Annotated in this window: 81 protein-coding genes and 2 riboswitches (1 of these 83 only partly in view); of the genes, 78 read left to right on the plus strand and 3 right to left on the minus strand. The window is 27.6% G+C overall.

All coding sequences use genetic code 11. The annotated features are described in order from the left end of the window. A partial coding sequence (locus AC07E4_RS13155; protein WP_478216625.1) for a transposase occupies nt 1-525 on the minus strand: 525 nt, incomplete at its 3' end. 342 nt (nt 526-867) lie between these two features. After that, nucleotides 868-1,051, plus strand: a riboswitch (Lysine riboswitch). Between the two features lie 153 nt (nt 1,052-1,204). On the opposite strand from AC07E4_RS13155, the gene kal reads away from it, so the two are divergent. From kal to AC07E4_RS13270, 23 genes are all read left to right on the plus strand, one after another. After that, complete coding sequence (gene kal / locus AC07E4_RS13160; protein ID WP_040330779.1) at nt 1,205-1,585, plus strand: 3-aminobutyryl-CoA ammonia lyase; 381 nt, start codon at nt 1,205-1,207, stop codon at nt 1,583-1,585. A gap of 223 nt (nt 1,586-1,808) precedes the next feature. Then, complete coding sequence (kce, locus tag AC07E4_RS13165; RefSeq protein WP_478216626.1) at nt 1,809-2,627, plus strand: 3-keto-5-aminohexanoate cleavage enzyme; 819 nt, start codon at nt 1,809-1,811, stop codon at nt 2,625-2,627. Nucleotides 2,628-2,830: 203 nt separating this feature from the next. Next, nucleotides 2,831-3,877, plus strand: coding sequence for an L-erythro-3,5-diaminohexanoate dehydrogenase (gene kdd, locus AC07E4_RS13170; RefSeq protein ID WP_430830068.1), 1,047 nt, complete (start codon nt 2,831-2,833; stop codon nt 3,875-3,877). 60 nt (nt 3,878-3,937) lie between these two features. Further along, nucleotides 3,938-5,236 (plus strand): lysine 2,3-aminomutase, encoded by a 1,299-nt coding sequence (kamA, locus tag AC07E4_RS13175; RefSeq protein WP_478216627.1) that lies wholly within the window; start codon nt 3,938-3,940, stop codon nt 5,234-5,236. Between the two features lie 32 nt (nt 5,237-5,268). Then, on the plus strand, nt 5,269-6,291 hold the full coding sequence (gene kamB, locus AC07E4_RS13180; protein WP_430830066.1) for a lysine 5,6-aminomutase reactivase subunit KamB: 1,023 nt from the start codon (nt 5,269-5,271) through the stop codon (nt 6,289-6,291). Nucleotides 6,292-6,293: 2 nt separating this feature from the next. Continuing rightward, nucleotides 6,294-7,754 carry a lysine 5,6-aminomutase reactivase ATPase KamC gene (gene kamC / locus AC07E4_RS13185; protein WP_478216628.1) on the plus strand — a complete coding sequence of 487 codons (1,461 nt, stop codon included), beginning with the start codon at nt 6,294-6,296 and terminating at the stop codon, nt 7,752-7,754. A 346-nt stretch (nt 7,755-8,100) separates the two neighbouring features. Then, entirely contained in the window at nt 8,101-9,657 is a 1,557-nt protein-coding gene (gene kamD / locus AC07E4_RS13190) for a lysine 5,6-aminomutase subunit alpha (RefSeq protein WP_478216767.1), read from the plus strand. Beyond that, nucleotides 9,657-10,445, plus strand: a complete 789-nt coding sequence (gene kamE, locus AC07E4_RS13195) for a lysine 5,6-aminomutase subunit beta (protein ID WP_040330787.1) — start codon at nt 9,657-9,659, stop codon at nt 10,443-10,445. Before kamD ends, kamE begins: the two co-directional genes overlap by 1 nt. Nucleotides 10,446-11,442: 997 nt before the next feature. Next, nucleotides 11,443-14,682 (plus strand): S8 family serine peptidase, encoded by a 3,240-nt coding sequence (locus AC07E4_RS13200; protein WP_478216629.1) that lies wholly within the window; start codon nt 11,443-11,445, stop codon nt 14,680-14,682. Between the two features lie 616 nt (nt 14,683-15,298). Then, a complete protein-coding gene (locus AC07E4_RS13205) occupies nt 15,299-15,832 on the plus strand; it encodes a hypothetical protein (RefSeq protein WP_430830062.1) in 534 nt (177 codons plus the stop codon). A gap of 589 nt (nt 15,833-16,421) precedes the next feature. Next, complete coding sequence (locus AC07E4_RS13210; protein WP_478216630.1) at nt 16,422-20,213, plus strand: S8 family serine peptidase; 3,792 nt, start codon at nt 16,422-16,424, stop codon at nt 20,211-20,213. 222 nt (nt 20,214-20,435) lie between these two features. Then, nucleotides 20,436-24,245: a S8 family serine peptidase gene (locus AC07E4_RS13215; RefSeq protein WP_478216631.1), complete on the plus strand. Its 3,810-nt coding sequence runs from the start codon at nt 20,436-20,438 to the stop codon at nt 24,243-24,245. Nucleotides 24,246-24,994: 749 nt separating this feature from the next. Then, complete coding sequence (locus AC07E4_RS13220) at nt 24,995-28,207, plus strand: S8 family serine peptidase (RefSeq protein ID WP_478216632.1); 3,213 nt, start codon at nt 24,995-24,997, stop codon at nt 28,205-28,207. Between the two features lie 891 nt (nt 28,208-29,098). Further along, on the plus strand, nt 29,099-29,620 hold the full coding sequence (locus AC07E4_RS13225; RefSeq protein WP_478216633.1) for a hypothetical protein: 522 nt from the start codon (nt 29,099-29,101) through the stop codon (nt 29,618-29,620). A 112-nt stretch (nt 29,621-29,732) separates the two neighbouring features. After that, nucleotides 29,733-33,509 carry a S8 family serine peptidase gene (locus tag AC07E4_RS13230; RefSeq protein ID WP_478216634.1) on the plus strand — a complete coding sequence of 1,259 codons (3,777 nt, stop codon included), beginning with the start codon at nt 29,733-29,735 and terminating at the stop codon, nt 33,507-33,509. Nucleotides 33,510-33,789: 280 nt separating this feature from the next. Further along, nucleotides 33,790-33,921, plus strand: coding sequence for a hypothetical protein (locus tag AC07E4_RS13235; protein WP_478216635.1), 132 nt, complete (start codon nt 33,790-33,792; stop codon nt 33,919-33,921). A 271-nt stretch (nt 33,922-34,192) separates the two neighbouring features. Further along, nucleotides 34,193-36,109, plus strand: a complete 1,917-nt coding sequence (locus AC07E4_RS13240; protein WP_478216636.1) for an ABC-F family ATP-binding cassette domain-containing protein — start codon at nt 34,193-34,195, stop codon at nt 36,107-36,109. Nucleotides 36,110-36,833: 724 nt separating this feature from the next. Continuing rightward, a complete protein-coding gene (locus AC07E4_RS13245; RefSeq protein WP_034439792.1) occupies nt 36,834-37,478 on the plus strand; it encodes a redox-sensing transcriptional repressor Rex in 645 nt (214 codons plus the stop codon). A 1,032-nt stretch (nt 37,479-38,510) separates the two neighbouring features. Next, a complete protein-coding gene (locus AC07E4_RS13250; protein WP_034439787.1) occupies nt 38,511-39,290 on the plus strand; it encodes a short-chain-enoyl-CoA hydratase in 780 nt (259 codons plus the stop codon). Between the two features lie 214 nt (nt 39,291-39,504). Next, nucleotides 39,505-40,644, plus strand: a complete 1,140-nt coding sequence (locus AC07E4_RS13255; RefSeq protein ID WP_034439785.1) for an acyl-CoA dehydrogenase — start codon at nt 39,505-39,507, stop codon at nt 40,642-40,644. Nucleotides 40,645-40,657: 13 nt separating this feature from the next. Then, nucleotides 40,658-41,437: an electron transfer flavoprotein subunit beta/FixA family protein gene (locus AC07E4_RS13260; RefSeq protein WP_034439783.1), complete on the plus strand. Its 780-nt coding sequence runs from the start codon at nt 40,658-40,660 to the stop codon at nt 41,435-41,437. Nucleotides 41,438-41,457: 20 nt separating this feature from the next. Next, nucleotides 41,458-42,462, plus strand: coding sequence for an electron transfer flavoprotein subunit alpha/FixB family protein (locus tag AC07E4_RS13265; RefSeq protein ID WP_034439781.1), 1,005 nt, complete (start codon nt 41,458-41,460; stop codon nt 42,460-42,462). Nucleotides 42,463-42,765: 303 nt separating this feature from the next. Next, a complete protein-coding gene (locus AC07E4_RS13270; protein WP_478216637.1) occupies nt 42,766-43,617 on the plus strand; it encodes a 3-hydroxybutyryl-CoA dehydrogenase in 852 nt (283 codons plus the stop codon). A gap of 38 nt (nt 43,618-43,655) precedes the next feature. Here the strand turns inward: AC07E4_RS13270 and AC07E4_RS13275 are convergent, their stop codons facing one another. Further along, a complete protein-coding gene (locus AC07E4_RS13275) occupies nt 43,656-43,817 on the minus strand; it encodes a hypothetical protein (protein WP_478216638.1) in 162 nt (53 codons plus the stop codon). A gap of 680 nt (nt 43,818-44,497) precedes the next feature. On the opposite strand from AC07E4_RS13275, the gene AC07E4_RS13280 reads away from it, so the two are divergent. From AC07E4_RS13280 to gltA, 3 genes are all read left to right on the plus strand, one after another. Further along, the gene (locus tag AC07E4_RS13280) at nt 44,498-45,598 is read left to right on the plus strand and encodes an RICIN domain-containing protein (protein ID WP_478216639.1); all 1,101 of its coding nucleotides are present in this window, start codon (nt 44,498-44,500) and stop codon (nt 45,596-45,598) included. A gap of 373 nt (nt 45,599-45,971) precedes the next feature. Continuing rightward, a riboswitch (glycine riboswitch) is annotated at nt 45,972-46,093 on the plus strand. A 995-nt stretch (nt 46,094-47,088) separates the two neighbouring features. Beyond that, nucleotides 47,089-47,937: a sulfide/dihydroorotate dehydrogenase-like FAD/NAD-binding protein gene (locus AC07E4_RS13285; RefSeq protein WP_034439772.1), complete on the plus strand. Its 849-nt coding sequence runs from the start codon at nt 47,089-47,091 to the stop codon at nt 47,935-47,937. 5 nt (nt 47,938-47,942) lie between these two features. Further along, on the plus strand, nt 47,943-49,331 hold the full coding sequence (gltA, locus tag AC07E4_RS13290; RefSeq protein WP_478216768.1) for an NADPH-dependent glutamate synthase: 1,389 nt from the start codon (nt 47,943-47,945) through the stop codon (nt 49,329-49,331). A gap of 1,047 nt (nt 49,332-50,378) precedes the next feature. Here the strand turns inward: gltA and AC07E4_RS13295 are convergent. Continuing rightward, nucleotides 50,379-50,816, minus strand: a complete 438-nt coding sequence (locus AC07E4_RS13295; RefSeq protein ID WP_478216640.1) for a hypothetical protein — start codon at nt 50,814-50,816, stop codon at nt 50,379-50,381. Nucleotides 50,817-53,138: 2,322 nt separating this feature from the next. Here AC07E4_RS13295 and AC07E4_RS13300 point away from each other — a divergent pair. The 52 genes from AC07E4_RS13300 to pilO form a co-directional block, all read left to right on the plus strand. After that, nucleotides 53,139-53,315, plus strand: coding sequence for a carbon storage regulator (locus tag AC07E4_RS13300; protein WP_430830051.1), 177 nt, complete (start codon nt 53,139-53,141; stop codon nt 53,313-53,315). Between the two features lie 295 nt (nt 53,316-53,610). After that, complete coding sequence (locus AC07E4_RS13305) at nt 53,611-53,976, plus strand: four helix bundle protein (protein ID WP_478216641.1); 366 nt, start codon at nt 53,611-53,613, stop codon at nt 53,974-53,976. A 223-nt stretch (nt 53,977-54,199) separates the two neighbouring features. Then, complete coding sequence (locus AC07E4_RS13310; protein WP_478216642.1) at nt 54,200-55,918, plus strand: flagellin N-terminal helical domain-containing protein; 1,719 nt, start codon at nt 54,200-54,202, stop codon at nt 55,916-55,918. 370 nt (nt 55,919-56,288) lie between these two features. Beyond that, the gene (locus AC07E4_RS13315) at nt 56,289-56,993 is read left to right on the plus strand and encodes an NTP transferase domain-containing protein (RefSeq protein ID WP_478216643.1); all 705 of its coding nucleotides are present in this window, start codon (nt 56,289-56,291) and stop codon (nt 56,991-56,993) included. Next, entirely contained in the window at nt 56,971-57,861 is an 891-nt protein-coding gene (locus AC07E4_RS13320; RefSeq protein ID WP_478216644.1) for a phosphotransferase, read from the plus strand. Before AC07E4_RS13315 ends, AC07E4_RS13320 begins: the two co-directional genes overlap by 23 nt. Nucleotides 57,862-57,875: 14 nt before the next feature. Then, entirely contained in the window at nt 57,876-59,882 is a 2,007-nt protein-coding gene (locus AC07E4_RS13325) for a sulfatase-like hydrolase/transferase (protein ID WP_478216645.1), read from the plus strand. A gap of 316 nt (nt 59,883-60,198) precedes the next feature. Beyond that, the gene (locus AC07E4_RS13330) at nt 60,199-61,335 is read left to right on the plus strand and encodes a DUF2920 family protein (RefSeq protein WP_478216646.1); all 1,137 of its coding nucleotides are present in this window, start codon (nt 60,199-60,201) and stop codon (nt 61,333-61,335) included. 76 nt (nt 61,336-61,411) lie between these two features. Next, entirely contained in the window at nt 61,412-62,626 is a 1,215-nt protein-coding gene (fliB, locus tag AC07E4_RS13335) for a flagellin lysine-N-methylase (protein WP_478216647.1), read from the plus strand. 141 nt (nt 62,627-62,767) lie between these two features. Beyond that, nucleotides 62,768-63,583, plus strand: a complete 816-nt coding sequence (locus AC07E4_RS13340; RefSeq protein ID WP_478216648.1) for a flagellin N-terminal helical domain-containing protein — start codon at nt 62,768-62,770, stop codon at nt 63,581-63,583. 215 nt (nt 63,584-63,798) lie between these two features. Further along, nucleotides 63,799-64,614: a flagellin N-terminal helical domain-containing protein gene (locus AC07E4_RS13345; RefSeq protein WP_478216649.1), complete on the plus strand. Its 816-nt coding sequence runs from the start codon at nt 63,799-63,801 to the stop codon at nt 64,612-64,614. Between the two features lie 228 nt (nt 64,615-64,842). Further along, on the plus strand, nt 64,843-66,570 hold the full coding sequence (locus tag AC07E4_RS13350) for a motility associated factor glycosyltransferase family protein (RefSeq protein WP_478216650.1): 1,728 nt from the start codon (nt 64,843-64,845) through the stop codon (nt 66,568-66,570). Between the two features lie 5 nt (nt 66,571-66,575). Further along, nucleotides 66,576-66,920: a DUF8042 domain-containing protein gene (locus AC07E4_RS13355; protein WP_478216651.1), complete on the plus strand. Its 345-nt coding sequence runs from the start codon at nt 66,576-66,578 to the stop codon at nt 66,918-66,920. Between the two features lie 10 nt (nt 66,921-66,930). Further along, nucleotides 66,931-68,004, plus strand: coding sequence for a nucleotidyltransferase family protein (locus tag AC07E4_RS13360; RefSeq protein ID WP_478216652.1), 1,074 nt, complete (start codon nt 66,931-66,933; stop codon nt 68,002-68,004). Next, nucleotides 68,004-68,717, plus strand: coding sequence for an acylneuraminate cytidylyltransferase family protein (locus AC07E4_RS13365; protein WP_478216653.1), 714 nt, complete (start codon nt 68,004-68,006; stop codon nt 68,715-68,717). The genes AC07E4_RS13360 and AC07E4_RS13365 overlap by 1 nt, the downstream gene beginning before the upstream one ends. Beyond that, nucleotides 68,710-69,384 (plus strand): class I SAM-dependent methyltransferase, encoded by a 675-nt coding sequence (locus AC07E4_RS13370; protein ID WP_478216654.1) that lies wholly within the window; start codon nt 68,710-68,712, stop codon nt 69,382-69,384. Before AC07E4_RS13365 ends, AC07E4_RS13370 begins: the two co-directional genes overlap by 8 nt. A gap of 10 nt (nt 69,385-69,394) precedes the next feature. Beyond that, a complete protein-coding gene (locus tag AC07E4_RS13375; protein ID WP_478216655.1) occupies nt 69,395-70,099 on the plus strand; it encodes a class I SAM-dependent methyltransferase in 705 nt (234 codons plus the stop codon). Between the two features lie 12 nt (nt 70,100-70,111). Continuing rightward, complete coding sequence (neuB, locus tag AC07E4_RS13380) at nt 70,112-71,119, plus strand: N-acetylneuraminate synthase (protein ID WP_478216656.1); 1,008 nt, start codon at nt 70,112-70,114, stop codon at nt 71,117-71,119. 8 nt (nt 71,120-71,127) lie between these two features. After that, complete coding sequence (neuC, locus tag AC07E4_RS13385; protein WP_478216657.1) at nt 71,128-72,288, plus strand: UDP-N-acetylglucosamine 2-epimerase; 1,161 nt, start codon at nt 71,128-71,130, stop codon at nt 72,286-72,288. Between the two features lie 2 nt (nt 72,289-72,290). Next, complete coding sequence (locus AC07E4_RS13390; protein WP_478216658.1) at nt 72,291-73,208, plus strand: methionyl-tRNA formyltransferase; 918 nt, start codon at nt 72,291-72,293, stop codon at nt 73,206-73,208. A gap of 11 nt (nt 73,209-73,219) precedes the next feature. Further along, complete coding sequence (locus AC07E4_RS13395) at nt 73,220-73,885, plus strand: PIG-L deacetylase family protein (RefSeq protein ID WP_478216659.1); 666 nt, start codon at nt 73,220-73,222, stop codon at nt 73,883-73,885. Nucleotides 73,886-73,922: 37 nt separating this feature from the next. Continuing rightward, entirely contained in the window at nt 73,923-75,098 is a 1,176-nt protein-coding gene (locus tag AC07E4_RS13400) for an N-acetyl sugar amidotransferase (RefSeq protein WP_478216660.1), read from the plus strand. Nucleotides 75,099-75,114: 16 nt separating this feature from the next. After that, nucleotides 75,115-75,753 carry an acetyltransferase gene (locus AC07E4_RS13405; protein ID WP_478216661.1) on the plus strand — a complete coding sequence of 213 codons (639 nt, stop codon included), beginning with the start codon at nt 75,115-75,117 and terminating at the stop codon, nt 75,751-75,753. Between the two features lie 12 nt (nt 75,754-75,765). Next, nucleotides 75,766-76,758 (plus strand): NAD-dependent 4,6-dehydratase LegB, encoded by a 993-nt coding sequence (locus AC07E4_RS13410; protein ID WP_478216662.1) that lies wholly within the window; start codon nt 75,766-75,768, stop codon nt 76,756-76,758. Nucleotides 76,759-76,777: 19 nt separating this feature from the next. After that, a complete protein-coding gene (locus tag AC07E4_RS13415; protein ID WP_478216663.1) occupies nt 76,778-77,890 on the plus strand; it encodes a LegC family aminotransferase in 1,113 nt (370 codons plus the stop codon). Nucleotides 77,891-77,899: 9 nt separating this feature from the next. Next, entirely contained in the window at nt 77,900-79,906 is a 2,007-nt protein-coding gene (locus AC07E4_RS13420; RefSeq protein WP_478216664.1) for a sulfatase-like hydrolase/transferase, read from the plus strand. Between the two features lie 71 nt (nt 79,907-79,977). After that, nucleotides 79,978-80,724, plus strand: a complete 747-nt coding sequence (locus tag AC07E4_RS13425; RefSeq protein WP_478216665.1) for a class I SAM-dependent methyltransferase — start codon at nt 79,978-79,980, stop codon at nt 80,722-80,724. A gap of 150 nt (nt 80,725-80,874) precedes the next feature. Beyond that, a complete protein-coding gene (gene apgM, locus AC07E4_RS13430) occupies nt 80,875-82,044 on the plus strand; it encodes a 2,3-bisphosphoglycerate-independent phosphoglycerate mutase (protein ID WP_478216666.1) in 1,170 nt (389 codons plus the stop codon). Between the two features lie 970 nt (nt 82,045-83,014). Then, entirely contained in the window at nt 83,015-83,986 is a 972-nt protein-coding gene (locus tag AC07E4_RS13435; RefSeq protein ID WP_040328502.1) for a Gfo/Idh/MocA family protein, read from the plus strand. Between the two features lie 18 nt (nt 83,987-84,004). Next, nucleotides 84,005-84,568, plus strand: a complete 564-nt coding sequence (locus tag AC07E4_RS13440) for an acyltransferase (protein ID WP_478216667.1) — start codon at nt 84,005-84,007, stop codon at nt 84,566-84,568. A 108-nt stretch (nt 84,569-84,676) separates the two neighbouring features. After that, on the plus strand, nt 84,677-84,856 hold the full coding sequence (locus tag AC07E4_RS13445) for a YjfB family protein (protein WP_040328506.1): 180 nt from the start codon (nt 84,677-84,679) through the stop codon (nt 84,854-84,856). A gap of 424 nt (nt 84,857-85,280) precedes the next feature. Next, nucleotides 85,281-87,308 carry a methyl-accepting chemotaxis protein gene (locus AC07E4_RS13450; protein WP_040328507.1) on the plus strand — a complete coding sequence of 676 codons (2,028 nt, stop codon included), beginning with the start codon at nt 85,281-85,283 and terminating at the stop codon, nt 87,306-87,308. A 468-nt stretch (nt 87,309-87,776) separates the two neighbouring features. Next, nucleotides 87,777-89,819, plus strand: a complete 2,043-nt coding sequence (locus tag AC07E4_RS13455) for a methyl-accepting chemotaxis protein (RefSeq protein WP_040328508.1) — start codon at nt 87,777-87,779, stop codon at nt 89,817-89,819. Nucleotides 89,820-90,062: 243 nt separating this feature from the next. Beyond that, nucleotides 90,063-92,090 (plus strand): methyl-accepting chemotaxis protein, encoded by a 2,028-nt coding sequence (locus tag AC07E4_RS13460; protein ID WP_430830032.1) that lies wholly within the window; start codon nt 90,063-90,065, stop codon nt 92,088-92,090. Between the two features lie 678 nt (nt 92,091-92,768). Continuing rightward, nucleotides 92,769-94,814, plus strand: coding sequence for a methyl-accepting chemotaxis protein (locus AC07E4_RS13465; protein WP_430830031.1), 2,046 nt, complete (start codon nt 92,769-92,771; stop codon nt 94,812-94,814). Between the two features lie 139 nt (nt 94,815-94,953). Next, nucleotides 94,954-96,990 carry a methyl-accepting chemotaxis protein gene (locus tag AC07E4_RS13470; RefSeq protein WP_478216668.1) on the plus strand — a complete coding sequence of 679 codons (2,037 nt, stop codon included), beginning with the start codon at nt 94,954-94,956 and terminating at the stop codon, nt 96,988-96,990. A gap of 534 nt (nt 96,991-97,524) precedes the next feature. Further along, on the plus strand, nt 97,525-99,525 hold the full coding sequence (locus AC07E4_RS13475; protein WP_478216669.1) for an aminopeptidase: 2,001 nt from the start codon (nt 97,525-97,527) through the stop codon (nt 99,523-99,525). Nucleotides 99,526-99,686: 161 nt separating this feature from the next. Next, the gene (locus AC07E4_RS13480) at nt 99,687-100,103 is read left to right on the plus strand and encodes a C-GCAxxG-C-C family (seleno)protein (RefSeq protein WP_040328514.1); all 417 of its coding nucleotides are present in this window, start codon (nt 99,687-99,689) and stop codon (nt 100,101-100,103) included. An 889-nt stretch (nt 100,104-100,992) separates the two neighbouring features. Beyond that, on the plus strand, nt 100,993-102,189 hold the full coding sequence (locus AC07E4_RS13485) for a glycoside hydrolase family 3 protein (protein WP_478216670.1): 1,197 nt from the start codon (nt 100,993-100,995) through the stop codon (nt 102,187-102,189). 479 nt (nt 102,190-102,668) lie between these two features. Next, complete coding sequence (locus AC07E4_RS13490) at nt 102,669-103,547, plus strand: DNA-3-methyladenine glycosylase family protein (protein WP_478216671.1); 879 nt, start codon at nt 102,669-102,671, stop codon at nt 103,545-103,547. Nucleotides 103,548-103,670: 123 nt separating this feature from the next. Beyond that, nucleotides 103,671-104,402: a TVP38/TMEM64 family protein gene (locus tag AC07E4_RS13495; RefSeq protein ID WP_478216672.1), complete on the plus strand. Its 732-nt coding sequence runs from the start codon at nt 103,671-103,673 to the stop codon at nt 104,400-104,402. 195 nt (nt 104,403-104,597) lie between these two features. Then, nucleotides 104,598-104,870: a co-chaperone GroES gene (locus AC07E4_RS13500; protein WP_040329850.1), complete on the plus strand. Its 273-nt coding sequence runs from the start codon at nt 104,598-104,600 to the stop codon at nt 104,868-104,870. A 33-nt stretch (nt 104,871-104,903) separates the two neighbouring features. Beyond that, nucleotides 104,904-106,529, plus strand: a complete 1,626-nt coding sequence (gene groL / locus AC07E4_RS13505) for a chaperonin GroEL (protein ID WP_040329848.1) — start codon at nt 104,904-104,906, stop codon at nt 106,527-106,529. A gap of 718 nt (nt 106,530-107,247) precedes the next feature. Then, nucleotides 107,248-108,903, plus strand: coding sequence for a GspE/PulE family protein (locus AC07E4_RS13510; protein ID WP_040329847.1), 1,656 nt, complete (start codon nt 107,248-107,250; stop codon nt 108,901-108,903). Between the two features lie 18 nt (nt 108,904-108,921). Next, complete coding sequence (locus AC07E4_RS13515; protein WP_040329845.1) at nt 108,922-110,124, plus strand: type II secretion system F family protein; 1,203 nt, start codon at nt 108,922-108,924, stop codon at nt 110,122-110,124. Nucleotides 110,125-110,150: 26 nt separating this feature from the next. Continuing rightward, the gene (locus tag AC07E4_RS13520) at nt 110,151-110,591 is read left to right on the plus strand and encodes a type II secretion system protein (RefSeq protein ID WP_040329844.1); all 441 of its coding nucleotides are present in this window, start codon (nt 110,151-110,153) and stop codon (nt 110,589-110,591) included. 66 nt (nt 110,592-110,657) lie between these two features. Continuing rightward, nucleotides 110,658-111,107 carry a type II secretion system protein gene (locus AC07E4_RS13525; RefSeq protein WP_051540453.1) on the plus strand — a complete coding sequence of 150 codons (450 nt, stop codon included), beginning with the start codon at nt 110,658-110,660 and terminating at the stop codon, nt 111,105-111,107. A 35-nt stretch (nt 111,108-111,142) separates the two neighbouring features. Then, nucleotides 111,143-111,649 carry a type II secretion system protein gene (locus tag AC07E4_RS13530; RefSeq protein WP_051540452.1) on the plus strand — a complete coding sequence of 169 codons (507 nt, stop codon included), beginning with the start codon at nt 111,143-111,145 and terminating at the stop codon, nt 111,647-111,649. A gap of 63 nt (nt 111,650-111,712) precedes the next feature. Next, complete coding sequence (locus AC07E4_RS13535) at nt 111,713-112,096, plus strand: type II secretion system protein (RefSeq protein ID WP_040329843.1); 384 nt, start codon at nt 111,713-111,715, stop codon at nt 112,094-112,096. 189 nt (nt 112,097-112,285) lie between these two features. Next, entirely contained in the window at nt 112,286-113,038 is a 753-nt protein-coding gene (locus tag AC07E4_RS13540; RefSeq protein WP_478216673.1) for a prepilin peptidase, read from the plus strand. 460 nt (nt 113,039-113,498) lie between these two features. Beyond that, nucleotides 113,499-114,653: a pilus assembly protein PilM gene (gene pilM / locus AC07E4_RS13545; protein WP_478216674.1), complete on the plus strand. Its 1,155-nt coding sequence runs from the start codon at nt 113,499-113,501 to the stop codon at nt 114,651-114,653. A 65-nt stretch (nt 114,654-114,718) separates the two neighbouring features. Further along, nucleotides 114,719-115,255, plus strand: a complete 537-nt coding sequence (locus AC07E4_RS13550; protein WP_478216675.1) for a PilN domain-containing protein — start codon at nt 114,719-114,721, stop codon at nt 115,253-115,255. Nucleotides 115,256-115,259: 4 nt separating this feature from the next. After that, nucleotides 115,260-115,343: the beginning of a type 4a pilus biogenesis protein PilO gene (pilO, locus tag AC07E4_RS13555; RefSeq protein WP_040329838.1), read on the plus strand. Its footprint extends 624 nt past the window's final position; 84 of the gene's 708 nt are visible here — the first part of the coding sequence; the start codon lies at nt 115,260-115,262; its stop codon lies beyond the right edge, outside the window.

The raw sequence follows: 115,343 nt of genomic DNA on the forward strand, positions 1-115,343 counted from the left end.
GTATGATTCTACTGCATATCTAGAGTTTATTGATAATATACTTAGTATAAAGTCTGTGTCTAGTATTCCAAATTCATCTTCATTTCCGAGGTAACAACGCATGCTTGAAAATCGGTATGTTTCAGGCATTTCACTATAGCCAAATATATCTTTTGGGTTAGCATGTATGTATAGTGATGCTTTTAGTAAGTATTCATCAGTGTTTATTAGTTCACTAAAAAATCTTTCTTTTAGTAGTGGTCCGTTTGTGTCATATTTAGGATTATAGTATTTTACATACCTAAGTCCTATACTTTTCATTATTGTGCTGATTTTTTCTCCATTGGAGTCTATTATGAAGTGTGCATGGGTGTCCATTAAACAATATGCATAGATTTTAAATTGATATTTTATTTGACTTTCTCTTATTTTTTCCATCATCATTTCTTTATCTGATTCTGATGGAAATAATGGTTTTGATTTTGATTCATGGATTACTATATGATATATTCCATTTAAATCTGTTACTCTTGCTTGACGTGACAAAACAATCGCTCCTTTTTATATTTATACTTATTTATAAATATTGACAATGGAATTTTATTTAAACATGAAAAATGATAATTGATGTCAATTAGAAGAATAGTATTTTTAAAATTTAAGATGAAATAAAATATGATTTTGAAAGTTATATAAATATAATTACAAATAAGTAATTATAAGTAATATTTTGTCGTATTTTCTAATGGGATTTTACTTAAATTATGAATTATCAAAATAAAATAAAATTTTCTGAAAACGTTGTTGATTTTTAAAAAAATGGATATTATAATATATTTAGGAAGCCGAAAATGCTTCTGTGTATAAGCAAAATATAAGCAAATATTAAACATGAATAGAGGAGCAAATAATAGGATAGTAAGTACATGTGAAAGGTAAGGGGACACCTGACGGTATTTTATGAAGGGATTATTTGCCGAAAGAGTATGTTTGGCCTTGAACATATTCTTGGGGGTAGAGAGGAATATTTCTATCACTGTCATAAGTTTTTTTATGATGCGCTGTTTATGTAGTGAGTTTAAGAAATTTTCATTACATTCATAGAGTATTAAGAAGCTTAATGTTTAATTGATAAAACATAATACTCTATATGCGTAGGTGCTGAAAATTTCAGTATCTTTTTTTATGACCAAAATTAGAAATACCAATAGGGGAGGGGATACTAATGAAATCTTTAATTAGATTAAGAATGAGTGCACATGATGCTCATTACGGTGGAAACTTAGTTGATGGAGCACGTATGTTACAATTATTTGGAGATGTAGCAACAGAATTATTAATCCAAAATGATGGTGATGAGGGATTATTCAAAGCTTATGATAGCGTAGAATTTTTAGCACCAGTTTATGCAGGGGATTATATCGAAGCTGTTGGAGAAATCGTAAAAGTAGGAAATACTTCAAGGAAAATGGTTTTTGAAGCTAGAAAAGTTATAGTTCCAAGACCAGACGTAAACGATTCAGCTTGTGATGTATTAGAAGAACCAATAGTTGTTTGTAGAGCAAGTGGTACTTGTGTAGTACCAAAAGATAAAAAAAGAAAATAGACTCTAGAAATAAAATCAAATTTTAAAATTACAGCTTATTTTGCATATTATAAAAATCAAGTTATAAATACAATATACCAAGACAAAATCAATAGAACTTATAGAAAAAAATTCTTTTTATTAACATTTTATAAAGTAGAGCTAATAAATAGAATAATAATTTAAGATGGATTTGTTAAATTTTTAACAATATAATTAATTTGAAATAGAAAAGGGGAAAGTTATGGAAAAATTAATTATAACTGCAGCTATATGCGGTGCAGAGGTAACTAAAGAAAATAATCCAAATGTTCCTTATACTGTTGAAGAAATAGGTGAAGAAGCATATAAAGCATATAAAGCTGGTGCAAGTGTAATTCATCTTCATGTTAGAGAAGATGATGGAACACCAACACAAAGTAAGGATAGATTTGAAGCTTGCATGAAGGAAATTAAAAAGCGTTGTGGTGATGTAATAGTACAACCATCTACAGGTGGGGCTGTAGGGATGTCAAATGCAGAAAGACTTCAACCAGTTGATTTAAAACCAGAGATGGCAACTTTAGATTGTGGAACTTGTAATTTTGGTGGAGACGAAATATTTGTTAACACAGAAAATACAATTAAAGAATTTGGAACTAAAATGATAGAACTTAATGTTAAGCCAGAAATTGAAGTTTTTGATAAGGGCATGATAGACATGGCTATAAGACTTGAGAAAAAAGGCTTTATAAAGAAACCAATGCATTTTAACTTTGTAATGGGAGTTAATGGTGGAATTAGTGCAGATATGAGAGATTTCTTGTTCATGAAAGATAGTATTCCATGTGGAAATACTTATACTGTTTCAGGAATTGGAAGAAATGAATTTACATTAGCTACAATGTCAATTTTAGCAGGGGGACACGTTAGAGTTGGATTTGAGGATAATGTGTATATTTCTAAAGGTGTTTTAGCTGAGTCTAATGCAGTATTAGTTGAAAAAGTAGCTAAAATTGCAAAAGAATTAGGAAGAGAAATAGCAACACCTAAGGAAGCAAGAGAAATACTAGGACTTATATAGAGCAAAAGTTTAATTGGAGATGTTATTAAATTTAATATTAGGGGATAAATATTAAAAATTTAATAAACCATTAGATTATTTTGAACTATATGAGAAATTAAAAACTTTTATTTAGAATTATTTTGTATAAATTACGGATATATTTTATGTTATGTGAAGATAATTAGAAAAAAATGTAACAGAGATTTGAAAGGGGTACAGTTATGAAAAAAGGATGTAAATACGGCACACACAGAGTTATAGAACCAAAAGGTGTTTTACCACAACCAGCAATAAAAGTAGATAATGATATGAATATCTATGATAATGAAATATTAATAGATGTTCAAGCATTAAATATTGATTCTGCAAGTTTTACTCAAATAGAAGAAGAAGCAGGACATGATATAGAAAAAGTAAAAGCTAAAATAATAGAAATTGTTTCTGAAAGAGGAAAAATGCAAAACCCAGTTACAGGTTCAGGCGGAATGTTAATAGGAACTATTGAAAAAATAGGTGAAGCATTAGAAGGAAACATAGATTTAAAAGTTGGAGATAAAATAGCTACTTTAGTTTCATTATCATTAACACCATTAAGAATAGATGAAATTATAGACATAAAACCAGAAATAGATAGAGTTGCTATAAAAGGAAAAGCTGTTTTATTTGAAAGTGGAATATATGCAAAACTTCCAAATGATATGGAAGAAACATTAGCATTAGCTGCATTAGACGTAGCAGGAGCACCAGCTCAAGTTGCTAAACTTGTAAAACCATGTGAAAGTGTATTAATACTAGGTGGAGCAGGAAAATCAGGAATGCTTTGTTGTTATGAAGCTGTTAAAAGAGTAGGACCAACAGGAACAGTAATAGCAATAGTTAGAGATGAAAAAGAAGCAGCTAGACTTGAAAAATTAGCTTTCGGTCCAACATTAAAAATAGTTATAGGCGATGCAACAAAACCAGTTGATGTAATGGAAAAAGCATTAGCTAATAATAATGGAAAAGAAGTTGATGTATCATTTAACTGCGTAAATGTACAAAATACTGAAATGTCAACAATACTTCCAGTTAGAGATGAAGGAACTGTTTACTTCTTCTCAATGGCAACAGGTTTTGCAAAAGCTGCATTAGGAGCTGAAGGTGTAGGCAAAGATGTAACTATGATGGTTGGTAATGGATACACTAAAGGTCATGCAGAAATAACATTACAAGAATTAAGAGAAAATGAAAATTTAAGAAATATGTTTAAAGAGCTATATGCTAATTAATATAAAAAACTAAAAAACGGGGATATGTAAATTTTAGTTAAAAACGGGGGTACAAAAATCATGGTAAATAGAAGAGCTGAATTATTTAAAGATGTTACGGACGCACAATGGAATGACTGGAGATGGCAAGTTAAAAATAGAATAGAAACAGTTGAAGAATTAAAAAAATATATACCTTTAACTGAAGAAGAAGAAGAAGGAGCTAGACAATGTTTAAAAACATTAAGAATGGCTATAACTCCTTATTATCTATCATTAATAGATCCAAATGATCCACATGATCCAATCAGAAAACAAGCAATACCAACAGCGTTGGAATTACATAAAGCTAGTGCTGATTTAGAGGATCCACTACACGAAGATACAGATTCACCAGTTCCAGGATTAACACATAGATATCCAGACAGAGTATTATTATTAATAACTGATATGTGTTCAATGTACTGCAGACACTGCACAAGAAGAAGATTTGCAGGACAAAGCGATAATGCTATGCCAATGGAAAGAATTGATAAAGCTATCGAGTATATAAGAAATACACCTGAAGTTAGAGATGTTTTATTATCTGGTGGAGATTGTTTATTAGTTGATGATGATGTTTTAGAGTATATCATTAAAAAATTAAGAGAGATTCCTCATGTTGAAATAGTAAGACTTGGTTCAAGAACTCCAGTAGTTTTACCACAAAGAATTACTCCAGAACTTGTAGGAATGCTTAAAAAATATCATCCAGTATGGTTAAACACTCACTTTAATCATCCAAATGAAATAACAGAAGAATCTTCAAGAGCATGTGCAATGCTTGCTGATGCAGGAATTTCATTAGGAAACCAAAGTGTTTTATTAAGAGGCGTTAATGATTGCGTACATGTAATGAAAAAATTAGTTAATGAATTAGTTAAGATAAGAGTAAGACCATACTATATTTACCAATGTGATTTATCAATGGGATTAGAACACTTTAGAACACCAGTATCTAAAGGAATAGAAATAATAGAAGGCTTAAGAGGACATACTTCAGGATTCTGCATACCAACATTTGTTGTTGATGCTCCTGGTGGCGGTGGAAAAACTCCAGTTATGCCAAACTATGTTATATCTGAAAGCCCAGAAAAAGTAATCTTAAGAAACTTTGAAGGTGTTATAACAACTTATACACAACCAACAGAATATGTATCAGATTGTCACTGTGAAGTTTGTAGAGGTGAAAAAGAGGTTCATAAAGTTGGAGTTGCTGGATTATTAAACGGACAAGCAATGGCTATGGAACCAGTTGGTCTTGAAAGAAATAAAAGACACAGCAATTGCAGCTTAGAATGTGGTTCATGCTGTGAAGCTGCAGCGGTAAAGGAAAAATAGAAGCTACAGAATAATTTATTCTGCTTTAAAATATGGAGATTTTAGACTTAATTAAAGACTATGATAGTTTATCCATTATCGGCATGAATAAAAATGTAGGTAAGACCACTACATTAAATGAAATATTGAATAAGTCTAGGGGAAAATATTCCCTAGGGCTTACTTCAATAGGGCGAGATGGAGAAGAACTGGACAGAGTAACAGCAACTGAAAAACCACGAATATATATTGAGAAAAACACAATTATAGCAACAGCTAAAGAATGTTTACTTAATAGTGATATTACAAAGGAAATTCTAAAAACTACTAATATTAATACTCCAATGGGAGAAATTGTTATATGTAGAGCTTTAAGTGATGGATATGTTGACTTAGGTGGTCCTTCAGTAAACTCTTATATGGCTGATATAAAAAATGAACTTCTAAACTTAGGGTGTAATCTTGTAATTGTTGACGGCGCATTAAATAGAAAGACTTTTGCATCTCCCACAATAACAAAAGCTACTATTTTATCTACTGGTGCAGCACTTTCAAGAAGCATGTTAAATGTTGTAGAAGAAACAGCACATACGGTAAAACTTTTGAGTTTGCCCCATGAAACAGATAAGGAAGTTTTAAGAATATGTGAGGAAGAGCTAAAAAATGTAAGAGTTGGTGTTATATATAAGGACTTAAGTTTTAAAACTTTAGATGTTAAAACATCCTTAGATGCAGCTAAGGAAATTGTATCGCTTTTAGACGAAAATTCAGTGTATGTATGTATAAAAGGCGTTTTTACTGAAAGCTTAATAGAAGATATTATGAAATTAACACCTATGTATAAAAATGTTACTTTTCTTTGTGAAGATGGAACAAAACTGTTTATATCAAAGGAAACGTTATATAAATTTACAAAGCAGGGTGGATGTATCAAAGTTTTAAAATCAATAAAAGTTCTATGTGTTACTACAAATCCAAAGTCGCCATATGGGTATGAATTTGATAAGGTTAAATTTGTAAAAGCCTTGAAAGAAAAAATTGATATACCAGTTTTTGATGTAGTTGGAGGTATATAGTTATGAAGTTTTTAGATAATGAGCAAAGAAGTCAAATAGGCTTTAATTTCCTTATGGAAGAACTTCAAACCATAACTTTTTATGGAATAGAAGAAAAGAAAAAAATAAAAACCTATAAAAGATGTGAAAAAGATATTTTAATAGAAGGCTTTGATAATTTAGAGAAAGTTATTAATTCTATAAAAAATAATGACAATGATTTTAAAAAGATATCAAGACTATTAATGAGAGTTAAAGACATCAAAAATTCAATTAAAAGAGCTATGAATAATGAAGTTTTAGATGAAGTTGAATTATATGAAATAAAATATTTTTCAATGATAGTTGAAGATTTAAAAATCATAGTTGATAGTTTGAATTTAGGAATCGAAGAATTAAATCTTGACCAATTAAATGATGTTTTGGAGATTTTGGATCCAGACAATAAAAGATTATCAACATTTTATATATACGACAGTTATTCAGAAGAATTAAAAGATATAAGAAAAAGAAAAAGTGAAATAGAAAAAAGAATATTTGGATCTTCTGATGAAGAGACAATAGCTAGATTAAAAGAAGATAGGTTACTTATAGTTATAGAAGAAGAAAATGAAGAATTAAAAATAAGAAGAACTCTAACATCAAAAATTTGTAACTATGGGAAGTCTATTTTAAAAAACATGGAATGCATAGGAAAACTAGATTTTATTATAGCTAAAGCTATGATGGCAATTAAATATAATGCGGTTAGGCCTAAAATAATAAATAATATGGAGATTAAGTTTGTAGATGCATTCAATCCAGAAGTTAAATCTATATTGTCAAAACAGAATAAAGTTTTTACTAGTCAAACTATAGATTTAAAGAAAGGGACTACGGTGATAACTGGAGCTAACATGGGTGGAAAAAGTGTTACTCTAAAAACTATAGTTTTAAATTTATTATTAGGTCAAATGGGATTTTTCGTCTTTGCAAAGGAGGCATGTTTTCCAATTTTGGATTTTATACATTTTATATCAGATGATATGCAGTCAATTTCAAAGGGATTAAGTACTTTTGGAGCTGAAATTATAAAGCTAAAGGAAGTTGTTGAGTGTGCAAAACGAGGTGATGGGTTTATAGCCTTGGATGAATTTGCAAGAGGGACAAATCCTAAAGAAGGATTTTATTTAGTAAAATCAGTAGCACTATATTTAAATAAAATGAATAGCATAAGCTTAATTTCAACACATTATGATGGTGTAGTTGAAGAAAATATGGAACATTACCAAGTTGTAGGACTTAAAAATATGAACTTTAATAATTTAAAGTTTAAAATTGATTTAAATAAAACTAAATCAGTAGAAATAATACAAGAACACATGGAATATAGAATAGAAAAAGTATCCAGGGAAAACAAAGTTCCTAAGGATGCGCTTAATATAGCTATGCTTTTAGGGTTAGATAATGAAATTGTAGACATAGCTAAAGAGTATTATAAGTAGAACACATTAATAAGTTTATAAAAAGTGACAAATATAGAATTATACTATATATAGTGACTAAAAGCTTTAAAAATTCAAGAAAGATAAAAGATATAAGTTATCTTCTTGTAGGGGTTATTTTAAATAGATTATTTATAGATAATAGATGATTTAAATTAAGTGATATATATTAAAAAAATAAACAAGATTAACATTTAGTTTAAGTAAATGTGTAAAGATAGATTAGAGTATTAAAATGTTAGGTAAAAATTTTAAGATTAAATGGAAATTAGGTTTGTTTTTTTATATTAATTATTTAGTTTTTATTATCTATTATCTGTTAAATTAAAGTAGGGGGTATGGCATGATGGAAAGTAAATTAAGTTTAGATCAAGCTCTTGTTAATAGCGCTAGGGAATCAGCTAGAAACATAGCAAAAGAGACTCAAGAGTTTATAGATAGACATACAACAGTTGCAGTTGAGAGAACTGTTTGTAGACTTTTAGGAATAGACAATGTAGACGAGTTTGGAGTACCACTACCAAATGTAGTTGTTGATAATATAAAAAATAATAATGGATTAGGAATAGGAGCAGCTAGATTTATAGGTAATGCTATGATTGAAACTGGTCTTACTCCACAAAAAATCGCTGAAAAAGTTTCAAAAGGTGAATTGGATTTAACTAAAATACCTATGCATGATGACTTTGAAGTTAAAATGGAGATAAATAAAGTTGCTAAGGAATATGTTGAAAAAATAAAAGTTAATAGAGGAAAAAGAGAAACTTATTTAGATGAGTTTGGAGATAAAAAGGGTCCTTATTTATATGTAATAGTAGCAACAGGAAATATATATGAAGATATAACACAAGCAAGGGCAGCCGCAAAACAAGGTGCAGATATCATAGCAGTTATAAGAACAACAGGACAAAGTCTTTTAGACTATGTTCCATATGGAATTACAACTGAAGGTTTCGGAGGAACATTTGCAACACAAGAAAACTTTAGACTTATGAGAGAAGCACTAGATGAAGTTGGTGAAGAGCTTGGAAGATACATAAGATTATGTAACTATTGTTCTGGACTTTGTATGCCTGAAATTGCAGCAATGGGAGCATTAGAAAGACTTGATGTAATGCTTAATGATGCATTGTATGGAATATTATTTAGAGATATAAATATGCAAAGAACAATAGTAGACCAATACTTCTCAAGAATAATAAATGGATATGCAGGAGTTATAATAAATACAGGAGAAGATAACTACCTAACAACAGCAGATGCAGTTGAAGAAGCACATACAGTTTTAGCTTCACAATTTATAAATGAACAATTTGCATTATTTGCTGGACTTCCAGAAGAACAAATGGGACTTGGACATGCTTTTGAAATAAATCCAAATGTTGAAAATGGATTCTTATATGAACTTGCTCAAGCACAAATGGCAAGAGAAATATTCCCTAAAGCACCATTAAAATATATGCCACCAACTAAATTTATGACTGGTAATATATTTAAAGGTCATGTTCAAGATGCTTTATTTAACATAGTTACTATACTAACAGGACAAAAACTTCACTTACTTGGAATGTTAACAGAAGCAATACACACTCCATTTATGAGTGATAGAGCTTTATCAATAGAAAATGCTCAATATATTTTTAATACAATGAAAGATTTAGGCGATGAAATAAGATTTAAAGATGGCGGAATAATGGATAAGAGAGCTGCAGAAGTATTAACTAAAGCAGCAGATTTATTACATGAAATAGAAAAAGAAGGACTATTTAGTACAATAGAACAAGGAAAATTTGCAGGCATAAAAAGACCTCTTAATGGAGGAAAGGGACTTCAAGGTGTTGTTGAAAAAGATGAACAATACTTTAACCCATTCATAGAATTAATGTTAGGAGGTGCAAGATAATGAGTGGCGGATTATATTCAACTGAAAATAAAGACTTTGATAAAACTCTTGATTTAACTAAATTAAAACCATATGGAGATACAATGAATGATGGTAAAGTTCAAGTAAGTTTTACACTTCCAGTTCAAGATGATGAAAGAGGTGTTGAGGCTGCTGTTCAACTTGCAAAATCAATGGGACTTGAAAATCCTAACGTTGCACATCATGAACCATTAGATAAAGAATACACTTTTTATGTAGTTTATGGTTCTTTAGTTCATACAGTAAACTATGAAGAAATTCATGTTCAAACTGTTGAAGTTGACACTATGGATATGGCAGAAGTAAGTGAATATATAAAAGAACACATAAAGAGAAAAGTTGTAATAGTAGGGGCAAGTACAGGAACTGATGCTCATACAGTTGGAATAGATGCTATTATGAACATGAAAGGTTTTGCTGGACATTATGGACTTGAAAGATATGGAATGATTGAAGCATATAATCTTGGAAGCCAAGTTGAAAATGAAGAATTCATAAAGAAAGCAATTGAATTAAAAGCAGATGTACTATTAGTATCTCAAACAGTAACACAAAAGGATATTCACATTAAAAACTTAACAAATCTTGTAGAACTTTTAGAAGCAGAAGGATTAAGAGACAAAGTTATATTAATATGTGGAGGTCCAAGAATTACTCATGAACTTGCAAAAGAACTTGGATATGATGCTGGATTTGGTCCAGGAAAATATGCAGATGATGTAGCAAGTTTTGCAGTAACTGAAATAGTAGAAAGAGGCTTAATATAAATTAAATATATAAAAGGCAAAGAACTAAAAAATATGTTCTTTGCTTTTTTTGATTCATAGAAGTATAAAAAAATGTAACAATGCAGGCTAAAAAATATAGACTTATACAAAATAAGAGCGATTTATATAAAAATGATACAACAATAATAAAAAATAGAACTAAATTTGAATAAAATATTAACAAGGATTATTTTACTATATAAGTAAATTTAAATTTAAAAAGATAAAAAAACTTTTTTACATTCGAAAATAAATTATAAAACATAAAATATAGGTGTTATATATTTAATAATATGAAGTAAATTTAGGTGAATTTATCAATTTTCATGTGTAAATTTAATAGTATATAAAGTTGAATTTAGATTTAGTTAAATAATATAAATTTAAATTTATAATTAATATAAAGTTTATAAGTGTAAAGGTTTTATACTTAGGGCAAAAGTAAATGAAATAGTTTTCAGATGAAGATTTATGTTGAATAATATAAGAAATATGCATATATAAATAAATTATTTATGCTTAGTAAATTTACTTAAATAAAATAAATATTGAGGTTTATGAAAAGTAGAAAAAAATGAAATTATTGTATTACTAAAAAAACATCTTAAAAATTTAAGAAAATAGAACAAATATTAAATTCAATTTAATATAGCTATATTTCTTAAAAAAAATTGACAAATATTCAATTAAGAAATGTTATTACTTTTATTTGTAAAATATATAATAATTGCAAGAAAAAAGCATTGAATATAGTTATTTAAAAAGTATAATAAATTGTAACAGAAATAAAAATATTTGTTTCATTTGTGTAGGGGTGAGAAAAATGTATATTATAAAATAAATTTATAATTTATACTTCAACTAAAAAATTGTTGCTTCTATATAACTATAAAATAAAAAAACATTAAAGAAAAATGATGCAGAAAAGTATTACTTAATTTCTAATGCAATATATATATTGCATTAAACTCTAGTTAATATTTAAGGGGGATTATTTATGAAAAAAAATTTAAGAAAGACTTTTTCTAAAATTATGACATTAACACTTATAGCATCATTAACATTAGGTGGTGTTCCTAACGTTGCAAAAGCACAGGAAGTAGATAAACTTCTAAATATGCCTTTAACAGTTGAAGCAAAAGAAAAGATACTAAATGATTATGGTTCATATTTATCAAAATTAGATAACACTTTTGAAGAGAAAGTTAATCAAGAAGAAGTTATTAGAGTAATTGTAGAAGTAGAAGGAAAATCTGCTCAAGAGATGAGTACGGATGGTAAGACTATTACAGAACAAGCAAAAATAAGCATAGAAGATGCACAAAAACCAATTGTTGATGCAGTAAGTAATATTGAAGGTGTAGAAGTAAGACATAGTTATACAAATGTTTTTAACGGCTTTAGTGCAGAAGTTAAAAGGGAAGATATTTCAAAAATTGAAGAAATACCAGGTGTAAAAAAAGTTACAGAAGTTCAAAGATATATAGAAAATATAAACAATGCTAAAAAGCTTACTCAAATAGAAGATGTATGGCAAAAATATAGCTTAAAGGGTGAAGGCATGGTTGTAGCTGTAGTAGATACAGGAATTGATTATAAACATGAAGACTTTAGTAGCCCACAAGATGCTTCAAAATTAAAATTAAATAAAGAAAAGTTAGAGGGAATTAAGAAGTCTGGTGTTTTAAAGGCAGATAGAAATTCTCAAACTTACTTTAGTGATAAAGTACCTTTTGGATATAACTATGCAGATAAGAATAATGACATAGTTGATACAAGAGATGCAAAAGCACCTCATGGAGCGCATGTTTCTGGAATCATTGGTGCAAATGGTGATGATAGTAAAATATCAGATAATAAGGCTGTAAAAGGAGTTGCACCAAATGTTCAATTGCTTGCTATGAAAGTATTTTCAAATGGCAAAAATGGACAATATACTTATGCAGATGATCAACTAGCAGCTATTGATGATGCAGTTGCATTAGGAGCTGATGTTATAAATATGAGTTTAGGTGCACCATCTGGATTTAGGAATGATTCAGATCCAGTTGAAGATGCAATAACAAGAGCTACAAATGCAGGAGTTATGGTTGTAGTTTCAGCTGGAAATAGTGGATATTCAACAGAGCCATATGGATTAGGTTCCTTAAATGATCAAATAACAGCTAGCAATCCAGCATTAGCAAAAGATGCTCTTATGGTAGCAAGTTATGAAAATAGTACAATAATTGATAAGGTTATAAATTTTAAAGATAAATCAGGTAATGTTATAGCAGAAGGAGCATTTAAAGAGCATCAAGTAGATATTGAAGGTATATATAATAAAGATAAGGAAATAGCAGATGGTGGATTAGGAAAAACAGAGGAATTAGAAAATGTAAGAGGAAAAGTAGCTCTTATAAAAAGAGGAGAAATAGGTTTTACTGATAAAATAAAGAATGCTCAATCAAAAGGTGCTATTGGAGTAATAATTTATAATGGAGATAATGATGAAACACTTATAAATATGGCAACTGATGATAGTATAAAAATACCAGCCATATTTGTATCAAATTCAGTAGGTACTAAAGTTTTAAATTATTTAAAATCTAATCCAATATACTTTAATGGAGAAACAAAATTAGGTAGTAGTGAAAATCCAAGTAGTTCACAATATTCAGAGTTTACATCTTGGGGACCATCACCAAGCTTAGAATTTAAACCACAAGTAGCTGCCCCTGGTGGACAAATATACTCAACATTAAATCAAGGTCAGCATGGAGTTATGAGTGGAACATCTATGTCAGCTCCTCACGTTTCTGGATCAATGGCACTATTAATTCAAGCTATTAAAGGATATGCACCAGAATTGCAAGGAAGAGAACTTATAGAGTATGCAAAAAATATAATGATGAATACTTCAGCTATAAAGATAGATAAAAATACAAATATACCATATTCACCAAGAAGACAAGGTGCAGGACTTGTACAATTAGAGGATGCAGTTAGAAATAAAGTTATAGTAACTAGCAACGGAAAAGCTGGTGCAGAACTTAAAGAGATAGATGGAAAAGAAAAGAAATTTACTCTAAATATTCATAATTATGGCGATGAAGAAGTTGAATATGAATTAGAGAGTATAGGTGGTGTTTTAACACAAGATATAAGCAATGAACATGGAAAAATGATAAAAGATATATCACTTTCTAAGGATGATGCTAGTATATCCTTTGATAAGAATAGTATAAAAGTTCCAGCAAAACAAGAAAAGACTATAGAAGTAACTTTAAATGTAGGAGATAATGTATCAAAAGATAGATATTTAGAAGGATTTATAAAATTAAATTCTAAAAAGAACAATAATCCTTCTTTAACAATGCCATATATAGGTTTTTATGGAGAATGGGATAATGAAAGTATGATGACTAATAATGCATGGGATGAGAGTAAACATCCATTTGTAGAAGCAGTTAAGAATTCAGGTGAATATCCTAAAGTTTTAGTTGAAAATTTAGCATTAAGTACAACTAGAAGATTAGGTAAAGAATCTCTAAATATACTAGGTGTTACAGGTCAAAATCCTGATAAAACTAATATCTATAATGGTAGTAAAATATCTATAAGTCCAAATGGAGACAGAGTAAATGATATAATTTTCCCAGCTATATATTTAATGAGAAATGCTAAAACTATAACAGCAGAAGTATTAGACTCAAAGGGAACAGTTGTAAGAAGTGTTGGTTCAGCAAAAGATTTTAGAAAAAATATGATAGCTATAGAACAAGGAAAGATACCAACACCTATGAAGGATCTAGCATGGGATGGAAAAATATTTAAGAGTTCAACAGGAAGATATACAACTGCACCAAATGGACAATACACTTATAGATTAAAGATGAAAATTGACTTTGAAGATGCTAAGGAACAAATAGTAGATATACCAGTAAAGGTAGATACTTCATCACCATGGTTTAGTTTTGAAAAATGTGAAAAGTTAGATGATGGTAATGTTAAAGTATACTTTAAAGCTGGCGATGATGAGTCTGGAATACGAGAAGATGCAAAATTCCCAATTATGATAAATGGTCAATTAAACATGAAAGATACAGAATCAGAAACAAATTACGATGAAAAAACAGGCTTGTATAGCAAAGTTCTAACAGGCTTGGATAAAGACAAGGAAAATGAAATAATAATTGGTGGATTTGATTATGCAAATAATTTAGGCGGAACTACAATGAAGATTAATGTAAAATAGAGTGAATATTACTATAAATCAATGAACAAAAAAAAGAAAATGTGAATAATATTAGAATAATATTAATAGAAAAAATTAAACTTAAATAAATAGTAAAATCCCCATATGTAGTAATTTGTAGAATTAGGTTTTAAAAGACAATTTACATTAAAATTGTATTAAAAGGCTTAGTTACTAGCATTTAGTTACTGGTATATGGGGATTTTTTTATATTTGTTAGTTGAAAATGTAAAGGAAGTAATGATGAATTTACATTATTTATAAGTGTAAATTAAATTAGCAATAAAATATATACTTATGAAAATTGTAAACAATGATATTTAATATTAAAGAATTATTAAAGGAAATTTAAAGTTTATATATTTAGTATATAAAAAAAGTAGAGTAATATATTAAATATATATAGTAATTAAATACAATATTTAGATATAATTGCCTTTAAATCTATTTAATATAGAAATTAAAAATATAAATACAATATATGATATGATGATAAATTAGTTAAGAAAATTTTTACTTAAAATAATTGAGTAAATGCGAATTAAATAAATTATTTAATAATTTATAAATAAACAACTTAAAAATATAAGCATTTTGTTATTTAGGGGGAATTACATTGGAACAAGATAAGAAAAAAATCTTAATTTGGATAACAGGAGGAGTTATAGTGCTGTTACTAATAGGTGGTATTTATTATGGTAAAAGTTCTTTTACTAATAATCCAAGGACAGTAGAACAGGAAGAATATGAGTTGAAAAATGTGGCATCTAAGAATTATTTAGTAAAAGTAAAAGAAGGATACAATGAAGAAGTAATAAATATGAGTTTAATAGATGATTTTATAAAAAATGTTGAAAATCATAAAGAAGATGAAGTTTTTATTATAGAATATGAGAAAAATGAGAATAAAAAAATAGTTACATCATTAAAAAAAATAACTTATGACAAAGAAGAAATAACAGTTGTAGATTATGATGTTTCTAATCAAAAGAAATTTACTGAAAAAAGTACAGATAAGTATGTAAAAATGTGGAAAGTTGGAGATAATTTTGGGGCAAAAATTGTAGTAACAAATAGTCCAGTGCAACCTGTTATGGAGGGTGACATACTATTTGAATATGTAGAAAGTAATGTTGTTGAATACAAATAAAAATTGAGTTAAATACGAACTTGTAAGTAAAGATAGGGTTCCAAGCTAGAATTCAAAATAATAGCTTTATTAAGTACTACTACTAATCTTATAGTTTATTGCTATTTTTATATTGAGAACCAAGTAAGAAGTAAGAGTGAAAAATGAAAAGTGATGGTAGATATTACTCACTTTGTTCCTAATATCTAAAAATAGAAGTTCATAAAAACTAAATTTTATAAAATATCCAAATCAATAGTTATATATACTATCAAAACTATGGTTAGTAAGAATATTACGATGGGGAATTTATTCTCCAAGATGAACTTTTTATGGATAAATATTATATTAATTTTATTTGAAGTGCAAATAAAACATTGTAGCGGGGATTTCAATCCCCGGGGATATCCACCATCATTGTTAATTGATAATTGTTAACTGTTAATTGATTACAGATATAAATATAATACTAAGCTGTAACATGGCTAGTATCATTTGATAAAGGGATTATTTTAACGTTGAGATTGAAATCCTATATACTACAAGTTTGATAAAATAAAAAAGCATGCAATAAAACTGAATATTTCAACAAAATAGGGGGATATGTTATATGAATAATAGTTTAAAGAAAAAATTTGCTAAAATTATGTCATTAGCACTTTTAACATCAGTTACTGTTGGATCATTTCCAAGTATGGCAAAGGCAGAAGAGACAAGCAAACTTTTAAATATGCCATTAACAGCTGAGAGTAAGGAAAAAATACTTAAAAACTTCAAGGAAAATTTACCTGAAAATCAAATTATAAAAAATAAGGAGAATCAAGAAGATTCCGTAAGATTAATTGTTGAGTGTGAAGGTAAAACTGCACAGGATTTGGTGGGAAAAGGTAAAAGAGCAACTGGCAAAGAAGCTAGTATGGTAGAAACAGATCAAGCACCTATTAGAGCATCAGTTGAAAGTCTTGAAGGTATATCTGTAAGACATAGTTATACAAATGTTTTTAATGGCTTTAGTGTAGATGCAAAGATAAAGGATATAGAAAATATAAAAGCAATAGATGGTGTAAAAAGTGTTAGACAAGCTAGCAAATACACTGAGGATATGAATAAAGCCAAAAAACTTACTCAAGTAGAAGATGTTTGGAAAAATCATAGCTTAAAAGGCGAAGGTATGGTAGTTGCAATAGTAGACACAGGAATAGATTATAAACATAAAGATTTTGCAAATCCAAAGGATATTAGTAAATTAAAGTTAAATGAAAATAATATAAAAACTATAAAAGACAGTGGTGTTTTAAAAGCAAATAAAGATGCAGACACATATTTTACAGAAAAAATTCCATTTGGATATAATTACGCAGATAATAATAATGAAATAGTAGATTTAAGAGATTCAAAAGCACCTCATGGAGCTCACGTAGCAGGTATTGTTGGAGCTGATGGTGATGAAAAATTACTAGAAAATAATGATGCAATAAAAGGTGTAGCACCACAAACACAATTATTAGCAATGAAGGTGTTCTCTAATGGACCATTAGGAAAATATTGTTATAGTGATGATGAATTAGCGGCAATAGATGATGCGGTTGCATTAGGTGCTGATGTTATAAATATGAGTTTAGGTTCACCAGCTGGATTTAGAAATGATGTAGATCCAGTGCAAGAAGCAATAACAAGAGCAACAGATGCTGGAGTTATGGTTGTAGTTTCAGCAGGTAATGAATCAAATTCAACAGATCCATATGGAATAGGTGAATTAAATGATCAAATTACAGTAGGTAATCCAGCAACATCTAAAGATGCTTTAATGGTTGCAAGTTATGAAAATACACATGTAGCTAATCAAAAAATGTCATTTAAAGATGCAAAAGGTACACTTGCTTCAGAAGGCGTTTTTGCAGAACATCAAGTAGATTACAAAAGTATATATAATAAAAATTATGAAATAGTGAATGGTGGAATTGGAAAACCAGAAGAATTAGGCAATGTAAATGGTAAAGTAGCACTTATTAAAAGAGGTGGATTATCATTTATAGATAAAATATTAAATGCTCAAGCTAAGGGTGCAATTGGAGTTATTATCTATAACAATGATGGTGATGAAACTTTAATAAGTATGGCACAAGATCCAAATATAAAAATACCAGCATTGTTTGTAGGTAATTCTACAGGTGCCAAAATATTAAAATCACAAAATAAAGTGTTGTTTAATGGTGAAGTTAAAAATGCTTTAAGTGAAAATGTGCACTCAGGAGATTACTCTGACTTTACATCTTGGGGTCCATCACCAAGTCTTGAATTTAAGCCACAAATAGCAGCTCCAGGTGGACAAATTTATTCAACTTTAAATGCTGGTAGTCACGGAGTTATGAGTGGAACATCTATGTCAGCGCCTCATACATCTGGAGTTATGACACTTTTATTACAAGGAATAAAAGAGTATGCCCCAGAACTTTCAGGTAGAGAAAAAATAGATTATGCAAAACAAATAATAATGAATACAGCTAAAGTTGAAATAGATAAGAAGAATAATAATATACCATTCTCACCAAGAAGACAAGGAGCAGGACTTACTCAAGTAGAAGATGCAGTGAGAAATAAAGTTACAGTAACTAATAATGGTCAAGCGGCTGTTGAACTTAAGGAAATAAAAGGCGATAAAGCTACATTTACTTTAAATATTAAAAATCATGGAAATGAAGAAGCTAAGTACGAAATAGCAGGTCTTGGTGGAGTACTAACTCAAGATAAAGTTAATGGAACAATGATTCATGATAAGGAATTAAGTAGTGATGAAGCTAATTTAACATTTAGTACAGATAAAATCACAGTTCCAGCAAAAGGTGAAACTAAAGTAGATGTAACACTAAATGTTGGAAGCAAACTAGAAAAGGAACAATATCTAGAAGGATATATTAAACTTACTTCAAGTGATAGCAAAATACCTTCATTAACAGTTCCATATATGGGATTCTACGGAGATTGGTCAAAAGAAAATATGACAACTAATAATGCATGGGATGATAATAAACATGTTTTAGTTGAAGTATTAAAAGAAATAGGACAGTATAAAGATGTATTAGTAGAAAACCTAGCATTAACTCATGTTGAAAATCAAGAAGATATATTAGGTGTTACTGGTAAAAATGAAGATGGTAGCAATAAATATGAGGGCGGAAAAATAGCAATAAGTCCAAATGGAGATAAAGCAAACGATGATGTTTTCCCTGGATTATATTTAATGAGAAATGCTAAAAAAATATCAGCAGAAATTCTTGATGAAAATGGTAAAACTATTAGAAATATAGGTAATGTAACTGAACACAAAAAGAAAATAATAAGTAGTTCAGATGCAAACAAAATTCCAGATTCAATATCAGAACTTGCATGGGATGGAACAGTATTTAATAAAGAAAAAGGTAATTTTGAAAATGTTAAAGATGGAAATTACACTTATAGAGTTAAAATGAAAATAGACTACAATGATGCAAAAGAGCAAGTTGTAGATATGCCAGTAAAAGTAGATACAGTTGGTCCAAATGTTGAAGTTAACAAATTTGAAACTGTAGCTAATGATACAGTTAAAGTTTATTTTACAGTAACAGATGATTTTGCAGGTGTTAATTCAAATGCTAATTTCCCAATATTCTTAAATGGAAAATTAAATGAAGAAGCAACAAAACAAAAAGCTTCATATGATGAAAAAACTGGCACATATTATAAAACTGTAAAAGGACTGCTTAATGATAAATTAAATCAAATAGAAATAGGTGCATTTGACTATGCTAAAAACTTAGGTGGAACTCAAGTAGTGGTGCCAGTAGGAAAAATTGAACCTGTAGCTATAAAATTCGATGATAAAACATTTGAGGCTGGACAAATAGAAATAAATGAAGATAAATATGTTGTAAGTGGTACTATGAATAGGCCTATTAAAGAATTAGTAATAAATGATGAAAGAATTCCACTAGTTGTTGGAGAAGATGGAGTAGTTAAATTCTCTAAGGAATTAAACTTGAAACAAGGAATAACAATAGTTAATGTAAAAGCAGTTGATTATGATAACAAAGTATTAATTAATCATGGATATAAAATTTATTGTGACAGTGAAAAACCTGTTATAAATGTAGTTGAACCAGAATTAGTTGATGGTACAGTTAAAATGGATGGTAGCAAACTTACACTAAAAGGAAATGTATCTGATAACTTATGGGGGTATAAATTCTATGTGAATGGAGAGCTATATAAAAATATGGATTTCTCAACACCTGTAGGACCGGAAAAGAATAAATTTAATTTTTCATTAGATTTTAATGATGTAAAAGCTGGGGAGTTTATAGAACTTAAGGCTGTTGATGGAATGGGAAATACAGAATTATTAAAAATTCAAATAGTAGAATAAAAATAAATATAAAGGAGGTGGAAACCTCCTTTATATTTGTAAACAATATATATAAATCATTAATAAACTGTAATAAAATTCTAAAATGGATTTACATAATTATACATTAATGTATAATATTGATTAAGGTTTTGCGTTGTGCAAAATATTTAATTATATATGAATTAAAACTTAAAATCTAAAAATTAATTTTAGTTTTTTATAAAAAAGGGGGGCATTAATTTGGAAAATAATCTAAAAAAAAGATTTGCAAAGCTTATGAGTTTAGCATTATTAACCTCAGTTGCAGTAGGGTCAGTGCCTAATATAGCTATGGCAGAGGAGACAAATAAACTTTTGAATATGCCATTATCAGTAGAAAGCAAAGAAAAGATTTTGAAAAATTTTCAAGAAGGATTTAAGCCCAATGAATTATTAAATAAAGAAGAAAAAGAAAATCAGGAAGAAGTTATAAGATTGATAGTTCAAGTAGACGGATTAGCAGCTCAAGATTTAGTTGGAAAAGGCAATAAGGTAAGTGCAAAAGAATCTGCAATTGTTGAAGCTAATCAAGCTCCTATTAGAGCAGCAGTTGAAAATATTCAAGGTATATCTTTAAGACATAGTTATACTAATATGTTTAATGGATTTAGTATAGAAGCCAAGAGAAAAGATATAAAGGAAATTGAAGCTATTGATGGTGTTAAAAATGTTATAGAAGCAACAAAATATGATTTAGATATGAAATCTGCTAAAAAAATGACAAAGGTATATGAAGCTTGGTCTAAGTATAGCTTAAAAGGCGAAGGTATGGTTGTTGCTGTAATTGATAGTGGTATAGATCCAAGTCATGAAGATTTAAGAAATCCTAAAGATTCTAGTAGATTAAAATTGAAAGAAAGTGATATAGAATCAATTAAGGGTAGTGGAGCTTTAAATATAGACACTAATGTAAAAACATATTTTACAGAAAAAGTACCATTTGCATATAATTATGTAGATAAAAATGGTGAAGTTAGGGATTTAGATGATCCAGTTCAACCCCATGGTTCTCACGTTTCAGGTATTGTTGGAGCTAATGGTGATGAAAAATTAGTAGATGAAAATAAAGCAGTACAAGGTGTTGCACCAGAAGCACAAATACTTTTAATGAAAGTATTTTCAAATGGACCTGCTGGTGGAGCATATGATGATGATATATTAGCTGCAATAGAAGATTCAGTTGAATTAAATGCGGATGTTATAAATATGAGTTTAGGTTCTCCAAATGGATTTAGAAATGACTTAGATCCAGTTCAAGATGCTATAAAAAGAGCAACAGATGCAGGAGTTATAGTAGCTAAGTCAGCAGGTAATGAATCTTCTTCAACTAATCCATATAATATAGGAACTTTAAATGACCAATCAACATCAGGTGATCCAGGACTTCCAAGAGATGCATTTATGGTTGCAAGTGTTGAAAATGATGGTTATGTTCAAAATCAATTTGAAGTTAAAGATGATAAGGGTAATGTTATACTTCCTATAAGCTTTAAAGACAATGGGGATGCTGCATGTGTAAATTATAAAATACAAGATATATACAATAAAAACTATGAAATAGTAGATGGTGGATTGGGAAATCCAGAAGACTTGAATAATGTCAAAGGAAAAATTGCATTAATTAAAAGAGGTGGATTGACATTTGGAGAAAAAGCAACAAATGCACAAGCTAAAGGTGCTATTGGTGTAATTATATATAACAAAGATGGAGAAGGTGGAGTTCAAGGAATAACAACAGAAGGTTCACCAGTAAAAATTCCAGTAGTATCAATATCAAATAAAAGTGGTAAAGAGATACTTAAGCATAATGGAAAAGTGATATTTAATGGACAAATGACTATGAATGAACTTCTTCCAAGTGAAATTGGTGGAGAGATGTCTGATTTTTCAGCATGGGGTCCATCACCAAGTCTAGAATTTAAACCTCAAATTTCAGCACCAGGTGGAAATATATTCTCTACATTTAATAAAGGACATCATGGAACTATTGGGGGAACATCAATGGCAACACCACATGTTGCTGGTGCCATGACACTTATAGCTCAATCAATAAAAGAATATGCACCAGAAATGAAAGGTAGGGAACTTTCTGAATATGCAAAGGAACTGGCAATGAATACTGCTGAGGTAAAAATAGATAAGAAAGATAATATGCCATATTCTCCAAGAAGACAAGGAGCTGGAATTATTCAAACAGAAAATGCAGTTAGAAACAGAGTAACAGCAACACATAAGGGTGAGTCATCTGTTGCACTTAGAGAAATAAAAGATAAAAAAGTTACATTTACAATAGATTTAAAAAATCATGGAGATAAAGATGCAGTATATACTCTTGGAACAATAGGTGGAATCATGACTCAAGCTAAGGATGTTGGAGTTATGATTCATGATAGAGAATTAACTGATAAAGAAGCTAAATTGCAATTTAGCTCTGACACTGTGAAAGTTCCAGCTAAGGGAGAGGCTAAATTTGATGTAACACTAAATATAGGAGATTTTGATACTGAACAGTTTATTGAAGGCTTTATTAAATTAGAGTCAAAAGATAGTAATGCACCTTCTTTATCTATTCCATACATGGGCTTTTATGGAGATTGGAGTAAGGAAAGTATCACTACTAACAATGCTTGGGATAGCAATAAACATGTGTTTATAGATATATTGAAAGAAAAAGGAATGTATCCAGGTGTATTAATTGAAAATTTAGCACTTACAGGAATCAATAACAAAGATGAAATTTTGGGCTTAACTGGTACAAATAAAGATGGTTCTATAATCGTTGATAAAAATGCAATAGCAATAAGTCCAAATAATGATAAATTAAACGATAGTATTTATCCAGGTTTGTATTCATTAAGAAACTCAAAACAAACATCCGCAGAAGTTATAGATAAGGATGGAAAAGTTATTAGAGATTTAGGTAATGGCGGTAGTGTTAGAAAAAGATTATTAGGTAAGAATCAATATGTACCTGAAGGTGTAACTTCTCTTGCATGGGATGGAATGGTTTATAATAAAGAAAAAGGTAATTATGAAAAGGTTAATGATGGAGAATACACATATAGAGTTAAATTGAAAGTTGACTATGAAACTGCTAAGGAACAAGTTATTGATATGCCAGTTAAAATTGATACAGTAGCACCAACAGCAGAAATAACTAATATTAAACAAACAGGTAAAGATGAAGCTATAGTTTACTTTACAGCAAATGATGATTATTCAGGTGTAAATATGATGAATACAGTTACAATTATGGTAAATGGAAAGGTTGATGAAGAATCAACAAAAGCACCAGTACAATATGATAAAAATTCTGGATTATATTATAAGACTGTTAAAGGTCTAGAGGATAATAAAGTGAATTTAATTGAAGTAGGTTTGTTTGATAACGCTAGAAACTTAGGTGGGACACAATCAACAATTCTACTTGGACATGTAGAACCAGCAGGAATAACTTTTGATGACCCTAAACTTGATAAAAAAGGATTGGTTGAGTTAAATGCTAATGAGTACACAGTAAGTGGAACTATTAATAGACCAATAAAAGAGATGACATTAGATGGGAAAAAAATAAATTTAAATATAGATGAAAAGGGAAATGTTTCATTTGCTACTAAATTAGAATTAGAAACTGGTTATTATAACATGAGATTTAAAGCTGTAGATTATGATAATAAAGTTATATATGATCATGGAATAAAAATCAGATGTGATAGTTCAGCTCCAATTATAAATTTAGAAGAGACAAATATTAAGGATGGAAAAATCAAATTAAATAATGGAAAGATAAATTTAAAAGGAAATGTAGCAGATTTAGGTTTTGGATATACATTTTATGTAAATGGAAAAGCATATCATAAAGAGGAATATAATACTATTACAAAACCAGAGAAAAATAAGTATGACTTTGAAATAGAACTTACAGATGCAAATGTTGGAGATGTTATAGAAGTAAAAGCTGTGGATGCTATGGGAAATTCTACAGTGATAAATTTAGAAGTATGTAAATAAGAAATGAAAAAGGCACATTTTAGTGCCTTTTTTTATATGTTTTATATGATTAATAGTTTGAATGTTTTTAGATAAATAAATTTAAAAGTTAAAATACCTTACATATATTAGGTAAAAATTATATAATTAGTATAAAATAAAAGAAAATTCTTGAAATTATATTTTTTTAGGAGTTAATATAGGGTTTCAAACTGAAAAATGAAATTGTTCAAATATCAAATGAGAAATCTTAAAGTTAATATTAAAATTGAGTTTCTAAGTATTGCTGTTTTTAAATGTAATTACTAAATTTGTAGGTGAGAATTTATTCTTGCCAAACGTTATTAGGATATATTGTTTTTAAGTATTTATATTCAAATCAAAGACCGCCAAGGTTAAAACCTCAGCTACGAAGGTGTAAGAGAAAACTTGTCCCAACCTCTGTAGGCGAGAATTTATTCTTGCTGTTACACGCTGGTATTTTAAGTATTGTAGCTATATTGAAGACCGCCAAGACTAAAGTCTCAGCTACAAAGGTGAAAGAGATTGATGTGCCATATAGTTATTAAAATTTTTGGAGGGTGGAATTCATTCTATCTATTTAAATGTGCCAATAAAGGTATTATGAATAATATCATCAATAATTGTCAACTGTCAATTAATAAAGTAGGCGAGGTTTCAACCTTGCAATTACATGATATTATTTTTAATATGAACTTGGAACTCTATAGTTATATGAATAATAAATAAAACTTAAGGGGGGATGTTTTGTGAGAGGAAATTTGGGTAAAAAGTATGCAAGAGCGATAGTTTTTGTTATGGTCACATGTTTTATGACTACTTCAATGAATACTATAGCAAGGGCTGATGATGAAAGTAAGTTAATAAATGAGCCATTATCATTAGAAGATAAAAATGAATTTCTAAAAGAATACAAGAAAAATGTGCCTAGTAATATTTTAATAGAAGATAAAAGTACAAAGGATGAAATTACAAGAGTAATAGTTGAATTAGATGGGAAATCAGCACAAGAAATAGTTGGGAAAGGTGAGAAACCAACACAGGCTGAAAGTTTTAAAGTAGAGGCAATTCAAGAGCCTATAAAAGCAGAGGTTGCTAGTATTGAAAATGTAAGTATAAGGCATAGTTATACTAATGTTTTTAATGGATTTAGCATAGAGGTTGAAAGAAAAGATATAGAAAAGATAAAAGAAATAGACGGAGTGAAAAGTGTTAGGGAAGTAGCAAAGTATGAGGAAGATATTACAAGTGCTAAAAAAATGACACAAATAGAAGATGTATGGAAAACATATAGTCTTAAAGGCGAAGGAATGGTTATTGCGGTTATAGATACAGGCATAGATTATAGGCATAAGGATTTTTCAAACCCTAAGAATTTAAATAAGATTAAATTAAATAAAGAAAAAGTACAAGCTATTAAGGAAAATGGAGCATTAAGTATAGACAAAAACATTGAAACCTTTTTTACAGAAAAAATTCCATTTGGATATAATTATGCAGATAAAAATAATGAAATAGTAGATTTAAGAAGCTCAAAGGAGCCACATGGAGCTCATGTTGCGGGTATTGCAGCTGCAAATGGTGATGATGAATTAATTGAAAAGAATCAAGCTGTTAAGGGTGTGGCACCAGAAGCTCAACTATTAGCAATGAAAGTATTTTCGAATGGACCATTAGGCAATTATAGTTATAGTGATGATCAATTAGCTGCCATAGATGATGCAGTTGTATTAGGAGCAGATGTTATAAATATGAGTTTAGGCTCCCCAGTAGGATTTAGAAATGATATGGAACCTATTCAAGATGCAATAAAAAGAGCTACAGATGCAGGTACTGTAGTTGTGCTTTCTGCTGGAAATAGTTTTAGTTCTACTGAACCATATGATATAGGTGTTTTAAATGACCAAATTACAGTAGGTGCACCAGCACTTGCAAAAGATTCTTTAATGGTTGCAAGTTTTCAAAATACTGGATTTACAAGTAGAGTTATAGAATTTGAAAACAATAGGGGAGAAAAAGTTGCGGATGGAAATTTTAAAGAACATAAAATAGATTTTAAAAAAATATACAATAAAGATTATGAAATAGTTGATTGTAACTTAGGTGAGACAAAGGACTTTAATAAAGTAGGCGGAAAGGTAGCTTTAATAAAAAGAGGAGAGATATCTTTTTCAGAAAAGATATTGAATGCACAAGAAAAAGGTGCAGTTGGAGTAATTATATATAATGATGAAAAAAGTAAAGAACTTGCTGATATGTCATCAGATGAAAAAATAAAAATACCTGCTATATTTGTAGATAATTCCGTGGGAAAAAATATAATAGAATCTAAAGATTCAGTTATGTTTAATGGAACAATTAAGGGTGAAACAAATAAAGAGCAAAATATAGAAGGGGCTTCAGATTTTTCAGCATGGGGACCATCACCAAGCCTTGAATTTAAACCACAAATCTCAGCTCCAGGAGGAGAAATTTTATCTACATTTAATGAAGGATCTCATGGATATATGAGTGGAACATCAATGGCAGCACCACATGTATCTGGAATTATGGCATTGTTAATAGAAGGAATTAAAGAGTATGCACCAGAACTTAAGGGAAGAGAATTGGTTGACTATGCTAAAAATATAGTTATGAATACATCTAAAGTAGAAATAGATAAAGTTAATGGCAGCATACCATTTTCACCAAGAAAGCAAGGAGCAGGACTAGTACAAGCAGAGGCTGCAATTAGAAATAGAGTTACTGTAACTAATAATGGTAAAGCAGCAATAGAACTAAAAGAAATAAGAGATGGCAATTTTACATTTGATTTAGACTTAAAAAATTATGGAGATAAAGATGCTGAGTATAATATAAAGAAATTAGGAAATGTTTTAACACAAAGTGAAGAAATATATAAGGATATACATGATAGAGAACTAAATGAAAATGAAGCTACTTTAAAATTTGATAAGGATATTGTAGTAGTTCCAGCCAAGAGTAGTGAGAAAGTTACTGTAACATTAAATATAGGAGATAGTATAACTGAGGATAAGTATTTAGAAGGATTTATAAAATTAACATCTAAAGATAAAGATATTCCATCATTGTCTATACCTTATATAGGATTCTATGGAGATTGGGGAGCAGAAAAAATAACAACTAATAATGCATGGAGTGATGGCAAACATATTTTAATAGATGTGCTTAAGAAAAAGGGAAGATATAAAAAAGTTTTGGTAGAAAATCTAGCAATATCAAATGTTGATGGTAAAGATTCAATACTTGGTGTAGATGGAGTAAATGAAGATGCAACTAATAAATATAATGGAGAAAAAATAGCAATAAGCCCTAATCAAGATGATGTCAATGATGTGATGTACCCGGCACTATATTTAATGAGAAATGCTAAGAAAATTTCAGCAGAAGTTGTAGATTGTAATGGGAAGGTAATAAGAAATTTAGGAAATGTCACAGAAGTTAGTAAAAATCTAATTAGATTAGACTCAGGAAAAACACCTAAATTTATTAGAGATATGAAGTGGGATGGCACAATTTTTAATAAATCAAAGGGAAATTTTGAAGTAGTTGAAGATGGTGAGTATACTTATAGAATAAAATTAAATGCAGCTTATGAGGGTGATAAAGAACAAGTTGTAGAAATGCCAGTTAAAGTTGATACAGTTGCACCAAAAGTTGGTGTGGCTAAAATAGAAAACTTAGATGGTGGAAAAGCAAGAATACATTTTAATGCAATAGATGAATTTTCAGGAGTTGATATTAATTCAGGAGCAGTAGTTTCAGTAAATGGACAAGTACACTTTGAAGAGGAACCACTTTTATATGATAAGGAAACTGGATTATATTCTCAAGTGGTAACAGGAATAAAAGATAATGAAGTAAATAAAGTAAATATAGCCATTTTTGATTATGCAAAAAATATTGGTGGTGTAGAAACATCAATATTATTAAATAAGTAAAAGCAAAAATACCAATCGATATTTGAGATTGGTATTTTTAATTTTAAATAGAAATATAATATACATATTAAATAAATATGTATAATTTCAATTATATGTTTACAAAAAATGTATAAAAAGTATATAATATAAATAAAAAAGTCAAAATATACAGAAAATTGAGTTGGCAAATTAAAAATAATGCTATTTTGAAACATAGGAAAACAAGTTGAAAATGAAATTACTCAAATATTAAATGAGAATAATGTTAGTAAAGAAAACAGGAATTATTTAAAACGTTATTCATAAAAATCTCAAAGAAACGCAAATTAATAAGATTTTCTAAATCAATTTTCAATTGCCAACTGGTTCAGAATGTAAATATAGTAGGTGAGTATCCAAATCAAAGACCGCCAAGGTTAAAACCTCAGCTACAAAGGGGTAAGAGGTTTAAATAAGAAATAATTAAAGATATTGTGAATGAAATGAATAATATCATCAATAACTGTCCAATGTCCATTGTCAACTGTCAATTGATAAAGTAGGCGAGTTTTCAACCATGCTATTACACGGTGGTATTTTAAGTATTGTAGCTATATAAAAGACCACTAAGACTAAAGTCTCAGCTACGAAGGTGTTATAGATTTTAGCTACAAAGAAAAAATAAAACGTGCAAATCCGCTTATATGCGAGGGTTCAACCTTGTCTAACGACATTTGAATATATTACTTTCTAATTTTAAAGTGGTTCAAAATGTAAATTTAAAAATAAACTCGAATATTAGTAGTATTTTTTGATAAAGAAACAATTATATTTAAATAGAAAATGACAGTTAAATTAAGATTTCAGATCATTAAAAACAAAGGTATAAATTAAAGTATTAGATTGAAATCCTATGGAAAGGTGGTAAATATGAAAAAGTATAATAAGGATGTTTTGATAAGAACAGTAGCTGCTATTGCTCTAGCAGGTGCAATTTGTTTCGGTATTTTTTATAAAATAAGTTTAAAAGATGCAGGACAAGAAAAGTATGAAATTAAAAATGTGGCAGATAAAAATTATGTGGTAAAAGTTAAAGATGGATACAATGAAGAAGTATTAAATATAAGTTTAGTTGATAACTTTATAAAGAATGTTGAAAATAAAAAGTCTGATGAGGTTTTTATTATAGAATATGAAAAGAATAAAAATAAAGAAGTTGTTACGTCTCTTCAAGAAATAAATTATGACGAGAAAAAAATAGAAGTGACAAATTACGATGTATCAAATGAAAAAGAGTTTAAGGAAAAAGAAAAAAAAGATTACTTTAGACTTTGGAAAGTTGGCGATAATTTCGGTGCAAAAATTGTTGCAACAAAAAGTGAAGTGGAATCCGTTATAAATGGAGACATATTATTTGAATATGTAGAGAGTAATACAAAAGAGTATAAATAAAAAATTATGAGAGGTAATAAAAAATTTATTGTTTAGCAAGTTAAGTTTATAAATGCTATATGTAAATTTTTGTTATAAAAAAGCATTAGAGGAATAAGGGGGATTAACTAAAATGAATAGTAAATTAAAGAAAAACTTTGCTAAAATTATGACTTTAGCATTAGTGACATCAATCACTGTGGGGTCAATTCCTAACATGGTAAAAGCAGAAGAAGTAAGTAAGCTTTTAAATATGCCACTTACAGCTGAAAGTAAAGAACAAATATTAGAGGAATTTAAGAATAATATTCCTAAAAGTGAAACTTTAATAAACAATGAAAATCAAGAAGAAATGGTAAGACTTATAGTTGAGGTTAATGGGAAATCAGCACAAGAAATGGTGCCAAAGGGTACAAGAGCAAGTGAAAAAGAAAATGCAATAGTAGAAGTAAATCAAGAACCAGTAAGACAAGCTGTAGAGAGTATGGAAAGTGTAGATATAAGACATAGCTATACTAATGTTTTCAATGGTTTTAGTGTAGATGCACAAAGAAAAGATATAGAGAATATAAAAGCTATAAATGGTGTAAAAAGTGTTAAGGAAGCAACAAAATATGTTGAAAATATGAGTAACGCAACAAAACTTACTCAAGTAGAAGATGTTTGGAAAAAATATAGTTTAAAGGGAGAAGGTATGGTTGTAGCTATTCTTGATACAGGAATAGATTACAAGCATAAAGATTTTAAAAATCCTAAAGATACAAGTAAATTAAAATTAAATAGAGATGCTATTAATAAAATAAAGGAAAGTGGAGTATTAAAAGCAGATTCAAATGCGGACACATATTTTACGGAAAAAATTCCATTTGGATATAATTACTCAGATAAGAATACACAAATAGTAGATTTAAGAGATTCAAAATCACCACATGGAGCTCATGTAGCAGGAATTGTAGGAGCTGATGGTGATGAAAATCTTATCGAAAGTAATGGGGCAGTTAGAGGGGTAGCGCCTGAAACTCAATTACTTGCAATGAAAGTATTTTCAAATGGACCTTTAGGAAAGTATACATATAGTGATGATCAGTTGGCTGCAATTGATGACGCTGTAGCACTAGGTGCAGATGTTATAAATATGAGTTTAGGTGGACCAGCAGGATTTAGAAATGACGCAGAGCCAGTTCAAGATGCAATAACAAGAGCAACAGATGCTGGAGTTATGGTTGTAGTTTCAGCAGGAAACAGCTCAATAGCTACTAATCCTTATGGAATAGGTGTTTTAAATGATCAAATTACTGTTGGAGATCCTGCACTTGCTAAAGATGCATTAATGGTATCAAGTTATGAAAATACTCATGTAGCTAATAAAATAATTGAATTTAAAGATGAAAAAAATAAAAAAATAGCTAGTGGAATTTTTGCAGAACATCAAGTAGATTTTAGAAGTATTTATAATAAAAATAATGAGATAATTAATTGTGGTCTAGGAAAAAATGAAGAATTAGGAAAAGTTAAAGGTAAAGTTGCACTGGTTAAAAGAGGAGATATATCATTTATAGATAAAATTGTAAATGCTCAAAACAATGGTGCAACAGGTGTAATTATATATAACAGTGATAAAGATGAAACAATTATTAATATGGTAACAGACCCATCAATAAAAATACCTGCTATATTTGTTCCAAATTCTGTTGGTGAAGCAATTAAAAAATCAAAAAATAAAGTATTATTTAATGGAGATCTTGGAAATGAAGTAGGAAAAAATCAAAATTCAGGAGATTATTCTGATTTTACATCTTGGGGACCATCACCAAGTTTAGAGTTTAAACCACAAATTGCGGCACCAGGTGGTCAAATATATTCAACTTTAAATGAGGGAGAACATGGTGTTATGAGTGGAACATCTATGTCAGCTCCGCATACATCAGGTGTTATGACACTTTTATTAGAATCAATGAAGGATTCGATGAATGAGTTATCAGGCAGAGAAAAAATGGATTATGCAAAAAATAATATAATGAATACTGCACAAGTAGAACTAGATAAAAAGCATGGCAATACACCATTCTCTCCAAGAAGACAAGGTGCAGGTCTTACACAAGTTGAAGATGCTATAAGAAATAGAGTTACTATAACTAATAATGGAAAAGCATCAGTTGAATTAAAAGAGATAAAAGAAAATAAAGTTACGTTTACTTTAGATTTAAAAAATTACGGGGACAAGCAAGCTGAATATAAAATAGAAAGCTTAGGAAATGTATTAACTCAAGATGAGACTATAGGTGAAATGGTACATGATAGAGAACTAGGTAAAAGTGAAGCTAACTTGGAGTTTAGTGCTAAAAATATTATTGTTCCAGCAAAAGGAAATGCTAGTGTTAATGTTACATTAAATATAGGAAGTAGCTTTGCATCAGAGCAGTACTTAGAAGGATATATAAAATTTGAATCTAAAGATAAAAACATCCCTTCTTTATCAATTCCATACATGGGATTCTATGGTGAGTGGGATAAAGAAAAAATAACAACAAACAATGCATGGGATAAAGAAAAACATATTTTAGTTGATGCAGTAAATAAAAATGGGGATAAGGCTATAATAGAGAATTTAGCTTTATCAAGTTTTGAAGGTATACCTGTGATGCTTGGATTAGAAAATACAAATGAGATTGGAAAAAATATATATAATAAGGATAAAATAGCAATAAGTCCTAATGAAGATAAGTTAAATGACGTTATTTATCCAGGATTGTATTTAATGAGAAATGCAAAACAAATTTCTGCGCAAGTTTTAGATAGTGAAGGAAAAGTTATAAGAAATGTAGGAACAATTACACAAAGAAGAAAACAATTAATAAACTCTGAAGTAGGAAAACTTCCACAATTTATGGCTGAACTTTCATGGGATGGTAGATTATTTGATAAGTCTAAAGGAAACTTTGTAAATGCAAAAGATGGAAATTACACATATAGAATAAAAATGAAAGTTGACTATAATGGAGCAAAAGAACAAATCGTAGATATGCCAGTGAAGATAGATACTAATGGACCAGATGTTCAAATAGTAAAATGTGAAAATGCTGGAGTTGGTGCAGCAAAAATATACTTTACAGCAACAGATGATGCATCAGGAGTTGATATGAAGCCAGGTGTATGTATAATTAAAAATGGTGTAATGGAACCATTTAGCCAAGATGTACAATATGATGAAAAAACAGGATTATATTGTAAACTAGTAACAGGATTAAAAGATAATGCATTAAACCAAATAAGAATAGGTGTCCTTGATTATGCAAGAAATTTAAATGGTTCAGAAACTGTTATACCAGTAGGAAATATAAATCCAGTAGTTATGAAATTAGATGATGAAAATTTAGAAAATGGACAAACAAATGTAAAAGAAAATAAATATATTATAAGTGGTACTATAAATAGAGCTATAAAAGATTTATTTATAGGTGGCGAAAAAATAGATGTAAATATTAAAGAAGATGGAACTGCAACATTTGAAAAGCAGCTAGAATTAAAAGAAGGCTTAACAGTTGTAAATATAAAAGCTGTTGATTATGATGGAAAAGTTTTAAGAGATTATGGATATAAAATCTACTGCGATACAGTAAAACCAACTATTAATATAACTGAACCAGAAGTTACAGATGGTAAAGTAAAACTTTCAGGAAATAAAGTAGTGTTAAAAGGAAATGTTTCTGATAATTTAGGTTCATATAATTTTTATGTTAATGGAGAGTTAAACTACAAATCAGAATTTGATGGAATAGTATCAGAAGAAAAAGGTAGACATAATTTTGAAATTGAAGTTAATGAATTAAAAGATGGAGATTTTATATTATTAAAAGTTGTAGATAACAATGAAAATGCAACAGAAATAAAATTACAAGTAGTTAAATAAAAAACAAAATTTAAGGGCAAGTAAAATATATTTTAGTTCCTATGTAGGGTGGAAATCATTCTACTAAAACTCCAAGACCGCCAAGACTGAAGTCTCAGCTACGAAGGAGTGGAAGTTGATGTGCCATATATTTATTCAAATATTTTTCTGTAGGGTGGAATTTATTCTACCGATTTAAATATGCAAATAAGGGTATTATGAATGAAATGAATAATAGCATCAATAACTGTAAAATGTCCATTGTCAACTGTCAATTGGTTAAGTAGGCGAGGTTTTAACCTTGCGGTTACACGTTGGTATTTTAAGTGTTGTAGCTATATCGAAGACCGCAAAGACTAAAGTATCAGCTACAAAGGGGGAAGAGTTTGTGCCAATCTCTGTAGTAGAGGTTTCAACCTTGCAAGTAATATAAATTATATAGAAGAGGCGTGTGAAAACACGCTTTTTTCTTTATCGTGCGGTGGGAAACTATTATATTGTTATAACTATGTAATTTAAATTTCTTTGTTATATGTTTGTGATTATAGTAAAATAGAAGTGAAACGAACTTTTAAGCTTAATAAATTGTAGAGAGAAACTTATTAAGTTTAAAAGATTATAAATAAAATTTAATTTTAACAATGAGTTAAATTGACAATTGCTTATTGTCAATTGATTTTAATATATATTTGAGGTGACAGAAAATGATAGTTTTAAGTTGTAATAATATACATAAAAGTTTTGGTATAGATGTTATTTTAAAAGATATTACTTTTAGCATTAATGAAGGTGAAAAGATTGGTTTAATTGGCGCAAATGGTGCTGGTAAGTCTACTCTTTTTAAAATATTAACATCACAAATGGAGTATGATAGTGGTGAATTATTTATAGATAAAAGTAAAAGAGTTGGTTACTTGTCGCAAAATCTTGCTTTAGAGTCAGACAATACAATATTTGGTGAACTTCTTTTAGTTTTTGAAGAACTTCTAAATATGGAAAAAAAGCTAAAAACTCTAGAACAAAAAATGAGTGAACCTTATGATGAAACTAAGGCTGATTATCACAATAAATTAATAAAAGACTATACAACATTAACTGAGGTTTATGAAAATAGAGGCGGATACACTTATAAAGGGGAGATAGGAAGGGTTTTAAAAGGGCTTGGATTTAATGAGAATGACTTTGATAAGCAGATAAATATATTAAGTGGTGGTCAAAAAACAAGAGTAGCACTTTGTAAATTATTATTAATAAAGCCAGAAATCCTTTTACTTGACGAGCCTACAAACCACTTAGATTTAGACGCAATAGAATGGCTTGAAGAATATTTAAAAAATTATAAAGGCAGTATGATAATAATTTCCCATGATAGATTTTTCTTAGATGCTGTAACAAATAAGACTATTGAAATAGCAGGGGGAAGAGCAGCATCTTATAATGGAAACTATACTACATTTATTGATTTAAAGAAGAAAAATTATGACGTGGCTCTTAAGGCTTATAATCTTCAACAAGCAGAAATTAAAAGACAAGAAGATATTATACAAAAATATAAATCATTCAATAGAGAAAAAAGTATAAAAGCAGCAGAAAGTAGACAAAAGGCATTAGATAAAATTGAAAGAATAGAAGCACCACATAAAGAACAGAAGGCTTCAAGAATATCTTTTGAGACCAAGATAAAGAGTGGTAATGATGTACTACACATTGAAGAATTAAGTAAGAGCTTTGGTGAAAAAGTTCTATTTACAAATGTAAATATGGATATAAAAAGAGAAAATAAGATAGCACTTATAGGTGAAAATGGAAGAGGAAAAACAACTTTATTTAAAATTATAATGGATGAAATTGAAAAAGATTCAGGAGTTAAAGTTTTAGGTAAAAATGTTAATATAGGATATTATGATCAGGAACAATCTAATTTAGATTTACAAAAAACTATAATAGATGAAGTTTGGGATGAGTTTCCAGACATGACAACAACAGAAGTAAGATGTGCATTAGCTGCATTTTTATTTACTGGTGATGATGTATTTAAAAAGATAGAAAAATTAAGTGGTGGAGAAAAGTGTAGAATAAATCTTTTAAAACTTATGTTATCAAAAAATAATTTCTTATTATTAGATGAGCCTACAAACCATTTAGATATAGTATCTAGAGAAGCATTAGAGGATGCACTATTAACTTATGATGGAACGGTACTTGTTATATCCCATGATAGATATTTCTTAAATAAGGTTGCAGGTAAAATTTTTGAACTTAACATAGATGGAATTAAAGAATACTTAGGAAATTATTCTTATTATATTGAAAAGAAAAGTAATCCAGCTAGATTCCAAGATGAAGAGGAAACTAGCGGAATAACTAAGACACAAATAAAACAAGATAAAAAGAAAAAGAGAGAAGAAGAAAAAAAGGAAAAAGAAAAACAAAAGTATATAAAATCATTAGAAGAAAAAATTGCATCAACAGAAGAAGAAATAGATGAATTTCAAAAAATGCTTTGTTTAGAAGAAATATATTCAAATCCAGAGAAGAGTCAGGAAGTTAATAAAAGTATATCATCAAAAGAAGCAGAACTTGAAAAACTTTATGAAGAATGGGAAGAAGTTGCACAGTAATTAATTAAAAAAAAAGCGTGTAGGAATACATGCTTTTTTCATTTCAAAGAAAGTTTAAAGATAAAAAAGTAATAGAAAATGAAGAAATAATTAAATAGAATTTCAAAATTGAAAGGCCAGTTTAATTCATTATTTTAAATAAATAACAATCATTATAGATAATTTAAGTAGCAAATTTAATTTAATGAAATTTAGAATTATTAAGATAATTCTAAATTTTGATAAGATGAGGTATTTATATAAAAATTTTGAAAAATATTATAAACAAAGTTAATTGAATATGGTAAAATATAAACAAAGTTTGATAAAACAATGTGAAAAAAAATGAATTTTTAAATTATAAGATAATTATTGTTACATAATCATATATATTATTGAAAAAGTATAACATTAAAATATAATAGATGATTAAAATTTAAATTATTAAGTAAATAAGTGGCTTTTAGAACCATATTTAATAATAATTTATTCTCTATTAGAAAAGTTATTATTAAAAAAAGCAATACAAAAAATATTTTTTTATTGTATTATTGAATAATAGGACATATAGATGATTTAATTTTTAAATATATACATAGATAAAAAGTGGATTTTGTAACAAAGATAATGATGAATTAGTTAAATGATAAACAAATTAAATAATGCAAATATAGAAACATATAATGTTTAACTAGATTTGAACATGTATTTTACAAAGGGATTGGAATATTTTGGAGGTGATTTCTTGGATAAAAAGAAAAATATATCAATGGCAGTTATAAAAAGGATTCCTAAATATTATAGATATTTAAAGGAACTTGCTAATAATGATGTGGATAGAATTTCCTCAAATGAATTAAGTGAGAAAATAGGATTTACAGCATCTCAAATAAGACAAGATTTAAATTGTTTTGGTGATTTTGGTCAACAAGGATATGGTTACAATGTAAAAGAACTTCTATCACAAATATCAGGGATATTAGGACTAGATAAAGATTATAACATAGTAATTATAGGAGCAGGTAATATAGGTCAAGCAATAGCAAATTATACTTATTTTCAAAAGATGTCTTTTGATGTAAAAGCTATATTTGATATAAATCCTAAATTAATTGGTCTAAAAATAAGAGAGGTTCCTATACTAGATATAGATGAACTAGAAGGATTTATTGGAGAAAATCAAATTGATATAGGAATAATTTGTGTGCCAAAAGAAAGAGCACAAGATGTATGTGAAGTTATTACTGAATCAGGAATAAAAGCTATATGGAATTTTGCTCCAATAGATTTAAAAGTTCCAAACGATGTAATAGTGGAAAATGTTCACTTAAGTGAAAGTTTGATGACTTTAAGTTATCTTTTAAATGAACGTAGAAAAGAAGAAAATTAAAAGTTTAAAATTGAAAATATTCAAAGTGAATTTATCAAGTTGAAGATATAAATCAATTAAAATTTTAGCTGCTAGTTGTATTATAGCTAGCAGCTAAAATTTTTTTTATGTAGAAGAATTGAGAAAAATCCATAGTCGAGGTTTCAATCATGCAATTATACAGTGTTATTTTTAAGAGTATAGACAGATCAAAAGCCGCCAAGACTAAAGTCCCAGCTACAAAGGAGAAAGAGATTTTAATAACTGTCAAATGTCCACTGTCAATTGGTAAAGTAGGGTGGAATTCATTCCACCTGGACTTAGGTAAGTATCAAAATCGAAAACCGCCAAGACTGAAGTCTCGGCTACGAAGGGAAAAATAAAATTTGTGCCAATTATTGTAGGCGAGAATTTATTCTTGTTGTTACACGGTATTAATTTAGGTTTTATATCCATATCAAGAACCGCCAAGACTAAAGTCTCAGATACAAAGGAGAAAGAGATTTTAATAAAAAAGCAATTAAAGATATTGTGAATGAAATGAATAATATCATCAATAACTGTCCAATGTCCATTGTCAACTGTCAATTGGGGAAGTAGGGTGGAATTTATTCTACCCATTTAAATGTGCCAATTAATTTAATTATAAGTGACATTAGAAATTTAATTTGAAAAATCAATTAATATATTGTGAATAAAAGAGTAATAAAACTACACAATGAAAATATATTTATACTGTTATGGGAAAAGCATTTAAAGGCTATATAAAAACTTAGATTGTAACCTATAATAAAAATTTGAAAAAAGTAAATATATTAATATTAGGAACTTTGTGGGTAAAATTTTTGAAAAAAATTTAATGAAATAGTGATAATTACAAACAAATTATTTGTTAATTAAAATAATTCAGAAAAAATAATTAACTCTGTTGCAAAAATATACCATTCGGTCTATAATAAGACATGAGGTTGAGAAACTTCGATATTATTTTTTTAAGAAAATTGTTATATTATTCACAAAATCTAATAGGAATATTCATGGGGGATAGCATTTATGGAATTTAAAAACATTATCCTAGAACAGGATCAAAACATTGCTGTCATAAAGCTTAATAGGCCAAAAGCATTGAATGCTTTAAATTCAGAGACTTTAAAAGAAATAAATGATGCTATTGAAATTATTGAGAAAGATGAAAGCATATACACCGTAATAATAACTGGTGAAGGAAAAGCTTTTGTAGCTGGAGCAGATATTTCAGAAATGAAAGATTTAAATTCAATACAAGGCAGGGAATTCGGAATACTTGGAAACAAAGTATTTAGAAGAATTGAAACTTTAAAAAAACCAGTTATAGCAGCAGTTAATGGATTTGCATTAGGTGGTGGTTGTGAACTTTCAATGGCTTGTGACATAAGAATAGCTTCAGTAAAAGCTAAGTTTGGACAACCTGAGTCAGGACTTGGAATAACGCCAGGTTTTGGAGGAACTCAAAGATTAGCTAGACTTGTGGGAGAGGGCGTAGCTAAAGAATTAATATTTACTTGTGACATTATAAAAGCAGATGAAGCTTTAAGAATAGGTCTTGTAAATAAAGTGGTTGAACCAGAAGAACTTATGAATGAAGCAATGAATATGGCTAAAAAGATAGCAAATAATGCACCAAAAGCAGTAGCTTTCTGCAAAGAAGCTATAAATAATGGAATTCAAATGAACATTGAAGATGCATTAAGATACGAATCTGAAATTTTTGGAATGTGCTTTAGCACTTGTGACCAAAAAGAAGGAATGAGTGCGTTCTTAGAGAAAAGAGACAAAGTATTTAAAAATATGTAATCCTTTAACTACATAGGGTTAATAGATTTAGCTAATGTGAGAGGTTCAAAATAAATCTTAAATTTTCAGAATTTAAATTATATTTAAATTTTAAATATAATTCGAAATAGATTTAATTGTTTCTTCTTGTTAGCTTGTTTTGCGGCAAAATGTCTTTAGATTATTATATTTACAAAAACATTTCAAAAAAAATTAATAGGAGGAATGGGGAATTATGAATTTTTCTTTAACTAAGGAACAAGAATTTGTAAAACAAATGGTAAGGGAGTTTGCTGAAACAGAAGTTAAACCTCTTGCTGCCGAAATAGATGTAACAGAAGAATTTCCAATGGAAAATGTAAAGAAAATGGCAAAATATCACATGATGGGAATTCCATTTTCAACTGAATTAGGAGGAGCTGGTGGAAACAATCTTTCTTATGCAATAGCAGTTGAAGAATTATCAAGAGTTTGTGGATCAACTGGTGTTATATTATCAGCTCACACATCATTATGTGCTACTCCAATAGATATGTTCGGAACAGAAGAACAAAAACAAAAATACTTAGTACCACTTGCAAAAGGTGAAAAAATCGGTGCATTTGGTTTAACAGAACCAAACGCTGGTACTGATGCAGCTGGACAACAAACAACTGCAGTTTTAGATGGAGATCATTATGTATTAAATGGTTCTAAAATATTCATAACAAACGGTGGAGTTGCAGATGTATTCATAATATTTGCTATGACAGATAAATCACAAGGAACTAGAGGAATATCAGCATTTATAGTTGAAAAAGGTTTCAAAGGTTTCTCAATAGGTAAAGTTGAAGATAAATTAGGAATTAGAGCATCTTCTACAACTGAACTTGTTTTTGAAGATTGTATAGTTCCAAAAGAAAACTTACTTGGAAAAGAAGGCAAAGGCTTTAAAATAGCAATGCAAACATTAGATGGCGGTAGAATTGGTATAGCTGCACAAGCATTAGGAATTGCTCAAGGTGCTTTAGATGAAGCTGTAGAATATATGAAAGAAAGAAAACAATTTGGAAGATCATTATCTAAATTCCAAGGATTACAATGGATGATAGCAGATATGGAAGTTAAAGTAGAAGCTGCTAGATTATTAGTTTATAAAGCTGCATTTAACAAAGATAATAAATTACCATACACAGTAGAAGCTGCAAGAGCTAAATTATTTGCTGCTGAAACAGCTATGGAAGTTACTACAAAAGCTGTTCAAATCTTTGGTGGATATGGTTACACTAAAGATTATCCAGTAGAAAGAATGATGAGAGATGCTAAAATAACAGAAATTTATGAAGGTACATCTCAAGTTCAAAGAATGGTTATAGCATCAAATCTTTTAAAATAGGGGGTAATTAGAGATGAAGATAGTTGTTTGTATGAAACAAGTTCCAGATACAAATGAAGTTAAAATAGATCCAAAAACAGGAACTCTTATAAGAGACGGTGTTCCTTCAATAATAAATCCAGATGATAAAAATGCAATAGAAGAGGCATTAAGATTAAAAGACAAAAATGGTGCTCATGTAACAGTTATAACAATGGGACCACCACAAGCACAAAAAGCATTAGAAGAAGCTTTAGCAATGGGAGCAGACGAAGGTATATTAGTAACAGACAGAGCATTTGCTGGTGCTGATACTTTAGCTACTTCTCACGCATTAGCTGGAGCATTAAAAACATTAGAATATGACATAATATTTGCTGGTAGACAAGCAATTGATGGAGATACTGCTCAAGTTGGTCCAGAAATTGCAGAACACTTAAATATACCACAAATAACTTATGTTGAAGAAGTTGAAGAAATCGAAGGCGGATTAAAAGTTAGAAGAGCTTGGGAAGATGGATATGAATATATCAAAGTTAAAACACCAGTTCTATTAACTGCAATTGAATCTTTAAATGAACCAAGATATATGAATATAAAAAATATATTCTCATTAAATGAAAAAGAAATAAAAGTGTGGACAGCTAAAGACATAGATGTTGATTTATCCCTTCTAGGATTAAAAGGTTCACCTACAAAGGTTAAAAAATCTTGGGCTAAAGAAGCTAAGGGACAAGGTGAAATAATTAATTTATCACCAAAAGAAGAAGCTCAAATAGCATTAGCTAAATTAAAAGAAAAACACATAATTTAGTAGTATAGGAGGGGAAAACTATGAATATAGCAGATTACAAAGGTGTTTGGGTCTTTGCAGAACAAAGAGATGGAGAATTACAAAACGTTGCATTACAACTTTTAGGAAAAGGTAGAGAAATCGCTGACAAATTAGGCGTTGAACTTACTGCATTATTAATAGGTCATAATGTTGAAGGTATGGCTAAAGAATTAACTGCACATGGTGCTGACAAAGTATTATTAGCAGATAAAGAAGAATTAGCTCACTATACAACTGATGGTTACGCAAAAGTTATAACTGACCTTGCAAATGATTTTAAACCAGAAGTTATAATAATTGGTGCAACATTTATAGGTAGAGATTTAGGACCAAGAGTTGCAGCTAGATTATCAACAGGATTAACTGCTGACTGTACAGGCCTTGATATAGATGAAGAAAGCAAAAACTTATTAATGACTAGACCAGCATTTGGTGGAAACTTAATGGCAACTATCATGTGTGGAGATAACAGACCACAAATGTCTACAGTTAGACCAGGAGTTTTTGAAAAACTTGAAAGAGATGACTCTAAAGAAGTTAAAATAGAAAGAGCTAAATTTGATTTAACTAAAGATGACATAAGAACTGAAGTTATCGAAGTTATCAAAGAAGTTAAAGAAATCGTAGATATTATAGAAGCTGACATATTAGTATCAGGTGGTAGAGGAGTAGGTTCTAAAGAAAACTTCGCTATATTAAAAGAACTTGCTGATGAAATCGGTGGAACATTATCAGGATCAAGAGCAGCTGTTGATAGTGGCTGGATAGACAAAGCATTACAAGTTGGACAAACAGGTAAAACTGTAAGACCACAACTATACATTGCTTGTGGTATTTCAGGAGCTATCCAACACTTAGCTGGAATGCAAGATAGTAACTATATAATTGCTATAAATAAAGATGCAGATGCTCCAATAATGCAAGTTGCTGATATCGGATTAGTTGGAGATTACAAAAAAATTGTTCCAGAATTAGTAGAACAATTAAAAGCTATGAGAAAATAGGGTTTTAAAATTATAATTGAGATAGAAATTGGGTTTCCAATTTCTATCTTATAAAATAAAAGTTAAATAGAAATAGGGATATGTAAAAAATAGGGTTTAAAAAGTTATAAGTATATAAAGAGCGGTAAGATATTTATGTTGAAACATTGGGGAATGTTTTATTAAATATAAATTATTACGTGTTAGACAATCATGGGGAAATAACTTAAATTTTTTTAATTTAGTTAGTTAAATTTAAAACAAACTTTTGTCTTTTTATGACGAAGGTATGTTTAAATATATATAAAATTGGGGGTAGTTTCAATGAAAAATGTATGTATTATAGGTGCAGGTACAATGGGTGCTGGAATAGCACAAGTTTTTGCAACTAAGGGCTATGAAGTTACTATGTTAGTAAGAAATATGGAGAAATACAACAATGTTAATCTTCCAGGAATAACAAAAAGATTAGAAAAATCAGTTGCTAAAGGAAAAATGACTGAAGAAGTTAAAAATGAGATTTTAGGCAGAATATCTGGAACTGATAAAATGGAAGATGTAAAAGATGTAGATTTAATAATCGAAGCTATAGCAGAAAATATGGAAACTAAAAGAGCTTACTTTGATAAATTAGATAAAATTTGTAAACCAGAAACAATCTTTGCTTCAAACACTTCATCACTTTCTATAACAGAAATAGCTAGTTATACAACTAGACCAGAAAAAGTTATAGGAATGCACTTCTTTAACCCTGCAACAGCAATGAAACTTGTAGAGGTAATAAGAGGTATGGCTACTTCTGATGATACATTCACAACAATAAGAAATTTAGCAGCAGAAGTAGGTAAAGAACCTGTAGAAGTTAAAGAAGCTCCAGGATTTGTTGTAAATAGAATATTAATACCTATGATAAATGAAGCTATAGGAATTTTAGACCAAGGAATAGCTACTGTTGAAGGTATAGATAAAGCTATGATGCTTGGTGCAAACCATCCAATGGGACCTTTAGCATTAGGTGATTTAATAGGTCTTGATGTATGTCTTGCTATAATGGACGTATTATATAAAGAATCAGGAGATTCTAAATACAGAGCAAACAGTTTATTAAGAAAATATGTTAGAGCTGGATACCTTGGAAGAAAAACAAAAAGAGGATTCTATGACTATACTAAATAATAGTTTGAAGAAGATTTCTTAAAATATAATAGGGTTAGTTAAAAAACAAAGCCATTGAAATAGAATGCAAATTCTAAATCAATGGCTTTATTTGTTTTTACATAGGTAAATGTTATTAACTTATTAAAATGTGCAAACCAACCTGTAGGCGAGGTTTTAACCTTGCAATTGAAAGTTATTAGTTTGAGTAATGCATCCATATCCAAAACCGCCAAGACTGAAGTCTCAGCTACGAAGGGGTAATGAGTTAATGTAGCAATCTTTGTAGGGGAGAATTCAGTCTACACAATTAAAATACAAATAAAGAGACTATGAATGAAATGAATAGTGTCATCAATAACTGTCAAATGTCCATTGTCAACTGTCAATTGGTAAAGTAGGGTGGAATTCATTCCACTTGAACTTAGAAGAGTATCCAAATCAAAGACCGCCAATGTTAAAACCTCAGCTACGAAGGAGTAAGGAAGTTAATGTACCAATCTTTGTAGGATAGAATTTATTCTACACAATTAAAAATATAAATCAAGATATTGTGAATGAAATGAATAATATCATCAGTAACTGTCCAATGTTCATTGTCGACTGTCAATTGATGAAGTAGGGTGGAATTCATTCTACCCATTTAAATGTGCCAATCATTGTAGGCGAAAATTCATTTTTATTGTTATACTTTATTAATTTCAATGATGTATTTATATGTAAGATTAATAAGATTAAAGTCTCAGGTGCAAATGAGAAAAAAATTAATTAATATGAGATATATGAATAAATTCATTTGTTAATAGAATATAAATATACAAAACAAATGTAATAATGTAACTAAATAAGCATTATGATTAAAAGTAGGGAAAAATAAAATATAACAATAGGGGGTTATGCAATGACAAATAAAAATTATGAGGGAAATGTATATAATATTCAATGTAAACATAGTGGAAAGGTTTTAGATGTATATAAAGCATTAAAGGATGACAGCACTAAAGTTATTCAATATGACTTCAATAATGGTGATAATCAAAAGTTTTTACTTTTTTCATTAGATGATAATAGCTATATGATTGGTGCAAAGCATAGTGGAAAGGTTTTTGATGTTTGTGGAGCAAGTAAAGATGATGGTGCAAATTTAATTCAATTCACTCCGCATGGAAACAGCAATCAAAGATTTTTAATTAAAAATAATGTAAATGATGTAATTATAGAAGCAAAGCATAGTGGGAAAGTTTTAGATGTTTGTAAAGGTAAAAAGGATAATGAAGTACAAATAATACAATATGGAGAACATGGCGGAGACAATCAAAGGTTCATTTTGAAAAAGGTAGAGGATGCAAATATGCCTAAACCTAGCAAGTTAGAAGAATTAGTAGATGTAGTAATTCCAAGATTAAAAGATTTTGATACAATACTTCCAGAAAAAACAGATGAAGTAAGAGTCAGTGAAACTCTAATCCCATATTTTTGTATAAATGATGATACATTTGACTCATCAACAGCAATAAAGAAAACACCTTATTATAAATTAGCAAAAGTAGAGTATTGGAAAAAGCTTTATCAAATAGAGTTTTCAGGAGTTTTTGATGAAACAAAGAAAGTTACTTATAAATCAGGAATGTCAGAAGAAAAAAACAAACAATTCACTAATACAACAAGTATATCTGTTGGGGCAGATTTAGGATTTTCTTTTTATGGACTTACAGCAAAACTATCAACTCAAATTTCAAATGAATTAAGAATTTCTCAAAGTACAACAACAACAAGTGTGAAAGAGACAACAATAGAGGAAACACTAACAACAACAGATTCAAGAAAAGGAAAAAGATTTATAGTTGCTAAATGGTGTCTTGTTGATAAGTACGTATTAGAAAGAGCAGATGGAACTATAGTAGATACATGGAGTGTATCAAATACAGATGTAACAAAAGAAGATGCATACCCAGCATCACCAGAAAATGCCTTTAAATCAACTACTAAAGTTATAAAATAGTAAATAATAATGACTCTAGAAAATCTTTAAACAAGATATAATTAAAGATTTTCTAGAGGATTGTATATTTGCATAATTATTTATAATATATATGAGATTAATTTTAAATTAAATTTTTTTTACTTGTATTTATAATTATATAAAAAAAATTATAAAATTTATCAAAGGATTTTATCAAAAAATTAAAAAATTCAAATAATATAAACAATTCTTATTGACTATATCAATAGAAAAATATAAAATATAAGAGAAAAGAAAATATTTAGTGGATGAAAATTGTTGAAGATATTCTAATATTGATAGAATAACCGAAGAAGAAATGAATATTATAGCTATGGTGTATTCAAAAACTTTCAGGTAACATACAATAATTGGACACAACCCTGGAGAGATCATTTTAGAATTAGATGAATAATTATTCTATTATGGCATCGAAGGAGAAACTCGAGATTTTATCTTGGGGAAACTTTCAGATAAAAGGACAGGTGTAAATAGCATTTATTTTTGTGCGTATTTACAAGGTCTATTTTTTTATATTTATAAATTATGGACAAGCTCACTATTAAGAATAAATTTTATTTATTACAATGAAATTAAAAATATATAGATGGCTTGTATTATTATGCAAAAAATAATTTTAAAAATATCAACTATTTTTTCATATATAAAAAAATAAAACATAGTATGTTATTGGGGCAAAAATAAAGGATACAACATTGAAGAATAAAATTTAAATCTGAAATTATTAATTAATAAATTTAGAAGTTAAAATATTAAAGTAGAATTCTATATAGCAATATAAGTTTTAAAAAAATAAATTAACAATGAGTGGTAAAACTTAAGTATGAGTTTTTTAAAATTAATTTTTAGTTGGTTCCAATATAAAAATAGGAATAAAATGTGATTTAAGTAGTATGATTTGATAAAGATATTACTTTGAATTTGAGTTTGGAACTTTATGTATTTGGAAAAGTTTCAATATTAAATTTATTGAGTGAAATTTTGATTTAAGTTGAAAAAGATAACGTTTAACTTAGTGTAAATCAACGGTAATACATAAAATAATGTATTTAAAGTTTAAATATTGAAAAATAAAGAAAAAGAATAATTAATATGATATACTATAAATGCAATTGTATAACACATTCAATACACTTTTATTATATGATTAAGGTTAATTAATTTTAAAATAGAATTGAGAATGAAGAACTGAATATAAAAAAATAATTTCAATTTTTCATTGTCAATTTTCAATTAATTTCAAAAGTAAAATTTAAGATTTTATTTTTGAAATTACATACAGGGGTCTAAGGTGAAACTTTAACATAATTCTTTTAAACTTAGATATCCTTAATAGTAAAACATGTATCTAAATGCATTAATATTGACTCTTATTTTTAGATTAAATATTAATTAAATTTTAAACTTGTTTTTCTATAAAATATTAAAAGTGGACAAACAATATTATATTGAATTTGGAGGAATTTGGAATGTATAAGATAACCGAAAAAAGAGATTTAGCTCCTAATATATTCTTAATGAATATAGAAGCTCCAAGAGTTGCTAAATCAGCTAAACCTGGTCAATTTATAATCTTAAGAAATACTGAAGATGGAGAAAGAGTTCCTTTAACAGTTTGTGATACTGATCCAGTAAAAGGAACAGTTACTATAGTAGTTCAAGCTATGGGTTGCTCAACTAAAGAATTAGCAACATTTAATGAAGGGGACTATGTACATGATTTTGTTGGACCACTAGGTGTTGAATCAGAATTATTACATGAAGATATAGAAGAACTTAAAAACAAAAAAATATTATTCATAGCAGGTGGAGTTGGTGCTGCGCCAGTTTATCCACAAGTTAAATGGTTACATGAACATGGTGTAAAAGCTGATGTAATAATGGGATTCAAAAACAAAGAAATGGTAATCCTTGAAGAAGAAATGAAATCTGTATCAGGAAATGTATTCACTTGTACAGATGATGGATCATATGCATTCAAAGGAATGGTTACAGCTCAATTAGAGGAATTATACAACCAAGGTCAAAAATATGACTTATGTATTTGTATAGGACCTATGATAATGATGAAATTTGCTTGTAGATTAACAGAAAAATTAAATCTTCAAACAGTAGTAAGTATGAACCCAATAATGGTTGATGGAACTGGTATGTGTGGAGCTTGCAGAATTACTGTTGATGGCGAAACTAAATTTGCTTGTGTAGATGGACCAGAATTTGATGGACATAAAGTTGATTTTGATCAAGCTATGAGAAGATCTGGAATGTACAAAGCTGAAGAAGCTCAAAAAAGCTGTAGATTAGGAGGTACAAAATAATGGCTATAGATAGAATGAAAAGAACTCCAATATCAGAGCAAGATGCTAAAGTGAGAGCAACAAACTTTGAAGAAGTTTGTTTAGGATATAATGAAGAGGAAGCTGTACAAGAAGCTTCAAGATGTTTAAATTGTAAAAACAAACCTTGTATGAGCAAATGCCCAGTATCAATAGATATTCCTGCATTTGTACATGAAGTAGCAGCTAAAAATTTTGAAGAAGCAGCTAAAATATTAAATAAATACACTGCATTACCAGCAGTTTGTGGTAGAGTTTGTCCACAAGAATTACAATGTGAAAGCAAATGTGTTCTTGGAATAAAAGGAGAAGCTGTTGCAATTGGTAAACTTGAAAGATTTGTTGCTGACTGGTCAAGAGAACATAATGTTGACTTATCAGAAACAGCAGAGAAAAATGGTAAAAAAGTAGCTGTTATAGGATGTGGTCCTGCAGGAATAACTTGTGCAGGAGAACTTGCTAAAATGGGTTACGATGTAACTGTATTTGAAGCATTACATGAAGCAGGTGGAGTTTTAGTTTATGGTATTCCAGAATTCAGACTTCCAAAAGAAACAGTTGTTAAACATGAAATAGAAAACCTAAGAAAATTAGGTGTTAAAATAGAAACAAATGTAATAATAGGTAAAACTATAACAGTTGATGAATTAATGAGTGAAGAAAACTTTGAAGCTATATTTATAGGTTCAGGTGCAGGTCTTCCAAAATTCATGGGAATCAATGGAGAAAACTTAAGTGGAGTATTCTCAGCTAATGAATTCTTAACAAGAAATAACTTAATGAAAGCATTCAAAGAAGATTCTCCAACACCAATAAAAGCTGGTAAGAAAGTTTGTGTTGTAGGTGGCGGAAACGTTGCTATGGACGCAGCTAGAACAGCTTTAAGATTAGGTGCAGAAACTCACATAGTATATAGAAGAAGTAAATCAGAACTTCCAGCAAGAGCTGAAGAAGTACATCATGCAGAAGAAGAAGGCATTATATTTGACCTTCTAGTTAATCCAGTTGAAATCTTAAGTGATGAAAATGGTTGGGTTAATGGTATGAAATGCATAAAAATGGAACTTGGAGAAGCAGATGCATCAGGCAGAAGAAGACCAGTAGAAATACCTGGATCAGAATTTGTAATTGATTGTGACACAGTAATAATGTCACTTGGAACATCTCCAAACCCATTAATACCTTCAACAACAGAAGGATTAGAAACAAATAAAAGAAAATGTATCGTAGCTGATGAAGAAACAGGAAAAACTTCAAAAGTTAAAGTATACGCTGGTGGAGATGCTGTAACAGGTGCTGCAACAGTTATCCTTGCTATGGAAGCTGGTAAAAAAGCTGCTAAAGCAATAGATGAAGACTTAAAAAACAATAAATAATTAATAAAAAAGCTTAAAATAAAAAAATATATATAAATAAAAAAACTAACATCAAAAAAACATTTTAACAAACTTCAGAAAAATAGTTTCAATGAAATTCATTGGAACTATTTTTTTATATAAAAATTAAAATTAAAAAAATTATTCATTTAAACGTAGGGTAGAATTCATTCTACCTGAACTTAGAAGAGCACCCAAATCAAAAACCGCCAAGACTAAAGTCTCAGCTACAAGGGATTAATAAGTTAATGAAACATCTATTTGGTAGGGTGGAATTCATTCTACCTTATTAAAATACAAATCAAGATATTATGAATGAAATGAATAATATCATCAATAACTGTCAAATGTCTATTGTCAACTGTCAATTGGTAAAGTAGGTGAGGTTTTAACCTTGCTATTACATGATATTATTTTAAATTTTATATCCATATCAAAAACCGCCAAGACTAAAGTCTCAGCTACAAAGGATTAATAAGTTAATGAAACATCTATTTGGTAGAGTGGAATTTATTCTACCTGGACTTAGGACAGTATCAAAATTAAAGACCGCCAAAGTTAAAACTTCAGCTACAAAGGAGTAACAAAAGTAATATAACAACATTTTTAGGGGAGAATTCATTCTATCCTATTAAAATACAAATTAAGATATTATGAATGAAATGAATAATATCATCCACAACTGTCAAATGTCCATTGTCAACTGTCAATTGGTGAAGTAGGCGAGAATTCATTCTTGCTGTTACACGATATTGCTTTGAGTATTGTAGCCATATCAAAGACCGCCAAGATTAAATCTCATCTACTAAGGAATATGAGTCATAACTATCAATTGATAAGGTATAAGGTAACCGGGATTTTAATCCCGGTTGTATTTGATGTAGCAACAAGAGTTAGCAAGCATCCTGAGACTGACCTTACTTGCTAGGTTAATTATCTAATTAAAAAGGGCAAGTAGATCATGAAAAATTTAAAAGCCCATAAAGCGTCTGTCCCTCTTGTTGATTGATATTTTTAAAGATTAAAAAAATAAAACCTAGCAATACTCTAATCAAAAAATGGATAATTTAAATCATTAATTTGATGACTACTTTCACTAGCCAATGGTGTTTCACTATTATTGTTATCATCATTTAATTCTTCATATCTTTTTATCAAATCTTTGACTAGGGCAATTTGCTCATCTGTAGAACCATTTAAATACTCATTATAGCCACAGTGATAAAAACAGCCACTATAACTTGTATGATGCTTTTCATCTTTCAATCTTAAATCCATAGGGCAAACATGCTTTGTAGTATCTCTAGCCTTTAAATCATCCGTATTAACAGGATGACTATTAACTTCATCTATAATTCGTCTATTACCCATTTCTTCACAAAGACCAGAAAGTTTAATACCATTTTGAACATTACTTATAATCTTTTTTAAAGTATAAATATACTCAGAATCAGAAAGCTCTTTATTTTGTAATGCCTTTATCATTTGTTTCACCTCCATATAATTAGATATATAGTGAAACAAGCTCAAACTTTAAGTTATTCATAAATTTTAAAATGCTAAGTTTATGAGCATGCATCACTATTTTGCGTTCCAATTTTTTGATTGAATAATTTAAATGTTAAACTTGGAACCCTATAGGAATGTAAGTTAAAACTTTAAGTTATGCATGTTTTAGTTGAAAAAGAGCAATTTAAAATGTTATACAAAATTAACGATGAACAATTAACAATAAAGGATAAAACTGAAGTATCAGTTTTTTAAATTAATTTTTATGATAATTTGTACAGCAAATTAATTGAAAACAATATAAAAACGTAGTTTTTAGGTATTTAAAATAACTGTTAATTGTCAATTTTCAACTGGTTCCAAATATAAATTATAATATCTCTAGTATGATTTGAGAAAGAGATTATTTTGAATTTCAACTTGGAACCCTATACAAAAACAGGAATAAACTATAATGTTACTAGTATCATTTGATAAAGCTATTATTTTTGATTAAAAATCTTAACCTGATTTTTAAAATTGTTAACGAACAATATTGTTGAATTCAAAATAAATTTATAAATATCACTTCATAAATGCATATAAAATCTAAATTGCACATACTATGTAATGATTAAAGGTTATATTTATTTTAATTGAAAATATCTTGCTTGTCCAAAATTTTCATGACAAGAAAAAAACAGTTAAAAACCACTTAAAATATATATAAGGAAAAAATCAATAGCTTAAAAATATAAAAATTAAAATTTTTTATTAAGTAATTGTAAATAATGAAGTAAGCTAAATTTTTTCACAAAAATAATATATAATTTAAAAACACAAAAACTAACAAATTTGATTTCAAAAGTTAATAACATTGTACACACAAAATCTTCAGAATTGTTGATAACTTTTCAATAAAACAAATACTAGTTGTGGATTGTTGCACTAAAATTCAGATAATAAAAAATTATACACAGATAAATTGTTGCTAACTGTAGTATTAACAGATATTAAAATAAAAATAGCAGTAAAATTCTACATCATAAGACAAACTTTTTATTAAAAATAGACATAAAAATTAAAAATAGTTAGTAATACACAGGTAAAATGTTTATAAATTCAAACTATTCACAATTTAATGTGCATAAGTTTCTTAATATGTGGATAACTATTGAATAAATTGTGATTATTAACAGTTATAAAATTACATAAAATACTAATTAGTGTTAAACACAAAATAAATGTAGAAAAAGCATAACAATGATACAAAGAAAAATGTCAAAAAATATTAATAAATTGAAACTCTACTAAAATAAAAATGAACAAACTTACTATTTCAACTTAAATGTGCTAATTGGATAAATTTTTATTCGTAATGTGGAGTTCAATATTGATGAAGGTATAAAATAAAGATAAATAATATATTTTTAAATTCGCAGTCGGGATTATTTTTCTACTGTAGCCGGGAATTCAATCCCGGTGTTTTTTGATATGTTAAATAATACATAAAACATATAGTACAAATAAACACGTAGGCGAGGTTTCAACCTTGCTACTACACGATATTATTTTAAATTTAAAAAATTATTGATTTAAACGTAGGGTGGAATTCATTCTACCTGGACTTAGAATAGCATCGAAATCAAAGAAAGCCTAAGCTACGAAGGAGTAAGAAGTTTCAAAAAAGAAATCAATTAAAGATATTGTGAATGAAATGAATAATATTATCAATAACTGTCCAATGCCCATTGTCGAATTTAAATTGGTAAAGTAGGCAAGATTTTAACTTTGCTATTACACGTTGTTATTTTAAATTAACTTATAATAGATAAGTTTGTTATGTTTATTGATATTTTTAATTTTAAATAAGTAAAAGTTATCAACGATATATAAGAAATAAAAAAATAGTATGAATTTTACCTATATATATTTGTAGAAAAAACTTTATCAAATGGCATTGAATTAGATTAATTTACCATATATAATATTATTTAGAAAGTATAGAAAGAGATTTTAACGTCTTGAGAATTTTTATAAAAAAAGTTATAAAAAAGGTGTAAAGTATATAATTGTTAATACGATAAAATAAATATAACTCAGGAAGAGTTCTTCGGTTTACTGAATCTTTCAGGATGAAAGAGAAGGGGGAGGCCCTTTAAAAGGGCTTTCTGTAAATTACATTTTAAATTAACTAAATATGAAAATACTCAGGATGAGCAAATTATACCTTAAAACATCCAGCAGGAAGCTGGAAACACTAGGGTTTGTTTGCTCATTGTTTATTTTAAAATGCGAATTTATGAGGGGGATTTATAAGTGCTAGTATTAGGACGTAAACCAGGAGAATATGTGGTAATTGATGACAAAATAAAGGTAGCAGTAATCAAAAGCGAGGATGGTCATTTAAGACTTGCAATTGATGCACCAAAAGAAATAAAAATCAAAAGGGGCGAACTATACGAAGAAGAACAAAGACTACTAAAGCAAATGTAAACAAACATTTAATTTAGTACAAGCCTTAAAAACTAAATACCAAGACGTTCAGGAAGAGCGGTTTTCTTTAAGAATCAGCAGGATGCTGTAGATTAAAGAAAACCGCTCTTTTTTATTTATAAAAATCCCCTCTCAGCCCAGAAAAAAGCTGAGAACCAAAAACAAAACAACCGAATAAATTAACTCAGCAATGTCCAACATCAAGATGGAAGACATTGAAAATTGAAAATGGAGAATTGAAAATGATCAATTCAAAAATCAATTCAACACAACTGATTAATTTAGGAGGTTAAAAATGAAGCAAAACTTAATCTACGAAAAAACATTTAACTTTGCAATACAAATAGTAAATCTATACAAACACCTAGCAACTCAGAAAAAAGAATTTGTATTATCAAAACAACTTCTTCGCTCCGGAACAAGCATAGGTGCAAATGTAAATGAAGGAATAGTAACACAAAGCAAAAAAGACTTTTTATCTAAAATGAACATAGCGCTAAAAGAAGCAGCTGAAACAGAGTATTGGATAAATTTATTAATTGCTACTGAATATATAACAGAAAGTGAAGTTAAATTAATTTTAAATTCCTGCAGGGAAATAAATAGAATCCTGCGGAAAATAGTTAAAACAACTAAAGCCCAATTGGAAATTGATAATTAGAAACAATTTTGCTAAATGAAGACTCCTACGGAGTTGAAAAAGAAAGTTAATTTAAAGTTTATTCTGCTTATGCAGAAAAACTTCCTTCATTGCTAATTGTTAATCGTTAATTGTTAATTTTCGAAGAAGTAATTTAATTCGAATTTAAAAATCAAAATGATTTTTAAAATAAACAATGTGAAAAAGGATGTTCACATTTTCAAATTCAAGGAGGTATTTTAAAATGATAATTAATCACAATATGAACGCATTAAATGCTCACAGAAACATGGCAACTAATGTTTCACAATCAGGAAAATCAATGGAGAAACTTTCTTCAGGATTAAGAATAAATAGAGCTGGAGATGATGCTGCAGGACTAGCTATATCAGAAAAAATGAGAGGTCAAATCAGAGGATTAGATCAAGCTTCTAGGAATGCTCAAGATGGTATATCTTTAATTCAAACAGCAGAAGGTGCATTAAATGAAACTCACTCAATTCTTCAAAGAATGAGAGAATTAGCAACTCAAGCTGCTAATGAAACTAATGCAGGAAAAGATACAGAACAAATACAAAATGAAATAAACCAATTAACTTCAGAAATAAATAGAATAGGTAACACTACTGAATTTAACACTAAAAAGATGTTAGATGGTGGTTCAGCAGCTGCTGCTGAGAAAAATTTAGGATCTGCAAATACAGAGGTAGCAAAAGCAACATATGCAGTAACAGGTACAGATTTAGGAACATTATCATCATCAAACAAAGTTACTATAGTAACAGGAACAAGTGATAATATTAAATTCTCAATAGGGGGAACAGAGAAGGAAATTACATTATCTGCAAAAGAATATGATGGAACAACTGGTAAAACAGTAGAAGATTTAGTTACAGATATAAATACTAAGATAGCAGCTGATACAGATTTAAAAGATAAAGTTAAAGCGGAAGTAAAAGAAGGAAAACTAGTATTTACTTCAACAGAAAAAGATTTTGAAGTGAAGGCAGGAACAAAGGATGCATTATCAGCTTTAAAAGTTACAGCAGCAAAAGGAGCTGAAGTAAAATCTGAAGATTCAGCAACAGCAACAGCAGGATTCTCTGCAACATTACAAATAGGTGCTAATAAAGGTCAATCAATGACAATAGCAATTACAGATATGAGATCAGAGGCACTAAAAATTTCCCAAAAAACTGATGGAACAACAACAGAATCTGCAAAAGTAACATATGCAGTAACAGGTACAGATTTAGGAACATTATCATCATCAAACAAAGTTACTATAGTAACAGGAACAAGTGATAATATTAAATTCTCAATAGGGGGAACAGAGAAGGAAATTACATTATCTGCAAAAGAATATGATGGAACAACTGGTAAAACAGTAGAAGATTTAGTTACAGATATAAATACTAAGATAGCAGCTGATACAGATTTAAAAGATAAAGTTAAAGCGGAAGTAAAAGAAGGAAAACTAGTATTTACTTCAACAGAAAAAGATTTTGAAGTGAAGGCAGGAACAAAGGATGCATTATCAGCTTTAAAAGTTACAGCAGCAAAAGGAGCTGAAGTAAAATCTGAAGATTCAATAACAACAGCAGGATTTACAAAAAATGCAGCAGTTACAAATGGAACAGATGAAAATGTTACAGAATGCGCTTTAGATGTATCTACACATGCAAGTGCTACAGCAGCTATAGAGATTTATGATAATGCTATAAATACAGTATCAACACAAAGAGCTAAACTTGGTGCTTACCAAAATAGATTAGAGCATACTATAAATAACTTAGGAGCATCTTCAGAAAACTTAACAGCAGCAGAATCAAGAATTAGAGATGTTGATATGGCTAAAGAAATGATGACATTCTCTAAAAATAATATTCTTCAACAAGCTGCTCAAGCAATGCTTGCACAAGCTAACCAACAACCACAAGGAGTTCTTCAATTATTAAGATAATTAAAGAATCTTTAAATAAACAAAAAGAAGTCAAGGACAACCCTTGGCTTCTTTTTTGCTATAAATAGATTATTTTGAAGAAATGTTAATTTCAAAGTATTTTATAGCCAATATCAATTTTCAATGAGGTTAAATTATAAAGTTCTGAATTTAAAACTCTATATTAAGATGAAAGTAGAATCATACTAAAGATAAATGACTGTCACTAAATTGTTACAAAAAAGGTTGTATAAAATTTACAATAATTATTTAGTTTAATTAAGTTTGTGCTTTGTTATTAATTCAATCTTAGAATTAAACAAATTTGTAAATGACACGATAAATAATAAGTTGATTTTAAATATGGAGATGTATTAAAGGGAGGTCAGGGATGAACGCTATAATTTTAGCCGCAGGAAGAGGAATACGAATGGGGGATGTAACTGATAATGTACCTAAACCATTGGTTAGGGTAGATGGGAAACCAATAATTGAAAGACAAATTGAATGTTTACATGAAAAAGGAATTAAAAACATTATTGTCATTGTTGGTTATTTGAAAGAAAAATTTTATTATTTAAAAGAAAAATATGGAGTTGAATTTGTTGAAAATAATAGATTCGGTGAATTTAACAATATATATAGTATGTATTTAGCTAAGAATTACTTAGAAGATTCATATGTACTTGAGGGAGATGTATTTATAAATAATAATTTTATAAATGAAAACATAAGTGAATCTAAGTATTTCTCAGTTTGCAAGGAAAAGTTTTTAAATGAATGGGTTATAATAACTGACAAGCAAGATAACGTAATAGGTGTTGATGTTAGAGATGGCAGTTGTGAACATATACTATCTGGTATTTGTTATTTATCTAAAAATGATGGATTGCTTGTCGGAAAGTTAATAGAAGAAAAAATTAGAAGTGGAAATTTTGAAGATTTATATTGGGATAATGTTGTAGTTGATAATTTACAAAGTTTAAAATTTAAAATTGAAAGATTAAAAGTAGATGATTGCTTTGAAATAGATACTTTCAATGAATTAAAAGAAGTTGAAAAATATTTAATTAATGTACAAAAGACTAATGAATAATAGTGAAATAGAAAAATTATTAAAACAATTAATTCCTAATGTAAATTCAAATTATGATATAGAGTGTCAGGGTGGAGGGTTAACAAATAACAATTACAAAGTAAGTATCAACAATGATTGTTATGTATTGAGAACAATAAAGAAAAGTTCTGAGAAAATGATTAATAGATTAGATGAATGTAAGAACAATAAAATAGCTGAAAAACTAGGTATAGATAGAAGTTATTTTATTATTAGAGAAGATGGCACAAAGTTAAGTAAGTTCTTAGGTGATGGAACAACATTAAGAGATGTTGATTTTAAAGAAGAAAAAATTTTAATAAAATTATGTAAAGAGCTTAGAAAATTACATAATTCAGGTGAAAAATTTGAAAATAAATTTAGCCCTTTAGAGATAATAATTAAATATGAAAATATTTTAAAAGCAAGTAATTGGGTGTTTTACAAAGATTACTTAGAAGTAAGGAAAAATATTATTAAATTACTAGATACACTATCTAATATAGGGGTAAATGAAGTACCATGTCATAATGATTTAGTGCCAGAAAATTGTATTATACATGATGAAGAAATATCATTAATTGATTGGGAATACAGCGGTATGAATGATTTTATGTGGGATTTAGCATCATTTTCTATAGAATGTCAATTTAGTGAAGAAGAGGACTTAAAGTTATTGAATACTTATTTTTATGGTGATATACCAAGTGAATATAAAATAAAATTAGATATTTATAAAGTATTACAAGATTTTATATGGAGTATATGGGGAAATATAAAAGTTATTGAAGGGGAAGAATTTTCAGAATATGCATTTCGAAGATATGATAGATGTAAACATGGTATAAAAAATATGAAGATAAACTAAATAGGAGAATTAAAATGTTTGAGGTTGAGAAATTAGCAAAAAAAAATGTAAAAAAAAATATAGAAGAAGGCAATATAGAGCAAGCAAGAATAGATTTAGGGGAATATGAAAAAATAAACCCTAAAGATATGGAAGTTCATTGCATGAAATCGATAATAGAATTTTTAAGTGGAAATTATAATAGAGCAGAAGAAATTTTAACAAGTATATATAACAAGTATGAATTCAATTTTGATATAAATTATAATTTAGGTGTTATTAATGTATATCAAAATGATTATAAAGCTGCTATAAAATATTTAATTAAAGCACTTTTTATAGATTCTAGCAAAAGTGATATAGTACAAGAAATGATTTACAACATACCTGCAGAATGTTTAAGTGAAGAAGACCTTGAAATTCAAAAAGAAAAAATGTTAATATATTTTTCAAATTATAAGAAAGCTTTTCCTAAAATAAATAAAATTGAATCATATATAGGAAAAGAAATAAAATTTGATGAAAAATCTTATTATTGTGGAATGTATGACTATTATTTTCCAGAAAGAGATGGAATATTATTTGAATATGAAAATAATGCTCTAGATTTATTAAAAACAGAAATACTTCCAGGTGAAAAAAGCAAAATGATAAGTTTTAAGTCGGAGAACAAATCGATATTACCTATAATGAAATTAAGGCCAAAAGATGTAATTTTGTCAATAAATGATGAGGAATTTAATTTAAACACAAATTTGATAAATAGATATTATTTTTATCCATTAGAAGCAGATGATGTTATTAAAATAGAGAGTGATGACGAATTTATTGTTGGAAATTTAATAAATAAAAAAATAGATAAAAGTAAACCAAAATTAATTTTAAATATATTTATAGATGGATTATCACAAAAGTTTTTAAGAGAGAATGATATTAAAAAATGCATGCCAAACACATATAGTTTTTTTAAAGAAGGAACTATTTGTAATAATACATATGTAAGTGGAGAATGGACATATGTGAGCATGGCAAGTTTTTTTACGGGGAAATATACTAAGAATCATAGAGTATTCCATCCAAAATATGATTGTGAAAATATATTTGAAGAAGAATTATATACAGAAATTTTAAATAAAAATGGATACTTTTGTTCAAAAATAGATGGTGATTGGAGAAGTTCACCAGGGTATGGATATATAAAAGGAATGGATAGAGTTTTGTATCAACCTTCAGTAAGAGGAATGCATTGTGATGATGTGATCATGGAAAGTATAGAGCATCTTGAAGCATTTAAAAATCAAAATAACTTTTTGTGGATATGTATACCAGATCTTCATGATATTTCTGATGAATTAGAAACTAGAATTAGTACACAGGTTAAAAATCATATTAAAGATAGACAATTTCTAAGAAGAAGTGAAACTAGTGTTAGAAAGTCTTATGATGAAGGGAAAATAAATAGATATAGAGTTCAAGCAAAGAGAATAGATACATATTTGGGAATGTTATATAGTTATTTAAAAGAAAATTATAACGATAATGAATTTATAATTAGTTTATTTGCTGATCATGGACAAGGATATTTGGTGGGTAGTGGTAATTTTTTAGATAATGGTAGAACAAATACAGCAATGATGTTTAGAGGTAGAAATATACCTAAGGGGCAATGTGATGAGCTAGTGCAGGGATTAGATTTATTTCCTATTATATTTAAATCTATAGGATTAAGTGATGTTGATATAAAAGATGGAAATTTACCTATGTATTTTGATGGACAATGCAATCGTGAATATACAATAACGGAAAGTGTTTTTCCAGAAAGTCCATATAGAATAGCAATAAATGATTTAGAACATAAGTTCTTTTTTGAGACAGTAGAATTGTGTACTGATGATGGTAGAGTTAAAATGCAAAACTTTAAAATTAAACTTATAAATAAAACAACGGATAAAGATGAAACAAGTATTTATAAAGATAAAATTGAAAAATATATAAATGTATGTATTGAACATATTAAAGAATTTATAATAATTGAAGATTAAAGTTTAATTAGTAGATATATTATTTTATTTTTTAAGTTAATAGCATTGGGGCTAGATTAAATAGAATATGCCTTAAAATGAATAATATTTTTAAAGTAATATAATACAATGTAAAATGGAATCATAATGAGTTAATACTATTAAATGGTGTTTAAATCATTATGATTTTTTTTATAAAAATGTTATTAGCACAAAAGTAGTAGGTTAATACAAATGGGTGTAAAAATAAAGAATATTAAGTTATTGTTTATTTTTACGATAAATAAAAAATATATTAGTAAAAATGAAGTGTTAATTATTAAATTAGGGGGCAGTAATGGCAAAAGAATACAAGATTGAAATAGATGGTTTACAGAGTATTTATTTAAATTGTGGAAGTGATATATATAATAGAAAAATAGATACTTATTTTTGTATACCTGAAAATGGTGTTAATGAAGAAACAGGATTATTTACATATATATGTGGATTTGGAGGAGAATCAAATTCAAATGTTTGCAAAAAAATGAGAAAAGAGTTTGCTGATAAACATAATTTAGTCACTATTCAATGCGATTGTTTTGGATATGAATTTATGCAAAGTTCAGATAATGTATATTTACCAGATTTAAATAAGTATACAGATTTAAATGAGAATGATAAAAACGCTATATATGAAAATGGGAATTTTAATTTAGATAAATTTTTAAATATATGTTTAGAAAAAAATATAGAAGTAAGTTTAGATGCAGATTTGTCTTTAGAAAATTTAAGCAATTTTAACGATATGGGAATGATGCAAGCTTTAGATAACATAGTTGCAGTGCTAAATGTGATGAATATTTTATATAATAATGATTTTAAATTTAATGCAAAAAAAAATATTTTATATGGAAATTCACATGGTGCCTATTTAGCATATCTTATGAATAGATTAGCACCAAACTTGTTTTCACTTATAATAGATAACTCAGCATGGGTATATCCTAATTATTTAAGGCAAAATATCATTAGAAAGTTATCTTTAAACTTAAATTCAAATAGAAGGGTTTGGTTGAATTTTGACTATTTAGCTAAATATATAATTAAAGATAGGCAATTTGGAGATTTAGAATATTTATATAGAGATATTAAAAATTCATGCAATATAATTTGTTATCATGGTATTTCAGATGAATTAATTAGTAGCGAAGAAAAAAGAGCGTTTTGCAAAAAAATACCAAAATGCAAATATAATGAGATTAGCGAAAAAGAAATTGATGGAAAAATCATAAAAAGTACTAGTCATGGATTAGATGCAAACTTTATAGAATTATTTAATAGTACTATGGAAAATTTAGATTTTTCTTTTGAAAAATCACTAAATTTTGACTTACCATCTGAAGTTGAAATAATAACAGATATGTACAATTATTATATTGATTATAAAATGGTAATGCCAAAAGTTTATATTAAAAATAGAAATTTCACTTAGGGTATTTAAATTTATATACTCTAAAGCATAAAGGGTTAGATAAAAATATAATTTTAAAGTAAAAGTGAGGATAATTATGTATAAAAAAACTATGTTAGTGCCAAGTTATATGAAAAACTTTAATTGTATAGGTAAAGATTGTACAGATAGTTGTTGTGGTTTATGGAATATAAATATTGACAAAAAAAGTTATCAACATTATAAAAAATGCAAAGATAAAGATTTTAAATTAAGGCTAGAAAATGGAATAAAAAGAAATAGAAAAAATTCATGTGATGAAAACTATGCAAAAATAATTTTAGATAAAGATACAAATAGATGTTCATTTTTAAATGAAAATAAACTATGTGATATATATATAAATATGGGACAAGAATATATGTGTGATACATGTACAATATATCCAAGAGTTTATAGTGAAGTTAATGGAGTTATAGAAAAATCACTAAGTGTATCCTGTCCAGAAGCAACTAGATTAGTGTTAGATAATGAAGAAAAAATGAGCTTTGAGGAAGTGTTATATGATGGCTCTAGATATATAAGTCAAATTAGTATAAATACGAACAAAGAGAAGTTTACATATTACATAGAAAAATATTTTTGGGATTTAAGAGTTATAGCTATAGATATAATTCAAAATAGGGATTATTCAATAGATGAAAGAATCATCATATTAGGAATGTTATGTGATGAAGTTAATAATTTCATTAAAGAAGGCAAGGGAAATGAAATTAAAAGTGTAATTGAAAAGTATGAAAAAAGGCTTTTAAAAGGTGATTATAAGGAAATATTAAAAGATATACCTTTTAATATAGGTTTAAAAATAAAATTGATATTGGAAATACAAGATATAAAGTTTAGTAAAGGTGTAAATAAAAATTATTTTGATATTGTAAATAAAACATTAAAAATGCTTTATAATGAAGATGAGATAGAAGAAAAATATTTTAAAGCAAAAGATAATTATGATAAATCATTAGAAAATAAATATAGTTATATGATGGAAAATTATCTTGTAAATCATTTATTTAAAAACACATTTCCATTAAGAGATAGAAAAGATATATTTGAAGAATATATTTTATTATGTATATATTATTCAATTATAAAATTTAATTTAATAGGATTATCATTGGAAAAAGAGCTAAATAAAGAAGAAATATTAGAGTTTATTCAACAATTTTCTAAGAGCATTGAACATGATCCAGATTATATAAATAAAGTATATATGGAACTTAAAAATGTTAATTTTAATAAATTGAAATACATGATTCTTTTAATAAAAAATTAAATAATTAAATAATGTATAAAGTTATATAAGAATAAACGATATATATAATTAGTATTATCAATATTTTTATAATTTGATAATATAAAATAAATTAAATTAAAAGTACATGGATGTACTTGAAAAATCAGGGAGGAACATAATATGATAATTAATCACAATATGAATGCGATGAACGCACACAGAAACATGGGAATGAATACAAACCAAGCAGGAAAATCTATGGAGAAACTTTCTTCAGGATTAAGAATTAATAGAGCTGGAGACGACGCTGCAGGTCTTGCAATCTCAGAAAAAATGAGAGGACAAATTAGAGGTCTTGATCAAGCTTCAAGAAACTCTCAAGATGGTATATCTTTAATTCAAACTGCAGAGGGTGCATTAAATGAAACACACTCAATTCTTCAAAGAATGAGAGAATTATCAGTTCAATCTTCAAATGATACAAACACAGATGAAGATAGAGCAAGACTTCAAGATGAGGTTGTAGCATTAACAGCTGAAATCGATAGAATTGGAGATACAACTGAGTTCAATACTCAAAAATTACTTCAAGGATCTTATTCAGCAGGTAAGAAACTACAAATAGGTGCTAATGCTGGACAAACAATAACTATAAACATAGGAAGCATGAAAACTTCAGCTTTAGGAGTAAGTGGATTATCAATAAGTGCACAATCTTCAGCAGAAGCAGCAATAACTACAGTAGATGCAGCAATAACAAAAGTATCTACTCAAAGATCTAAGCTTGGAGCTGTTCAAAACAGATTAGAGCACACAATAAACAACTTAAATACATCAAGTGAGAACTTAACAGCAGCAGAATCAAGAATAAGAGATGTTGATATGGCTAAAGAGATGATGAACTTCTCTAAAAATAACATACTTCAACAAGCTGCTCAATCAATGCTTGCACAAGCAAATCAACAACCACAAGGTGTTCTTCAATTATTAAGATAATTAAAGGGAATATAGAAGTCGAGGATAATCCTTGGCTTCTTTTTTATAATTAGAAAATTGATCTAATATATAAGAAAATAAATATGTAATTTAAAAATATAAAGATTAAAATGAAAAATAAATATAAAGTTTTTTATTTTAAATCGATTATTATATTATAAATTAAATTATTCGTAAGTACATGGATGTACTTAGAAAATCAGGGAGGAATAAATATGATAATTAATCACAATATGAATGCAATGAATGCCCACAGAAATATGGGAATGAACACAAGCCAAGCAGGAAAATCTATGGAGAAACTTTCTTCAGGATTAAGAATTAACAGAGCTGGAGATGACGCAGCTGGTCTTGCTATCTCAGAAAAAATGAGAGGACAAATAAGAGGACTTGACCAAGCATCAAGAAACTCTCAAGATGGTATATCTTTAATTCAAACTGCAGAGGGTGCATTAAATGAAACACACTCAATTCTACAAAGAATGAGAGAATTATCAGTTCAATCTTCAAATGATACAAATACAGATGAAGATAGATTAAGACTTCAAGATGAGGTTGCAGCATTAACAGCTGAAATCGATAGAATTGGAGATACAACTGAGTTCAATACTCAAAAATTACTTCAAGGATCATATAATTCAGGAAAGAAATTACAAATAGGTGCTAATGCTGGACAAACAATAACTATATCTATTGGAAGTATGAAAACTTCAGCTTTAGGAGTAAGTGGATTATCAATAAGTGCACAATCTTCAGCAGAAGCAGCAATAACTACAGTAGATGCAGCAATAACAAAAGTATCTACTCAAAGATCTAAGCTTGGAGCTGTTCAAAACAGATTAGAGCACACAATAAACAACTTAAACACATCAAGTGAAAACTTAACAGCAGCAGAATCAAGAATAAGAGACGTTGATATGGCTAAAGAGATGATGAATTTCTCTAAAAATAACATACTTCAACAAGCTGCTCAATCAATGCTTGCACAAGCAAATCAACAACCACAAGGTGTTTTACAATTATTAAGATAATAAATAACAAAAAAATATGTTACTAAACAGAAAAGCTAGGGAGAAAATTCTTAGCTTTTTTCAATATAATTTTAAATTAACTGTAAAGTACCTTCATATTGAAAAGAATAAATTACCATAAAAAAATTAAAAAAATTAAAAGAATTAGTTTAAAAATTTAGTATAATTAAGTAAAGTAGAAACATAAAATGTCGAATTTTGTTTAATTATGTATAAGGAGAAGTTATTGTGTGTAATTTTAATATTGAAAAAAGCAAAGATGGATATGACTTAATAAGAGTTAATATAGATGGAAAGTGGATTTATATAGGAAGTAAATATAATCAAAAAAGGGAAATAGATAGATTTATAAAATCTTTTGGAATTATAACTTTAGATGATATTTATGTAATTATAGGATTAAGCTGCGGAGAGCACATAAGAGAACTTTTAAAGGAAACAGAAGGAAATGAAAATAAAATTTTAATATTTGAGCCTAATAAAGAATGGTTATTATATGCTTTAGAAAATCATGTGATAGATGATTTAATAAACATAGATAGAGTGCAATTAACAGGCGAAACTGAAGATATTAAAGTTTTCTTTAAGCATTTTGTTGGAGCACTTAATGTTGATAGAATAAAATTTTCTGCTTATGCAAATTACAATAAATTATATTTGGAAGAATGTAAAAATCTAATGGAACATTTTAGAAATCTAAAGGTTGATAAAATATTAAATAGAAATACAAATATTGATTTTGCTGAAACATGGTTTAATACATTAATTGATAATTTAAATGTAATTTCGAAATCAACACCTTTAAATTATTTGCAAAATAAATATAAAAATGTACCAGCTGTTATAGTATCAGCAGGACCTTCATTAGAAAAAAACATAGATCAGTTAAAAGGGGTTGAAAATGCACTTATTTTAAGTGGTGGAAGAACATTAAAGCCATTAATGGATAGAAAAATAAAAGTAGATGGTTTAGTAGTTATAGATCCAGCGAAAGAAAGTTATGACTTAGTAGATGGTTATATAGATAAGGTTGAATGTCCATTATTTTTTTATGATGGAACAAATAGTGATGTAGTAAATAAACATAAAGGATCAAAAATTTTAACTCAAGGAAACAATATGGTAGATAGAGTTTTTAATATGGAGATAGAAGGAATGAATTTTGCAGGGTCAGTAGCCCATTCATCTACATTATTAGCAGCAAAGCTAGGATGTAATCCAATTATATTTATAGGTCAGGATTTAGCTTATACAAATGATAAGGGGTATGCTGAAATAGCTAATAGAGAACATTCTGAGGAGTTTAAATCTGAGCTTGACACATATATATATGATATTTATGGAAAAAAAGTAAGGACAAGTTTAGCATTAAATGCGTTTAAAGTAGATTTTGAAGAGTTAATAGAGTTATTACCAAATAATAGATTTATAGATGCGACAGAGGGTGGAGCATATATAAAAGGTACTGAAATTAAGACATTAAAGGAAACTTTAGATGAAATAACTAATGAGAAGGTAACCCCAATCAAAACATTTATAAAAGAATTTGATGTTATAGATAATATAATTACTGAATTGGAAACCAGTCTTAAAATCATAAGAAATGCAAGTGAAAAGTGTAATGATGGTTTGAAAATGATAGGTAAGCTTAATAAAGCTGTGGAAAAAAATAGTAACAAAGAAATAGAAGAGTTAAATTTAAAATTAGATAAAATAGATGAAAATTTAAAGGCTGATATTAATAATTTAGACATTTTAGAAAGTTTATTAGTAGGTAAAGTTTATGAAATAGAGCAAGATTCTAAATTTTTAATTTTAAAAGAAGATAGTCAAAGTGAAATAAATAAAAAAATCATAGGAAAAAGTATTGAAATTTATAAGGAATTAGAAGTTAAATTGAAAAAAGCTGAGAGTAAGATATCAGAGTATATAAAAAATAACAGAAAAAGAGGATAAATATTATGAATAATAAAATAGAAACTTTAATTATGGCAGATGAATATGTCTATAATTTGAAGAATGGAATAAGTGTAATAGTAGAAAAATTTGAAAATGATGATACAAATGAGGGATATAAATTAATAGAGGTTATGTGCGAAGGAATAGAATGGCTAGTGAAAAGTATAGAACTTACTAAAGATATTCATAAAGTTAATATAAGTATAGATGGCATAATAGACACTCTAAAAGAAGTATTAGAAGCTATAGAAAATCAAGACAATATGCTTATTGCAGACAAACTTAATTATGAATTATTGCCAGTTTTAGAAGATGTACAAAAAAAGATAAAACTAACAATAAAATAAGAGGGATAGTATGGGTAAATGTATAGATAAACTTAGCATCAATTATAGAATGTCTATTTATGAAGCTTTAAAAGCTATTGATGAAGCACAAAAGGGAATCGTATATGTATTAGATGATGAGAAAAAACTAGTTGGAACTATAACAGATGGAGATATAAGACGGGCATTAATAAAAGGAAAAGATTTAAATGAAGATGTTAAAGATATAATGAATAAAGAGCCAGTTAGAGTTCTTTGTAGTTCTAGCTATGTGGAAAGAAAACAGGTAATGATACAAAAGGCTATAAGAGAATTGCCAATAGTAGATGAAGAAAATGTTCTTATAGATACTGTATCTTTGAATGAATTAATTATTCCTAGAGGCAAAGAAAATTTAGTTATAATAATGGCTGGTGGACTTGGAACAAGACTAAAGGAATTAACTAAAGAGATACCTAAGCCAATGTTGAATTTAGGAAATAAACCAATTATGGAGCATATTATAGAAAATTTTAAAATGTATGGATTTAATAGATTCTTAATTTCAGTTAATTATAAATATGAAATTATAGAGAATTATTTCCAAGATGGATATTCACATGGATGCAGAATAGATTATTTAAAGGAAGAAAAAAGACTTGGCACTGCTGGAGCAATAAGTTTAGCTAAAAATTATATTAATGATGATTTTTTTGTTGTAAATGGAGATGTTTATTCAACAGCTAATTTTTCAAAAATATTAGATTATCATAAAAATAATGAGAATGATATAACAATTATCTCTGTTAAAAAAACTATTAGTATTGCATATGGAGTTATTGAAAGTAATTGTGATAATTCAGTTACTGAGATAAAAGAAAAACCAAGTTATGATTTTGTAATAAGTGGAGGTATGTATTGCTTAAGCCCAAGGATACTGAAATATATACCAGATGATAAATATTTTGAGATTACAGAGTTAATTGATATATGTATAAAAAATAATATGAAGGTTAAGCATTATTTAATTGATGATTATTGGATGGATATAGGAAGAATAGAAGATTACAATCAAATAAATTCTGATATATATAATTTGGCATGTGAAAATGAGGTGACAGGCTAATGATAAATAAACAAGAGATATTGGCTATAATACCTGCAAGAGGTGGGTCGAAGGGGTTGCCAGGAAAAAATATAAAATTGCTAAATGAAAAGCCATTAATAGCACATACAATATTAGAGGCTAAAAACAGTAGGTATATAAATAGAATTATTGTATCAACAGATGATAATACAATTGCTGAAATAGCCAATCAGTGGGGAGCGGAAGTGCCATTTATGAGGTGTGCTAATTTAGCTACAGATGAGAGCAAAAGCAATGATGTAATATTGGATGTTTTAAAGTGGTTGAAAGAAAATGATAACTACATACCAGATTATATTATGTTATTACAATGTACATCACCATTAAGAGAAAGTAAGCATATAGATGAAGCTATAGATTTACTTTTTGAAAATAGTGCTGATGCTATTGTCAGTGTTAAAGAATGTGAAGAAAATCCTTATTGGATGAAAATTTTAGTAGATAATAAAATAAAAAGTTTTATTAATAGCAATAATGCTATTTTACGAAGACAAGAATTACCTAATATATATAGTTTAAATGGTGCTATATATATGACAAAAACACAATTTTTCTTAGAACATAAGGATTGGTATGGAGATAATACTATTGCTTATATTATGGATAAAGAATCATCTATAGATGTTGACGATATATTAGATTTTAAATTAGCAGAATTAATATTAAACTTAAGAGGTGGAGAAAATGAATAATATAGAAATGAACAAGAACACATATGAAGATAAATATTCTAAGGGGTATGGAATACAATATCCAGAGTCTCATATAATAAGAATTTATGAGCATTACATAAAGGATATTATAGGGGAAAAATCTAATTTACTAGATTACGGATGTGGAAATGGAACTCATGACATATACTTCATGGAGAAAGGAATAAATGTATGTGGAGTGGATATTTCAGAAAAAGCAATAGAAATATGCAATAAGAGAATCGAAGATGGTAAATTTTACTTAATAGATAAGGATAATGATTTATTAAAGGATATATTTAATGAAAAATTTGATATTATATTTGCAAATCAAGTTCTTTACTATCTTTCAGACGAAGAATTACAAAAAAAACTATATGAGATGAATGATGTATTAAATGAAAATGGAATAGTTATTTTTACTATGATGTCTAGTGAAAATTATTATTTTAAGCATGCTAAAAAATTAAATGATAATAGTGGGTTATATGAGGTTAATCTTAATGGGAGATTAAATGAAACTACATATATTAATTTTGTAAAAGGTGCTGATGATTTAAAAGAAAAATTTTCTATGTTTAATCCATTATATATAGGAAAATATGATTTCGACATGAAGGAAGGTTCTTCAGAGCATTATTTTTACATAGGAAAAAAGTTAGGTTAAGGGTGATTATATGAAAGTAGTAAGAACTCATGATGAATTTTATCTAAAGGAAAATAGGAAGCATAACACAAAGGAATATTTTAAGTTTATATATAACAAATCTAAAGAATATATTGATGAAGTTAAAAAGCCAAGGATATTAGATATAGGATGTGCAACTGGTGATTTTTTATATTTTTTATCTAATAATATATCTAACTGTGAATTAACAGGAATGGATGTAATGGATGAGTTGCTAGCTAAGGCTAAAGATGAAGTTAAGGAATGTAATTTCATAAAATCTAATATATATACTGGGGAAAATTTACCTTCTAAAAAATTTGATTATATATATATGAGTGGTGTTCATTCTATATTTGATGACTATAAACCGTGGATAGATAATTTATTAAAATTAAAAAGTGATACTGGAAGAATATATGTTTTTGGCATATTTAATCCAGAAAAAATAGATGTAATTATAAAAAGTAGAGGATATGAAGAAAATGGACCATGGCAAACAGGTTGGAATCTATTCTCAAAATATGGAATTGAAGAATATTTAAATAGCAAGGGATTTAAGTGTAGTTTTACAGAATTTAAAATCGGAATTGATATAGATAAAAATGAAAATGATCCATTAAGAAGTTGGACATTTAAAGATGAATTTGGAGATAGACAAGTTATAAATGGATTGCAGCTATTACACAAATTTTACTTAATGGAGATAATCTAAAAGGAGAATTTTATGGGACAAGTTTTTTTAATTGCAGAAATTGGAGTTAATCATAATGGCAGCATGGAAATTGCCAAACAAATGATAGATGAAGCTGTAAAGGCTGGAGTAGATGCTGTTAAGTTTCAATCATTTAAAAGTGAAAAGTTAGTAACAAAAGATGCACCAAAAGCCAATTATCAAATGAAAAACACAGGTGGAGGAAGTCAATTTGATATGTTAAAGAAATTAGAATTAACATTAGAAAATCATATTGAGTTAAAAAAATATTGTGATGAAAAAAATATTTTATTTATGTCTACCCCTTTTGACTTTGAAAGCGTTGATTTATTGGAAAAAATTGGTGTTGATATATATAAAGTTAGTTCAGGAGAGTTGACTAATATACCATTATTAAAATATATTGCAAAATTAGGTAAAAAAATGATAGTTTCTACGGGAATGGCAAATTTAGAAGAAGTAGAAGCAGCTATAAATGCAATAAAAAGTTGTGGCAATGATGACATTATATTATTACAATGTACATCAAGTTATCCGACAAACTATGAAGATGTAAACTTAAATTCAATGATAACAATGAAAGAATTATTTGATTTACCAGTTGGCTATTCAGATCACACTGTAGGCATTGAGGTATCTATAGCAGCTGTATCAATGGGGGCCAAAGTTATAGAGAAACATTTTACGCTAGATAAAAATATGGATGGACCAGATCATATAGCTTCGTTAGACACTAGTGAATTAAAATTATTAGTTAAATGCATAAGAAATGTAGAAAAATCACTAGGAAGTAAAATAAAAAAATGCAATGCTAATGAAGAAAACACTAAGTTAGTTGTTAGAAAAAGTATAGTTGCAAAAGAAAACATACAAAAAGGTGAAGAAATAGGATATTCTAATATAGACTTTAAGAGGCCAGGAAATGGAATAAGCCCTGCTGATATAGAAATGGTTCTAGGGAAAAAAGCAATATCTAATATTGAAAAGGATAAAATTATTACATTTAATGATTTAGAGTAGGTGAGAATATGAGAAAAGTGTTAGTTGTTACTGGAACAAGAGCAGAATATGGCTTATTATATTGGACTATGAAGAGAATTCAGGAAGATAAGGATTTAGAACTTCAGCTAATTGTAACAGGAAATCACTTAGTTCCAGAGTATGGATTAACGTTAGATGAAATAAAAAATGATGGATTCAAGATAGATGAAGAAATAGATATGCTTATTAGCTCAAAAAATAAAAGTTCTATATTAAAGTCTATGGGTATTGAAATGATACAGATATCTCAAAGCATTGATAGATTAAAGCCAGATATTATGCTTATATTAGGTGATAGATATGAAACATTTATAGCAGCAACATGTGCTATGATGATGAATATTCCAATAGCACATATGAATGGTGGAGAATCCACAGAGGGCCTAGTTGATGAACAAATAAGACATGCGATAACAAAAATGGCACATATTCATTTTACAGGAGCTGAGTTATATAAGAAAAGAATAATAAAAATGGGTGAAGAAAATTGGCGTGTATATAATACAGGTCAAGCAGCTGTAGAAAACATAAAAAGTGTAAAATTTTTATCAAAGAAAGAATTAGAAAAACAATTAAATATTAAATTTGATAGAAAAACATTTTTAATAACATATCATCCAGTAACTTTAGAATCGAATGACACAAACTATCAAATTGAACAATTATTAGAAGCTCTACAAGGATATGATGCAAATATGATATTTACCTATCCTAATGCTGATTTTGGAAGTAAAGATATCATTGATAAGATAAATAAATTTATAGATAAAAATGCTAATGCACATATGGTATATTCCTTAGGAAAAGTTAAGTATTTAAGTTTATTAAAAGAGGCTGATGTTGTTATAGGAAATTCATCAAGTGGAATAATAGAGGCGCCAATATTTAAAAGGGCAGTTGTAAATATTGGAAGTAGACAAAAAGGAAGATTAAGAAATAAAAATATAATAGATACTGAGTATAAAAGTTCAGATATAGTACATGCCATCAATAAAGCATTATATGATGAAAAATTTAGAGAAGACATTGAAAATATAGAAAATGTTTATGGTGATGGAAATACAAGTTATGAAATAGTTGGCGTACTAAAATCTATAAATTTAGATAAAAAGTTAATTTCTAAAAAACTTAACTATGAAGAGGAGTAATAATGAAGGTTATTGTTATAGGGTCATTACAAAATGGAAAAGATATATCGAATTATCTAGAAAAAAGCAGAAATACAGAATTGTTACGAGTTTATACACTAATAGATGAATTAGGGATTAAAACTTCAGATTTTATTTATTTTGATAATGAAATATTTAAAGATAAGTTAAAAAAAGTGGATAATATAAATAATTACGCAGATGAAATATGTAGCTTAAAGCCGGATATAATTTTTGTTGTAGGTTGGTCACAAATTATAGATAAAAAAATAATAGATGCAGCTAGGATAGGTGTAATTGGATTTCATCCTAGTAAATTACCAATGGATAGAGGTGGAAGTGTATTAGCATGGCAAATATCGGAGGGATATAAAGCGGGTTGCGTATCCATGTTTTGGATTGATGAAGGAATGGACTCAGGAGATATTATAGGTCAAAAAAATTTTGATATAGAGAATACTGATACTATAAGAAATGTGCTTAATAAAGTATATAAGTTATGTGTGGAACTTACAAAAACCTATTATCCATTAATTGTTAAGGGGAATCTCATTAGAATAAAGCAAGATAATAATTTAGCAACATATAGAAGAAGAAGAAATAGAGAAGATGGAATTATAGACTGGAATGATAATTCTAGAAATATTTATAATTTAATTAGGGCAATAACCATACCATATCCAGGAGCTACAACTTCATATAAAGGAAAAGAAATTACTATTTTAGAAGCGGATGTATATGATGAGTTTATATACAATGAAGTGGAGAATGGAACGATTGTTTCAATTAATTATAATGATGGAATGGTTGTTAGATGTAAAGATGGGACATTGATGATAAAGAAACTAATAATAAATAATGAGGAAGTACTAGCACATAACACTCAAAAGTATTTTCAAATTGGTGAAAAATTAATGTAAGGAGAATTTTTATGAGGATACTTGTCATATCAGTCCATCCAGACGATGAAACATTAGGTTGTGGTGGAACATTATTAAAGCATAGAGAAAATAATGATGAAATTAATTGGCTTATTATGACTAAAGCTACAAAAGAACTTGGATTTAGTGAAAATTTTTTAAGTAATAGAAGAGATGAAATTGAAAAGGTAAAAAAATGTTATGGAATAAAAAATATTTATAAATTAGATTTCTTAACAACTAAATTGCATAATGTAGATTTTAGTGAGTTGATAGAATCAATATCAAAAGTGATTTTAGATACTAAACCAGAAATAATATATATGAATAATAGAACAGATATACACACAGATCATCAAGTTGCAGCAAAGGCAATAATGAGTGCAACAAAGAGTTTTAGATATCCATTTATAAAAAAAATTTTGATGTATGAGTGTATATCAGAAACAGAAATAGCGCCACCATTAATAGAGAATATGTTTATACCTAATGTATTTTCAGATATTACTAATTATATTGATAAAAAGATAGATATAATGAAAATTTATGAATCAGAAGTTCAAGATAATCCATTACCAAGAAGTATAGATAATATAAAATCATTATCAAGATATAGAGGTGCTTCAAGTGGGTGTAATTATGCAGAAGCATTTATGCTTTTAAGAGAAATTTTTTAAACATAAGATTAAATGTATTAGTTAAGGAGAATTTTATATGAATAGAATTAGATATTGCAAAAATTGCTTTATGCCAACATCAAAACCAGGATTGAAAATAGATGAAAAAGGAATTTGTCAAGCTTGTAGACACTCTGAGTTAAAGAAAAATATAGATTATAAAGAGAGATTTAAAGAGCTTGAGAAGCTTTGCGATAAATATAGAAAAAATGATGGAAGTTATGATTGTATTATAGCAGTTAGTGGTGGAAAAGATAGTCATTATCAAACATATATAATGAAAGAAGTATTAAAAATGAATCCACTTTTAGTATCTGTAAGTGATCCTTTTAAGATGACAAAAGTAGGAGGAGAGAATTTCCAGAATATAAGCGAGAGCTTTAGTTGTGATTGTATTAAAGTAAATCAAAGTAGAGAAGTGCTAAGAAAAATGACAAAAATAGCATTTGAAGAATTTGGTTCACCAACTTGGGCTATTGATAGAGGAATATATGTAGCTCCTATTAAAATGGCTATAAATATGGGGATTAAACTAGTTGTTTATGGAGAAAATGTTAGTTATGAATATGGTGGAGTTTTAGAAGATAAAGAGCATTATAGTGCAAAAGAACAAATTAATAATGATGTAGCTAAAAAGATAGATTTTGATTTTTGGTTTGAAAAAGGTATAAAAAAAGAAGAAATAAATATGTTAGTATATCCTACTAAAGAAGAAGTTGAAAGGGCTGAATTGGAACCAATATATTTAAGTTACTTTGTTAAATGGGATGGATATAAAAATTATCAAATTGCAAAGAAGTATGGATTTAAATCCTTAGGAACAGAATGGAAAAGAGAAGGATTTATTGAAGATTATGATCAAATAGATTCATATGGTTATTTGGTTCATCCATGGCTTAAATATCCTAAATTTGCTTTTTCACGTCCTACTGATGTAGTTGGATATTGGATAAGAGGTGGAAAAATATCTAAACGAGAAGGATTAGAACTTCTAAGAAAACATGAAAATCAAATGGTAGATCAATATGCATTAAAAGACTTTTTAGATTTTACAGGGTATTCATATAAAGAGTTTTGGAGCATAGTTGATAAGTTTTGGAATAGAGATTTCTTTGAGAAAATAGATGGTATATGGAAAAGAAAAGTTAAAAATCCATGGGAAGAAGAGTATATTCTTGAATCATTAGATGAAGAAGCAATAACTAATTTATAAAGAATAGAGGAGTTATATGGAAAAAATAATACTTATTGGTGCAGGTGGTCATACTAAAGTATTAATAGATGTAATAAATAGTAAAAAAGAGTTTTCAATTGAAGGATTAATTGATAAAGAGGCTAATGTAGAGTTAGGTGGTAAATATTCAATAATTGGTACTGACGAAGATTTATATAATATATATAAGGATGGAATAAAGTTTGCATTTGTTGGGGTAGGTGGATTAGGAAACTTACAAATAAGAAATAAGATATACAGAAATTTAAAAAATATAGGATATAAAGTGCCTGTTTTAATTCATGAAAATTCTATAGTGTCAGAGTATGCGACAATAGATGAAGGTACATGTATTATGCCAGGATGTGTAATTAATTCTGGAGTTAGAATAGGAAAGAATTCAATAGTAAATAGTGGAGCTATAGTTGAACATGATTGTATAATTGGTGAAAATGTTCACTTATCACCAGGAAGTGTATTAGGTGGAAATGTAAATATAAATAACAATACACATATTGGATTAGGAGCAAATATAATTCAAGGAATAAAAATAGGTAAAAATGTAACTATAGGAGCTGGAGCTGTTGTTATAAATGATATAGAAGATAATGCAGTGGTAGTAGGGGTTCCTGGAAAAATTATAAAATTTAAATAAGAGGTGAGTTATATGAATTTAAAAGGGAAAAGGGTTGTTATAACAGGTGCTGATGGTTTTATAGGTAGTCATTTAACAGAGCAATTAGTAGAATTAGGTGCAAATGTTACTGCTTTAGCTCAATATAATTCCTTTAATAGTTGGGGTTGGTTAGATACATTAGATAAGAATATTTTAAATAGCATTAATGTTGTAACTGGGGATATAAGAGAATACGATAATATGAAAAGATTGATAAAAGGAAATGATGTTGTTTTTCATTTAGCAGCTTTAATAGCTATACCATATTCATATTTATCACCAATGGCATATGTTAGAACAAATGTTGAAGGAACTACTAATGTTTTGGAAGCGTGTAGAGAATATGATATAGAGAAGGTTATACATACATCTACATCTGAAACATATGGTACAGCACTATATGTTCCAATAGATGAAAAGCATCCAATGCAAGGACAATCGCCTTATTCAGCTTCAAAAATTGCAGCAGATAAGATGGCTGAAAGTTATTATAGAAGTTTTAATACTCCAGTAACAACTATAAGACCATTTAACACATATGGACCAAGACAGTCAGCAAGGGCTGTAATACCAACAATAATTTCACAAATATTAGCAGGAAAAAAAGAAATAGAACTTGGTAGCTTAACACCAACTAGAGACTTTAACTACGTAAAAGATACTGCTAATGCATTTATTAAAATTGCAGAAAGTGATAAAACTATTGGAGAGGTCATAAATGCTGGTTCTAATCATGAAATAAGCATTGGAGATTTAGTAGAAAAAATAATAAATATAACTGGAGAAAATGTAAAGATTATTTGTGATGAAGAAAGACTTAGACCGGAAAAAAGTGAAGTTAATAGATTATGGGCAGATAATAAAAAAATAAAAGATTTAACTGATTGGAAATCAAACTACAGTTTAGATGAAGGCTTAAAAGAAACTATTGAATGGATAAGAAATAATATGAATTACTTCAAAACAGATATTTATAATGTTTAGATGAAAAGGAGGGCAAATTATGATTCCGTTAAGTATACCTAAAATTGAAGGTAATGAGTGGAAATATATAAAAGAATGCTTAGATACTAATTGGGTATCATCAGCAGGGAGCTATGTAGATAAATTTGAAATAGATTTCGCCAAGTATTTAAAATGTGAGGAAGCTGTTGTAACAATGAATGGAACAGCTGCATTAGAACTTGCCCTAAGAACATTAAATATAGGTGAAGGGGATGAAGTTATAGTTCCATCAATGACTTTTATATCACCAGTTAATACGATTAGATATGTAGGTGCAGAGCCTGTATTTATAGATGTTTGTAGTGACACTTGGGTAATGGATACAGATAAAATTGAGGAAATGATAACTGAAAAAACTAAAGCTATAATGCCAATTCATATTTATGGACAACCAGTAGATATGGACAAGGTTATGAAAGTTGCAAAAAAATATAATTTATATGTAATAGAGGATGCAACTGAGGGGTTAGGATCTAAGTATAAAGGAAAAGCAGTTGGAACTATAGGAGATATAGGATGTTTCTCATTTAACGGGAATAAACTTATAACTACTGGTGCAGGTGGAATGCTTGTAAGTAATAATACTAGATTTACTAAAAAAGCAAAATATTTATCAACACAAACTAAAACTATACTAGAAAATGGAGCTATGCATCATGAGGAAATAGGTTATAACTATAGAATGCCTAATATACTTGCGGCTATGGGATGTGCACAGCTTGAAAAAATAGATGAGTATATAAAAATAAAAAAAGAAAATGCAGAATTTTACAATGAATTACTAAAAGGAATAAAGGGAATAAGAGTTATTAAACAAGAATGTGATATTGAAAATGTAAATTGGTTATATTCAATAGTATTAGAGAAAGGTTTTTGTATAAGTAGAGATGAACTTATAGAAAAACTAAAAAATGATGGAATACAAACAAGACCTTTTTTTATGGCAGTACACAAAATGAACCCATATTTAAAGTATAAATATGGAGAAATGAAAAACACTGAGTATGTTGTTGAAAATGGAATAAATTTACCGAGTTCTATTTCAATAACTAAGGAAGAAATAGAATTAATATGTGATAAAATTAAAAAGTATGCTATAGGTGATATGTAGAGGTATATTATGATTAATTTAAATGAAATTAAACAGCTAAAAAGTGAAATTATTAAAACTGTAGAAGAAGAAAATATGAACAATGCACTAGAACTTATAAGTAATTATGAAAAGTATATAAGTGATATAGACGTAATTGTTATGAAATCTATAATTCAATTTAATATGGGAAAATTAGCTTACGCAGAAGAAATATTAACTAATGTTTATAATAAATTTGAATTTAATTTTGAAGTTAACTACAATTTGGGGATGATTAATATATGTCAAAACAAGATAAATAATGGACTTAACTATTTAATAAAGGCTATGACTTTAGACAGTAGTAAAAAGGATATGGTTTCGGATATTATAAAAAATTTATTAGAAGATAAAAAAGTGCTAAATCAATTTGAATGCATAAGAAAAAAAGCAATAAGTGAATTGGAAAATTACAGTAAATTTTTCCCGGAAAATTATGATGGGGGAAATTTAATAGGAGAATGTATAAGTAATAAAAGTGAACGATTTTATTGTGGAATTTGTGATAATTATGTTGCAAAGAGAGATGAAATATTCTTAGAAAGCATAGCAAATGGTCACAATCTTTTTAAAACTGAAGTTTTAAGGGGTAAAAAGATAAAGAGCAAAAAAGTGATTTGTAATAAAAAGACTATTTTACCTATAATGAAGTTTCCAAATAGTGAATTAGAATTTAAAATAGGTAAAAATGTATATAATTTGAGTGAGAATTTGCCGTATAGATATTATTATTATTTGATAAATCCAGGAGAAGAATTATTTATAAATTCTGATGAGTTCTTTGTTCTAGGAGATTTTATAGAATTAGAAATAGATAATGATAAGCCAAAGGTTGTTTTAAATTTATTCGTAGATGGATTAACCCAAGAAATGTTAAAGAAAAGTTATCTAAAGGAATATATGCCAAACACTTATAAATTTTTTAAAGATGGAGCAATATGTAAAAATACACATGTTACTAGTGAATGGACTTATGTAAGTGTGGCTAGTATATTTACTGGAATGTATACTACCAATCATAGAGTGTATCATCCAATATATGATACTAAAAATTTATTTAAACACGAGTTATATACAGAAGTTTTTAATAGAAACAATTATTTTTGTTCAAAAATAGATGGAAATTGGAGAACAACACCAACATTAGGTTATATAAAAGGAATGGACAGGACAATATATCAATCCAATGTTAGAGGAATGTATTCTAAAGATATAGTAACTGAGGTTATAGAGAATTTAGAGATGTTCAAAGAAAAAAACAACTTTTTATGGACATGCTTATTTGATTTACATGATATATCTGATGAATTAGAAGTTGATGTAGTGTCGCAAAGCAGGTGCTTATTAGAAAATAGATTTGAAAATAGCACTGATGAAACAAGTGTAAGAAAAGAATATAATACGAAAAAGTTGGAGAAGTATAAAATTAAATTAAGAAGTATGGACATATATTTAGGGATGTTGTTTAGCTTTATAAAAGAAAACTATTCAGAGGATGATTATATAGTATCATTATTTTCAGATCATGGACAAGGATATCTTGCTGAAAATCAAGAATTTTTAGGAACTTATAGAACAAAGATACCTTTTATGATTAGAGGAAAAGGTGTTAAAAAGGGTGAATGTAATGAAATGATATCATCGTTAGATATATTCCCAACAATTTTAAATTTATCAGGAATAACTGACTTTGATATGAAAGATGGAAACATACCTAAGTATTTTGGTGGTGAAAAGGAAAGAGAATACACAATAACTGAAAGTATATATCCCGGAAGCACTTATAAAGCAGTAGTGAATGATTTAATACATGAATTTTTCTTTGAAACAGAAGGCTTATGTACTCAAGATGGACGAATTTCAATAGAGGAATATAAGGTTAAACTTATAAATAAAAAAACAAGGGAAGATGAGACTAATTTGTATAATGATAAGGTTCTAAAGTATACAGATATAGTATTAGAACATATAAAAGATTATATATTAATAGAATAACTCTATAAAATTGTTATGTAATAAGAGAAGAGTGATTATAAAACATTTTTTAGAATATAGGAGAAAAAAATATGAGTTCAATAAAAACTGATTGGGCAAAAAGAGCAGAAACTTATAATAATATTAAATGGGTAAATAATGATGAAACATTAAATTCTATGATTGAATTTTGTGGTGATGTTAACAATAAGAAAGTTTTAGATTTAGGAACAGGTACAGGAAAAGTTTTAAAGACTTTAAAAGGGCATTTTCCAAATGGAGAATTTTATGGTGTTGATATAAGTGAAGAGATGATGAGTAAAATAGATAATAAAGAGGAATTTAACTTAAGTGTAAGTAAGATAGAAGAGTTAAAAGAATTTAAAGATAATACATTTGATGTTTTAACAGCAAGAATGGTATTTCATCACTCAGAAGACTTAGAGAAAGCTATGAATGAAGCATATAGAGTATTAAAACCTAATGGAAGATTTATTTTATGTGAAGGGACGCCTCCAAATAAAGAGTGTGTAGAATTTTATAAGGAAATGTTTAAGTATAAGGAAGATAGACATACTTTCTTAGTTGATGATATTACGAATCTAATGATAAATAGCAATTTTGAAGATATAACATCAAAAACTATAGTTTCAAAGAATATGAGTTTAAATAATTGGATAGATAATGCTGGAATTCCAGATGAAAATATAAGAATAATAAAAGAAATGCATTATGAAGCATATGAAAATGAAATACTAAGAAAATCATATGCAATGGAAAAAAGAGATAATGATATGTATATGAATTGGAAATTTACAGTTACTTGTGCGATAAAATAATAATATATCTATTTAGAGGGGAGATTTACTCTCCCTTTTTTATTTTATATGAAATTGAAATGTATAGCACTGTACAAAATTAAAATAAATTAGTAGTATAATCATATATGGATAGTTTACATAAGTTAAAATATACTAGGGGAGATCAAGATGAAGTATGTACTTTTAATAATAGATGGAGTAAGTGATGAAGCAATAGAAGAGTTAGGTTATTGTACACCACTAGAAAAAGCAGTTATGCCTAATATTGATTATGTAGCATATAATGGGCAGGTTGGGCGAATTGATACTGCATTTAAGGGGTATCCTGTTGAAAGTATGGTTTGTATAATGGGACTTTTGGGATATGATGCAAGAAAGTATTATCCTTGTGGTAGGGCATCAGTTGAAGCAATAGCTCAGGGGATAGATATAGGAAAAGATGATTTAGCTTTTAGATGTAATATAATAACTACAGATAAAGAAAAGAAATATATAAATGATTTTACTGCAAATCTTATTAGTGATAGTGAGGCTAAGAAGTTTATATCAGACATTAAATTGCCAAGAAAAGATATAGAAATATATCATGGGCAAAGTTATAGAAATATATTAGTTGTTAGAAATTCGGAAGTTAAAGCGGATGACATAAAGTGTTATGCACCACATATGCATATTGGGGAAGATATAAATAAATTAAGTATATCTTCTAATAATAAACCACAAATTGCTAAGATGTTAAATGATTTTATAACGAGTACATATAATTTAAAAAACAATGAAATGTTGTGGCTTTGGAGTCCATCAAGAAAGATAGCGATACCTAAGTTTAAAGATATGACAGGGCTTAGTGGAGCAGTAGTTTGTGGAATGGATTTTTTAAGAGGAATAGCAATAGCAGCAGATATGGATTATGAAGTTATAGATGGTACAAATGGATATATAAATACAGATTATTCAGCAAAGGCCAATTGTGCCATAAAATATATAGAAAATCATGATTTTATATTAGTGCATGTAAATGCAACTGATGAAGAAGCACATCAACACAATTATAATGGTAAGATTAAAGCAATAGAAAATGTAGATAAATTAGTTCTAGGTCCAATACTTAAGGAATTAAAAAATAAATACAAAGATGAATATAGAATTGCAATTTGCGGGGATCATATGACAAGATGTAGAGATGGAAAGCATGTAGGAGAACCAGTGCCATTTGCAATTCATGGAAGTAAAATACATATAAAATCCAATGAAGGATTTAATGAAAAAAGTGTAGAGAAATATACCCCAATAAAATCTACAGATTTTATATCAACATTTTTCAATAAAAATAAATAAGAAATATATTGAAGATGCTAGAAAAGCATCTTCTTTTTTGTATTTAAAGTTATGAATCCAAATCCAAGACCGCCAAGACTAAAGTCTCAGCTACGAAGGGGAAAAAGGTAATGTGCCATATATTTATTAAAATTTTTTATGTAGGGTGGAATTCATTCCAGCCATTAGATGTACCAATAAAAATATTATGAATGAAATGAATAATAGCATCAATAACTGTCAAATGTCCATTGTCAACTGTCAATTGGTAAAGTAGGCGAGGGTTGAAATCTTAGATATGTGTGGAAAAGAATAAAAATTTATTTTCATAAGTAACAAAGTTGGGATTTTAACAATATATTAAATAGAGTGGGGATATAGGAGTACAAGTGGAAAAATAAAATTATTCTTGTTTAAGTTGAGAAGGTGCAACTCAAAGTAGAGTGCAAAAATTAACAATTAACAATGAAGGATAAAACTGAAGTATCAGTTTTTTAATTGATTTTTATAATGCTTTGTAAAGTAAATTAGTTGAAAACAATATAAAAACGTAGTTTTTAGGTATTTCTATTTTTAGATATTAGAAACGAAGTGAGTAATATTAACCATAATTGTCAATTGATAAATTAGGCAAGATTTTAACCTTCCTGTTACACGATATTATTTTTAATCTTGTAGCCGTATCAAAGCCGCCAAGACTGAAGTCTCAGCTACAAATGGAGAAAGAGGTTTTAATAAAAAATCCATTAAAGATATTGTGAATGAAATGAACAATATCATCAATCACTGTTAATTGGTTCCAAACATGATAATAGAATAAACTGTAGGCTTAATAATATCATTTGAGAAGGCTATTATTTAAAATTTTAGCTTGGAACCTTATAAACATAAGATTAAATAAAAGTATGAAAGTATACATATACAATATAAGTATATAAGAAAATATTTCAGAATTTTATTATGAAACTCTATAGATATGGAGGAGAAAAAGATGAAGGTTGGAGTAATTGGAGTAGGTAAAATGGGGGCAAATCATATTAAGAGTTTTTGCAATATAAAAAATGCAACATTAGTAGGATGCTGTGATGTTGATAAAGATAGAGTAAATGAAATTTCAACATTATATAATATTAAAGGTTATTATAATTATAGAGATATGATTAATGACATAGATGCTGTTATAATTGCTACACAAACTATTTATCATTATGAGATAGCAAAATTTTTTATGGAAAATGGAAAACATGTTTTGGTGGAAAAGCCTATTACATTTAAATATGATGAAGCAGAAAAACTTATAGAGATAGCTAAAGAAAATAATGTAAAATTTACAGTTGGACATGTTGAAAGATTTAATCCTGTTATAGATGTTTTAAAGAATATATTTAATAGTAATGAAACAATTGCTATGAGTGTTAAAAGAATGAGTCCTGTAGATAATAGGGTACAAGATATAGATGTAGTTTTAGATTTAATGATTCATGATATAGATGCTATTTTATACATCATGGATGGTAAAAAAATTAATAACATTGAAGCTATAGGAAGAAGTGTAAAAAAAGAATCAATTGAACAAAAAAACTGTGATTATGCAGTGGCATATATTTATTTCAATAATGGAGTTATAGTAGATTTAACAGCTAGTAGAGTTACTGAAAAGAAAATTAGAAATTTATATATTAATAGTGTAGATAAGTTTATTGAAGTTAATTATATGGATAAGAGTATAACTATTTTTAGTCAATTAGAAAGAAATCTAGAGGATAAAATAGGATATAAAAATGAGTTTATAACTAAAGAGGCATTTATAATTAATAAAGATGCATTAATTGAACAAAATCAAAATTTTGTGGATTCAATAGTTAGAAATGTACCATTAAAAGTTAAGGCTGAAGAAGCATTGATTGATTTAAAAGTTGTTAATATTATACGTGAAAAAATATATAATAAAAAATTTATATAAATTGGGATGTGATATATTATGAATTACTTTAAACATCCAAGTGCAGAAGTAAATGAAAAAGCAATTATAAAAAATAATACAAAGATTTGGAACAATTCTCAAGTTAGAGAGAATGTATTAATAGGAGAAAATTGTATAATAGGTACAAATGTATATATAGATTTTGATGTAGTTATAGGAAACAATGTTAAGGTTCAAAATGGAGTTAATGTATACCATGGTGTAGAGATTGAAGATGATGTATTTGTTGGGCCAAGTGTTACATTTACAAATGATATGTATCCAAGGGCTTTTAATAATGACTGGGAAGTTTTTAAAACATTAGTTAAAAGAGGGGCATCAATAGGTGCAAATTCAACAGTGGTTTGTGGAATTATTATAGGAGAATTTGCAATGATAGGGGCAGGGAGTGTAGTGACTGAAAATGTAAATCCATATGAATTAGTTGTTGGAAATCCTGCTGAAAGAATTGGTTATGTATGTAAATGTGGTAACAAATTAAATAAAAATTTAGAATGTGAAGTTTGTAATAGAAAATATGAAATTTCTAAAGAAGAAAAGATCATAGAAGTTAATAAATAAATATCATAAGAATTTTAAAATAAGAAACTATAGTTCATTATTTTAAAATTATCTCGATAATGTAGTATAGAAGTAAAATTCTAAATTAAATGAAAGCGAGGAATTTTTATGGATATAGGAGCATTATCTATGGGAATGAGCAATGCATCATTATCAAGTGCAGTTAGTTTAGCAGTTACAAAACTTCAGATGAATTCAAATGATCAAATAGCTGCTGGATTAACAGAAATGATGGGAGAAATGGCAGTTGATCCTAATGTAGGTTCAAAGCTTGATGTTCAAGCATAAAGAATTACAAAATTTATAGATATAAAAGAGTTAGCTTAATTAAGTTAATTCTTTTTTTATTTTATAGGGAAACAAGTTGAAAAATACAATTATGGTTATTTGATATTTAAATAATTTCATTTTACAACTTATATTCATATAATATTTAGATATTTATTTATAAGAAAGAAAAATGTAGAATATTGTTGTAAAAAATTTTTTTTACATTAAAATCAACCGTTCTATTGATAAAGTATGAAATATGAAGTAAAATGTTAACGAAAAATTAACTCAGAATGAAAAAAGTGTAAAATAATGAGTTTTAATTCATATAAAATTAATTAAATTCAACTATATAAAGAAAGTAAATATGTCTATTTATGGTTGAGTTGAAAATTTAGCAGTAACTTATAAACAAATGAAAATTAATTTAAAGGAGAATAGAATGAAAGATAAAAAAAGGAACGGTAAGTTTAAAAGTGTAAAGACAAATATGACTATAGAGTCTGTTGGAGCAGTTATTATAATTTTACTTTCTGTAATTATTTCAGTAAATATTGTAGCTGTAAATATTATAACTAATATGACAAAACAAAACATGAAAACTATGACATCACAAGCATCACAAATTATTGGTAAAGGAAATCAAATAAACACCCAGTTAGTAAAAATATTAAGTAGTGGAAATGAAATAAAAAATAAAGAAATTGATAATACAAAAAAGTTATCAATACTTGAAGAATTTAAAAAGAACAATGATATATTATATGTTTCAATAACAGATAAAGATGGAAATGTATATATAAATGATAAGATAGACTTTGGTAATGTAAGTAATGAAGAATTCTTCAAAGAATGCATTAAAGGAAATAGTTATACTGAAACTAAAAGATATAGCAAAGAATTAGGAAAACATGTGTTGACATACAATGAGCCGATAAGGAATGGAAATGAAATTATAGGAATATTAACTGTAGCTAGAGATGCAAAAAAATTATCAGAAGAAATTAGCAACATAAATTTAGGAAAAAATGGCGGAGTTTATGTTATAGATAAAAATGGAAATACTATTTTAAGTAATGTATTTGAAGATATAGAGAATGAAGAGAATATAATTGAATTAGCGAAAGAAGAAAGTGCAGTAGTGCCTGTAGCAGATATGCATAGAAATGGAATAGCAGGAGAAAGCGGTGTAGGGGAATATAGTGCAAATAAAAGTACTAAGTTTTTAGCATATACACCTATAGCAGGAACAGATGGATGGGTTACATGTATTTGGCTTAAAAAATATGAAGTTCTAAGTGCTTTAACTGAGCTTCAAAAAGTATTTATAGTAATAACTTTAATAGCTATTATGATTTCTATTTGTACAAGTCTTAGAATGGGAAGAAGGTTTGGAAAATACTTAGATAAAATAAAAGGTGCTATTGAAACTATGGAAAGTGGAGACTTTACCATGACTTTAGATGAAAAGGATATAAAACTTCAAAATGAAGTAGGAGATATATATAGGTCAATAAGAAATAGCAAAGATTCTATAAGTGAAATAATAAGAGCTGTAAGAGATAATTCAGAAACTATAAATGAGCAATCAGAAATATTAAAGGTAACATCGGTTGAGATGTTAGAAGGATCACAAAATATTGCAACAGCAATAGGTGAAGCTGCCAAGGGAAATGATGAACAAAGTGAAGAGATGACTAATATAAATATAACAAATAAAATGTTCGATGAAAAAATAACCTATATGTCTGAATATGTTTCAGAGTTAAGCAATACAGCTGAAGAAGTCGGTAGTGAAGTAGAAAAAAGTAACAAGGACATGGAAAAATTAATTACTTCAGTGAATGAATTTAGTGAAACATTTAGTGAATTTGTAGAAGTTATTACAAGTGTAGATAAGAAAATTAATTCTGTTAATGATATAACAACAGTAATAAATAGTATAGCTGAACAAACAAATCTACTTGCATTAAATGCAGCAATAGAAGCAGCAAGAGCTGGAGATGCAGGAAAGGGATTTTCAGTAGTTGCAGATGAAATAAGAAAGCTTGCTGAACAAAGTAAGGAATCTGCTATAGAAATAACAAAAGTCATAGAAGATGTATTATGTGAAAGTAGCAACATGTACAATAGCACAAAAAATATGAGTGACGAAATGAAATGTCAAAAAGATAATATTGAAAAAACAATTAAATCATTTAAAAATATGGAAGATTTTATACAAGATATTATACCTAAAATGGGAATAATGAGTGAGAATTCTAATGAAATAAAGACAGAAAGTCAATCAATAGCTAATAAGTTAGAAAATTGTACAGCTATATCAGAGGAAATGTCAGCAACAACAGAAGAGATATTAGCTTCAACAGAAGAATTAAATTCATCAAATGAAGAAGTTGCAAATACTGCAATAAAATTATTAGATTTAACTAAAGAATTAAAAGAAAAAGTTGAGATATTTAAAATTTAATTAATAAATATATGAAGGTATAGTATGTAAGTGCTATACCTTTTAATTTTTAGAGGACCAATTCATTGATAAAGTAAAAAATTTATTTTAAAAAATATAAATGAAAATTAATTTAAAAAAGGTCATAAATACATACTTTTAAGGAAAATAGAATAAAAATAAAATTTTATTAAATTTACAATATAATACTAAAACAATTTATGATAAAATAATTATAAAATCAACAAACTTCCAATAAATATTTAAAATGAAGAATAAAAGGCAGAAAATGAAGAAAAATGTCGAAATGGGAAAAACAATAAGGAGTATGTCATGAAAGATTATTTTGGGGACAAAATATAAATTTAAACTTATTAAGGGTAAAATTTAAAAGATATTAGTAGTTTTTTAAATAAAGTTATTTTAAGTTATATAAGTTTATTTTTAGGGGGTGCCTCATATAAAAGCTATGAAATAGGGGTGGTATAATTGGTAACAAATGAGAATTTAAAAAAGAAGAAAATTAGAAAAAGCATTAAAAAACAATTAATGATGAAAATTGTAGGTGCATTTTTAGCAGTCTTATTAGTGATATTGATATCTGTTAACGTGGTAGCAACTAAGATACTTACACATAATAGTACAGAATCTATGAAAACAATAACAGATGAAGTATCAAAAATAGTATCAAAAGAAGCAAAAGATTGTTTAGAAGTTGCTGATTTTTTAAGTGAAAATATTTACATAAAAGATGTAAATTCAACGATAGAACAAAAAAAAGAGATAATGGCTAGGTATACTAAAAAATATAATTTAATATCAATTGGATTTACAGATAAGAATGGTAAATTACATGCTACTGACGGAACTGATGGGTTGGATAGTAAAGATAAGCCATATTTTAAAAATGCAATGGCGGGAGAAAAGTTTATACAATCTACTACATATTCAAAAAGCAGCAATAAATACATAATGATATATAGTGTACCTGTTAAAGCTGGTGATGAAATAGTTGGTGTTTTAAGCATTGTTCAAGATGCTAAGAAATTATCAGAAGCTATAGGAAGTTTAAAATATGGAGAAACTGGTGGGGTATATGTAATAGATAAAAAGGGAGCAACCATAGCAAGTAGTTCTTTTGATGATATTAAAGCAAGAGAAAATATAATAGAGGAATCTAAGACTGATTTAAAATTAGTTGATATTTCAAAAATACAACAGAAAGCCATTAATGGAGATAAAAGTATAGGCGAATATACATATAATGGAGTAACTAAGTTTTTAGCATGTGTTCCAGTTGAAAATACTGATGGATGGGTTACTTGTGTATTTATAGAAAAATCAGAAGTGCTTAATAGTTTAAATAAATTGCAGATTTTATTAGTAGCTATAATAATTATTGCATTAATCATAGCAGGTACAATAAGCTTATTAATAGCAAATAGGTTAACTAAGGCATTTAATAAAATAAAATCAGCAGTTAATACAATAGCAAATGGAGATTTTACTATAACATTGAAAGATGATGATTTTAAACGAAATGATGAGATTGGCGATATATATAATGCATTATATAAGTGTAAGATTTCTATGAGTGAATTAATAAAAGCTCTTAAAGATGATTCAAAAGTTATAAATAATCAATCAGAAATTTTGAAAAATACATCAGAAGAAATGTTATCAGGAGCTACAGATATATCAGCTGCAATTTCAGAAGTTTCAAATGGAAATGATGAACAAAGTACAGGATTGACAATTATAAATCAGTCTATGATAAAGTTTGGAAATCAAATAGAAGAAATGAATGGAGCTATAGTAAATATAAATAAGATGGCTGAAAATATTGGTTTAAATGCAACGAAAAGCAATAAAGATATGGAGAATTTAGTTGAGTCAATGAATAACTTTGGAAATGGTTTCAATGAATTTACTAACATTATAGAAAAGGTAAATAGTAAAATAAATTCAGTTAATGAAATTACAAAAGTGATAAATGATATAGCAGAACAAACAAATTTATTAGCATTGAATGCAGCTATAGAAGCAGCAAGAGCAGGAGAGTCAGGAAAAGGATTTTCAGTAGTAGCAGAAGAAATAAGAAAACTTGCAGAACAAAGCAAGGATTCTGCTATTGAAATAAATAATGTTATAAATGAAGTTTTAAATGAAAGTAAGAATATACATTCTAGTACAGAAACAATGCAAGAAGATATTATAATACAAAAAAATGATATAGATAAAGCTATAATATCATTTAAAAATATATCTAAAAACATAGATAATATATTACCTAGAATAGGTGAAATACAAGCTGCATCACAAGATATAAACATGGAAAGAGAAGAAATTTCAAAAAGAGTAGAAAATACAACAGCTATATCAGAAGAATTGTTAGCAACAACAGAAGAAATTTCAGCATCAACAGAAGATTTTAATTCATCAAGTAAGGACGTTGCAAGTGCTTCTGCAAAATTGTTATGTTTAAGTGGAGAATTAAATAGTAGAATAGAATTTTTTAATATTGAAGAATAGAATGAGTATAAAAAATAGAGAAGAAAAATTCCTTCTCTATTTTTTTATTAATAAACAATACGTAGAAAAAAACGAAATAAATAATAAATATGTAAAAATTTATTAAATAATATCGATAATTGAAATAAATGCGAAAATTTGATAAATTTAAAGTATTCAAAGGGGAACATTTAAATTTAAATTTTACTAAAAATAAAAATTAGATTTTAAATGAAATATATGGTTAGGTGGGAGGAATATTTTATGAAAAAGGTAAAGAGTAAAATTATGAATGGGGGTATAAAGCGAAAAATGATATCTAGGATTATGATGTCATTTTTGGCAGTGCTTATTATTATTTTTGCTACAGTAAGTTTTATGGCAAATAAAATAATAATAAAAAGTGACTTAGAAGCTATGCAAGACATTAATAGAAAAAATGCTAATGAAATTTCTGTTAGGTTTATGAAACAAAGAAAAATAGGTAATATATTAGCAAAAACTAATATATTGCAAGATACAAGCATAAGTTTTGATAAAAAATTACCGGCTATAAATGTATTTAAAGAAAATGGTGATGTATATTCAATAGGAGTTGCATATAAGGATGGAAAATACAACTCAACAAATGGAGAAAGAAATATAGATATATCTAATGAGGAATATTTTAAAAATGCATTAAAAGGAGAGGAAACTTTAACAAGTCCATATCTGAATGAAAAGGATAATATATATTATATAACTATGACACATCCTATTATAAGTGCAAACAAAGAAGTTATAGGTTGCTTAGTTATGAATATTAATGCAGAAAATTTATGTGAAGTTATGAAAACGATGGCATATAAAAACACAGGTACAAGCTATGTGATAGATAAAGATGGATATACAATAATGAGTCCAGATTTTGAAGATATAGTAAATAAAGATAATGAAATTATAAATGCAGAAAAAGACCCTTCATCTGTTGAAGTTGCCAATATACATAAAAAAATGGTTAAAGGAGAAGATGGGGTAGGTTCTTACTTTTATAAAGTAAATAAGTATTTAGCTTATGCACCTATAGAAGGAACTGATGGATGGTCTATTGGAATGTTTGTAGATGAGCCAGATTTATTAGCTGGATTAAATAGTTTAAAAACAACACTATTTACAATTACATTAATAGGACTTGCAGTTGCAGGTGTTATTAGTTATTCAATATCAAATAGTTTTTCAAAAAATTTAATAAAAGCTAAAGAAAAAATGGGTATAATGGCCGATGGAGATTTTACATTAAAAATAGATGAGAAATCACTAGGTTTAAAAGATGAAATTGGAGATATTTATAGAGCAATTGATAATACAAAAAAATCTATATCATATACGTTAGAAGCAGTAAAGGGAAACTTTGATATAATTAAAGAAAAAGGTGAAGGGCTTACATCTACATCTGAAAATATGTTTGCAGCATCTCAAAATATAGCAGCAGCTATACAAGAAGCTGCAAGAGGAAATGACAATCAATGTAAGGATTTAACAGAAGTAAGTATTATAATGAATAATTTTAGTGATAAAATAAATGATATGATAAAAAGCATAGATACTGCTAATAAATATGCAGAAGATGTAGAAGTAAAATCTACAGAGAGCAATAAAGATATGAAACAATTAAATGAGTCTATAGATAAATTTAATACAATGTTTAAGGAGTTCTCTAATAAAATTTCTCTTATGAACAATAATATAAGCTCAGTAAATGAGATAACAACAGTAATAAATAGTATAGCAGAGCAAACAAATTTACTTGCATTAAATGCAGCCATAGAAGCAGCAAGAGCTGGAGAAGCAGGAAAGGGATTTGCTGTAGTAGCAGATGAGATAAGAAAGCTTGCTGAACAAAGTAAAAATTCAGCAATTGAAATAAGCAATGTTATACAAGGTGTATTAAATGAAAGTGTACACATAGTTTCAGGAACAGAAAAAATGAGTGAAGAAGTAGAAATACAGAAATCAAGTGTAAATAGAGCAATAATGTCTTTTGAAGATATATCAGAAGCAGTGGGTAAAATTATTCCAATAATAGAATCTACAGCTAAAAATTCTGAAGAAATAGGAGAAGAAAAGAATAATATTATAGTTAAAATAGAAGATACAACAGCTATATCAGAAGAAATATCAGCAACAACAGAAGAGATTTCAGCATCAACAGAAGAATTTAATAGTTCTTCACAAGAAGTTGCTGAAACAGCAGAAAATCTAGATGAAATGATAAAAGAATTAGAAAATACACTATCAATATTTAAAATTTAATAAATAAAAATTAGAAAAGCTATATTAAAATAATTACTAAATTATTTTAATATAGCTTTTGTATTTTAAAACTATGCTATAAATATAGGGTTCAAAGCTCAAATTTAAAATAATAGATTTATTAAATGATATTATTAAGCTTACAGTTTATTTTTATTTTTATATTTGGAACCAAGTAAGAGTTAAGAGTGAAAAGTTATAGTTGATATTACTCACTTCGTTCCTAATATCTAAAAATAGAAATGCTTAAAAACTACGTTTTTATATTGTTTTCAACTAATTTGCTCTGCAAATTTAATAAAAAATCATTCTTTAAAATTGGATATTCAATTTTTATAGATGTGACTAAAAGCTATAGTACTTTAGTAGCTGAGGTTTTAACTTTGGTGGTCTTTTCATTTGATATGAAAATTAAATTTTACTTCTTACTTAAATTTTATATAAAAATAGGAATAACATGTAACTTTATAAATATCATTTGATAAATAGATTATTTTGATTTTGGAACCCTATAAAGCCTAATTAATTAGAAATATATGAATTAATTGTAAATAATAATAAAAAAATTAATTATTATTATAAATAAAACACGAAATATGTAAAAAAATAAGGAAAATAATCGAATATATGTAGTACAATATAAAAAATATAATACATATTTTGAGGGGTGAAGAATAATTGAAAAAAAAGGTGAAAAAATTTTCGAAATTTACAAATTTTAATAGTATAAAAACGGAATTCACATCTAAAATATCAATTACTTTTTTAGCTATGTTGATAGCTATTCTTTTAGTGATAACTATAAGTGCTAAGAATATACTTACGGAAAACACTAAAGATATTTTAAAAACAATAAATCATCAATCAGCGGATTATTTTTCTACAATAGTACATGATAGATTAGAATTTGCAAAAATTATGGCAAGTGATATTAGATTGTGGAATTCGAAAGTAGAAGAAAAAAGCAAGATAGAAACTTTACAATACTATATGAAAAGAAATAAATTAGAAGATTTAAAAATTATAAACTTAGATGGTACAACAATTACAAGTAAAGGAAAAAGTAATGAAAATTTTTCGAAAGAAGAATGGTTTGAGAAAGTAATTAAAGGTGAAGATTATGTACAAGCTATTCATTATGATGAAAGTAATAAAAAGTATGTTACAGCATACAATATTCCTATAAAAGATGAAGAAAAGATTGTAGGAATATTAAGATCAGAAGAAGATGGTAAGTATCTTTCAAGTCAGTTAGTGGATTTAAAATATGGTGAAACTGGTGGAATGTATGCTATTGATAAAACAGGTAGAACTATAGTAAGTAATGAGTTTGAGTATGTTGAACAAGAAGAAAACTTAGTTAAAGATGCAGTTGGAGATCCATCTTTTGAGCATATAGGAAAACTTTTAGAAAATGCAATTAATGGACAAGAAGGAATAGATGAGTATACATATAATAAGGTGTCAAAGTATATAGCAACAACTCCAGTTGAAGGAACGGACGGTTGGGCAGTTGCTACTTTTATTAATAAAGATGAAGCACTAGAAGCTTTAGGAACTTTAAAAACGTTATTAAATACATTGATGGTAGTATCAACAATATTAGCAATATTAATAAGTTTTAGATTAGCAACTAATTTTACTAAAAACCTTTTAAAAATTCAAAATGCTATAGAAATAATGGCTGATGGTGATTTCAGGTTTATGCTTAGTGAAAAAGAACTTGCTATGAAGAATGAAATTGGAAATATATATAGAGCTATAAGAAAGAGTAAAGAAAGTATAGCAAATATGATAATTTCTGTTAAAGAAAGTTCTAATATAATAAATGATGAATCAGATGTATTAAAAGCTACATCTAATGAAATGCTTTCAAGTTCTGAAAATATAACTAGCGCAATTCAGGAGGCAGCAAAAGGAAATGATGAACAAAGCAATGAATTGGTATTTATAAATAATTCAATGGAGTTATTTGTAAGTAAAATAGAAAATATGGTTATGGAATTTTCCAAGATTAGCAATATGGCTGTTGAGATAGAAAATCATGCAAGTGAAAGTAATAAAGATATGAATGAACTTAGAGTAGCTATAGAAAGATTTAACAATAGTTTTAAGAATTTCACTGAAGTAATAAATACTATGAATTATAAAATAAGCTCAGTAAATGAAATAACTACAGTAATAGATGATATAGCAGAGCAAACTAACTTACTTGCATTAAATGCAGCTATAGAAGCAGCAAGAGCTGGAGAAGCAGGAAAAGGTTTTGCTGTAGTAGCAGATGAAATAAGAAAACTTGCAGAACAAAGTAAAAACTCTGCTATAGAAATAACAAATGTTATAGATAATGTATTAAAAGAAAGCACTAATATATCTAGTACTACAGATATTATGACAGAAGATATAACAGCACAAAGTAAAAGTGTTGCTAGAACAATAGAATCATTTATTAATATAGAAAAACTAATAGAAAATATAATACCTAAGATAAATGAAATTAATAAAGGTGCTATAGAAGTAAATGAGGAATCAGCTAGAATATCAGAAAGAATAGAAAATGCAACAGCAATATCAGAAGAGATATCAGCAACTACAGAGGAAATATCATCATCTACAGAAGAACTTAATAATTCTAGTGAAGAAGTTGATAAAGTAGCAGTTAAGTTAGGTACTATGATAGAAGAATTAAATGATAAAATGGAAAATTTTAAAATCAATGAATAAGTTTAATTAAATTCATAAAATGTTTATAAAAAAATACATATAATTCATTTATATGTATTTTTTTTTTACGATAATATAAAAAAGTGTCGAAATACGACATTTTTTTACTGAAAATATCATAAAACTAGGAGGGATAAGGTTGAATAATTTGCTTAAAAATGGAAAAGCATTGTATAGTAAGGATGGGATTAGAACGCAACTTATAGTAAATATATGTGGTTCATTCATTGCAATATTACTAATATTAGCAACTATTATAACAGCAAAGTCTAAGGAGATTATCTTAGATAATAGTATAGCTACTTTGCAAAATATGACTAAACAGTCTGCAAGTACAATTTCAAAAGATGCAGAGCAAAATTTTTCATTAGCATCTATGATTACAGATGATAAGAATATATCCGATATGAATTTGGAATTTGAAAAAAAAATATCTATACTGAATAAGTATGTTGAAAAATATAATTTATTAGCAATAGATGTAGTTAATAATAAAGGAATTTTAAATTCTACGTCAGGTGCTAAAAATATAGATATATCAGGTGATAAATATTTTCAAAGTGCTATAAAGGGACAATATACGTTGATGCCGCCAGAATATTCTGAAGTTCATAAAACATATACACTTGGATATACAATACCAATTAAAAATGGAGATAATATAGTAGGCGTATTAGCCGTAATAAGAGATGCTAAAGTTTTATCTGAAGAAGTTTCTAAAATTACATATGGAGAAACTGGAAAGGCATGTGTAATTAATAATGAGGGAACAACAATAGCAAGTGCTGATTTTAAGTCTGTTGAAGAAAAGGAAAATGCTATTGAACTAGCAAAAACAGATAACAGATTTAATAAAATTGCTGAAATAAATGGAAAAATGATTAAAGGAGAGAGTGGTATTGAAAAATACTCTCTTGGTGCAGAAAAATATTTAGCATATGAACCTATAGAGAATAGTGGGGGATGGTCATTAGCATTTTTTGTAGAGGAAGATGAGTTATTAAGTAGTTTTAATAAGGTTATAAGAATTTTAATGATATTAATAGGAATATCTATAGTAATTGGAATAATATTAAGTTTAAGAATTGCAATTTTATTTAGCAAAAACTTATATAAGGTTAAAGATTATATAGAAGAAATGGCTGAGGGCGATTTTACATCTAGATTATCAGAAAAAGAGATGAAAAAAGGTGGAGAAATAGGAGATATTTATAGAGCTATAGAAAAAAGTAAAAAGTCAGTAAGTGAAATAATAAAATCAGTTAAAGAAAGCTCTAGTATTTTAAATACTAATTCAGATCATTTAGAGAATACATCTAGAAATATGTTATCTGGATCAAAAGATATATCAGCAGCTATATATGAAGCAGCTAAAGGAAATGATGAACAAAATGTAGAATTAGTTGCTATAAATGATTATATGATTCAGTTTGGGAAAAAAGTTAATACAATGAATAAAGAGATTATGATCATAGATGAAATGACTGGAGATATAGGGTCTAAAGCAGTAAGAAGTAATGAGGATATGAAATCATTATTTGATTCTATAGATAAGTTTACAGAGAGTTTTAATAAATTTGCATATGTATTAAATAATGTAACTGTTAAAATAAGTTCTGTAAATGAAATAACAGAAGTTATTGATAGTATAGCAGAACAAACAAACTTACTTGCATTAAATGCAGCTATAGAAGCAGCTAGGGCAGGTGAAGCTGGAAAGGGATTTGCAGTAGTAGCAGATGAAATAAGAAAACTTGCAGAACAAAGTAAAAATTCAGCAATTGAGATAACTCATGTAATAGAAAATGTATTAAATGAAAGTAAATTTATGTCTGAGGGAACTAAAGACTTAGAACAAGAAATTCAACGTCAAAGAGAAGATGTAAGTAATGCTATAAAATCCTTTGGTACTATATCTAATCTCATAGAAACTATATTACCTAAAATTATAGATATAAAAGAAAGTTCTCAAGAGATAAGCAGGGAAAAAGATGAAATAACATTAAAACTTGACAATGCAACAGCAATATCAGAAGAAATATCAGCAACAACAGAAGAAATATCAGCATCTACTGAAGAACTAAGCACATTAAGTGGTCAAGTAACCCAAGCATCAGAAGAATTAAGAGAATTAACAGAAGAATTAGTTGAAAAAATAGAAGTGTTTAAAATTTAAATGAAAGAACGGAAGGTTAATTAATCTTCTGTTTTTTCATTTTATAGGAACTTAAATTTTTTTACAAAAGTTTAGATTTAAGTATTATATGGGGTTACAAGTTATTCCTATTTTTATATTTGAAAATAAGTTAAGAAGTAAGAGTGAAAAGTGAATAGTTATGGTAGAGAGCACTTACTTTGTTCCTAATATCTAAAAATAGAAATATCTAAAAAACACGTTTTTGTGTGATATATAAATATCTGTTTCTCAATTGAAATTATTCAAATATCAAATGAGAAATTTAATCTATATTTTTAAATGTAAAATGGATAGTGAATGTAAAAATTTGATTTCTAATTTTTAGAAATAATTTTTTTATTAAATTTAAAAATGTAATATGTAAAAATATAGTTAAATTATTTATTAACATTTAATAAATGGAATTGAAAGGTAAAATTTACAATAGTATTATATAGTTATATTACATTTTAAATTCAATGATTAAGGGGGAAATATATTAATTAATTTATATGAATTATAGGAGGAAATACAATGAAATTTAATTTTAATAAAGACAACTATATTTTTACAATAGATGAAATATCACAAATAGCAAGTATTGCTATAGATAAAAAAATGAATAAGTTCAAGGCTTTTTTAATAAAAGAGGCTAATTTCATTAAAGAAATTTGCAGTTTAGAAAAAGAATTGAATTATAAGTATTTTACTAAATCTTTTGAGGAATTATTAGAAGATAATAATAGATTATATGATGAGGTTAAAGGTGAAGGTTATAAAACAAGTTACTGTAATCCTACATATGCAGTAGAAGTTTTAGGAGAAGAATTAGGTCAAATTGCTACAGTTTTAGCTAGCTCATATAGAGGTTATATAGAGTATGCATTTTCTCATAATTTAAAAATGATGCATTTTTATAATGAATATTTTTTAAGCATTTATAATTATGTAGCAGATATGAGAGAAATAGATGCGTTAAAAATAAAAGAATTATTAAAGGATTTAGCATTGAATAGCTCAGAATTATTAGAAGAAGAAAATTTAAATAGACGTTTGATTAAAACAGATAATTATAAAAAAGATATAATAGAAAATTCAGATTTAGAAGATATAAGATATTTATTTAAATATGGTAGTTATATAAGTGAAAATGAAATAAAAACAGCACAGTTTTTAAATAAATACAAAGATATAGATTTAATAGCTACAACTGTAGTAAATGCATATATTCAAGGATTTAAGAGGGATAATAAGGATTATACAAAAAAATCTACAGCAAGAGTTATTGCAAATGTAGGTCAAGAGCAGATTCTAAGAGCATTAATAAGAAAGTTAAAAGAGAGTTCTATAGAAGCAATATTTAGCTATATGGAAACTACTTCACCAAACAAACAATTTGATTATGATCATAAATTTGATATGGCTTTATCTTATGATGAAGAAATAAGTAATGAAAAAATGAAATCAACCCTTAAGGCATTTGAAGACAATAAAGATGGTTTAAATAAGTATGGTGGAGTTTTAGTTTTTGAAAAGTTTGGAGATATACCTTTTGCACCAGAATCAAAAAAAGAGGCACTAAAACTTAATCAAGAACAAAGTAAGATATTACAAAGTTATAGATCTAAAATTATGGTAGAGGAAGATAAGTATATTCCAGAGTCAGAAACAAGCTTTACAATAATAGCATTTCCTGTACCAGAAATAGGAGAGAATTTTGAAGAAATATTTGAAGATATATTAAAAATAAATTTGTTAGATAGTAATAAATATTCTAAGATTCAACAAAGTATAATAGATGCATTAGATAAAGCTGATTATGTTCATGTAAAAGGATTTGGGAATAATAAAACTGATATAAAAGTAAAAATGAATGAAATTATAAATCCAGAAAAAGAAACAAATTTTGAAAACTGTGTAGCTGACGTAAATATACCAGTAGGAGAAGTATTTACATCTCCTACTTTAAAATGTACTAATGGAATTTTACATGTAGATGAAGTTTATTTAGATGATTTAAAATATAAGAATTTAGAATTAAAATTTAAAGATGGATATGTTGAGGAATATACTTGTACTAATTTTGCAAAGGAAGAGGAAAATAAAAATTATATAAAAGAAAATTTATTATTTCCACATAACACATTGCCAATTGGAGAATTTGCAATTGGCACTAATACACTAGCATATGTAATAGCAAAGAAACATGATATAGTAAATTTATTACCTATATTAATAGTTGAAAAAATGGGACCTCACTTTGCTATAGGTGATACATGTTATAGTTATGTTGAAGATATAAGTGTATATAATCCAGATGGAAAAGAAATTATTGCAAGGGATAATGAAAAATCAATACTTAGAAAAACTGATATAGAAAATGCATATACTGGTTGTCATACAGATATAACAATTCCATATGATGATATAGAATTTATAACTGCTGTGTGTAAGGATGGAGAAAAAATAGATATTATAAGAGATGGTAGATTTGTTTTAGAGGGTGCTAAAGAATTAAATAAAGCATTTATTTAATAAGTAAATTTAAATAGGAGAAAATTAACTTCTCCTATTTAAATTTTAAATTAAAGTTATTATAGAATTTTAATTAACTTTGGTTTAAAATTAAGTTTAGATAAAAATAAGCTTATAAATTAAGTTTATTCAAAATAACATAAGTTAAAGGTGGTATTTTTATGCTAAAGGATAAAGTAACTAAATTTTATACTTCAGAATACGATTTAAATTGTGCAGAGACAATATTATATGCAGCAAATGAAGAATACAACTTAAATCTTAGTAAAGAAACATTTAAAACAATGGCTGCATTTGGTGGTGGTATGGCAGTAGAAGGAACTTGCGGAGTTGTTACAGGTTCAATCACTGTACTTGGATTATTATTTACAAAAGAAAGAGCACATGAAAGTGATAGAATAAAATTATTAACTCAAGAATACATAGATAAATTCAATAAAGCATTAAAAACAGAAAACTGTTTGGAGTTAAAAAATAACTATAGAACAGAAGAAGAAAGATGTGCAAAAATACTATATTCAGGTGCAGAAGTATTAGATGAAATAGTAACAAGAGAAAGAAAAGCAGAAAGTAAATAGTTTATAAATTTATTAGAATGTAAAAAGAGCAATTTAAAAGGTCATTCATGAAATATAGTGACTATTTAAATTGCTCTTTATAACTATAGGATTCTAAATTGAAAATGAAGTTTTTAAGTATTTATATTCTAATCAAAGACCGCCAAGGTTAAAACCTCGGCTGCGAAGGAGAAAAAGAAAATTTGTGCCAAACTCTGTAGGCGAGGTTTTAACCTTGCTATTACACGATATTATTTTAAATATTGTATCCATATAAAAGACCGCCAAGATTGAAATCTCAGCTACAAAGGAGAAAAAGAAAATTTGTGCCAAACTCTGTAGGCGAGGTTTTAACCTTGCTATTACACGATATTATTTTAAATATTGTATCCATATAAAAGACCGCCAAGATTGAAATCTCAGCTACGAAGGAGAAAAAGAAAATTTGTGCCAAACTCTGTAGGCGAGGTTTTAACCTTGCAATTACACGATATTATTTTAAATATTGTATCCATATAAAAGACTGCCAAGATTGAAATCTCAGCTACGAAGGAGAAAAAGAAAATTTGTGCCAAACTCTGTAGGCGAGGTTTCAACCTTGCAATTACACGTTGATATTTTAAATTATATATCCGCATTGAAGACCGCCAAGGTTAAAACCTCAGCTACGAGGGTGTAAGGAGAATTTGTCTCAATTTCTGTAGGTGAGAATTCATTCTTGTCAAATGTTATTGGTATATATTGTTTTTAAGTATTTCTATTCATAAATATTAAGAACCAAGTGAATAATATTAACCATCATTGCTAATTAATTTCAAACATGATAATGAAATAAATTGTAAGATGGGTAGTGTTCTTTTGAGAAAGGGATTACTTTGAGTTTGGAACCCTATATATGGAGGTGATGTTTTTGAAAAATAAAGTGAAAATTTTTATTGTTTTGATATTTGTAGCGCTAATTATAGGGTGTAGTGGTAGCAATAAAAGCAGTATAGATAATAATTTTAAAGTTGAAAAAGAGAAAATAATAAATGAAGATAGGATTAAAAGTAGTGAATTGGATATGGTTAAAAAAGTTGAGAATATGACATTAGAAGAAAAGATTAATCAAATGATGATGATTTCAATAGCAAAGGTTAATGCAGATGGAAACATTATAGATTTTACAGAGGTTGATTATAATACAAGAAAATTTTTAACTGAAAATAAGCCAGGTGGAATTATACTTTTTAAAAATAACATGATAAATGAAGATCAGACAAGAAAATTAACTAGTGATATAAAAGCTATATATAACAATAGTCATTTGATTATAGGGACTGATGAAGAAGGTGGCATTGTTAGAAGAATACCAATAGAAAGTGAAAATTTAAATGCTAATGAAATAGGAAAAACTAAAGATATACAAAGAGCATATAAGTCAGGAGATACTATTGGAAAATCACTTAAAAAATTAGGCATAAATGTGGATTTTGCACCTGTTGTAGATATAAATACCAATCCTAATAATCCAGTTATAGGTGTTAGAGCTTATAGTGATAATGCAGAAGAAGTAGCTAAATTTGCAATGGAGTTTATAAGAGGGTTAAGAGAAAATAATATACTATCAACAGCAAAACATTTTCCGGGACATGGAGATACTGTTGAAGACTCACATGTTGGACTGCCTAAAGTTGAACATTCAAAAGAAAGATTGGAAAATGTTGAACTATATCCTTTTAAAGAAGCTATAAAAAACAATGTAGATATGATAATGGTAGGACATTTAATAGTTCCTTCATTAGATGATTCTAATTTACCAGCAAGCTTATCAAAAAAAATAATTACCGATTTATTAAAAGAAGAATTAAAGTTTAATGGAATCGTAATAACAGATGCTATGAATATGGGGGCAATAAAAGAAAATTTTGATTATAAAGATGCAATAGTTAAGGCAATAAATGCAGGAAATGACATAATACTTATGCCTATTGATTTTGTTGTAAATGAAAGTGAAAATTTATATACAGACTTAATTAAGTATGTTGGTTTATCTGTAAAAAAAGGTGAAATAAGTGAAGAAAGAATAAATGAAGCTGTAATTAAAATACTAAGGTTAGAAGTATAAAAAAATATAGGGTTCCAAGTTTAAACTTTAAGTTATTCATGTTTCAGTTGAGAAAGGGCGATTTAAAGTGTTATACAAAATTAACAATTAACGATAAACAATTAACAATGAAGGATAAAACTGAAGTATCAGTTTTCTAAATAAATTTTTATGATAATTTGTTAAGCAAATTAGTTAAAACATATAAAAAAACTAGTTTTTTTATATTTCTATTTATAAATATTAAGAACGAAGTGAGTAATATCAACCATCATTGTTAATTGCTAACTGTTAATTGTTAATTCGTTCCAATCATAACAATGGAATAAACTGTAAGCTTAATAATATCACTTGATAAAGATGTTATTTGAATTTCAAACTTGGAATCCTATATATAAAACATTTTGGAAAATTATTTTTAAAAAAGAATTTTTATACTCAAATTTTGGTATAATGATAATAATTATATTTACTTTATTTAATTTAGGAAGGGAGATATTATGGATTTTAAAGAAGTTTTAGAAGTAGACGATAAAGTTATTTTAAAGGATGTTAAAAATTTTGAATTAAAAGATATTTTTGATTGTGGACAGTGTTTTAGATGGAATGAAACTGTCAACAATACATATATAGGAGTTGCATTTAGAAAAGTAGTAGAGGTTGAAAAAAGTGGAAATGATGTGATTATTCACAATGCAAATTTAAATGATTTTAACACTATTTGGTGTGATTATTTTGATTTGAAAAGAGATTATTCAGAAATAAAAAAGGAACTTAGTAAGGATGAAATTTTAAGAAAATCTGTAGAGTTTGGAGAGGGTATTAGACTTTTGAAGCAAGACCCTTTTGAAATTGTTATATCATTTATAACTTCTGCAAATAATAGAATACCAATGATAAAAAGAGCTATAAATAACATAAGTAAAGAATATGGAGATGCTATAGAATATAAAGGAAATACATATTATACATTTCCAACAATAGATCAATTTAAAAAAGCTACATTAGAAGAAGTAGAAGCCTTAGGTGTAGGATTTAGAGCAAAATACATAATAGATGCGGTTGAGAAAATATCTAACAACATATATAACTTAGAAGAAATTAAATCATTAAATGATGATGAGTGCCATGAAGCGTTAAAACAATTTAATGGTATAGGACCTAAAGTTTCAGATTGTATAATGTTATTTTCAATGCAAAAGTATAGTGCTTTTCCTGTAGATGTTTGGGTAAAAAGAGCAATGCAATATTTTTATGTAGCTCCAGATGTGTCTTTACCTAAAATTAGGATTTTTGCTAGAGATAAATTTGGAGAATTAGCAGGATTTGCACAACAGTATCTATTTTATTATGCTAGAGAAAATAAAATAATTACATAAAAATATCAACAAAATTACAAGTATTTACTTTACTTATTATATTAATATGTAAGAAAAAAACAGGGTTATCTATGTTAATTCAAAATTTAAACCAAAATAGTATCAATAAAATGGGGTGGTAAAGTGAATAAAAAAAGTACTAAGAAGAATTTTAAGGATGTTTTAGATAAGTATATCTTTCATATAATATTTGGAATCTTTGTTTTAGTTACAATAGTAGTACTATATGAATATTTCTTTAAATATGCTGATGTTATAAAAAATCCACAAATGATAAAAGACACTATATTATCTTATGGTATTTTCAGTGGGGTTATATATGTTTTGTTGCAAGTTGTTCAAGTGGTATTTTTCTTTATCCCTGGAGAGCCAATTCAAGTAGTTGGAGGATATATTTTTGGTACTGTTTTTGGTACAATTCTTTCAATTATAGGTATAGCAATAGGAAGTGGAATAGGATATTTAATTGCAAGATACTTAATGAGAAATCAAGTTCAAAAGATGATTGAGAATAAAGACTTGAAACTATTCAGAAAAATTCTTACCAAAGGTAGCGATAAAATTGTAATATTTTTTGTTTATATAATTCCGGGAATACCGAAAGATGTATTAGTATATTTATGTGGAGTATCTGATGTTGCTTTTATGGATTTTATGTTATACTCTACACTTGGGAGGTTTCCTTGGATTTTAATCTCTGCAATTTTTGGAAATGGAATAGTAGATAAAAACTACACTACATTAATAATAACAACAGTTGTAGCAGTAACTTTCTTTATATTAGGAGTATTAAAAGGAAAAGATATTTTAAAGAGATTTCATGAACGAAAGAATAAAAAAATTAATAAATTATAAATTATTCTTAAAATAAAGTAAAAGTAAGAAAAACATAGGAAAGTCTATCCAAATCAAAGGAAATGAAGAAAAAATCAATATATAAGAAGTATGGAAAGTTTGATATTAATTAACACTTTAATTATTATAATAATATAAATTAGCACTCTAGGATGAAGAGTGCTAACAAATAAAATTTTTAGGAGGGTTCACATTATGGCAATAAAACCACTTGGTGATAGAGTAGTAATCAAAAGATTGGAAGCTGAAGAGGTGACAAAAAGCGGAATAGTTTTAACAGCAGCTTCACAGGAAAAACCACAAGAAGCAACAGTTATTGCGGTTGGACCTGGTCTTGTAGATGTAAAAATGGAAGTAAAAGTTGGAGATAAAGTATTATTTTCCAAATACTCAGGTAATGAAATAAAACATGAAGGACAAGAATATATCATATTAAAACAAAGTGATATATTAGCGATAATAGAGTAGTAAATATTAATTACAATTTAGGAGGTTTTTGAAATGGCTAAAAGTATTTTATTTGGCGAAGACGCTAGAAGAGCTATGCAAAAAGGTGTAGATGTATTGGCAAATACTGTTAAAGTAACACTTGGACCTAAAGGAAGAAATGTTGTTTTAGATAAAAAATTTGGATCACCACTTATAACAAATGATGGTGTAACAATTGCAAGAGAAATAGAGCTTGAAGATGCATTTGAAAATATGGGAGCACAACTTGTAAAAGAAGTTGCAACAAAAACTAATGATGTAGCTGGAGACGGTACTACAACAGCTACAGTTTTAGCACAAGCTATAATAAGAGAAGGTTTAAAAAATGTAACTGCTGGTGCAAACCCAATGTTAATAAGAAATGGAATAAGAATGGCTGTTGATAAAGCAGTTGAAGAAATAAAACAATATTCAAAACCAGTAAGTGGAAAAGAAGACATAGCAAGAGTTGCTGCAATATCAGCAGCTGATGAAGAAATAGGAAAGTTAATCTCAGATGCTATGGAAAGAGTAGGCAATGAAGGAGTTATAACTGTTGAAGAATCTAAATCAATGGGAACAGAACTTGAAGTTGTTGAAGGTATGCAATTTGATAGAGGTTATTTAAGCTCATACATGGTAACAGATACAGAGAAAATGGAAGCTGTATTAGATAATCCATATATCTTATTAACTGATAAAAAAATAACAAATTTACAAGAAATATTACCTGTACTAGAGCAAGTAGTTCAACAAGGTAGAAAATTATTAATAATAGCTGAAGATATCGAAGGTGAAGCTTTAGCTACATTAGTAGTTAATAAATTAAGAGGAACATTTACTTGTGTTGCTGTTAAAGCACCAGGATTTGGTGATAGAAGAAAAGAAATGCTTCAAGATATAGCTATCTTAACAGGTGGTACAGTTATAAGTGATGAACTTGGATTTGATTTAAAAGAAACTACAGTTGAAATGTTAGGTAGTGCAGAAAGCGTTAAAATTTCTAAAGAAAATACTGTTGTAGTAAATGGAAAAGGCGCTAAGGAAGATATAGCTAAGAGAGTTCACCAAATTAAAGTTCAAATGGATGAAACTACTTCAGAATTCGATAGAGAAAAATTAAACGAAAGACTTGCAAAACTTGCAGGTGGAGTAGCTGTAATTAAAGTTGGAGCAGCAACTGAGACAGAACTTAAAGAAAGAAAATTAAGAATAGAAGACGCATTAGCTGCAACAAAAGCTGCTGTAGAAGAAGGTATAATAGCAGGTGGTGGAACAGCATATGCTAATATAATACCAGTTATTGAAACATTAACTTCAGATGTTGATGATATTCAAGTTGGTATAAATATAATAAGAAAATCATTAGAAGAACCATTAAAACAAATTGCAATCAATGCAGGTCAAGAAGGTTCTGTAATAATAGAAAGAGTTAAGACATCAGCTCCAGAAATAGGCTATGATGCTTTAAGAGGAGAATTTGTAGATATGATAAAAGTTGGTATAGTAGATCCAACTAAAGTTACAAGAAGCGCACTTCAAAATGCTGCATCAGTAGCTGCTACATTCTTAACAACTGAATCAGCAGTAGTTGATTTACCAGAAAAAAACCCATCACCAATGGGAGCTCCAGATATGGGAATGGGCGGAATGTACTAAAATATAATAAAAAGATATAAATATAAAGCAGAAACTATATAATTTAGTTTCTGCTTTTTTTATATGAATTTGAAAAATATTATTTTATATCTATATCAAAAACCGCCAAGACTGAAGTCTCAGCTACGAAGGATCAAGAAGTTGATGAGTCATATATTTATTTTAAATTTTTATGTAGGGTGGAATTTATTCTACCTGGATTTAGAGTGGAATTTAAATCGAAGTCAGTAAAGGTTAAAATCTTAGATACAAAGGGTATATAGAAAATAAATTATTTTATGGCTAATATTTCTTATAGTATTTTTTATAAATCTACTGTAATATAAGTTTGGTTATTTAATAATGATATGAATTAAAACATAATAAAAAAAGGAAACAAAACATGTGTAAACATGTTTTATTATTTTTTAAGATTAACAAATAGTTAAAGTAAACAAAATGGAAAATAAATGAAATTAGAGTATAATAATAGAAAGTAAATAATATTATTGATTAATTTCAAATAAAATAAATTTAATACAAAAAATGGTCTAATTATTACAAATTGCAAGCAAAAATAGAGTCATATGATAATATGAAAATAAAGAAAATATTTATCATATTGCCTTATTAAAAAGATAGATTAAATAAAAATTTGAAAGTTTAAAAGTACTAAATTTTCAGTAGGCATTTGTAAGAATATATTTTTAAAAGTGCTAAAGGAGTTGAGTTCTAAGATATGGCAATATATAAAAAAAGATTAGGAGATTTATTATTAGAGCAGAAAAAGATAACACAATCTCAATTGAATAATGCATTAGAACATCAAAAAAAGGAAAAGAAAAAAATAGGTGAAATACTTGTAAATATGGGTGTTATATCAGAAGATGAAATCTTTAATGTTCTAGAACAACAACTTGGAATTGAGAGAGTATATTTAGATTCAATAGAATTGTCAGAAGAAATAGTGGCAATTATACCAGAGAACATTGCTAAAAAATATAACTTAATAGCTATTGGAAAAAAGGAATTTGAAATAATAGCAGCAACCTCTGATCCACTTAATATATTTGCAGCAGAAGATATAAGGATATTTACAGGTAAGGATGTACACTTTGTAAGTGCGACTAAAGGTGAAGTTGAAAGAGCTATAAATAAGATATATAGCAATATTGTTAGATATAGAGTAACAGATAGGGAAGAAATAGACTTATTTAATAATGAAATAATGGATTCACCTATAGTTAAAACTGTTAATTGGATTGTAGAAAATGCAATTAATGTTAAGGCATCAGATATACACATTGAACCATTAGAAAATAGAGTTAAAGTTAGATTTAGATTAGATGGTCAATTAAAGGAAATAATGTCACTAGATAAAAGTGATTTAAGGGCAATAGTAGCAAGAATTAAAATTATTTCAGGACTTGATATTGCAGAAAAGAGAATTCCTCAAGATGGTAGAATTTTAACAAAAGTAAATGGAATAGATGTGGATCTTAGAGTTTCCACATTGCCAACAGTGAATGGTGAAAAGATAGTTATAAGAATATTAGACAAAAATTCTAACAAAATATCAACAAGTAGTCTAGGGTTAACAGATGAAGATAATGAAAAACTTAAGAGAATAATAAGTAGACCTCATGGAATTATACTTTCAACTGGTCCAACAGGTAGTGGTAAATCAACAACTTTATATTCCATATTAAAAGAACTAAATAAAGAAGATATAAACATAATAACAATAGAAGACCCTGTAGAATTTTCTATAGACGGAATAAATCAGGTTAATGTAAATCAAAAAACAGGACTTACTTTTGCATCAGGTCTTCGTTCTATTTTAAGACAAGATCCAGATGTAATAATGATTGGGGAAATAAGAGATACGGAAACAGCAGAAATTGCAATGAGAGCAGCAATAACAGGACATTTAGTGTTAAGCACTTTACATACTAATGATGCACCATCAACAGTAATTAGACTTATGGATATGGGAATAGAACCGTATCTTATAGCAACATCTTTAGTAGGTATAATATCACAAAGACTTGTAAGAAAAATATGCCCTTATTGTGGAGATGAGTATGAGGCATCTAATTATGAAAAAGAAATGTTAGGCATAAATAAGAATGAGAGAGTAATTCTAAGAAAAAAAGTTGGTTGTCCAAAGTGCAATAAAACAGGATATAAAGATAGAACTGGTGTATTTGAAATTATGGAAATTGATTCTAAAATCAGAGAAGACATATCAAAATCCGTTAGTATAGATGATATAGGAAAAACGGCTAAGGAAAATGGAATGAATTCTGTAAGAGAAGCCTGCATAAAATTAGTATTAGAAAAAGTTACAACTATTGATGAGTTAGTTAGAGTTGCATATTTAGAAGATAGGTAATTAAGGGAGGCGAATCAATTGACAAATTTCACATATGAAGGTGTAAATTTTGAAGGCAAAAGTGTCCAAGGAGTAATCAAAGCACAGGATAAAAATGCTGCGATGGAACTTCTTATAGAACGAAATATATATCCTAAAGATATAAAAAAGTTAGTACAAAAGAAGAGTTTTTATGAGAAGCATATAAAAAAAGTTTCTTTTAAGGATATTGTTATATTTTCAAGAGAGTTTGCTTTTATAGTAAATGCAGGATTTCCACTTTTAGAAGGGTTAGGAGTAGTTAGAAATCAAGTTAAAAATTCAAAGTTTAAAGAAATACTTGATGAAATATACCTAGGCATTGAAAAGGGTGGTGCGTTGTCAGATGAAATATCAAAGCATAAGGAGTTTCCAGAAATGTATGCCAGTATGATAAAATCAGCAGAAACATCAGGAAACTTAAGTAATACATTAAATGTTTTAGCAGATTATTATGACAAACAGTATAAGATTAAAAAGAAAATAGCATCAGCTATGACTTATCCAATATTGGTATTTGGACTTGCACTTGTAATGATAATTTTTATTATAACTTTTATTATGCCAAAGATGGTTGCAAATATAACTGATGGTGGAGGAACATTACCAGGAATAACACGGGTATTTATATCAATTAGTAATGTATTAATTAATTATGGAATATTAATAGTTATTATGACAGCAGCAATTATATATTTAGTGCGTCAAAGGGTTAAGGATAATAGACAAATTTTAATTAAGTTTCATAGATTTAAGACTAAAATACCCATATTTGGTAGGCTTATAAATATGCTTATTGCAGCAAGATTTTCAAGAACCTTAGGTACTTTGTTAATATCTGGAATAGGAATAATAGAATCATTAGATTTATCAGCAAGAGTTGTTCAAAATGAATATGTTATATCTAAAATGGAATTTGTAAAGGCTAGAGTTGGAGAAGGTGAGTCTATAGGAGAAAGTATAAAAACTATAGATATATTTCCACAAATGTTAGTTGAATCAATAGTTGTAGGTGAGAGAGGTGGAAATTTAGATGAAGTTTTAACTAAAACTTCAGTTTTCTATGAAAATGATATAGATGTTATGACTAATCAGTTATCTTCAATACTACAACCAATAATAATAGTTTTTCTAGGAATAATGATTGCTTTTATAGCAATTGCAATGTATATGCCGTTATTTACAATGTATGACAGTATTTAGAATAAATATATTGGGAGAAATGTATTATGAAGAATAAGGGATTTACATTAGTTGAGATTATTGTAGTACTAGCTATAATAAGTATTTTATCAATCATGGTAGTACCAAATATGAAGGCTTATACAAGAAAAAAAGGAATAATACAGGTTGAAACTCAATGTAAAATTATTAGAAATGCGGTAAATCTGTACAACAGTGAAAATATAAAAGATATGATAAAAAAAGATGATGACATTATAAATGTATTAGAAAAACTTAACAATACTGTAATATTATCAGAAGAAAATAAAATAAATATTGAAAATCATATAAATTTAGATGATGGACATAATATAAAATTTTCAGCAATAGAAGATATAGCATTATATGGTTACGATAAATCAAAAGATAAAAGTTATAATGTGAATAACAAAATGTGGCGCTATGAATTGAATGACAGAAAAAATATATTATTACAAACTCAATAAAGTTAAAGACAGTATAATATTTTAAAATTTTATACTGTTACTAAATAAAATAGAGGGGTGAGGAGTATGAAAAAAATCTCTGGTTCAAGGAAAAAAGGCTTCACACTTGTAGAATTAATTGCAGTCATGACAATCGTTGCAATATTAGCGTTGATGATTGTACCATCGATAACTAATTATAAACACAAAGCTGTAAAAACGGACATTATATCTTCAGGTAAAGTAATACTAAATGCTGTTGATGCAATTAATGCAGAAAAACTAGGAAAAGAAGAAATAATTAAACAGGATGATGAAGTAGGAAAAATTCTTGAAAATTCTGAGGTAAAGGAATATTTAGAGGATGAAGATATTGAAAAAGTAGAAAAACTAATAGATAAGAGTATTACATTACAACAGTTAAGAGAGTATGTTAATAAGAAAGAAAAAGCAAAAGATGTTGAATATGATAAAAATGAAAATCAATTAAAACCAATATCAAAAGGCAAAAGTAATGACAATAGAAAAATAAACTAGTATAAATATTTTAATATTATAGGGAGATTAATAATATGAATTCAATTAACAAGAAGAAGAGAGGTTTTACACTAATAGAACTTATATCAGTAGTAGCTATAATTTTGATATTAGCATTAATAGCACTACCAAGTTTAAGTGGTTACAGAGAAAAAGCAGATAGAAGTAAAGCAGTAGCTTCAGCAAAAATTTTATTAAATGCTGCGGAAACATTTAATGCTCAAGATGGTGGAGACTCATATTATAGAAAAAATGAACAAACAAATGAAGTAGAAAAAACAAATTCAACAGGTGTTATAGGAGATAATTATGCGGTGCAACACATTTTGCTTCCAGCCCATAATTATATAGATTCTTATATGGGTGAAAATGAGCAAAAGAAACTTAGAAACTTGGTTGAGAAATATGGTAGTAATTTTGAACAGCAAATATATGAGAATGAAATAACAATTAAGGATTTAAAAGATTTTGTTGAGAATGAAGGAAAAAAAGTTGATAATTGTAAAGTTTATTTTGAAAAAGGAAAAATAGTGAAAAAATAATTAAGCATAATATTAATTTTCAATAATGAAAATTAATATAAATATTTAGGAGGGTGATTTAATATGAAAGTAAAAAAAGCAAAAAAAGGTTTTACACTAATAGAACTTATATCAGTAGTAGCTATAATTTTAATATTGGCATTAATAGCATTACCTAGCTTAAGTGGATATAAAGAAAAAGCTAGAACATCACAAACAGTGGCTTCAGCTAAAATAGTTTTAAATGCAATAGAAACTTATAATGCAGAAGCAGCCGATAAAATTGACGAAAGCCAAGATGTAAAAGAATTATTAAAGACAGACAAATTGAACAATTATATTAAAAAAGGAGATAGAGAGAAGTTTTCAACACAATTAGGAGAAAATACAAATGTAGAGACACTAAGGAATTTCGTAGACACAAATGGAAAAGCAGGAGATATAGTAACAAAAACAAGTGTAAAATAAATAAAATATAAATATTATAGTAACCCCAAATAGGGGTTACTTATTTAAAATAATACATAATAAATGCTGATGAAGTGAAAAATACTATTACAAATTTTGTAATAAAATGGTATTATATAGACATATAAGCTATAATCATCAGTAGTTATTATGTATTATTAAATTACAGGAAAGTTTGAGGTGTGTTTAGTGATTGAGGTTTGTATATTTATTTTTGTTATAGGTCTTATAATGGGAAGTTTTTTAAATGTTTGTATATGTAGAATTCCAGAAGGACAGTCAATTTCATATCCACCTTCACATTGTAGCAATTGTAATACAAGATTAAAACCTTGGGATTTGGTTCCTGTTTTAAGTTATATATTTTTAAGAGGCAAATGTAGGTATTGTAAAAGTAGAGTATCAATTCAATATCCAGCAATGGAAGTTTTGACTGGAATAGTCTATTTATTAATTTATATGAGATATGGATTAACATCATATACTTTAAGATACATAATATTAGCATCATTTCTTATAGTTATAGCAATGATAGACTTTAAAACTACTGATATTTACGATGCTACAGTTATAATTCCAGCTGTTATAGGTATTGTATTCATGGTATATGATTATTTAAATCATTTTAATGTATCAAGTAGGATATTTGGCGTTATATTGGTACTTTTTATAATAGGTGCAATAATTTTAATAACAAAAGCCATGGGAACAGGTGATTTAGAAGTATATATGTTAATAGCACTCTATGTAGGTTTTAAAGGAACTATATTTGTAATATTAACTTCTATAATTATAGGTGGAATAGTTGGATTAATATTAATAGCAACAAAAAAGAAAACTAAAAAGGATTTTATACCCTTTGGACCGTATATAGTTATTGCGGGAATAATTTTTATGCTTTATGGAAATCAAATCTTAAATTGGTATTTAAGTCTTATTTAGGGTTTCAAACTGAAAAATGCAATTGTTCGTATTTCAATTGATAATAATGTTATTACAAGAAACAGTTTTTCAATTAATAAATTATTATTTAAAATAAAAAGAGCAATTCAAAATATAGTACAAAAATTAACAATTAACGGGAATAATTAATCTTATATGTTAAGGTAGTGATATTTACTATTAAAACTATAATTAGCATAAGCATTAAGAGGGGGAATTTATTCTACAAGATAATTTTTTTATGGATAAAGTATTATAGTTTTTTATTTGAGTACAAATAAAATATTGTAGCGGGGATTTCAATCCCCGAGGATATTCACAATCCTTATTAATTATCAATTGGTTCAAAATCAACAAACTAGGAGTTAAATTATAACTTAAAGTGGAAGTTTTTAACTGAGATTTCAGTGTTTGAAGTTTTAAGCATGGAGAGAAAATCAAAAAAAGGTGGTGTTTAAGTATGTCTGAGAAGCCTACGAAGAAAGAGAATATTTGGAATAAAGACATAAAGGAACTGTTTAAAAAGAAAAAAAAGAAGGAAGATGAAATAAAAGATAAGGAAAATATAAATAAAGAAGAGAATGATAAAAAGAATAAGAAGAAAAAGAAAGTAAAAGAAAAGTTAAGGTTAGCAGTTGATATAGGTGAGGAGAGTATACATGTACTTGTTGGAACTAAACATAAAATAGTAGCTTATGATGAACTTTTTTTATCAGAAGGTGTTATTGAAAATGGTGATATTAATGATATTGAAGAAGTTAAAAATGAATTAGCTACTTATTTAAAAAGTTTGAGAAGGAAGCCTAAAGATGTATGCTTTGTTGTACATGGAGATGACATAATAACAAGATATATAGAGCTACCTATTTTAGGTGAAGAAGCATTAGAAACTGCAATAAGAATGGAGATAAAAAAAAGTTATCCAGATAAAGAAAGTTTATATTATTATAGTTATCAACTTGTTGAGGAAGTTGGTGAAGATGTAGCTATAAAGGGAAAATATATGATAGTTATGGCTAAAAAAGTTAAAATTGATAAATTTATAGATATTAGTGAAAAACTTAAGTTAAACATAAAATGTATAGATTTAAGTAGCAATTCATTAAAACGAGTACTATCAATATTAAATAAAGAAGAGAACTTAAATCATGTTGGTGCTATAAATATACAAGATACAGAAACTACATTTTGTATAATGAATAATGATATGCTTCAAATAGAAAAGAGAGTACATTTTGGAACTGCTAATATAAGAAAAGCATTAGAATTAAGTGAAGACGAATTAGATATCAAGCTAAAAAACATTAGTGTTAGTAATCAAGAAGATTATTTTAGTGAACAAGTGTTAGCTCTAATAAATACATTAACTACAGTGCTTAATAATGTAGCAAAGTTTTACTTTGGCGGTAGATCAGAAAATAATTTAAATAAGATATATATTGTAGGAAAATTAAATGAAATAAGAGGAATAGAAAAATATTTTGCTGAATATTTTGAAAGTGAAGTAATAAAAGTAGAGGAATTAAACTCTATAGTAGAAACAAAAACTCCAGATGATCTAGACCTTATAGAATATATAAATTGCTATGGGTTATTAATAAGAGAGTTAGAATAAAAAATATAATATAAGAAACTCGATATTCAATTTATTCGTTTAAATTAGGGGGAAGAGAGAGAAGAATGAAGGAGTTAAACTTAGTGCCTAAAGTGGTGCTATATAAACAAAATAAGAAAAAGAAAAATAAAAGAATTAATGCAATTATTATTACAATAGTAGTTGTATTAATTGGTGTAAATGCTTTTTATTATATTAGATATAGAATGCTTAGTGAGCAACTTATAACTTTACAGAAAAGTTTATCAAACTATGAAGATATATTAACACAAGATGATGAAGTGCAAAGTGAAAGTGAAAAGATAGAAAAGTATTTAGATAAAGTTGATGGATTAACAGTTGAAGATGAAAAAAAATCTTCTGAGGTTATAGAAGATTTTCAAGACACTTTACCAAGAGATTTAGTTATATCAAGCTATACTTTTGAAAATAATATAATAAACATATCAGGAATAGGAAAAGATTATGATTCTATTATAGAATTTTGGGGCAATGTAGAAACATCTAATAAGTATGAAAAAATAACTGTTCCAAGTATAGCTAAAAATAGTAATAATAAATACTCATTTACGGCAGAAATAGAATTAAGGAGAGGTGAGTAATATTATGAAACCACTTAAAAAGAGTGAGAAAGTTTTACTTGGAGTATTGTGTGTACTTTTGATAGCCTTAATAGTAACAAGATTGAAA

The organism is Clostridium amazonense, assembly GCF_056431285.1.

Coding starts and splice junctions, on each gene's coding strand:
- AC07E4_RS13310 (WP_478216642.1), top strand. CDS start 54,200: ATGATAATTAATCACAATATGAACGCATTAAATGCTCACAGAAACATG.
- AC07E4_RS13535 (WP_040329843.1), top strand. CDS start 111,713: ATGAAAGTAAAAAAAGCAAAAAAAGGTTTTACACTAATAGAACTTATA.
- AC07E4_RS13295 (WP_478216640.1), bottom strand. CDS start 50,816: ATGATAAAGGCATTACAAAATAAAGAGCTTTCTGATTCTGAGTATATT.
- AC07E4_RS13475 (WP_478216669.1), top strand. CDS start 97,525: ATGAAATTTAATTTTAATAAAGACAACTATATTTTTACAATAGATGAA.
- AC07E4_RS13445 (WP_040328506.1), top strand. CDS start 84,677: ATGGATATAGGAGCATTATCTATGGGAATGAGCAATGCATCATTATCA.
- AC07E4_RS13210 (WP_478216630.1), top strand. CDS start 16,422: ATGAATAATAGTTTAAAGAAAAAATTTGCTAAAATTATGTCATTAGCA.
- AC07E4_RS13265 (WP_034439781.1), top strand. CDS start 41,458: ATGAATATAGCAGATTACAAAGGTGTTTGGGTCTTTGCAGAACAAAGA.
- AC07E4_RS13415 (WP_478216663.1), top strand. CDS start 76,778: ATGATTCCGTTAAGTATACCTAAAATTGAAGGTAATGAGTGGAAATAT.
- AC07E4_RS13330 (WP_478216646.1), top strand. CDS start 60,199: ATGGCAAAAGAATACAAGATTGAAATAGATGGTTTACAGAGTATTTAT.
- AC07E4_RS13500 (WP_040329850.1), top strand. CDS start 104,598: ATGGCAATAAAACCACTTGGTGATAGAGTAGTAATCAAAAGATTGGAA.
- AC07E4_RS13525 (WP_051540453.1), top strand. CDS start 110,658: ATGAAAAAAATCTCTGGTTCAAGGAAAAAAGGCTTCACACTTGTAGAA.
- kamE (WP_040330787.1), top strand. CDS start 9,657: ATGAGTGGCGGATTATATTCAACTGAAAATAAAGACTTTGATAAAACT.
- AC07E4_RS13280 (WP_478216639.1), top strand. CDS start 44,498: ATGACAAATAAAAATTATGAGGGAAATGTATATAATATTCAATGTAAA.
- AC07E4_RS13360 (WP_478216652.1), top strand. CDS start 66,931: ATGGGTAAATGTATAGATAAACTTAGCATCAATTATAGAATGTCTATT.
- AC07E4_RS13460 (WP_430830032.1), top strand. CDS start 90,063: ATGAAAAAGGTAAAGAGTAAAATTATGAATGGGGGTATAAAGCGAAAA.
- AC07E4_RS13365 (WP_478216653.1), top strand. CDS start 68,004: ATGATAAATAAACAAGAGATATTGGCTATAATACCTGCAAGAGGTGGG.
- AC07E4_RS13450 (WP_040328507.1), top strand. CDS start 85,281: ATGAAAGATAAAAAAAGGAACGGTAAGTTTAAAAGTGTAAAGACAAAT.
- AC07E4_RS13375 (WP_478216655.1), top strand. CDS start 69,395: ATGAAAGTAGTAAGAACTCATGATGAATTTTATCTAAAGGAAAATAGG.
- AC07E4_RS13230 (WP_478216634.1), top strand. CDS start 29,733: ATGAATAGTAAATTAAAGAAAAACTTTGCTAAAATTATGACTTTAGCA.
- fliB (WP_478216647.1), top strand. CDS start 61,412: ATGTATAAAAAAACTATGTTAGTGCCAAGTTATATGAAAAACTTTAAT.
- AC07E4_RS13320 (WP_478216644.1), top strand. CDS start 56,971: ATGTACAAAAGACTAATGAATAATAGTGAAATAGAAAAATTATTAAAA.
- AC07E4_RS13260 (WP_034439783.1), top strand. CDS start 40,658: ATGAAGATAGTTGTTTGTATGAAACAAGTTCCAGATACAAATGAAGTT.
- AC07E4_RS13520 (WP_040329844.1), top strand. CDS start 110,151: ATGAAGAATAAGGGATTTACATTAGTTGAGATTATTGTAGTACTAGCT.
- AC07E4_RS13325 (WP_478216645.1), top strand. CDS start 57,876: ATGTTTGAGGTTGAGAAATTAGCAAAAAAAAATGTAAAAAAAAATATA.
- kdd (WP_430830068.1), top strand. CDS start 2,831: ATGAAAAAAGGATGTAAATACGGCACACACAGAGTTATAGAACCAAAA.
- neuB (WP_478216656.1), top strand. CDS start 70,112: ATGGGACAAGTTTTTTTAATTGCAGAAATTGGAGTTAATCATAATGGC.
- AC07E4_RS13250 (WP_034439787.1), top strand. CDS start 38,511: ATGGAATTTAAAAACATTATCCTAGAACAGGATCAAAACATTGCTGTC.
- groL (WP_040329848.1), top strand. CDS start 104,904: ATGGCTAAAAGTATTTTATTTGGCGAAGACGCTAGAAGAGCTATGCAA.
- kamA (WP_478216627.1), top strand. CDS start 3,938: ATGGTAAATAGAAGAGCTGAATTATTTAAAGATGTTACGGACGCACAA.
- AC07E4_RS13340 (WP_478216648.1), top strand. CDS start 62,768: ATGATAATTAATCACAATATGAATGCGATGAACGCACACAGAAACATG.
- kal (WP_040330779.1), top strand. CDS start 1,205: ATGAAATCTTTAATTAGATTAAGAATGAGTGCACATGATGCTCATTAC.
- neuC (WP_478216657.1), top strand. CDS start 71,128: ATGAGAAAAGTGTTAGTTGTTACTGGAACAAGAGCAGAATATGGCTTA.
- AC07E4_RS13420 (WP_478216664.1), top strand. CDS start 77,900: ATGATTAATTTAAATGAAATTAAACAGCTAAAAAGTGAAATTATTAAA.
- AC07E4_RS13490 (WP_478216671.1), top strand. CDS start 102,669: ATGGATTTTAAAGAAGTTTTAGAAGTAGACGATAAAGTTATTTTAAAG.
- kamB (WP_430830066.1), top strand. CDS start 5,269: ATGGAGATTTTAGACTTAATTAAAGACTATGATAGTTTATCCATTATC.
- AC07E4_RS13425 (WP_478216665.1), top strand. CDS start 79,978: ATGAGTTCAATAAAAACTGATTGGGCAAAAAGAGCAGAAACTTATAAT.
- AC07E4_RS13315 (WP_478216643.1), top strand. CDS start 56,289: ATGAACGCTATAATTTTAGCCGCAGGAAGAGGAATACGAATGGGGGAT.
- AC07E4_RS13200 (WP_478216629.1), top strand. CDS start 11,443: ATGAAAAAAAATTTAAGAAAGACTTTTTCTAAAATTATGACATTAACA.
- AC07E4_RS13410 (WP_478216662.1), top strand. CDS start 75,766: ATGAATTTAAAAGGGAAAAGGGTTGTTATAACAGGTGCTGATGGTTTT.
- AC07E4_RS13275 (WP_478216638.1), bottom strand. CDS start 43,817: ATGGATGCATTACTCAAACTAATAACTTTCAATTGCAAGGTTAAAACC.
- AC07E4_RS13355 (WP_478216651.1), top strand. CDS start 66,576: ATGAATAATAAAATAGAAACTTTAATTATGGCAGATGAATATGTCTAT.
- kamC (WP_478216628.1), top strand. CDS start 6,294: ATGAAGTTTTTAGATAATGAGCAAAGAAGTCAAATAGGCTTTAATTTC.
- AC07E4_RS13440 (WP_478216667.1), top strand. CDS start 84,005: ATGAATTACTTTAAACATCCAAGTGCAGAAGTAAATGAAAAAGCAATT.
- AC07E4_RS13550 (WP_478216675.1), top strand. CDS start 114,719: ATGAAGGAGTTAAACTTAGTGCCTAAAGTGGTGCTATATAAACAAAAT.
- kamD (WP_478216767.1), top strand. CDS start 8,101: ATGGAAAGTAAATTAAGTTTAGATCAAGCTCTTGTTAATAGCGCTAGG.
- AC07E4_RS13240 (WP_478216636.1), top strand. CDS start 34,193: ATGATAGTTTTAAGTTGTAATAATATACATAAAAGTTTTGGTATAGAT.
- AC07E4_RS13395 (WP_478216659.1), top strand. CDS start 73,220: ATGAGGATACTTGTCATATCAGTCCATCCAGACGATGAAACATTAGGT.
- AC07E4_RS13435 (WP_040328502.1), top strand. CDS start 83,015: ATGAAGGTTGGAGTAATTGGAGTAGGTAAAATGGGGGCAAATCATATT.
- AC07E4_RS13480 (WP_040328514.1), top strand. CDS start 99,687: ATGCTAAAGGATAAAGTAACTAAATTTTATACTTCAGAATACGATTTA.
- AC07E4_RS13270 (WP_478216637.1), top strand. CDS start 42,766: ATGAAAAATGTATGTATTATAGGTGCAGGTACAATGGGTGCTGGAATA.
- AC07E4_RS13255 (WP_034439785.1), top strand. CDS start 39,505: ATGAATTTTTCTTTAACTAAGGAACAAGAATTTGTAAAACAAATGGTA.
- apgM (WP_478216666.1), top strand. CDS start 80,875: ATGAAGTATGTACTTTTAATAATAGATGGAGTAAGTGATGAAGCAATA.
- AC07E4_RS13530 (WP_051540452.1), top strand. CDS start 111,143: ATGAATTCAATTAACAAGAAGAAGAGAGGTTTTACACTAATAGAACTT.
- AC07E4_RS13305 (WP_478216641.1), top strand. CDS start 53,611: ATGAAGCAAAACTTAATCTACGAAAAAACATTTAACTTTGCAATACAA.
- AC07E4_RS13370 (WP_478216654.1), top strand. CDS start 68,710: ATGAATAATATAGAAATGAACAAGAACACATATGAAGATAAATATTCT.
- AC07E4_RS13510 (WP_040329847.1), top strand. CDS start 107,248: ATGGCAATATATAAAAAAAGATTAGGAGATTTATTATTAGAGCAGAAA.
- kce (WP_478216626.1), top strand. CDS start 1,809: ATGGAAAAATTAATTATAACTGCAGCTATATGCGGTGCAGAGGTAACT.
- AC07E4_RS13225 (WP_478216633.1), top strand. CDS start 29,099: ATGAAAAAGTATAATAAGGATGTTTTGATAAGAACAGTAGCTGCTATT.
- AC07E4_RS13345 (WP_478216649.1), top strand. CDS start 63,799: ATGATAATTAATCACAATATGAATGCAATGAATGCCCACAGAAATATG.
- AC07E4_RS13400 (WP_478216660.1), top strand. CDS start 73,923: ATGAATAGAATTAGATATTGCAAAAATTGCTTTATGCCAACATCAAAA.
- AC07E4_RS13390 (WP_478216658.1), top strand. CDS start 72,291: ATGAAGGTTATTGTTATAGGGTCATTACAAAATGGAAAAGATATATCG.
- pilM (WP_478216674.1), top strand. CDS start 113,499: ATGTCTGAGAAGCCTACGAAGAAAGAGAATATTTGGAATAAAGACATA.
- AC07E4_RS13285 (WP_034439772.1), top strand. CDS start 47,089: ATGTATAAGATAACCGAAAAAAGAGATTTAGCTCCTAATATATTCTTA.
- AC07E4_RS13405 (WP_478216661.1), top strand. CDS start 75,115: ATGGAAAAAATAATACTTATTGGTGCAGGTGGTCATACTAAAGTATTA.